The organism is Brevundimonas bullata, assembly GCF_014207965.1.
In the GTDB taxonomy this organism is placed as follows: domain Bacteria; phylum Pseudomonadota; class Alphaproteobacteria; order Caulobacterales; family Caulobacteraceae; genus Brevundimonas; species Brevundimonas bullata_A.
In genome coordinates, this window is sequence record NZ_JACHLM010000003.1 from 389,072 (window position 1) to 501,201 (window position 112,130).

Sequence of the window (112,130 nt, forward strand, 5' to 3'; positions counted from 1 at the left end):
AAACCAGTGCGAAGGAGAACTTGACCGGGGTCGAGGGCTCCATGTTGCGCTTGCCCAGCCAGACCCACAGGGCGGCGATGATCGGGCCGCCGATGACGATGATGCCCGGGTTGAACATCTGGGTCATGGGCGCATTGAACCACGACGGCATGGCCGTCGACTGGTCGGCGAACAGGGTCAGCGACGAACCGGCCTGCTCGAACAGGGCCCAGAACAGGACCGAGAAGAAGATCAGCGCCAGCGCCACCAGCATGCGGCTGCGCTCGGAACCGCGCAGCTTGAACACCACGTAACCCACAACCGAGGCGAAGATCACGCCGGCTAGCCAGGGCAGGGCCGTCTCGATGATGTGGTGACGCTGCATCAGCAGCCAGACCGGGAAGACAGCCACCAGGCCGCCGATCCAGAAGATGGCTTCGAACGGAACGCCCAGCACCTTGCGGCTTTTCAGCGCCACCGGATTCGGCGGACCGCCGCGACCTTCAAGCCAGCTCTGACCCAGGATGAAGGTGATCAGGCCCAGAAGCATGCCGATGCCGGCCAGGCCGAAGCCGTAGGCCCAGCCGTATTTCATGCCGAGGTAGGAACAGGCTGCGGTAGCCAGAACCGAACCCAGGTTGATGCCGACGTAGAAGATGGTGAAGCCGCCGTCGCGACGGGGATCGTTCTCTTCATAAAGGGCGCCGACGACGGTCGAGATATTGGCCTTCAGGAAGCCCACGCCAACGATGATCAGCGACAGTGCGAAGAAGAGGACCGGCTCCCCAAAGCCGAGATCCCGAACCGTTTCCAGCTTGTAGCCGTCCGTGGCGGTGAAGGCCGGGAAGCCCCCGGCCGCAGGCGCTACGGCCGGGGCCGCAACGTCCGCCGCCATCGCCGCCGCCGGCTCTGCGCCGACCCGCGAAACGCCTTCCGGCGAAATCGTGATCTGGGTGCGTTCATCGCCGTTGACGGCGAAGATGGTGCGGTTCTGGTCGCGACCTTCGACCTGAAGCTCGTAGGTGGTGGCGCCGATGGTCAGGTTTTCACGACCGCCCTTGCCCTCGAACGCCATCGTGAAGTGGCCGGCGACTAGCAGGACGGCGCCGATGATGACGGCCTTGCGCGAGCCCAGATACTTGTCGGCGATCATGCCGCCGACGACCGGCATCAGGTAAACCAGCGCCGCATAGGCGGCGTAAATGCCTTGCGCCTCTCTCGGGCCGAACAGGAAGTGCTGGGTCAGATAGAGGACCAGCAGGGCCCGCATGCCGTAGTAGGAAAAGCGTTCCCACATCTCTGTGAGGAACAGGACCACCAGCCCCCGCGGGTGCCCCAGAAACGTCTTGCGAGGCGCCGCCGACAGCGCGCCCCCCCCATCCGTCGTGCTCAACGGCGTTCTCCCAAATGCTACGCCCTGACTGGCGCATTAAGGCCGCAGAAACAGCACGGCGGGGCCACGGGAACAAGCGTTAACGCCACGACCCGTCACCGCAATGACGCATTTGTCAGGGTCCGACACGCAACCCCAGTTTGTTTCGCGCACTTATAACGGGTCCACGCAACTCGAAGTTCGGTCGAATCGTTAAGGCCAAGCCTAGAATGAGATGCGCCGCGCATGACTGTCCGCCGCTTTCACCCCGCCGACGTGCACGGCGTAATCCAGCTGCACGGCAGCGTCTGGTGGCCCGAGCGGTCGCGTGAGGGTTGGCGCTGGCTGGATGACAATCCGGCCCGGCGCGCGCTCGATGCGCCTGCTGGCTGGGTGATCGACAACGCCGACGGCGACCCCGCCGCCTTCCTAGGCAACTTCATCCAGCGCTTCTGGCGCGAGGGACGCCCCCTGTACGGCGCGACGGGTTTTTCCGTCATCGTCCCGCCGGATCAAAAGGGTCGCAGCCGCGATCTGATCACCGCCTTCGTCCGGCAACCCGGCTGCTTCGCGCGCTACACGCTTAACGCCAACGCCCGATCCAGCCCTTTGTATCAGCGCTTCGGCATGGTCGCCTGGCCGGCCGCTACCCACGCGCTGAAGCTGTCGTGGATCATCAACCCCGCCGCCTGTCTCTATAGTCGCGGACTGCGGTCGCTGGTGGCGCGCGAGCCCCGCGCCGCCCGCTGGCTCGGTGAGCAGATGATGCCGGCGCGTGGCGACGAACGGCCCGTCGACACGCGAAAACTTGCTGAAGGGGTTTCAGAGCTGGATGATTTGGCCGACACCTCGCCCTACGCCGCCTTCTGGAGGGCGCTACGCGACCAGGGGCGACTGGTCGCCGACCGCAGCCCGGCCACGCTCCGTTGGCGGCTGTCGGACCCCGACCTGACGGTCCGCCCGCTTCATCTGGTGCGGCGGCTGGGCGACGAGATCACCGGCCACGCCCTGGCTCTGCTGGGCAAGGGCAACTCCATCGAACCGCCGGTGCTGGAAATCATCGACCTTGAGGCGCTGGACCGCGACCCGCAGGCGATCCCGGCCCTGGTCGGGACCCTATTGAAACTGGCGCCCTCGCTGAGCGCCGCCAAGGTCCGGCTGCAGGTGGTGACTGAGACCACGCTTCAACATCTGGGCGACCTGACGCGCAAGGCTCGACGCGAAGGCGGCTGGGGACATTGCCATGTCGCCTTTGCCCCCGAGCTTGAGGAGACAGAGATCGCGGGCGCCGGCGACTGGCGCCCCACGCCGTTTGACGGCGACTACTCCTTCTGCAACCGCCCTTTGCCGGCTCGCCCGCCCCGCGCACAATGGCGATGGTTCTCGAACAAAGAAGCGCCGACAGGCTCGAAGGCCGCAGCCTAGGTGCAGCCTAGGTTTTGGGGAGGGCCTTAAGTTCGTCGCGGATCTCGGCCAGCAGGGCCTCGGTCGGGGTCGGGCCAGCGGCGACGGCCTCAGCCGGCTGTTCGCGACGCATCTTGTTGATGCCCTTTACCAGCAGGAAGACCACAAAGGCCACGATCAGGAACTGGATCAAGGTGTTGATGAAGGCGCCGTACTGGATCGCCACCTTCTCGACGGCCTCGGTGGCCGGATTTTCGGGCACCAGGACCCATTCCAGCTTGGAGAAGTCGACCCTGCCCAGCAGCAGGCCGATGGGCGGCATGATGACCTGATCGACCAGGCTGGTGACGATCTTGCCGAACGATGCCCCGATAATGACGCCGACCGCCAGGTCGACGACATTGCCGCGCGCGGCGAATTCACGAAACTCGGTCAGCAGGCTCATAGCTCAGTCTTTCGTTCAGGCGTCGCCGGAAGCGTTCAGGCGTTCGCGAAGTTCCTTGCCGCTCTTGAAAAACGGCACGGCCTTGGCGGGCACTTCCACTGTCTCGCCGGTGCGGGGATTGCGGCCGACGCGCGCCGGACGGCTGCGCACCGAAAAGGCGCCGAAGCCCCGAAGTTCGACCCTTCCGCCGTCGGACAGGGCCTCGGTCATCTGACCCAGTATGACGTTGACGACCCGCTCCACCTCGGCGTGCGTGAGGTGGATGTTCTCGGCCGCCAGCTTCTCGATCAGTTCAGACTTGATCATTCAGGCCCCCGCCCGTGGCTGTTTCAGATGCAGTCGCTTCCGTTCAGGTCCGCACCCTAACCGTCTGACGCCACAGGAAGAAAGGGGGTCGCGTCGTTTAGGAGCGATTCTTACGGGCTAGCCTCGCCATTGGTGCGGGTTCTTGCCGTTCGCGCAAGAAAAAAGGCGGCTGGATTGCTCCAGCCGCCCCGTTTTCTGGTCGAAGAGGACGTTTAGTCCTTCGAACCGGCCTTCTCGCGAAGCGCGGCGCCCAGGATGTCTCCCAGCGAAGCGCCCGAGTCCGACGAACCGAACTGTTCGATGGCCTCGGCCTCGTCCTTCATTTCCAGCGCCTTGACCGACACCGAGACGCGGCGCGTGGCCTTGTCGATGCCCGTGATCATGGCGTCGATACGATCGCCGACGGCGAAGCGTTCCGGACGTTGCTCGTTGCGGTCGCGCGACAGGTCCGACTTGCGGACGAAGGCCGTGACCGGCGCGTCGTCTTCACCGAACTTGACTTCGATGCCGCCGGTTTCGATCGACGTCACGGTGACGGTGATCTGCTGGCCGCGCTTGTAGACGTCGCCTTCCATCGGGTCGCCGCCGAGCTGCTTGACGCCCAGCGAGACGCGTTCCTTCTCGATGTCGACGTCAAGCACCTTGGCCTTGATCGTTTCACCCTTGCGGTAACGCTGGATGGCTTCTTCGCCCGACACGTTCCAGTCCAGGTCCGACAGGTGGACCATGCCGTCGATGTCGTTGTCCAGGCCGACGAACAGGCCGAACTCGGTGGCGTTCTTGACTTCGCCCTCGACGGTCGAACCGATCGGGTGAGCCTCGACGAAGGCTTCCCACGGGTTGTTCTGGGCTTGCTTCAGGCCCAGCGAGATGCGGCGCTTGGCGCTGTCGACGTCCAGGACGATGACTTCCACTTCCTGCGAGGTGGAGACGATCTTGCCCGGATGGACGTTCTTCTTGGTCCAGGACATTTCCGAGACGTGGACCAGGCCTTCGACGCCGGCTTCCAGCTCAACGAACGCACCGTAGTCGGTGATGTTCGTGATGCGGCCCGTGTACTTGGCGTTGACCGGGTATTTGGCTTCGACGCCGTCCCACGGATCCGACTGCAGCTGCTTCATGCCGAGGCTGATGCGCTGGGTGTCCGGGTTGATCTTGACGATCTGGACCTTGACGGTGTCGCCGACGGCCAGGACTTGGCTCGGGTGCGAGACGCGCTTCCACGACATGTCGGTGACGTGCAGCAGGCCGTCGATGCCGCCCAGGTCGACGAACGCGCCGTAGTCGGTGATGTTCTTGACGACGCCTTCGCGGACTTCACCCTCTTGCAGCTGGCCAACCAGCTCCGTGCGCTGTTCGGCGCGGGCTTCTTCCAGGATGGCGCGACGCGAGACGACGATGTTGCCGCGCGGACGGTCCATTTTCAGGATGGCGAAGGGTTGTTCCTTGCCCATCAGCGGGCCGACGTCGCGCACCGGGCGGATGTCGACTTGGCTGCCGGGCAGGAAGGCCGAGGCGCCGCCCAGGTCGACGGTGAAGCCGCCCTTGACGCGACCGACGATAGCGCCGTTGACCGGCTGACCTTCGGCGAAGACGACTTCCAGACGGGTCCAGGCTTCTTCGCGACGGGCCTTGTCGCGGCTGATGACGGCTTCACCCAGGGCGTTTTCGACGCGTTCCAGGTAGACTTCGACGTTGTCGCCGACCTTCGGGATGACGGCGCCTTCGCCGATGCCGAATTCGCGAGCCGGGATACGGCCTTCGGTCTTCAGACCGACGTCGATGATCAGGATGTCTTTTTCGATGCCGACGACGCGGCCGTGGACGACTTGGCCTTCGCCGAGGTCGCGGCCCTGCAGGGTTTCGTCGAGCAGCGCAGCGAAATCGTCACGCGAGGGATTGTGGGTGTCGGTCATATAGCTCTGGGGTTATGGCGCGCGACCGAATGGCCCCGCACGGGTGGATAAACAGAAAAAGGAAAAATCAGGTCGTCAGGACGCGAGGCCGGCCCAAGGGGGGCATACAAATAAAGCCAGAACGTCCGCGGCAGCCGAGGTCAGGAGCGTTGGATTTGCCCGGAGAGATTTCTTTGCCTTCCCTACCGCATCGCTGCTTAAGGGAATTCTAGATCCCGGCCCGGACTCGCGCCGCCTCGACGATACGGCGGGCCGCATCGAAGGCCGCTTCTATACCCAGATCGGTCGTGTCCAGCAAGACCGCGTCGTCAGCCTGGACCATGGGCGCGGAATCCCTACCGGAATCGCGCTCGTCGCGACGACGGATGTCCTCCAGCATGTCATTGAAGGCGATATCCTGGCCCCGCGCCGTCAACTGCTTCCAGCGCCGCTCGGCGCGGACCTCGGGCGTGGCGGTGACATAGAGCTTGGCTGCGGCGTCCGGAGCGATCACCGTGCCGATGTCGCGCCCGTCCAGAACCGCGCCGCCGGGCTGGCCGGCGAAGTCCTGTTGCAGCTTCAGAAGGGCGGCGCGGACGCCGGGGTGGCTGGCGACCCGGCTGGCCGCCTCGCCAGCGTCGCGCTCGGTCAGGCGCGGATTGTCCGACAGGCCGACGATATCCAGCGACAGGGCCGCCGCCTCGGCCGCCACGGCGTCGTCCAGATCCCGTCCCGCATCCAGCACCGCCAGACCGACGGCGCGATACAGCAGGCCGGTGTCCAGATGCGGCAGGCCGTAATGGGCCGCCAGACGCGCAGCGATGGTGCCCTTGCCCGAGGCGGCCGGGCCGTCGACGGCGATCACCAGAGCGGTCATGAGCGCCCTCCCATCACCATATCCCAGAGGCCGAGCAAGCCGACGGTCAGGGCCGCCAGGGCCAGAAGAGAGAAAAAGATAATCGCGCCCCAGAACTGTTCAGGCTGCGTCGCCAGATCTGCATGGAAGGAGGCCGAGCCTCGGCTGCCGTTGAACCCGATCTCGCCAGATCGTGCAGCGGAGTGAAGCCATAAGGCCAACAGGCCGAACAGCGCGAAGCCGCCGAACAATCGGCCTGGCGGAGACGACATCAGGCGCTCGTCCGTCACGACGCGATCTCCGCGCCCAGGCCGTTCATCAGCTCGACGAAGCCGGGGAAGCTGGTGGCGATCATTTCCGGATCCAGGACCGAGACGGGCGCTTCGGCGGCGAGGCCCAGGATCAGATGGCTCATGGCGATGCGGTGATCATGGGCGGTGGCGACGGTCGCGCCGCCCCCCACAGGACCGCCGGTGACGATGAAACCCTCGGCCTCTTCTTCGACCGCGACGCCGCAGGCGGTCAGACCGGCGACCATCAGGGAGATGCGATCGCTTTCCTTGACCCTCATCTCGCCGATGCCGCGCATGACGGTGCGCCCCTGGGCATAGGCGGCGACCGCCGACAGGATCGGGTATTCGTCAATCATCGAGGCGGCGCGCTCTTGCGGCACCGTCACGCCCTTGAGTTCGGAGTAGCGGGCCGTGATGTCGCCGACGTCCTCGCCCCCGCTGACGCGACGCTTGGAGATGGTCAGGTCTGCGCCCATCTCGATCCAGGTGTCGAACAGGCCGGTGCGCTGCGGGTTCAGCATTACGCCCTCGACCGTGACTTCCGAACCCGGAACAATCAGGGCCGCCGCCAGAGGGAAGGCCGCCGAGGACGGATCGCCCGGCACGGCTACAGCGGTTCCGGTCAGCTTTTGTCCGCCCTTGAGGCGAATGCGCCAGCCCTCGCCTTCTTCGGTCACGTCCACCATCGCGCCAAAGGCGCGCAGCATCCGCTCGGTGTGGTCGCGGCTCTTTTCCGGTTCGACCACGACAGTCTCGCCCGCCGCGTTCAGTCCGGCCAGCAGGATGGCCGACTTGATCTGGGCCGAGGCCACCGTCTGCACATACTCAATGGCCTTCAGACCGCCGCCGTCCAGGGTCAGGGGCACGCGGTCCTCGGCGCCGTTCCAGTCGAAACGCGCTCCCATATCGGCCAAAGGCCCGGTGACGCGCTTCATCGGCCGTTTGCGCAGCGAGGCGTCGCCGTCGAAGGTCGCGCTCAACTCATAGCCGGCGGCGGCGCCCATCAGCAGGCGCACGCCGGTTCCGGCGTTGCCGCAGTCGATCACGACGCCGGGGCTGCGGAACCCGCCCTGCCCCTTCACGCGCCAATGCCCCTCGCCCAGCCGTTCAACCTGAGCGCCGAAAGCTTCGACGGCCCGCGCCGTGGCCAGGATGTCATCGCCTTCCAGCAGGCCCTCGATCTCGGTCACGCCCTTGGCCATGCCGCCGAAGATCAGCGAGCGGTGCGACATGGATTTGTCGCCTGGGGCGCGCACGGCGCCCCTAAGGGACTTGTCGCCCGACGCGCGCACAGCGCCATTCAGCGAGGCGGAAACAGGACGCGCAGTCAGGGTCGAGGGGGCGGTCACCTGGCCAAAAACTCCGATTGTTCAGGAACGGCCGCGCTGGGCGGAGAAGAAGGCTTTTGACAGCGGCCCCCTTGGGTGGCAAGGGAGCCGGCCTAATTCTGAAATTCAACTCCTGCCGAAGGTTATCCCGTGGCCAAACCCGAACTGGGCCAAAAGCAGGTCTGCCCGAACTGCCAGGCCAAATTCTACGACCTGAACCGTCGTCCGGCGCACTGCCCGAAATGCGAGACCGAGTTTGATCCGCTCGAAGAAGCCATGCGCAACCGTCGCGTTCGCGGCCGGACCGGCCCTGGCTTCGCTTCGGACGACGAGGCCGAGGATCAAGTCGTCGACAAGGCCAAGGACGCCGAGGACGAGGACGATGAATCCGAGCCCTCGACCCCAGAGATCGACGAGGAAGGCCATGAGCCGATCCTAACCCCCGACGACGACGACGACGCTGAACCCAGCGCCGACGACGCCGGCATGGGCGCCGCCGACGGCGACGACGAAGACGCCCTGGCCGACGATGATGACGACTCGGTGCCCTTCATCGAAGACGAAGACGACGACGATCTCGAAGACGACATCGTCAAGCCGTCGCGCGACGACGACTGATACCAACGGTCAGAAAAATAAGCGGAAAAAAAGTTGTCAGACCGGCTTGATCTCTCAAAAGCCCTGACATAGTTTCCGCCCCTCGCCGGGGACCACAATCTCCGGCGAGGCCGACCGAAAGGTTCGGGGCTTTAGCTCAGTTGGTAGAGCGCTTGCATGGCATGCAAGAGGTCAGCGGTTCGACTCCGCTAAGCTCCACCATCGAAGGCCTCGCGGAAATCCCGCGGGGCCTTCGTCCTATCGCTCCTGGCTACGGGAGCGGACATGTTTCTTAGCCGCAAGGCTTGGGGGCTTTAGCTCAGTTGGTAGAGCGCTTGCATGGCATGCAAGAGGTCAGCGGTTCGACTCCGCTAAGCTCCACCACTCTCAAAGGGGTTAGCTGCGATGCAGCTAACCCCTTTTGCTTTGGGGTAACGCCGAGGTAACGAACGGCGTTTTTGTTTTCCCTTGTTCCGCCCAGCGTCGTCCGCGCCGTCGGCGCGCCCCGAAAGGCGATCACTGGACCACCTGGACCCGCCTCGCCCGACTTCCGATTACGGATCGCCCGGATCGCCTGTTTGGCTTCGAGCTGCGCCGCCGTCTGGTAGGCGCCGCGCCGCGATCCCCGCCAGGCGGTCCTGACCTGAACCGCCGCGATCGTTGAGGTCTCGGAGGCCGCGTCACGGATCAGCTCGCAGGCCTGCGTCGCCGCATCGTCCGAGCGGGCCTTGGCGGTGGCTTCCTGAAGGTCTACGTCCGCAGCCTCCGATCCGTCGAAGTCCCGGTCGAGCGATCGCATCGCGTACCGGGCCAGGTCGGCGTCCCGTTCAATCCGTCCCGCCGCCGAATGGAAGGCGCCGATCAGGGCCTCCCCCAGGATCGTCGAAAGTCGCCGGAAGACGACCGCTATCTGGGAGGTGGGAGCTGCGCCGGGCCTTTCCTTGCGCGAAGGCAGCCATGTTATGATCTGAGGCGATGATCTCGCCTATGCCCCCCCCTCGGGGAGCGACGATTCGATAGGAAGCATCCTGGGACTTTGATCGGCACGGCGACGCGAACCGACGAGTTTCATCGGCAAGCCTCGTTTCCATCCTCGCTAAAACGGATGCACTGCTCAAAACCCTACATACGCCTATCAATCTGGAAATCTTATTATAGTTTCTTTCACGAACCTTTTGTATGGATAGTGATAACGTCATCCAAATAGAAGCTTATGAAGAGAGCCGATCTTAGCGCAGAGGTTCAAAGGACCCTCGTACGGCTGCCGCCCCCGCACGACAGCCATTACGGGGTCGTGCCTGTCGCACCCCCCGAACGCGACCTAAGCTTCGCCGCGGTCGCAGCCCGCCATCGCGCGGCGGAGGAGGCGCTCGCAAAGGTCGACGCCTACGCCCGCGGTCTCCATGATCCCTTCGTCGTCAGCCGTATCCTCTCCCGCCAGGAAGCTGTCAGCAGTTCGGCCATAGAAGGGACGCACAGCACCCTCGACGAAGTCCTCACCGGAGAGGCGACCCAGGACGAGGAGGCGCGCGCGGAAGTCCTGCAGGTGCGCAAATACGCCACCACTGTCACCCGTTTCATCAAGCAGGCTCATCGGCAGGGAAACGAGGTCTTCAGCGCGAACCTGGTCCGTCGTCTTCATAAGCGCATCATGGAGGACGCCCCGAACTACCGCGACGCGCCCGGCGATCTGCGCGAAGTCTCCGTATGGATCGGCGGGCGGGACATGGCCTATTCGATCTTCAACCCGCCGCCGGCTTCCAAAGTCCCGGCCTGCCTTGAGGACACGGTGCGCTACATGCGCGCAGAGGGCATGCACGAGATCCAGCAGAGCATCATCACGCGCATGGCGCTCGCCCATGCCCATTTCGAAGCCGTGCACCCGTTCCGGGACGGAAACGGCCGGGTCGGCCGGATGCTGCTGCCGATCATGATGGCCGCCGATGGCCGTACGCCGCTGTATCTCGCCCCCTATATCGAGGCGAACAAGCCCGCCTATGTCGAGGCGCTGAAGGCCGCTCAGCAGCGGCTCGACTGGGCGTCGATGGTCGGCTTTGTGTCCGACGCGGTCGTGGGATCGGCGAACGAACTGTTCACGACACGCGAAGCCCTAGAGGTCTTGTCGACCCGTTGGAAGGCGCGACGCGCCTTTCGGCGGGGCTCGTCGTCTCTCAGGGCCCTGGAGATTCTGCCACAGTATCCGGTGATCACCATCTCCCGCCTGGCGACCCTCCTGAAGGTCACCTATCCAGCGGCAGCGACAGCGGTCGCGCAACTGGAGGAGATCAAGGCGCTGGTGGAGCGCACCGGCTACACCCGCAACCGGGTCTTTGCAGCCCCCGAGGCCTTGTCGATTCTCAATCGGCCGTTCGGCGAGGAGCCGATCCTCCCCGAGGCGTAAGCTCCCCCCACACACTGCAAAGCGCGGTCCTCTTCATGGCCGAACGCCGGCCCAGTATCGCGGATCAGAGGATCAGATCGGACAATCCCCGACAGTGCAGCCGACCTACGGCGACGAAACCGACAGACGCTTGAAGAAAGTGCGGCTACGGCGCTTGGCGACGAGCTTGAAGCCGTCGGTGAAATGTTTCCATGTCGTCGAATGGCGACAATTATCATTGTTATCGAACGCTAACAATACTATTTGTCGACGAACGCTGACAGGACTGGTCATGATTATCCGCTCGCCGAGAGACCTAGGATCTGCCGTTCGGGCTCGCCGCAAAGCGCTTGGACTGGATCAGGCCGCCGTCGCCGATCGGGTCGGGGTGAGCCGCCAATGGATCGGTGCTCTTGAGCATGGCAAGGCGGGCGTAGAGCTCGGCCTCGTGCTGCGAACCCTCAAGGCGCTGGATATCCCCCTTAGCCTGGGCGATGATCTCCTCGTATCCAGCCCTCCATTCTCGTCCGTGGACATCGACGCCATTGTCGATGCGGCCAAAGCGCCATGACCGCCCCCCTTACTCTTCTCCTGGACGGCCAAAAGATCGGCTGCATCCATCGAGAAAAGGGTCGACTGTCTCTCGTCTATGAAGACGCTTGGCGAGCAAGGCCCGACGCCTATCCACTATCCCTCTCCATGCCGCTGGCTTCCGCCGAACATCCGCACGGCCCCGTAGAGGCCTTTCTCTGGGGGCTGCTGCCGGACAGCGAGGCCGTAATCGACAGATGGGCGCGTCGTTTCCACGTCTCTCCGCGTAATCCCTTCGCCCTGGTCGGCGCGGTCGGCGAGGATTGCGCCGGCGCCGTGCAGTTCGTCCGGCCCGATCGTCTGGACGCGCTTCAGGCTGGCGCGACGGACGACGTTGCATGGCTCGATGAGGGAGGCGTCGCCGACCGACTACGTGCGCTGCGCGAGGATCATACAGCTTGGCGGCAAGCCCGCGACACGGGGCAGTTCAGCCTTGCCGGCGCCCAACCCAAAACGGCCCTGATTTTCACCGACGGACGTTGGGGCGTGCCCTCGGGGCGTTTGCCGACAACCCACATTCTCAAGCCGCCAACCGGCGAGTTCGACGGCCACGCTGAGAACGAGCATTTCTGCATGATCTTGGCGCGTCGCCTCGGCTTGCCGACGGCGCGATCCGATGTGCGGACCTTCGGCCATGAGATCACTATCGTTATCGAGCGTTACGATCGCGTGCTGATCGGCGAGCGGATTGCCCGCGTTCATCAAGAAGATTTCTGTCAGGCCCTCGCCCAGTTGCCTTGGAAGAAGTACGAGAACGAAGGCGGCCCGAATGTGCGGGCCTGCATCGACCTTCTGGCCGACCAATCGAGCGATCCGTCAACCGATATCGCCACCTTCGTGAACGCCGTTCTGCTCAACTGGATCATCGCTGGCACGGACGCCCACGCGAAGAACTTCTCGATGCTGATCGGCGGCGGAGGCCGGGCCCGTCTGGCCCCTTTATACGATATCGCAAGCGCCCTGCCCTATGACGGTCTGGATTTTCAGAAACTGAAGCTCGCCATGAAGTTCGGAGGCGAATACCGCCTACGCGATATCGGCGCGCGACATGTCGCCCGTCTCGCCAAAGACGCCCGACTGGATCCGGTCAAGCTTGCGATCCACGCCAGAGACTTTGCTATTCAGACTGGGCGCATGACCGCTCTAGTCAGGATCGAACTCCATGAAGCCGGCCTGACCCATCCGATAATTCCCCGCCTGGCCGAAGCCATATCCGCGCGTGCGCAGCGCTTGGCGAAACTTCTGGAAGCTTGATCTCGTGATCAGACGGCTCGCACGGCGAACGTCACCGAGCCGCTCGAGCCTCTGCGGCTCCAACAGTCGATCCTCGAGGTGGGCGATCACGGCCTCGTCTAGCTTGTTCATTGGCGCTGCCATGCCCTTGCAGCCCGCCGCGCCCATGCGCGCCTTGGTCGAGCAGGCATAGTAGCGGCAATGACCGCCCGCCCTGCCTCGACCCGTCCGCAGTGTCATCGCGCCGCCACAGGCGGCGAAGAAGCAGATGCCGGTCAGCAGATTCGGGCAGCTCGATATGCCCGGTGGAGTCCACCTTGGGTTGCGAGCCTTGAGCTTCGCCCTGACCGCTTCGAACTCCTCGCGAGAAATGATGGGCGGAACCGCCATGACGGCGTGTTCGGATTCCGGCTTTAGCTGACGGGTCTTATGATCGCGTGTGTTGAACCGGTGCTCGTCTATGTAGGTCGAGCGAGTCAGGATCTGATGGATCGCTGAGATGCCCCAGCGCCCGCCGTCGCGCGTGCGGATGTTGCCGTTACTGAGCGTCGTTGCGAGGGTCTTGAGCCCCATCGGTCCGCTCCGGCCATCACCCCGTAGCGCCCAGCGATAGGTGGTGCGCACCGTCTCAGCCTGAAGCGGGTCTACCTCCGGCGTCTTCTTGATCTTGGCGCCGCGCTGACCTTCCTCGACAATCCGATAGCCGATGGGAGGTCGGGCGCCGTTCCAGCAGCCTTACCGGGCATTCTCCATCATGGCCCGCAGGGTGGCGAGGTTTGCAGAGTCATGTTTTCATAGTCGTTGACGCCGTAGCGCCCGTTCAGGTCGATCAGGCCGCCCGGGAAGAGCATTGCCGCCACTCTTCTGATCGTTGGAAAAGGCTTCATTGCGCAACAATGCGCCCGCGCCGTCGCGACGCACAACGGGTCCGACACCGTGGGAATCGTTGACGTCAAATCCGTCAGAAAGCGTGAAGCCCCAGGTGCGCCCGCGTGGTCCGCGATGAAGCCGACGTGCGGGCCATTCGCCTGACGCGTCGATAGCGATCAACGGCTTTCCTAGGCCGACGCCCAGAACGAAGCCGATCAGCGGGAGGGTTAGTTTCGGGCCGGATTTCCCTTGGGAAACAGGCCGGAACTAGAGAAAATCGATAATCTTAGGGGCGGGTGGGAGATTCAGGTCCGAACTCTCTTGGGGATGGTGCCTCACTCCGTCCTCATCCATTTCGTCGAGTTCTGCGGCTTCAACGAAAACCACGGCCTCGCCCGGACGCAAATGGCTTTCGACGGCATTTTGTGCGTCATCAGCACTGGGAGCTTTTACGCGGATCAACCGCGAGGAACCATCCTCCTTGCCCAACGTCACTTCATAGACGACAGCCATAATATTCTCCGTTCAAGATATGGTCGGCAACGCTACGGGCCGGGCGATGTTGCAGTAGCGGCAACCGGCGCTCCCGACCTATTCTGGCGGAACATCATCATCGCCCTCGACACGATCTCTATAAACAGCGGCGCGCGCCAGGAGGATCATGGTCACGGGCGTTGTCACGGTCAGGAAGATCCCAATCAGCAGGTCTTGCAGAGCCAGGCGTCCCTCGGTCATCGACCAGAACATCGCCGAGGCCACGACTATCGATGCCATGCCAAGCGTGGCTCCCAGGGTCGGGGCGTGAACGCGCTCATAGAAGCGTTTCAGGACCACAAGGCCCACGGAGCCGGTCAGCGCGAGCAGACTGCCGAACACCACGACGGCGACTATGGTCCAGGCCGCCCAAAGCGGCAGGTCAGAGGGCGTCATTCGATCACCTCGCCACGCATCAAAAACTTGGCCAGGGCGACGGTGGCGGTGAAGCCCAGCATGCCGATGATCAGGGCCGCCTCGAAATAGAGGCCGACCCCGCTGCGCATTCCCTGAACCAGGATCAGTAGCATGGCGTTCAGATACAGGGTATCGAGGCCTAGCACCCGGTCCTGCGCTCGAGGGCCGCGCATCATGCGCCAGGCGGCCAGCAGCATAGCCAGCAACAGTATGGCCTGGGCCGCGCCCAACCCCCAGTAGAGAACGGCGGAGGCGGTCACGGGAAGATCTCCAGCAGCAGGCGTTCGTATCGTCCCTTGATCAGGTCGATCCAGTCCTGTTCCTCGACCAGATCGAGAACATGCAGCAGCAGACGGCCCGACGGCCGGTCATACTGGACCCACAAGGTGCCGGGCGTACTGGTCACGATGATGGCGAGCACGGCCAGGCCGTATCGGTTGCCCAGGTCCAGCGGCACATGGATGAAGCCGGACACGCGTTGACGTTTGCGCCGCCCCAGGATGATCGTGGCCACGGCGTAGTTGGACCGGACTACGTCGACGGCGAAATAGCTGGCTAGCCGCAGAACGGCCCCCGGCGAGCGGACGCCGGATCGGTCGGGCTCCAGCCCTCGCATGACTTGCGGGATCGCCAGGGCCGCGACCAGGGCGAGAAGCACGTCGCCCGCTGAAATCGATCCGCTCAGCAGCAGCCAGGTCGCAAACAGCCCAAGCGCCAGAAGGGGATGGGGCAGGAGGGCGCGGATCATTCGGCGTCTCCCAGTACGGCGCTGATATAGGCCTTGGGCGAGGTCAGCCATTCGCCGGTCTTCTCTGCATAGGTCAGGCCGGCGGCTGCTCCGGCGCTCAGCCACAAACAGCACAAAACCAGGCCGCCGATGGCCAGGAACTCGGGACTGCGGACCTTGGGCGCGACGGCGTCCTCGCGCCAGAACCCCGCCACGCCGAACCGCGTCAGCGCGATCAGGGCGGCAAAACTGGACAGGGTCAGCACCCCGATCAGGGTCCAACTGGCGGGCGACATCGCACCGTCGCCCGACAACAGGGCGACGAAGATGCTCAGCTTGCCGGCGAAGCCCGCCAGCGGCGGCAGGCTAACGGTCACCAGCGCAGCCAGGATGAAGGCGCCTCCGAGGAAGGCGGTCGAGGCCGGCAGGACGCGCCCGACCTCATGCACGTCGTCCGCAGCGAAGGGGTCGTCATACTCGTCGTCGAAGACTGCGTCGTCCGGCGAGGCCGCCGCGTCCTCGCCGCGCGCCAGGATTTCGGCGATCAGGAACAGGGTCCCCGCCGCCAGCGTCGAGGCCGACATGTAGAAGAGGGCGCCGCCGACGGCCTGGGGCACAGTGGTTCCTGCGATGGCCAGAACCGTGCCCGACGAGACCATGACGGCATAGCCGGCGGCCCCTTCCAGGCGTCGCGCCGAAACCATGCCGGCCGCGCCGAAGACAACCGTGGCCACGCCGGCCGCGAGCAGCCAGGTATTGCCGAACCCTTCGGAGACTCCCGCGTCGGCGCTGAACAACAGGGTGGCCAGGCGCAGGATGACATAGACCCCGACCTTGCTGAGGATGGCGAAGACCGCTGCAACGGGCGCGCTGGCGGCGGCGTAGGCGCCGGGCAGCCAGAAGCCGAGCGGCCAGGCCGCCGCCTTGACAAGGAAGGCCACGCCCAGGATGGCGCAACCGATGTGGAACAGGGCGCGATCAGGGTCTGGGATAGAGGCGACCTTGCTGGCGATGTCGGCCATGTTGAGCGCGCCGGTCACGCCGTAGATCAGGCTGACCCCGATCAGGAAGAACAGCGACGCCGTCAGGTTGATGGCGACGTAGCCCAGTCCGGCCCGTACCCGCTTCTCGCCCGACCCATGCAGCAGTAGCCCGTAGGAGGCGGCCAGCATCACCTCGAAGAAGACGAACAGGTTGAACAGGTCGCCGGTCAGAACCGCTCCGTTCACCCCCATGACCAGCAACAGATAAAGGGCGTGGAAGCGCGGCCCGGCCCGGTCCCAGCGCGCGTAGGAGAACATCAGCCCGCCGGCCGCCAGCGTCGCCGTCAGCGCTAGCATCAGGGTCGACAGCCGGTCCGCCACCAAGGTGATGCCGAACGGCGCCGACCAGGCGCCGAGGTTGTAGATGCGCGCGGTGTCGTCGCCCGCCGGTCCGCCGACGGCGGCTTGGTGAAGCAGGGTGTAGGCGACGCCGACCAGGGCGATCAGGCTTAAAAGGCTGATCAGGGCTTTCAGGCCATAGCGCTGCTCCTTGAGCAGAAGCATGGTCGCCGCCGCGATCAACGGTAGTACGACGGGCACGACGATGAGGTGGTCTTGCCAGTCGGTCATTCGCCCGGCTCCCGTCCATCGATGTGGTCGCTACCGGTGATCCCTCGACTGGTCAGCAGAACCACCAGGAACAGCGCCGTCAGGGCGAAGCTTATAACGATGGCGGTCAGGACCAGGGCCTGGGGCACGGGGTCGGCATAGGCCGCCGGATTAACCGGCCCTTCGCCCTTCAGCACAGGCGGAGCGCCCGCCCGCAGCCGCCCCATGGCGAAGATGAACAAGTTGACGGCATAGCCGAGCAGGGACAGGCCGATGATGACCTGGAAGGTGCGGGGGCGCAGCAGCAGCCAGACGCCGGCGGCGGTCAGCACCCCGATTCCGAGAGCGAGAACCAGCTCCATCAGACGGCGTCCTCTTCAGCGACGACAGGGGGGACGGGACGAGACTTTCGCAACGATTGGTGGGCGATGGCGACCAGCATCAGCACCGTGGCGCCGACCACCAGCAAGGCGACCCCCGCGTCAAACACGACTGCAGAGGCCAAGGGCGTCTTGCCGATAAGCGGCAGGTCGACATAGCGGAACCAGGAGGTCAGCAGGGGATAGCCGAACAGCCACGAGGCGACCCCCGACAGCGCCGCGATCAACAGCCCGCCGCCTATCCAGACCAGGGGCCGGATCTCCAGCCGCTCTTCGACCCAGCGGGCGCCCGAGGCCATGTATTGCAGGATGAAAGCGATCGACAGGGTCACGCCTGCCGCGAAACCCCCGCCTGGCAGGTCATGCCCGCGCAGGAAGAGGTGCAGCGCCAACAGCACGATGAAGGGGAAGAGCCAGCGCATGACCACGCGGGGGATCAGCATGGTCTCGGACAGGGTGTCGCCCAGCTTGCGGTCTTCACGGCGGTCGTCACTGTCGTCCTGAATGCGTTTCTGCTCGGTATGGCCGAGACTGTCGGCCGCGGGACGAAAGCGACGCAACAGGGCCCAGATCGTCAGGCCCACAATGCCCAGGACCGTGATCTCGCCCAGGGTGTCAAAAGCGCGGAAATCGACCAGCAGAACGTTCACGACATTGCGCCCGCCCCCCTCGGAATAGGCATGGTCGAGGAAGTATCGGGCCAGCGGCGACGCCGACGGACGCGTCATGACGGCGAAGGCGACCAGGGCGACCCCGGCGCCAGCCAGGATAGCGATGGCTAGGTCGCTGGCGCGCCGCCGCCGGGCCTTGGCTTCCTGTTGGGGCGAGGCCAGACCTGGCAGGCGCTTGGGCAGCCAGCGCAGGCCGATCAGCAGCAGAACCGTAGTGACGACCTCGACCAGCATCTGGGTCGTGGCCAGATCGGGCGCTGAGAACCAGACGAAGGTCAGGCAACTGACCAAGCCGGCGCCGCCGACCAGCACGACCGAGGCCAGGCGGTGATACTTGGCCTGCCAGGCGGCGGCGATGGCGCAGGACCCGCCGATGATCCACAGCAAGGTGAACCCCAGGCCGGGACGCTGAATGGTCAGCCCCGCCTCGTCAAAGCCCAGACCGGCCATGCCGCTGGCCAGCACCGCCGCCAGCAGGCAGGTCAGGATGATGGCCCGCAGGCGCGCCTGCTGCCGTGCCGCTCCGAGACGTTGCACGATCCAGGCGGCGCCGTTGTTGAAGGCCCGCATGGCCCGGTCATAGGCGCGGGCGCCGTTGAAACGGCCGACCACCCAGGGACGCTGGCTGGCGTTGATCCGCGGGCCGAGCAGCTTGTAGGCCGTGACGCCGCCGACCAGGGCGATCATGCTCATCACCAGCGGCAGACTGAAGCCGTGCCACAGGGCCAGACTGTAATAGGGCACGTCCGGACCCAGAACCGAACGAACGGCGACGGCCAGGATCGGGCCGATGGTGATGGCCGGCAGGACCCCGACGATGATGCACAGGCCGACCAGGACCTCGATGGGGAAGCGCATCCAGCGCGCCGGCTCATGCGGTGTCTTGGGCAGATCGACGGGCGGCGGGCCAAAGAAGGTTTGGTGGATGAAGCGCACTGAATAGAGCACGCTCAGCAGGCTGGCGACGGTGGCCAAAACGGGCAGGGCCAGGTTCAGGTGGCGTCCGCCGGTATGGGCGACAGCCTCCGCCAGGAACATCTCCTTGGACAGGAAGCCGTTCAGCAGCGGCACCCCCGCCATGGCGGCGGCGGCGACGATGGCCAGGGCCGCCGTGACCGGCATAGAGCGTCTGAGGCCGCTGAGTTTGCGCATGTCGCGCGTGCCGGTCTCGTGGTCTATGACCCCGGCGGCCATGAATAGCGAGGCCTTGAAGGTGGCGTGGTTCACCGTGTGGAAGATGGCGGCCACCGCCGCCAACGGGCTGCCCAAGCCGAGCAACAGGGTGATCAGACCCAGGTGGCTGATGGTGGAATAGGCCAGCAAGCCCTTGAGGTCATTCTGGAAGACGGCGCTCCAGGCCCCGAACAACAGGGTCGCCATCCCCGCCGTGCTGACAATGACATACCAGGCGTCGGTGCCCGCCAGCACGGGCCAGAGGCGGATCAGCAGGAAGACGCCCGCCTTCACCATGGTCGCCGAATGCAGATAGGCGCTGACCGGGGTCGGTGCCGCCATCGCGCGCGGCAACCAGAAATGGAAGGGGAACTGCGCGCTCTTGGTCAGGGCGCCCGCCAGGATCAGGATCAGGGCGGTCAGGTACCAGGGGCTGTTCTTGATGAGATCGCCCGACGCCAGCACCACGTCCAGATCGAAGCTGCCGACGATGCGGCCCAGCACCACGACCCCGGCCAGCAGGCACAGCCCGCCCGCCGCCGTGACGGTCAGCGCCATTCTTGCGCCGTCGCGCGCGGCTGCATTGTGGTGCCAGTAGCCGATCAGCAGGAAGGAAAAGAGGCTGGTCAGCTCCCAGAAGACAGCCAACTGGATCAGGTCACCGGCCATGACCATGCCGGTCATCGCTCCCATGAAGGCCAGCAGGAAGGCGAAGAAGCGCGGGACCGGATCGTCCGCCGACATATAATAGCGGGCGTAGAGCACCACGAGGGCGCCAATGCCCTGGACCATGACCGCGAACAGCCAGGCCAGTCCGTCCAACCGCAGGGTGAAGTTGACGCCGAGTGTCGGCAGCCAGGCCATCGACCAGCGCACGGGCTCGCCGCTGGCGACCGCTGGGAATAGGGCCACCAGACAGAGGAGCCCCGCCAGAGACGTCAACCAGGCCAAACCTGCTGCAGCATTCCGCGCGCGTGACGGCAAGAATATCGCCATCAGGCTGGCCACGAAGGGCGCGCCGAATGGAACAAGCAGCAAGAAGGTATGCGGCATACGTAGCGGTAGTCCTGTAGCTGGAGGATCGAACAGCTAACCTAGAGCAGTCTCAGAACCATAGGGTGATCTGCGACGATCCGACCCACAACTATCGTCTATCCAACAAGCGATAGCATACCTGATCCCACAGGCTCGCTGCAGTGTCTGAGCCGGCGCGACACGCATCTCCTGACGAAGGTCGTCTTTCAAGCGGCGGTCCAATGTGCGCTCCTGGCGCTTCCCAGACCGCAGCGCGCCTATGCGGCCCAGGCAAACATGGCCGCATAGTTGTCAGGATCATCCACGCCAGCGCCCTAACCAAACCAGTCAGTCTTCGTCCATCGCCTCGAACATCGCCTGAGCTTCATCGAAGGTGTCATAGGCCAACACCTCGGGCGGCCGGGTGATGACGAACCGAACTAACGCCGTCCCTTCGGCGGGGATCAATCTTTGCCAGAAAGAGCGATCATGGCGCGTCTGAAGAAGCGTCCAGTCTCCTTCTCCTTGCGGGTGTGTCAGCTCTTCGCGCATCATAAATTTCCCCCGTTCACATGCCGTCGCTCCACTCGAGCGCAGTCTGCAGGACATGTCAAAATGCACCGGCGAACGACGTCTGCCGGTGAAGGAGGCGATACCTTCCAGAATAGGTAGAGACCGCTTAAGCTCTACGTCGCCCGGGCGGCTCCCGCGCATGTCCAGGCTTCGGCTAAAGGCGGCGGCGCATGGCTCAACCATGTTCTCAACGCCCGGCGCACTCCCTCATTCGCTTTTGGCGGGCGGCCCAGCCGCTTTGAGCACCAAGGCGCCGTCTGGAGCGGTAACGACCACCAGAGACAGAGCTTCAGCTGCAGCGTATGCGAAGGCCTCCTCCTGGCCGGCTTCGAAAGCGCCGCTGATCGGCGATCGGGACAAGGGCCCGGCTTCGACCCGCACCGCCCGGCGCGCGTAGCGGTTCATCTCGGCCGCCGCCTCATCAAGCGGGATCGCGCGAAAAACGAAACGCCCGTCAGCCCAGTCTTCGATGCGTGCTGGATCGACCGGCTCGACAGGTCCGCCCGAGGCCGGAACGCCTTCTCCCGGCCCGAGGATCCAGGATGCGGCCGCGGTTCCTCGCCTCGCCTTGCGGACCTCGAGCCTGCCCTCGATCAAGGCGACGCTGGTGCTGTCCTTGTCGCGGCTGACGACGAACCGGGTGCCCAGCGCCAGAACCTTTGTCCCCCCGGCCTGGACGACGAAGCGACGCGACGGATCCTTGGCGACGTCGAACAGGGCGCGGCCGCGCAGGAGCGACAACCTCCGGGAACGACCGTCGAAGCGCGCGGAGATGCGCGCACCGGCATCGAGTTGCACGACCGATCCATCTTCAAGCTCAATCGTTCTGCGGCTGAACTCAGGTGCTGAATAGGTTTGGGGCGCAAGAAGGATCCAGGCGGCGGCGCTGACGGCGAGCAGGCCGCCGCCCAGGGCCGCAGTCCAAGGAAGAGCGCTCTTCGCCCGCTTTATTTTCCGACGAGGGATAAGCGCGAGGGCGGACTGGATTTCAGGATCGCCGGCCAAGACGCCTGACTGCGCCCAGAGGGTTTCCACCGCCTCAAAGGCTGAGCGGTTCCGAGTATCTTCGCGCCAGGACTGGAAGGCTTCGATATCAGTGAAACTGACGGCGGGGTTGGAAAGGCGCACGAACCATTCAGCCGCTTGCGTCTCTGCGGTTGTCGCCCTGACGGTCTTTTTCATCATCCCTCGTCATCGCGCAAATGAGCCGCGCAGTGGGCCAAGGCTCGCGACATACGCCATTCCACGGTTTTCACCGAGATGCCCAGGGCGCGGGCGATGGCGGCATGCGGCATGCCTTCGAAGCGGCTCATCAGCAAGACCTGACGTTCGGCCTCGGGCAGGGCCAGAATGATTTGCTTGAGCATGACGGCTTCAACCTGTCCTCCAGGCAAGGCCGGGGCCGTGACGCTCAGGACGCTATCCGAGGCGCTGGCCCGCGCTGCGGTGCGTCGGCGCCGGGACAGATCTCGGCCCAGATTGAAGGCGACGGTCAGAAGAAATCCTCTCGGATGATCGAGCGACTTCGCCCTGTCCCCTGTGCGGATATAGGCTTCCTGCACGATGTCTTCGGCGTCGTCGGGGCCGAATTGCCGACTGACGCGTCCCCGGAGCCAGTCGGAATGCTCGCGATAGAGCCGCCCGACATCCTCTTCGTCCGGTCTTTCTTTCAAACCCATGACGCGCGGCGACGCAGACAAGCCGACCTCCCTTTGCATGAGAGGCGCCCGGAAACCGGTCGAGCACAGCGTTCAAGCAGGAGTCATCGCGGCGCAACGGCGCAAAGCCAAGCGAACGGTTCTCCATATTCTCAAACGAGGTTCTCACGCCTCGGCGCCGGTACGGCGCGAACGAAGAGTGAACTGAACGAACGGCGTTTGCAAGTCGTTCGACTTAGGCAAGCTGATGGGCGCGCGTCGAGCAGCCGCAGGAGAGGCTCCTGCGCCGATCATGGAAAAACTTTCCAGGGTTTTCCCCCTCCCCGTTCGTCTCTCCTCCAACCCGCGCTTCGACGGGAAAAAATAGGGGGAAAGACATGCGCTCCGGTCTCATTTCAACGGCTTTGGCTTCGACGGCTCTGGCGTCAACAGCTCTGACGTCAACAACCATGGCCGCCACGGCGATCGCCGCGGTGATCATGGCGTCGTCTACGCCCGCGGCGGCGCAGGCGCCGACCTCGCCGAGGGCATACAGCGTCCCGGCGGGTGAGCTGGCGCAGGCCCTCCAGGACTTCGTCTCCCAGAGCGGACAGCGCGTGCTCTATTCCTCCCAGCTGGTCTCAGGCCTGAGCTCCCCTGGCGTCTCGGGAAACCTGCCGCCTGAAGAGGCCCTGAGGACCTTGCTGTCCGAGGCCGGTCTGGAGTTCCGCCGAACCGAGGCGGACGTTCTGGTGCTTTTCGACCCGCTCGTCAGCAGCGATCTCAGGGGTTCCGCGACGACGGTGGACGACGTGGTGGTGACCGGCAGCCTGATCCGCGGTCTGGAGCAAGGGTCGTCGCCTGTCATCGTTATCGACAGGAACCAGATTGATCGGGACGGTCACGCGACGGTCGCACAGGCTCTGGCCGCCTTGCCGCAAAACTTCGGGGGTTCTGCGAACGAAGCCGCGATAGACGCTGGCGCGGATCGAACAGCGGGCAACAGCACCTACGCCAACGGGGTCAATCTTCGCGGCCTCGGCAGCGACGCCACCCTGGTGCTGATCAATGGTCGACGTCTCGCAGGGACCGGCATCAGCGGAGATTTTACGGACCTTTCGTCCATCCCCGCCAGCGCGGTGAAACGCATCGACGTTCTGCTGGACGGGGCATCTGCGCTTTACAACGCCGGCCCGCAGAGAGTGGCGCGCCTCGGACGGATTCCTGAGATCGCTGAGACGCGCGCCTACGTCTTCGCCGTTACGGAGTGTTTTCTAGCACTCTCCGCCGGCCGCCGTATCCGATCCCGCAACGACTGCTCTTCGCCAGGCTCATCGCCATAAGACAAGTAACTTACGAGGTTGCACGGCGGTCTCGCTGGAAAGCGGCTGGCCCCGAGCCCTTTTTCGCGGCGCCGGTGTCGAGCAAAGTCCCATTCCTAGCTGTGCTATTCCGCCGCGTTTTTGCGCGCGTAGTAGCGGCGCCGCTTCTTTTCTCGGTTCCGGAAATGGCGGCGTTCCATTTCGCGTTCCAGTCGGGGTCGGGCGATCACCAGCGCCAGCAATGCGAAAGCCACAAATAGCGCCAGTCCCAGCAGCATGATCAGCCCGTCCCATTTTATTACAGATTGATAGAACCTCGTTTGCCGCATAGCAAGTTGCGGGCCCAGACAGGCCGTATCCCTCGAAGCATTCGCCATCCGCTGCGAAGGAAGGGCCCTTATTGCAGCGTTTGGACTATCCCTGCGACGCTTGAACTCCGCTAAGATCCCCCACCATGAAGACTGACCTCAGCCATTTGCCGGACCGTCAACAGCAAGAGCTGGCCCATGCCCGCAGCCTGCTGCTGAACGGCTTTGAGGCTGCGCTGAAGAAGGGGGCTGGCGGGACTTCGGACCATCGCCGAAATGGCCAGGTCCTCAAGATCATCCTGTTCGGATCCTACGCCCGCAATGACTGGGTGGACGAGCCGGAGAACGGCTATCTTTCCGACTTTGATCTTCTCATCATCGTCAGCCACGAGAAGCTGACGGACATCGCGGAATATTGGTGGGAGGCCGAAGATCGGATTCTGCACGATCCGTCCGTAGGCCGCACGGTCAATATCATCGTCCACACCATAGCCGAGGTGAATCAGGCGCTCGGACGAGGCGAATACTTCTGGTCGGACATCGCTCGCGACGGCGTTACCCTATACGAACTGCCCGGCCATCCGTTGGCCGCCATCCGCCCAATGACGGCGCAAGACGCCTATGCGCTCGCCTCACGCTATAATTCTACCAAGCGTTCCGATCTCGACAGATGGCTTGCAACGGCTGATTTTCAACTTTCTAAGGCTCAAGCGGACGCGGGTTTCCGTAAGCTTTCAGCCTTCAGCCTGCATCAGGCCATCGAAACCGCTTACGCCTGCTTTCTTCTCGTCCACACCTTCTACTTCCCGCGTTCCCACAACATTAAATTCCTCCGCTCGCTGGCGGAAAGCCATGAGCCAACCCTGATCGAGGCGTGGCCTCGCCTTGACCGAGCCGACCGCCGTGTGTTCGAGGCCCTGAAGCGCGCCTATGTGGAGGCCCGTTATTCTGAGCACTACGACGTCTCGCCCGAAGATCTGGCGCTCATGGCCAAAGGGGCTGAGATGCTGAGAGACAGGGTCCTGTCGGCTTGCGAAAAGCGCCTCGCCCAGTTGAAGGCCGCAGCCGGCTTCAGCTGACCGCCTTTTCATTGCCGCCCTCTTCACACGCCTAGAGTGTCGGCCCTATAGCACCCGTCCCGCAGACGACGCTGTCGCGGCTGCCGACGAGGACCGGGCTATGGGCGAGAGAAGATACTTCGGCACCGACGGCATTCGTGGTCGCGCCAACACCCATCCGATGACGGCCGAGGTGGCGCTGCGCGTGGGTCTGGCGGCGGGCAAGATGTTCCGCACCGACGACGACCGCCGCCATCTGGTGGTGATCGGCAAGGACACCCGCCTGTCCGGCTACATGATCGAGCCGGCCCTGGTGGCGGGGCTGGCCTCGGTCGGCATGGACGTGCGCACCTTCGGGCCCCTGCCGACGCCGGGCGTGGCCATGATGACGCGCTCGATGCGCGCCGATCTGGGCATCATGATCTCGGCCTCGCACAACGACTACGCCGACAACGGCATCAAGCTGTTCGGGCCGGACGGTTACAAGCTGTCGGACGAGATCGAGCTGAAGATCGAGGCCATGATGGACGAGGGCCTGGATCAGGACCTGGCCCCCGCCAACAAGCTGGGCCGGGTAAAGCGCATCGACGACGCCCCGCCGCGCTATATCGAGATCGCCAAGTCGGCCTTCCCCAAGAAGCTCAGCCTCAAGGGCCTGCGCATCGCCATCGACTGCGCCAACGGCGCCGGCTACCGCGTGGCCCCGACCACCCTCTATGAGCTGGGGGCCGAGATTTTCCCCGTCGGCGTCGAGCCGAACGGCCTGAACATCAACGCCGAATGCGGCTCGACCCATCCCGAGGCGGTGTCCGAGGCGGTCAAGCGCTATCGTTGCGACATCGGCATCGCCCTGGACGGCGACGCCGATCGGGTCATCATCTGCGACGAGAAGGGCCATGTGGTCGACGGCGATCAGATCATGGCCCTGATCGGCCTGGCCTGGGCGCGCAAGGGCCGACTGAACGGCGGCGGCGTGGTCGCCACCGTCATGTCCAACCTGGGCCTGGAGCGCAAACTGAAGGCCGAGGGGCTGACGCTGGAGCGCACCAAGGTGGGCGACCGCTACGTCATGGAGCGGATGCGCGCCGGCGGCTTCAACATCGGCGGCGAGCAGTCGGGTCACATCATCCTGAAGGACTACGCCACGACAGGCGACGGCCTGATGGCGGCGTTGCAGGTGCTGGCGGTTCTGGTCGAGACCGGCGTGCCGATGAGCGAGCTGGCGCGGCAGTTCGAGCCGGTGCCGCAACTGCTGCAGAACGTGCGCTACACCGCCGGCAAGCCGCTGGAGGACGCCAAGGTCAAGGCCGCCATCCTGGAGGCGGAAGCCGCCCTGAACGGCTCGGGTCGTTTGCTGGTGCGCCCGTCCGGCACGGAGAAGCTGATCCGCGTCATGGCCGAAGGCGACGACGAGGCCCTGGTCAAGCGCGTGGTTGCTGATGTCGCCGCCGCGGTGCACGAGCTCGCCTAAATACGCCCCAAACGACCGGAATCCTGAACCATTTTGGGATACCGACAGGCTGTCACCTTACATCCACACGCAGGGCCTCTAGAAAAATCAGCGTTCTAAAGCCGCTAAAAAACACCTTCACACGCTCAACGTGTTGTGGTTATAGCACCCCCTTAGCGCTGCGGAGCTCTGCGCGCCCGGGGATTTTTGTCGTATCATGTGTGGGATTATCGCCGCCATCGGTGAGCGGGCGGCATCGTCTGTTTTAATCGACAGCCTGAAGCGGCTGGAATACCGGGGCTATGATTCCGCCGGCATCGCCGCCGTCGTCGACGGCCGCATCGAGCGTCGCCGCGCCAAGGGCAAGATCCGCGAACTGGAGGCCGTGCTGGCCGCCGAGCCGCTGGCCGGGACCCTCGGCATCGGCCACACCCGCTGGGCCACCCACGGCGCTCCGACCACCGCCAACGCCCACCCGCACAAGGCCGGCCGCGTCTGCCTGGTCCACAACGGCATCATCGAGAACTTCGCCGAACTGAAGGCCGAGCTGGAGGCCGAGGGCCGCGTCTTCGAGAGCCAGACCGACACCGAGGTCGTGGCCCACCTGCTGGATCACAAGTTGGCGGCGGGCCTGACCCCGCTGGACGCTTTCAAGGCCACGCTGGACCGGCTGACCGGCGCCTATGCGCTCGCCGTCCTGATCGAGGGCGAGGACGAGCTGATTCTGGGCGCCCGCCGGGGCAGCCCCCTGGTCGTCGGCTGGGGCGAGGGCGAGATGTACCTGGGCTCAGACGCCCTGGCCGTCGGCCCCTTCACCCAGAAGATCTCCTATCTGGAAGAAGGCGATTACGTTGCCATGACCCGTTCGGGCGCGCGCATGTTCGACGCCCAGGGCCGGCCCGCCGACCGCGCCGTGGTGCAGGTGTCGGCCTCCTCGGCCACGGTCGAGAAGGGCGCCTATCGCCACTTCATGGAAAAGGAAGTCCACGAACAGCCCGACAGCGTCCAGCACACCCTGTCGGAATACCTTGATCTGGTGACGGGCGCGGCCAAGCCCCAGAGCGTGAACTTCGCTACGGTCGACCGCCTCCAGATCATCGCCTGCGGCACCGCCTTCTACGCCGGCCAGATCGGCAAATACGCCTTCGAGAAGTATGCAGGCCTGCCCTGCGACGTCGAGATCGCGTCGGAATTCCGCTACCGCTCCCCCGCCCTGACGCCCGGCACAGTGGCCGTGGCCGTCAGCCAGTCAGGCGAGACCGCCGACACCCTGGCCAGCCTGACCTGGTGCAAGGCCCAGGGTCTGAAGACCGCCGCCGTCGTCAACGTCCACACCTCGTCCATGGCGCGCGAGGCCGACGTCCTGTGGCCGACCCACGCCGGGCCGGAAATCGGCGTCGCCTCGACCAAGGCCTTCACCGCCCAGGTCTCGGCCTTGCTGGCCCTGGCCGTCGCCGCGGGCGTGGCGCGCGGCCGCATCGACGCGACGCGCGAGGCCGAACTGGTCAAGGCCCTGTTCGAGGCCCCGCGCCTGATCGCCGAGGCTGTTGAAAGCCACCGGGACATCGAGAAGATCGCCCATGACCTGGCCAAGGCCACGGACGTCCTGTTCCTCGGCCGGGGCGCCATGTTCCCCCTGGCCATGGAAGGCGCGCTGAAGCTGAAGGAGATCAGCTATATCCACGCCGAGGGTTACGCCGCCGGCGAGCTGAAGCACGGCCCCATCGCCCTGGTGGATGAAAAGACCCCCATCATCGCCCTGGCCCCGCTGGACGAGGTGTTCGAGAAGACCGCCTCCAACCTGGCCGAGGTCGCCGCACGCGGCGGTCCCGTCATCATGATCGCCCCGGCGACCGCCCCGGCTCCGCACGGCGACGGCATCCGCCGGGTCGACGCCCCCGACTGTCACCCCCTGATCGCGCCCCTGGTCTATGCCGTGCCGGTGCAGCTTCTGGCCTATTACACAGCGGTCCAGAAAGGCACCGACGTCGATCAGCCGCGCAACCTTGCCAAGTCGGTGACGGTCGAATGAACCCCGTCCTTCTGACCGTCCACATTATCGCCCTGCGTCCGCTGCCCATCGAGCTTGGATAAAACATGCCTTCGCACCTCCGGCCGCCCTCCCGGCTCAGCGCGACCGACGCCGCCAAGTTCGGCCTCCACGTCGCCCTCCTGTTCGTCGCCTTCCTGGCGGCTTATGAAATGCGTCGCGCCCTGCCCATTAGCTGGTGGCTGACCCATTCGGACGCTCTACGCGTCATCGGCTGGGCCGCCCTCTACGCGGCCATCGGCGGCGGCGTAGAACTGGTGCTCAAGACCGAACGCTCGGCCTGGCGTTTCTCGTCACTCGGTGACCTGGTGGTTCTGGCCCGCAGCCTCGTGATCGGCATGGGGCTTTTCCTGCTGAGCGTCTTTGTCCTGGATCGCGGACTTCAGCTGCCCCGTTCGGTCCTCGTCCTGACTCTGGTGTTCAGCTTGGCCGGACTTGGCGGACTGCGCCTGAGCTGGCGGCTGGCCCACGATCCTCGTGTCCTGGGCCGTCTGGGCGGCTCGCTTCACCAAGCTCTGTCCCAGCCCTCGTTGCGGGACCAAAAGCCCATGCTCGTCGTCGGCGAACTCGCCAGCGCGGACGCCCATCTTCGCCACCTGCTTTCCGATGCGACCTCCCCCTACCGCCCCGTGGGCATCATCTCGCCCCACGCCGCCGAAGTAGGTTTGCGCCTGCACGGCGTCCCCGTCCTCGGCGCCATCGGCCATTGGAAACTGCCGCAAGGCTCGGCCGAGACCCCCCGATACGCCATCCTCTTCCTCGACGATCCTGTGCAGGCCTGGGGCGTAAGCCCCTTGCGCATCGGCGAAGTTCGACGAGAAGGTCACACCCTGCTTCGTCCGCGCCGCCTCGTGGATCTCGCGACGCCCGACGCTGACCCGCATGCCCTCAAGGAGATCCCGCTCGAGGAATTCCTGCCGCGAAGCCCGATCCAGCTCAACCCCTCCCAGGTCCAGACCCTGATACGGGGCAAACGCGTTTTAGTGACGGGCGCCGGTGGCAGCATCGGTTCGGAGATCTGCCGCCAGCTACAGGGCCTCGACTGCGCCCACCTCACTCTGGTGGACCATTCAGAATTCCTGCTGTTCGAAATCGACCGCGAATTGGCCAACGCCGACGCGCTCGCCAGCCGTCGCGCCGTCTTGGCCAATGTCCGTAACGAACAGCGCATTCGGGACCTCTTCATGGAGGAGCGGCCGGACATCGTCTTCCACGCCGCTGCCCTAAAACACGTCACGCTGGTCGAGCAGAATCCCTCCGAGGGCGTGCTCACAAACGTGCTGGGCACCTGGAACGTGATCCAGGCCGCCATCGCCGCCGAAGCCGCGCAGTTCGTGCTCGTCTCCACCGACAAGGCCGTGGCCCCCACCAATGTCATGGGCGCCACTAAGAGGATTGCCGAGAGCCTCCTCGAAATAGCCCCGCCTTCCTCCACCCGCCTGTCCGCCGTCCGCTTCGGCAACGTCCTCGGTTCCGCTGGCTCTGTTGTGCCCATTTTCCAGAAACAGATCGCCCAGGGCGGACCGGTCACCGTCACCCACCCTGACGTCGACCGCTATTTCATGACCATCCCCGAGGCCGTGCAGTTGGTGCTCCACAGCACGGCCATCAATGCCGCACGCCCACAATCCACACCCAGCAAGTTCCTGCTGGAAATGGGCAAGCCCGTGAAGATCGTAGATCTGGCACGCCAGATGATCGAATTGACGGGACAGGTTCCGGACGTCGACATCAAGATCGAGTTCACCGGTCTCAAACCCGGCGAGAAACTCTCCGAAGCTCTCTACGACAGCGACGAGATCGTCTCCGACTGCGCCCACGGCATCATGGAAGTGCGCCCGGCCACCGCCCCCATCACGACGCCGACGTCGATCACCGCCTTGATCAAGCTGGCCCGCGAAAGCGACCCGCAGACCGTCGCCGCGTCGGTCAACTGCATGCTGACCGCCAGCCGCCAGCCGCCAGCCGCCTCTTCCCCCAATGCCAAAGCCACTGTAGGGCACACAGCCTGATGATGATGAAAATTGAAGACGCCCGCATCGCGGTGCTCGGCCTGGGCTATGTCGGCTTGCCGCTGGCGGTCGCCTTCGGCGGAAAACACCCCACCGTCGGCTTTGACATCGATCAGTCGCGCATCGACGAGCTTCGTCGCGGCGAGGACCGCACCCTCGAGATCGACGCCGACGAACTAGCCGCGTCCGGCGGCCTCCAACTGTCCAGCGATCCAGCCGATCTCGCGAACTGCAATGTCTATGTCATCACCGTTCCGACGCCGATTGATGAGCACAAGCAGCCCGATCTGACGGCGCTGAAAAAAGCCAGCGCCTCGGTCGGCAAGGCGCTCAAGCGCGGCGACGTGGTCGTATATGAGTCCACCGTCTATCCTGGCGCCACCGAAGAAGACTGCGTGCCCGTGCTGGAGCGGGCATCCGGTCTGACTTTCAATCAGGACTTCTTCGCCGGTTACAGCCCCGAGCGGGCTAACCCCGGCGACCGGGAGCACCGCCTAGCGACCGTCACCAAGGTGACGTCGGGCTCAACCCCCGAAGCCGCCGACTTCGTTGACGCCCTTTATAAGGAAGTCGTCACCGCCGGCACGCACAAGGCCCCTTCGATCAAGGTGGCCGAAGCTGCCAAGGTCATCGAGAACACCCAGAGGGACCTCAATATCGCACTCGTCAACGAGCTGGCAATCATCTTCAACAAGCTTGACATCGACACTCAGGCCGTGCTCGAGGCAGCTGGCACCAAGTGGAATTTCCTTCCCTTCCGTCCCGGCCTGGTCGGCGGTCACTGCATAGGCGTCGATCCCTACTACCTGACGCACAAGGCCCAGTCGGTCGGCTACCACCCCGAAGTTATCCTCGCAGGCCGCCGCATCAATGACGGCATGGGCGCTTATGTCGCTTCCCAACTTGTCAAGGCCATGGTCAAGAAGCGCATCCAGGTTGAGGGTGCCCGCGTCCTGATCCTCGGCCTTGCCTTCAAGGAAAACTGCCCCGACCTGCGCAACACACGGGTGGTGGACATTATTCAAGAGCTGAAGGACTACGATATAGCCGTCGATGTGCACGACCCTTGGGTCGATCCAGCGGAAGCGCAGCAAGAATACGGCTTGACCCTTACCGCGAGACCCGAAACTGATGCGTACGACGCTGTGGTGCTGGCAGTCTGCCACCACCAATTCCAAGCGCTAGGCACCGGTGACCTTAGAGCCTTCGGCCGAGGACCCTGTGTTATCTATGATCTCAAGGCCGCGCTTCCACCCGGAGTAGCAGACGTGCGGCTATGATGCCGACCCGGCGATCCACACTGCTCGGCATGATGTTTCCATATTTATTGAAGAGCTTGCCGCTCGGCCTCGGTTTAGTCACGCTGTTTTCATGCCAGATACTGCTCGGAAGACTGCTGGGCCCGGCACTCTACGGCGAATACGGCTATTTACTGACCTGGGTCACAGCGGCTGCCATTCTGTCGCGGGCGGGACACGAATGGTCACTAATGCGACTTCTGCCGCCACTCATCGATGAGGGTGCGTTAGGCCGGATGCGACATCTTGTTGTGCGCAGCTTCGCTGCAGTATCGGTCCGCGCAGTCGTTGCCATGGCGGTTTTAATGATCGTTTTTACAACAATGGCTTCTTTAAACTGGCCGACGCGATTAATGGCGCTTGCACTTGTTTTTGTCATGGCCCACGCAGGCTTAATGCGATCCTTCGGTTTGACCCATTCTGCAATCTGGACATCGGACGCACCCGAGAACTTTCTGAAGCCCATACTGTTCGTCGCTTTAGTATGGATCGCTACGAATAACGCCAATATAATTATCGTCGACGACATATTGGCGATCAATTTGGGCGTCAGCATCGGAGCCCTCTTACTGACGACAGTCCTGGTAGTTGGCCACAAGGCCAAGTCATTGCTCAGAGCCCGTGCCGAACCGTTTGATTTGAGCGAGGCACGCAGTGTGACCCGAACCTTGTTCCTTTCGAACGCCATGAATATGGTCTTACGAAACGCAGATATGTTGGTAGTGGGGGCCATCTCCCCCCCGCTAGAAACAGGCCTCTATCTCGCGGCCACACGCGTCGCAGCGATTCCAAGCGCTATAGTCACGATCATAGACCCTGTGGCGGGGCCCGGGATCGCTCGCGCGAGTCACGCGGGTGACGCTTCGGCCTTGCGTCGGATCATCAACGCCTACTCCCTGACAACCACTGCGGTGAGCGCGGGAGCCTTGATCTTCTTCCTGATCGTCGGGGACCATCTCGTCAGTCTGCTGTTGGGAGATACCTTCACCAAGGCCGCGAATTTCACGACCATCCTGCTGCTCGGTCACCTAATAGCAAACATAACGGCTCCCGGCGGATCACTACTAAGCCTCACCGGCAATCACAAAATATCGTTACGTATTTCGGTGCTGTCAGCACTAGCTTTTATCCTGTTGTTGACCGTTCTGACATATCTTTTCTCAGCCGAAGGGGCTGCCTGGGCCTTCGTGATCGGTAGCGCCATAAAGGCTACATTGCTGATATTCCATGCAAAAAATGCAACAGGAGTTTCACCATCATTCATACTAAGATAAATAATAGCCTCTAGGACCATGTGGAAAATAAAAGAACAACAAATAGCCGCTTACCGCTTTAGACAAATCCATTAGTTATAAAATTATTATGACCGAGCGCCTCATCCTATCTTGGTTTACTTCAGTCTTGTCAAAGATTGAATACTTTTTGGCCAGATCACTATTTGCTGGTTCACATCAAAACCAAAGGATTTTCATACCATTTTATGAACACGAATGGCTGCGCGTGTGACAAGCTCGACCTTCACATCATCCACTTTCGGAGCGCTGATACGCTCCAGCATGCTGGCCGCAGGTATCGCCTTGTCGGTAGCGGCCTTGCTTTGGGACGGATCATTTAATGTGTTCATGACGCTGACATTTTGGGCAGCGTCAACCCTTCTGCTGTTTGTGCTCTACCTGCCGCGGAGCCAAGGCTCGGGAATCTTGAAATCGTACTTCGCCGCGCTTGTCGTGTTCCATTTCGGCTTGTTGCCTGCCTATTTGTTGAGCGACAAAGGCGTGCCGCTTTCACGCGTGCAAATCTGGATTAGCCAAGACGTTTTTGTACGGCCTGCACTTGAGGCCTGCCTCGTATTTGTGCTGGCCTTCACGCTGGCGATCCTGACAGTGAGAGCAAGCGCACGCGCTGATAGGGTCCCGAGACTTATTGAAACCGTCCAGTCGCCAATGATTTACCGCGTGGCTCTGTTAGGTTTGATCATCTGCACGGCTGCTTGGTTCGTGTTCGTTATGGGCATCCTGAGGCCAAAAAACTATGTTGACTATATTATATTATTCGAAAGGAACGCTGCGCTAGGCAATCTTATTGGAATTTTGCACACAGCTATACCTGCAACATTTTTCTTAGCTACGCAGAACGCACGTAAGCTTTGGGTGCCCCTTTTAATATTTGGTATTTGGGCCATTTTCGCCTTTCCACTAGGCTTGCGAGGCGAGGTCCTATTTCCCATAGCTTTGACTATTCCGCTTCTTATGACACAAGGACGCCTCCGCATTCACTGGTCCTTCCTGACCCTAGCTGTTCTAGGCGTCTTCTTCGCCTCTGCTGTTGTGGCCAGTTCACGCGTCGGTGGTTCAATGTCCGACACGCTCGCTTACGCTTCGCCCCTAACTACTATCTCAGAGCTCGGAGGGTCTCTGAGGCCCAGCTATGAGGTGGAACGGTGGCTTCAGCAAGGAGACACGTTCCGCCTTGGCTCGACCTATTATGCTCCATTCGAGAGGACCTTCCTCGGCCTAATTCCTTTAGTCGAACGCCTGCCGGCCAACGAAGACTATCGGTTGATGAATGTACTCATTATGCAACGCGCGGGCCCCTACGGATTCTCAATAGTAGCTGAATCTGTCATCAATTTCGGATTTCTTGGCGCCCTCGCAATGGGGGCATTGTTTGGAATCGCCATAACGACATCCGCTTCAAGATTGGTCGCGAACCAGCAAACTCTAATACAGGCGTCGATCCTTTTTGGTGCATTTATCCACATACGCCAGAGCTTTGTGAGCGCCTTCGGGGCAACAGTTGTATTTTTTGTTGTCACTGCGGCAGTAATGATGACCGCGTACTTGCTGAAAAGTTTGAGACAATGAAACTTGTATACACCCTAGGTAAGCTCGATGTTGGAGGAGCTGAAGTCCGATCTCTGCGCCTGTTTCGAGGATTGCGGGAGCTCGGCGTAGAATTTGACGCTGTTATATACATTATATCTGGGGAATTAGGAGCACTAGATAAAGATTTCGAAGCTCTTGGACTCAAGATTGTTTACGGAAGACCAGGCTTGAGAGGCCTAATCCATCTATGGAACTTCCTAATGAAATATAGGCCTACAATATTCCATACCAACGTTTCTACCGCTAACGGATATTATGCACTTGCAGCGAAAATGGCTCGGATCCCAGTCGTGATCTCCCATTATCGTAGCCTCAACGATGTTCGGGAGGGTGGTTTTCATGCCGCGAAGGCCGCTCTCGGCCGATTTTTAGCGAATAGAATCAGCCGATCAGTGGTTGGCGTTTGCAACGCAGCGCAAGCATTCGCACACGCGCCTAACGATAAATGGGTGACGCTATACAACGGTATAGACTTGCCTCACTCTAATAACAATGATTGTCGCAGGAACGATCTAGTAATCGGCTATTTGGGACGCATTTCTCCGGAAAAGAATCCGCATCGTTCGCTTGACATACTTGAAGCCATTTTGCGCGACGATCGCGGCCGGAACGCTAAACTGCGCGTGGCCGGCGGGGGGACACCTGATCAACTGCGAGTTTTTGCTGAAGATGTAAAACAACGGAGACTGGAGAATTCTGTTGAGATTTGCGGCGTCACCGATCAGCCAATCGAATTCCTCCGAAAATGTACCGTGCTTTTGCTTCCATCACATCGAGAGGGTCTTCCGGGTGCCGTGCTCGAAGCGCTGTCGGTAGGAACGCCGGTCGTTGCGAATGATCTTCCGGGCGTACAGGAAATCGCTACTGCTGTTGAAGGTGTCCTCACCTGCCCTCTCAGCGCAAATAATATAGAATGGGCGGAGTTGGTATTCGACGCGACCAAAATGGCTCGTCCGAACATCGCCGCTTCCTTTGCCCAAGGCCCGTTCCTGATCCATCGCCATCTACAGAGTGTGCTCGCCCTCTGGGAACATTCAATAGCGAGTGTCGCGCCATGACAGGTCGCCTTGCTTTGATACTTGAAGAGCGTTTCCAGAGATTGCCGGACGGTCGCATTATTAGCCCCTCCGGTTTCGACGACCATATCTTGGGACGCTACCTGGAATCGTTCGATCACCTTCTGGTCATCGCGCGCATCCAGCCCACGAGCCGTCAGTCTGAAACAAGTGGTAGTGTGCCCATTTCGAGCGATCGGATCCAATTCATCCCGATCCCACCCTATATTGGTGTCGGAGCGATGCTTCCTCGTCTGCCCATCATAGCCGCCGCTGTATTTTGCGGCTTAAAACAAGTCGACGGCGCTATCCTCCGAGCCCCAGGCATAATGGCGATGATCGCGGCCCCTCTGCTGCGCTTACTTAAGCGCCCTTATGCCGTCGAGTTGATCGGAGATCCGATGGGCGTCTTCGGCTCGGGCGGCGTCGGCGGCACTGCTGCGCCGCTGTACAAGTTAGTCGCCGTCTCCGCGACAAGACAGCTTTGCGCCAAGGCTAGGGCGGTCAGTTATGTAACCCACCATACCCTTCAGGCAGCCTATCCGCCGGCCGAAAGCGCATTCACTGTTGCCTGTTCCGATGTGGCGCTTGAGGATTCAGACTTCTTCGAGCCAGACGCGCGGAGGCCCGGCCGACCCGGCCGGGCCACGCTCTTTGCGGCAGGAAGCCTTGAACAAATGTACAAGGGGGCGGACACTCTCGTGGCCGCGATCGAATGGCTTACGCGAGAGGAAGGTCTAGATCTCGTGGTGCGCTGGGCGGGCGACGGCCGATGCCGGGCTGAGGTTGCTAACTTGATTGAAAATGCGGGTTTGAGCGCGCGATTCCATCTGCTTGGTGCGCTGAATAGGCCCGCGGTGCTGGAAGAAATGAGGGCTTGCGATATCTATGTTCAGCCCTCACGAACGGAAGGGCTCCCTCGCGCAGTGATAGAGGCCTGCGCGCAAGGCGCGCCAATAATAGCCACTAGGGTGGGCGGCATACCAGAACTGGTACAGGAGGAATGGCTTTCACCTCCTGCAGAACCAAAAGCGTTGGCCTTCAATCTGGCGCGGATGGTTAGAGACCTGGAAGCACGAAAACGATCCTCTGCAGTCAATCGTGCGACTGCTGAGTCATTTCGTGCCAGCGACCTATCCCAGCGCCGCGGAACTTTTTTTTCCACTTTCCGCAGCATCGTTAATAGCGGGCAGCGATGAATAAGAAGTTGAAAATTTTACTAACTGGCGGTGCCGGCTATATTGGATCGCACGTGTTGCTGCGTTGTCTTGAGGCCGGCTATGAGGTCATCGTGCTCGATAACCTTGAAAACAGTTCGCGTGAGTCAGTACGGCGGGTTGAGCATTTAACTGGCCGAGTCGTGCATTTCTGCCTGGGCGACATTCGTGATGCCGAGAATCTTGACCGCATTTTCACCGAACATCAGGTCGACGCGGTGATGCATTTCGCAGGCCTGAAGGCTATAGGTGAAAGCTTAGCCGAGCCGTTGCGCTATTATGACACCAATGTAAATGGCAGCGTCACGCTGTGCGCCGCGATGGCGAGAGCTGGCGTATTCCGACTGGTATTTAGCTCGACTGCCTCAGTTTACGGCAATCAGACTGAAATGCCACTAAACGAAAGCAGCCCGCGTGGGAGCCCCGCTAGCCCCTATGGCTGGTCGAAGCTAATGGTCGAGCAGATTTTGGAAGACCTAGCATCTAGCGACCCACGCTGGTCCATCGGGACCTTGCGCTATTTTAATCCGGTAGGGGCGCATCCTAGCGGGCAAATAGGCGAGGATTCGCAGGGAGAACCCAGCAATCTGGTGCCATATATCGCTCAAGTTGCGTCGGGGCGGCGCAAGCATTTGTCAGTCTATGGCAATGATTATCCGACTACTGACGGAACCGGGGTTCGCGACTATATTCATGTGCTTGATCTGGCTGATGGTCATCTTGCGGCTATGGATCGTCTGACCCAGTCGACTGGCTACAAGTTATGGAATCTCGGAACGGGACAGGGTTTCTCGGTGCAAGAAGTTATCCGGGGATTTGAACAGGCCTGCGGGCAATCGATCCCACATCGCTTTGTCCCGCGCCGGCCGGGAGATGTCGCTCAATCCTGGGCCGATCCGGCCTTGGCCAGAAGTGAACTTGGTTGGCAATCTAAATTGGGGTTGGATGATATGCTGGCCGATCACTGGCGATGGCAGAAGATGAACCCCACGGGGTATACGAAAAAATGAGCTGCGACATGGCTGCGGTTCGAATCCAATCGACCGAACAGAATGAACCTTCAAGTCTCGCCCGCGCGTCTAGATTTTAGTCAAAACAAGCTCCCAGTGCCGGAAAGAATTAATGCGTTCTCTGCAACTTATAAAGACCACGCGGGGCGCTACCTGGGCGCTGCGGCAGGTGAAAATCTTGCGAGAGCTGGGCGTCGATGTTCACGTAGTCCTTCCAGACGATGACGGACTGGCACCCGCATATCGCGCGGCAGGTGCACACGTGCACGTCCTGGAAACCGACATAGCTCGGCTGAAGATGCCCTCCACCTTCCTGCGGGCCCGCAGAGCGTTTCGTGACCTTGTGGCTGCCGTCGAGCCGGACGTCATTCACTCACACTTCGTCGGCACGACGCTGTTCATGCGCGCAGCCATGGGTCGTGACGGACCTGTTCGCATCTTTCAGGTTCCAGGACCGCTGCATTTGGAAAACCCTGTAACGCGTGCTGTCGATATCGTCAGCGCGAACGCGCGGGACCGCTGGATCGCCAGTTGTCGATTTACTAAGGACGTCTACCTGAAGGCAGGCATCGATATACGCCGCGTTGGCCTTTCATATTATGGTCTCGACCTTGACCGGTTCAGGGTATCGCATCCAGTTGATCTGCGGGCGCAACACCAACTGTCTCCTGAGACAAAGATCATCGGGATGGTAGCCTACGTCTACGCCCCTAAACGGATTTTGGGTCAGACAAGAGGGTTAAAGGGGCACGAGGATCTGATCGACGCAGTAGCTCTTCTCATCCAGCAGGGGCGCGACTTGGCGGTCGCGTTTGTCGGCGGCCCCTGGAACGGAGCCGAAACATATGCCGCCAAGCTTAAGGAATACGCGCAGCGGCAGCTGGGGAATCGGGCGATTTTTTTGGGGAATCGATCCGACGTCGCTAATCTGTATGCAGGGTTCAACGTGGCTGTGCATCCCTCGCATTCAGAAAATTTGGGCGGTGCCGTGGAATCGCTCTGTCTCGCTGTGCCGACGGTGGCGACCGATGTTGGCGGCTTTCCCGACATTGTTATCCCGGGACAGACCGGTTGGCTTGCTTCCCCTCGCAGCCCAATCGATCTTGCCCGGGCGATCGCGCACGCACTTGATGACCCCGCCTTCGCAAAAGAACTTGCGATACAGGGCGCTTCACTGGTTCGTCATCTTCTCGACGTGACCCGAAATGCTCAGGAAATCGCCTCCTACTATGAAACGTTCACTCGCAAAGGCACAGCATAACACTGATAAAATGACAGCCCTTTTGATGTCTCGGACGAAATGTTGTTCCAAGGCCTCTATTTTGATAGTTGCATGTGCCCGCCACGCATTTCAGGTCATATAGATGCGCTTTCTCGTCACCGGCACGGCCGGCTTCATCGGTTTCCATCTAGCGCAGCGACTGTTGCGGGAGGGACATCAGGTTGTAGGAATCGACAACTTCTCCACCTATTACGACCCGCAGCTGAAAGAGGACCGGAACACTATTCTGGAAACCTACCCAGCCTTTTCTGTTGAACGTCTGTCGCTTGAGAACGCCCCGGCGCTGAACGCCGCCTGGAAGCGCCACCAACCCGATGTCGTGGTACACTTGGCCGCCCAGGCCGGCGTGCGTTACAGCATCGAGCATCCCCAAGCTTATATTTCCTCCAACATAGTCGGCACCTTCAACGTGCTCGAGGCAGCCCGCCAGCACGGGGTGAAACACTTGCTGGCCGCGTCGACCAGCTCGGCATACGGTGCCAATCTGGAGATGCCGTTCCGCGAGACGGACAAGGCCGTTCACCCGATGACGCTCTATGCGGCCACTAAGAGCGCTACGGAGCTGATGGCGCACTCCTACGCCCACCTGTTCGGCGTGCCGACGACCTTCTTCCGCTTCTTCACAGTCTACGGCCCGTGGGGGCGACCGGACATGGCGCTATTCAAGTTTGCCAACGCCATGCTGAAGGATGACCCTATCGAGGTATATGGAGAGGGTCGCATGTCGCGCGACTTCACCTACGTCGATGATCTAGTCGAAGCGATTACGAGGCTAGTGCTGGTCATTCCAAGTGAGAGGCCGCCGGTGGAAGGCGACACCCTTTCCCCCGTCGCTCCTTTCCGCCTCGTCAATATCGGGGGGGGCAAACCTAGCCCGCTGATGGACTATATAGAGGAACTTGAAAAAGCTCTGGGCAAGCCCGCGATCAAGACCTTCCTTCCTATGCAAGACGGAGACGTTCCAAACACGACGGCGTCACCTGCCCTCCTGCAACGCCTGACCGGCTACAAGCCTGAAACTCCGATCGGCGTCGGCGTCCCTGCCTTCGTGGACTGGTTCCGACAGCGTTACGATCTCTGATGACCAGACCAACCGTGCGGACACCTATAAAGCGCCTCATGGACGTCACCTTATCGAGCGTGGCCCTAACGCTTCTTTCTCCTGTGCTGGCCATCACAGCGCTTGTTGTTCGCCGACATTTGGGCAGTCCCGTCCTGTTTCGTCAAATGCGACCTGGACTGCACGGCAGGCCGTTTGAAATGATCAAATTCCGCACGATGCGAGATGTGATCGGCCCCGACGGACAACCGCTGTCCGACGCCGAACGCCTGACACCCTTAGGCCGGTTCCTTCGCTCCACTAGCCTGGACGAGTTGCCCGGCCTCTGGAATGTGTTCAAGGGCGACATGAGCCTTGTTGGCCCCCGCCCCCTGCTCATGGAGTATTTGCCGCGCTACAGCGCCGAACAGGCCCGTCGACACAACATGCGCCCTGGCATTACCGGCTGGGCTCAAGTCAACGGCCGCAACGCCATCAGCTGGGACGAAAAATTCCAACTGGATGTGTGGTATGTCGACAATCATACACTCCTACTTGACCTGAAGATCCTCTTTCTCACGGTTCTCAAGGTAGTCAAGCGAGACGGCATTTCCGCCGAGGGGTCTGCCACCGCCGAGAAATTTGAAGGATCCCAGCACGTCATCTCGCAGAAGGTCGCCAACTCATGAAACGGCTCGCCATTCTCGGGGCCGGCGGCCATGCGCGCGTCGTCGCCGATGCTGCAGAGGCTTGCGGTTGGCCGGAGATCAGTCTTTTCGATGACGCGTGGCCGGATGTCACCCGAGAGCCCTGGCCGGTCTTAGGCGTCGGTAGTGATCTGGAGACTCGTCTTGCCGATTTTGACGGCGTTGTCGTCGCCATCGGCGCCAATGCCGTAAGACTGCACAAGCAACGACGTCTGGCCAGGCTCGGAGCGCAGATCGCTTCAATTATCCATCCGGCCGCAACGGTCAGCAGACACGCCATTCTAGGGCCGGGCAGCGTCGTGTTCGCTGGCGCCGTGATAAATCCTGGCGCGAAAATCGGGGACGCAGCCGTCATCAATACGGCAGCCACCATCGATCATGATTGCCGAATCGGCCATGGCGTCCATGTCTCACCGGGCGCGAATGTCGCCGGAGGCGTGAACATCGGCAATGAAACTTGGATCGGCATCGGCGCCTCGGTGCGAGAACTGGTGTCGATCGGAGCTCGTGTAAGGATTGGTGCAGGCTGTGCCGTCATAGCGTCCGTACCCGACGACCTAACCGTAATCGGCGTTCCCGCACGCCCTCTTCAAAAGCCAGATAATGCTTAACACCCCCTTCTCTCCCTGGCCGAGCTATAGCGCCCAAGAGACAGACGCCGTCGCAGGAGTGCTGCGTTCCAACCGCGTGAACTACTGGACGGGTGACCTGTGCCGCGAGTTCGAGACCCGTTTCGCCGCCTGGGCCGGCACGGCCCATGCCGTAGCCCTGGCCAACGGCACGGTGGCGCTGGACGTCGCCCTAAAAGCTCTAGGCATTGGCTCGGGCGATGAGGTCATCACGACGTCGCGCACCTTCCTGGCGTCGGCGTCCTGCATCGTGACGGCCGGCGCCATCCCCGTCTTCGCCGACGTGGACGCCGACAGTCAGAACATCACCGCCAAGACCATTGCAGCTGTTATTACGCCCCGCACCCGGGCGATCATCTGCGTACACCTAGCCGGCATGCCCTGCGACATGGATCCCATCGTGGAGCTCGCGCGCGAACATGGTTTGAAGGTGATCGAGGACTGCGCCCAAGCCCACGGCGCTAGGTACAAGGGTCGTAGCGTAGGCTCCATCGGCCACATCGGGGCTTGGTCCTTCTGTCAGGACAAGATCATGACCACCGGCGGCGAGGGCGGCATGGTCACGACCAATGATAAGGCGCTCTGGGCCACGATGTGGTCGTACAAGGATCATGGCAAGAGCTGGGAGGCCGTTTACGAGCGTCCTCACCCACCTGGTCCACGTTTAGTGCACGATACCTTTGGCACCAACTGGCGAATGATTGAGATGCAGGCTGCTATAGGCCTGATCCAACTGGAGCGGATGACGGCTTGGACTAAGCGTCGCACTGAGTTGGCGGAACGGCTCGTCGTCGCCTGTGGCGCCCATGATCTCCTGCGCGTCCCTGCCACCCCTTCCGACGTGACGCACGCCTGGTACCGCTTCTACGCCTTCGTCCGACCAGAACATTTGGCTTTGGGTTGGACGCGTGACCGGATGATCCAGGAGATCAACGCGCGCGGCGTCCCCTGCTTCCATGGCTCGGCGTCGGAGGTCTATCTGGAGGCGGCGTTCGACGACACTGGCTGGCGCCCTGCCGAGCGGCTTCCAGTCGCAAAGGCCCTGGGTGAAACCAGCATAGCCTTCCTGGTTCATCCGACCCTGACGGATGCAGAGATCGAAAAAACCTGCAGTGTGATCAATGAGGTCACGTCGCAGGCTCAGGCCTGACACCATGGGCGGTGGCGCCTGACGAAGTCAGCCCACCGCCTCTCGCAAAGCCCTGACACGCGTCTCGCAGGCGGCTGCGACACTGTTCCGGAGATTTTGCGCTGCGGTCACCATCTCTGCCAAATCGTCTGACGACACGTCATACTGATCGGAATAGCGGGCTTCGACGTAGGCCCGCTTGAGCAGTTCAAACCGCCGGCGATCAACACGGTTCTCGCGGGGCCAGACCTCAGCCAAGGCCTTCTCTCCGTCTTCCGCCAACGATCGGAGGAATTTGATGTTGTGGGATCGCGGAGAATAGAAGCTGCTCACGAGCAAGAAGCAGATGTAGGACGTCTCAACGGCTTGGTGCAGGTTGAACGCTGCGAGTCTGGCCTTCCCATTGGTTAGACAGAAATTGGCTACTTCAATTAGATCGTCCACTTTCGGAAGCCACTGATCAAAGTACCGCTGCGCCATTGATTCAGCATCCTGCGGCGTCATGGGTCTGGGTGCGTTCAAGGGATGGCCCGGGAGGTCGTAGAGCATCACTCCGTCGCGATGGATATCGGACCAAAAGGATTCGCCGCGGCTGAGGGCCTGGTTCACATCGGCCAGGGTGTGCACGATGATGTTGACGGGGCGGCCTATGTAGGGATCGCGCAGCATCTGGTCTTCGGCGACCCACCAGTAGGCGGCGATATCTGTCAGTTTCTCATGATTGACGACAATCAGAAGATCGAAGTCAGACTGATAGCCGTTCTCCGCCTCGTCCACCCAGTCGTTACGAGCGTAGGAACCGAATAGGATGATTTTCAGAACCCTGCCGTTGCGTCGCCAGGGCTGGGTCCCGCCCCCGCCAGCTGTCAGGGCCGTCTCGAACGCATTCAGCAAGGTCGTGCGGATAAGAGCGAGCTCGTCCTGCTGTTTCTGCGGAAGATGATCGATATCGGCTTTCATCCGCCGAGCCTAACCGATTTGAGGCCTTTCCGCACGGCGTAGGTAAAGAGGGCTGTCGAACCTTGCGAACACGACTGGTAGCTCGTCCGTCACGGCAGGTGGGTTGGTCCTGGGGACCCGTCGAATAATAGGTTGCGCCAGAGCGCATGCGATCCCCTCAAGCTTGGGGGGAGAACTTGATCCAAACTTGTCGACGGGCCCGGCCTCGGTCAAGTTTGCCTGGCCCAACATCAAGCCTCCCTATTAAGCAGCTTCGCTCGCCAGCGCCCCCTCACGCCAGTGCCCCAAGGTCATCTCGATCAGGCCAACCAAACCCAGGAGGGCGTCAAAACGATCTTCCTGCTGCGTCTGAAGCCGTAGGCGTCGCCTACGGCTTCAGTCACGCTTGCGGCCGGACGACGCCCCTCCCATCCGCCGATAGCGAATATCTGCTCCGACCGGAGGAGGCGATCCTCCTGCCTTCTCTCGCCGCGCTGGTGACCGAAGGCTAAGCCGACGTGAGCATAGGCTGCGGCCGAGCAGGTCTCGGTCATTACGACGCCGCGCACATACCTCTGCCAAACGGAGCCGCGGCCGACTGCTCGGCGGCTCATGCAGCCGGCGCTGCCCCGTTTCGGCGCGGCGATCCCGGCTATGGACCCATGTGGACCGAGACTCAGACGGCGTGGGCTGCGAACGGTAGCTTAGAAAACCAGACGGCGGTTCTATCCGAGGTCACCGTTCCCAAGATTTAGCCTGTGGTGATAAGCTCGCGCCTATGGACAAAGCCGATATCGCCCCCTCGGATGACCCAATCTATCGCGCTGGAGTCCTCATGGGGCGCAACCAGGCGCTGACCGATGTCATGGAGCGTCTATTCTCGCCTGATGCAGTGTCGGCCGAGAAGACCGTCCGAGCGCTACACGCTTGGACGCAACAGACCATGGAAGAGGTCCGGATCGAGATGCAGCTGGTGTTTGCTGGCCTTAGCGCAGAGGACGGCGACCAGGACGCCTGATCTCAGGTCGCCAGCACCATAGCATCGCGTCATCTTGGCGTGCTGTTGTTTACGACGGCTAAAGCCTTCACGCTCACCGGCTCCGCCGGCGGGCCAGCCCTGCCGACTGATCAAACTGTTAGCTCGCACACGATGCGTTGTACCGGAATCGAAGTGCCGAAGATCGCCGCCAAGCGCCGGCGGGTAACATCATCAACAAGGTTGAGCACGCGACAGCGGCAACCCTGGTGTGCACAAAGTCCGCGTGGACCAGGCAGTCGCGAGGCAGCGTAGCCTCAGCCGAGGTTGGATCCGGCAGGCTACGCTCCTTTCTCCCTGGCGCCCAGCCTCAGCCGACCGTCTTGGGCGGGCGACCCCGACGCGGTTTGGCCGGCTGCTCCTGCGTCCCCAGTGACGGGCCAGGGTTGGCCGCCTTGGCGGTCTGGCGCCCGCCCTGACCGAGCCCTATGGATTTGGCGAGCTCCGAACGCCTGGCCGCATAGGCTGGCGCCACCATCGGGTAGTCTGCCGGGAGGCCCCATTTTTCACGATACTGCTCGGGTGTCAGACCATATTTGATCGAGAGGTGGCGCTTGAGGGATTTAAACGGACGCCCGTCCTCAAGACAGATGATGGCGTCCGGCGTCAGGGACCTGCGGATGGACACCGCCGGAGCCTGGGGCTCTGGCTCAGGCTCGCGGGGCGCCGCTCTGGTCGCCGCAAGCGCGCCGTGGATCTTCGCGACCAGGCCGGGCAATGCGTCAGCGGCGATGAAGTTTCGGCTAACGAAGGCTGAGACGATCTCCGTCGTCATGCCCAGAAGTTCGTCAGGCGCGTTATCTTCGGTCATTGTAGTCTTTCACGTAAGAAGATCGAAATCATAGTCCATGGCGAAACGGACGCCAGCCCTGGATGCCCTGAGTTTTACAAATACTTTGCAGAACAAATCAGGACTGCTCGTTTAATTGCAAAGCAAGGGTCTGACGCTGAACAGGGGGACGTCATGGAGATTTTGGAGCAGCTCAGGATCTGTGGATTCACCGAAGCCGGTCGGATCGCCATGGCGGGCGACTATCCGGCGCCTACAATCGACAAGGCCTGCTGCTGGAGCGGAGGCGTCTACGCATGGGTGGCGCATTGGGAAGGGGCCGCTGAAATCCTCTACGTCGGAAAGGCCGGCAGGACACTGCGTCAGCGCTGCCGTGAGCATCAGGCGGGCTTCAACGGAACGGCCGGAAGCCGGGCTGGTCTTCGCAACGGCGCCTATCTCGCCGAAGCGCTTCGGACCGGCGCCAGGATCAGCATATGGGGACGCGCGTCCGCCCATATCGAACTCTTTGGGCAGTCGGTGTCGCTTTGCAGCACGGAGGAAGAGGCCCTCATCGCGAGGTTCACCCCTGCCCTCAATCGCAGCGCCAAGCCGAAGGTCCGGCTGGAGAGGCCGCCGATGAGGTGTGACTGAACGCCGAACGGGCGCGAGGATGACACAAGGCCGGAACGCAGAGAGCCAGCGAGGCGCCCGACCGATGCTGCGTTTTGTGAAGGCGCGGATATCAAAGGCCGGCTGAAGGCCGGCGTCTTTCGATTCCGCGGTGCGCTGCGATTGGCCACCGGGACCAAAACCAGAGCATGATGGCCGATACGTCCGGTCCGAGCGCAGCCGCAGGGCCGATGCCTGCGGATATGGTTTGCAAGCGACAGACCCGGCGACAAACCGCAAGCGCATATCACGCCCCAACGCCTCGAGGAGAGAAGCGTCCTCGGTCGTATGGCCCGACAGCGTCGGCAAGCGACCCGGCGACAACGCAAAGGGGGGATCGCTCTCAAGCCGGGTCGCCGTCCCCCGGGGGGATGCCCCTCCTTAGGCGGCGCAACCGCCCCGGTCCAGAACATTGGTCTCCTTGCCCGTCGGAGGTCTTCCCGCCCGATCGGGCGCGCCAAGTTTCAATTCCTAGCGCCTGATGTCGCCTAAGGCTGGCGCGTCGGACCTTTAGACAATGACTGCCCCGAGTTGAGAGACTGGGGACTGACCGGACTGGAGCCGCTCGGCCGCCTCCTGAAGGGCTTCGCGATGGCGCAGCAGTTCTTCACGAGGCACTTGACGCAGGACTTCTCCGGTCCGCGGATCATAGATCTTGTAGATATAACGACCATCGCGCTCCTCGATGATCATGCGAGAATGGCCCGGCTCGGCCGCCTGGCCTTGAGCGGCGACGGGGGGCGGCGGCGCCGGAACAGGGCTGGCGGCGATATCCAGGGAGAGATCGGTCCTGGCCAGATCGGCCCCAGGGGAAAGCAACACATCCATCGTTATGGCTCCTTGAAGCCCCAGCACGACTGGGTGTCATTAAAGAAGAACGGGGGCGGCCGGAGCCGCCCCCGCAACGACCTGATCCTTAACGGAACAGGCTAAGCACGATGCTCGAGGACTGGTTGGCGATCGACAGGGCCTGCACGCCAAGCTGTTGCTTGGTTTGCAGGGCGGTCAGCCGAGCGCTTTCCTTGGCCAGATCAGCATCCACCAGGTTGCCGACGCCTGTTTCCAGGGCGTCCTGCATCTTGGCGGTGAAGGTCAACTGCCGGTCCAGAGACTTCGACTTGGTGCCCAGATCCGCCAGCACGCCGGTAAAGGCGGTGATGGCCGATTCGACATCGGTGACGCTGTAGTCTTGGTCATCCACGGCGGCGGCCTTGGTCCAGACCCCTGCCGCCGCCGTGCCCCCGAACATAAAGTCGGCGTCCGCGGCGGGATTGGTGGCGGGCGCACCGGCGGCGAAAGCGCCTTTCAGCACCATGCTGGACGACGTGCCCGTCATCACCTTCAGGTCAGAGGTTTGCTCTTTGAAGATATTGACGCCGTCGAAGGTAGCGCCGCCAAGGGCGGAGTGGATCTCCTGGACGATGGCTTCAAAGTCCGCGACCAGCTTCTTGCCGCTGTCAGTGTAGCCCGTCTTGGTCGTGCCTGCGGCGTCGTAGGTGGTGTTGTCCTTGATCGCCACCGCCAGACTTTTCAGCTCGGTCAGGGCGCTCATCACCGTATCGCCGGCCGCCATGGCGACGTCGACGATCGATTGACCGCGTTGCATGGACTGCTTGACCGAGTCCAAGGCCGCCATTTCCGACCGCTGCCCGGCGGCGATGGCGAAGATGGCGCCATTGTCCTTGGCCGAAGACACCTTCAGGCCCGTATTGATCCGGCTCTGGGCGACGCCGAGGTCACGATTGGTCTGGTTAAGGTTCTGCAGCGCCACGAGTGCGCCGGTATTGGTGTTGATGCTGTTCAACGCCATGGTTCATGTTCCTTCTGGATATGCGACGCCGTTCTGACGCCTGTTTCCCCCCGCCCCGGCCCGGAAGCCGTTGCGGGGAGGAAGAGCCGGACCGGACGAAACCGGGCCGCGCCTGAACCTTAACGGAACAGGCTGAGCACGATGCTCGAGGACTGGTTGGCGATCGACAGAGCCTGCACGCCAAGCTGCTGCTTGGTTTGCAGGGCGGTCAGCCGAGCGCTTTCCTTGGCCAGATCCGCATCCACCAGGTTGCCGACGCCTGTTTCAAGGGCGTCCTGCATCTTGGCGGTGAAGGTCAGCTGCCGGTCCAGAGACTTCGACTTGGTGCCAAGATCCGCCAGCACGCCGGTAAAGGCGGTGATGGCCGATTCGACATCGGTGACGCTGTAGTCTTGGTCATCTACGGCGGCGGCCTTGGTCCAGACCCCTGCCGCCGCCGTGCCCCCGAACATAAAGTCGGCGTCCGCGGCGGGATTGGTGGCGGGCGTACCGGCGGCGAAAGCGCCTTTCAGCACCATGCTGGACGACGTGCCCGTCATCACCTTCAGATCAGAGGTTTGCTCTTTGAAGATATTGACGCCGTCGAAGGTGGCGCCGCCAAGGGCGGAGTGGATCTCCTGGACGATGGCTTCAAAGTCCGCGACCAGCTTCTTGCCGCTGTCAGTGTAGCCCGTCTTGGTCGTGCCTGCGGCGTCGTAGGTGGTGTTGTCCTTGATCGCCACCGCCAGGCTTTTCAGCTCGGTCAGGGCGCTCATCACCGTATCGCCGGCCGCCATGGCGACGTCGACGATCGATTGACCGCGTTGCATGGACTGCTTGACCGAGTCCAAGGCCGCCATTTCCGACCGCTGCCCGGCGGCGATGGCGAAGATGGCGCCATTGTCCTTGGCCGAAGACACCTTCAAACCAGTGTTGATGCGGCTCTGGGCGACGCCCAGGTCGCGGTTGGTCTGGTTGAGGTTCTGCAACGCCACAAGTGCGCCGGTATTGGTGTTGATGCTGTTCAACGCCATGGTTCAGTTTCCTTCTGGATATGCGACGCCATTCTGACGCCTGTTTCCCCCCGCCCCGGCCTGAAAACCGTTGCGGGGAAAAGAGCCGGACCGGCCGTAGCCGGGCCGCGCCTGATCCTTAACGGAACAGGCTGAGCACGATGCTCGAGGACTGGTTGGCGATCGACAGGGCCTGCACGCCAAGCTGTTGCTTGGTCTGCAGGGCGGTCAGTCGGGCGCTTTCCTTGGCCAGATCCGCGTCCACCAGGTTGCCGACGCCTGTCTCCAGGGCGTCCTGCATCTTGGCGGTGAAGGTCAGCTGGCGATCCAGTGACTTGGACTTGGTGCCGAGGTCCGCCAGGGTGCCGGTGAAGGCGGTGATGGCCTTCTCGACTTCAGCGACCGAATAATCCGTATAGGCCGTAGGAGCCGCTGTGCTCGTAGAGGTCGTCTTGGCGGCCCAGACGCCCGTGGCCTGGTCGAAGGTTGCGTCTCCGGCCGTGGTGTTCTGGGTGCTGCCAAAAGCGAAGCTGGCGGCGGCGGCCGTGGCTGCGGCTCCGCTAGCCTTAAGGGTGAAGGTCGAGCCCGTGCCTGTGCCGGTGGCTACCTTGAGGTCGGCGGCCTGGGCCTTGAACAGGTTGACGCCGTCGAAGGTCGCGCCGGCCAGCGAGGTATGGATTTCCTTCACGATAGCTTCGAAATCGGCGACCAGCTTCTTGCCGCTTTCGCCCATGCCCGTGACGGTCGTGCCGTCAGCGGCGTAAGCCTTGGGCGCGTCCTGAATGGCGACCGCCAGGCTTTTCAGCTCGTTCAAGGCGGTCATCACCGTATCGCCGGCCGCCATGGCGACGTCGACGATCGATTGACCGCGTTGCATGGACTGTTTGACGGAGTCGAGAGCGGCCATTTCGGCGCGTTGGCCGGAGGCGATGGCGAAGATGGCGCCATTGTCCTTGGCCGAAGAGACCTTAAGACCAGTGTTGACGCGGCTCTGGGCGACGCCCAGGTCACGGTTGGTCTGGTTAAGGTTCTGCAGCGCCACGAGTGCGCCGGTATTGGTGTTGATGCTGTTGAGCGCCATGCGCCTGTTTCCTTCGGAAGAGTGCAGCGTCGTTCTGACGCCTGAGCCTTGTGCTCACCCCTCTCCCATCAATATTTAGGCCGAAAATTTCGCCGATTTTTTCCCTTTGGATTCAATCATCAGAGGCTCGATACGCTAGGCAGAATCCGCAGGCCAGGCACATTCTGCCGGGCGCCCGGCAATTCTTGCCGCCCATGGCGGGCCGCCAATGGACGCTTCAGGATTCGGATTGACGCGGCAGCAGCGGGTGGTCAGGGCGCTCCAGGGCGATCAGCCCCCTCGCCTCAACCATGGCCTCGTAAAAACGTCCCCCCGCCGCATGCTCGCAAATGCGCTCAAGCCGGCGCTCAACCTCTTCAGCTGACGCCGCAGCGATCGGCGCAGCCTGCAAGGCTTCTACGGCGTCGCGAAGCCGTCCCAGACTACCGGCCGGATCGCCGCCGCTGAGCAGCATGGCTTCATGGTAGACCCTTTCGCAGCAAGACGGGCTCGACGGCAGCTCAAATCGATCGCGTTCACGCAGGACACGGACATGGTTGTTCAGTTGCAGGCGGATCTTGTGGGGATGCGGATTTTCGACACGCGCGCCGTTGAGCATGATTTCCTCGCCCGGCTTGAGCCAGATCAACAACCCCAATGTCGCTCTCCTGAGTTTCGGAAGCCTCCAGCACGGAACTTCAATCGAAAGGCTTCAAACGGTCAGACGCCCCGGCGCAAGATGGCGGCTGCCTTCGGACGCGGGCGCGCAAACCTGCCTTAGAACATTCCATGCCGGACCAGAACGGCCGTGCGCATAGAGCCCCCGCCGACCGCCATCCCGCTCCCCCTAAGGAGAAGGACGAGCGCGTCGCGGAGCGGCGGGGATTAGCTGGCGCGAACCTACTGGAACAGCTTCAGGATGATGCTCGGTCCCTGGTTGGCGATCGAAAGCGCCTGGACCCCTAGCTGCTGCTTGGTCTGCAGGGCGGTCAGCTTGGCGCTTTCCTTAGCGAGGTCCGCATCGATAAGATTGCCGACGCCGGTCTCCAGAGAATCCTGAAGCTTGCCCAGATAGGTGATTTGACGGTCGATCGACTTGGACTTGGTGCCGATCTGGGCCAGCGTGTCAGTGAAGCCAGCCAGGGCTTTCTCGACATTGGCCACGGAATAGAAGCCCAGCTTGGCGTCGACCTCTGCCTTGGTTCCTTGAGCCAGGGGCGACCAGGCGCCCGTCGCCTGGTCATATTCGCCGACCACGCGGGGAGCGGGCGGGGTGGTGGCCGTCGACCCAAACTTGAAAATGTCGGCGGTGGCGTCCTCAGCTAACGCCTTCAGCTGGAACGTCTCGCCCGGCTTGGTGCCGTAGATGACCTTGAGGTCGGCCGTCTGCTTCTTGAACAGGTTGACGCCGTCGAAGGTGGCGCCGGCCAAGGCCATGTGGATCTCCTTGGTCAGGGCCTCGAAATCCGCGACCAGCTTCTTGCCGCTTTCACCAAGCACCATTTCAGAGGCCGGATCCGCGGGGTCCGCCAAGGCCCGGGGCGCGTCGGCGATGGCCACGGCCAGGCTCTTGAGTTCGCTCAGGGCGCTCATGACGGTGTCGCCTGCGGCCAGGGCCACATCAACGATCGACTGCCCCCGCTGCATCGACTGCTTCACCGCATCGAGCGCGCTCATTTCGGCTTTCTGCGTCGCGGCGATGCCGAACACAGCCCCGTTGTCCTTGGCCGTCGCCACCTTGAGCCCGGTATTGACCCGGTTCTGGGCCACGTTCAGGTCGCGGTTGGTCTGGTTGAGGTTCTGCAGGGCTATCAGCGCGCCGACATTGGTGTTGATGCTGTTCTGCGCCATGGGTGCGTCCTGTTGATGTGCGTCGCGCGACGCGTGAGCAAGGTTCAGCAACACTCCATCAAGTTCCGAGCCATATGTTTATTCTTTTAAATCAACATCTTAAAATATATATCAAGGCTCGTTAAGGATGTTTCTGCCGGGTGATCGGTAAAAGATGCCGCCCTGAAAGCCTTTGAGAGGCCAAGACCGGCGTCGCCTCATGCCTTGCTCGCCCCCTGCCGGCAGACCTGAAGGCGGCCTCTGCAGGGTTCTTCCGGCTTCATGAAAGCAGGCTCGAGCCCAGCGCCCGGATTATAAGGCGCGTCCGGCGTTTCTGCTGGCCAGTTTGCCTATCCCGAGACTTGCGGCGATTTTGCAGCCCCCGATTTACAGGGACAGGCTTGGTCAAACCGGCTTTCCGCCCAAGGCGGACGCGTCTTAGCCTCGCAACGCGTGGCGCCGGCCTTTTACGTCTCGAGGACGTTCATGGTGGCTCCGATCCGCGTCATGGCGCCGCTTGAGGACCCGCGCCCGGCGAACCTATCCCGGCGCCCTTTGGCGCCTGCTCTCTAGAGGCAGGCTAGAGGCTGGTCCGCTGTCGGCGCAGCGGGCGTCGGGGCGCAGGCTCGAAACCGCCCCCCTGTTTGTAAGCGCTCAGCGCTTCCTCGGCCGCCCGCCAGGCCGCGGCCCGTTCCGGCCGCGTCGGATCGGCCCAGTCCTCGGGCCGGAAGGTGAGAAGGCGGCGAAGCGCTTCAATGGCGTCTGGCGCCCGTCGCGCCTCAGGCGAATCCACCGGCGGCTCGCATCCCATGGCGGTGCGCCAGAGCTCGGCCTTGTCAGGAAAATGCTTGAACAGGGACGCAGGAGAAATCTCGGCCACACCGGCGATGAGACGGGTTGTAGCCGTCTCATAGGGAGAGGTCTCAAAGACCCGACGCGCCGCCCGCAGAATGCGCTCGCGAGTCTGACGCTTGCTTACCTGGCGTCCGCTGTCGGGCCCATGGCGACGACCGCCGCCAGACTGCGCAGCCGGGACGACGTCGGCGAGGGCCGCTTCGCTATCCTGCCCCCGCATTCGCGCATCATCCCCCGCAGCCTCACCTTCCAGCAGGCGACCGTTCATCTCTTCTATCGTCAGCGGATCGCCGGCTGCGCCGGCCTGTCCCTTTTCACCTTTCATGAGGGATGACGACCGCCGGATGATCCCTCCGGGGTTTCGTGACCCTCCCCCGGCGCCGGGGACCTGACCGCCATTCCACCTTCCGCCTGGGCGATAGCCTTTTCCGCGGCTGCCCAGGCCAGGTCGACGCGCTCGTTCGGGGCGGCCAGAGCCGCCGGGTCGTTCTTCAGGGCCACCAGGCTCTTGAGCGCCGCCAGCATGGAGCCCGCCGCGCGCGTCAGGGCGCTGTCGACGGGCGGCTCACACTGCATGGCGGCGCGCCAGATTTCAGCCTTGTCGACGAAGTGGTTGGTGACCGCCCCCATGGTCACGCCCGCCTCCTGACAGATATGGCGAAGGGTCGCCTGTTCATAGGGAATGAGGGTGAAGAGCGAGCGCGCCGCGGCAACGATCCGGGCCCGGGTCGCCGCCTTGGCCTGGGCGCGCCCGCCCCTTGGCGTGAGGTCATTCATGGGCCAGGCCTGCGGTTGCTGCGCTGCGTCTGGAGGGGCGCGCTCGCGCGCCGCCCGCTGCGTGGATCTCTCGAATGGCGGCAGGCTGCAGAACCCTGACGAGGGCTTCGGCCTCCTCCCACAGGAGATCCTCATCCTCCGGCGTCCGCGTGGCGACGAGCGCCTCCAGCGCTTCGAAGAGGCTTAGCGCTGATCGGGATAGGCGGCTGTCGACTGGCGGCTCGCAGCCCATAGCGGCCCGCCAGAGGCCCGCCTTATCGGGGAAATGCGCAAACATCGTCCCCACCGACACCCGCGCCTGGGCCGCGATCCTTCGCATGGTCGCGGCTTCATAGGGGTAGAGGTCGAAAACGGCGCCTGCGACCGCGACGAGATAGGCTCGCGTGATCGCCTTGTTGCGGAAACGACGCGTCGACAAGCGCTTTCCCGGCAGACAGCTGTCGTCCCCGCCGGCTTTCGTGTCAGCGCTGATGGCGTCACGGCCGGCGGTCAAATGCCCTGCTCCCGCTCATCATCCCCCTCGAACTGGGCCAGCACCGCCTCAGCCCGGCGCCACGCCGATCGACGATCCGCCGCTTCGGTCGAATCCGCCAGCCTGGCGGCGTGCAAACCGCGAAGCATGTCGAGAAGACGGCCCGACGCGCGCACGAGATCGCTGTCGAGGGGCGGTTCGCATTCCATGGCCGCCCGCCAGAGATCGGCCTTGTCGGAAAAATGCCCATGAAGACCGCCGATGCTCACGCCCGACATGCGGCTGACGTCGCGAAGCCTGGCCTGAGCATAGGGTCTGTCCGCGAAAAGCGCTCTCGCCGCCATGAGAATCCGGTCGCGCGTCATAGCCTTTTGCACGGCGCGCGCCCTCGGAAGGCTTGTCGGGATCAGGTCAGCGGCGCCCTCCCCCGCCGGTCCGGGCTGCCCTACGTGTGACCGTTCGGATCGCACCTTGCTGTCGGGGGCAGGGTCGGCCCCGTCACGCCCGCTGGAAACCTTCGTCATGCGGGGAAGCTGACGGGGGAGCATCGGCGGGTCAACACCCCGGATGAGAGTTTCGGGGTTGCGTGCGTCTAGGGCGGGAAACCGCTCTTCACTCTGCCAACAGCCTAGATCTCGCGTCTACGAGGGCGCGCCGGACCACACGGATCGGCCGCCGCGCGAGCGACCTCCCCTTCCCAAATCCTATCCGACCTCCCGTGCGCTCGACCTAAGGGTCCGCATCCGGTTTCCGGCCGCCTGGCATGCGAGCTCTCGCAGCAGAGCCGCTTTGCGCGCGTGTCCCTGCTGGGGCCAAACACTCACCAGCCGCTGAGGCCCAAGGCCGGTTTAGGCGCTCCAGATCACGACGATGGCGCGCAGCACAGGATCATCGATCGGGCCGAGTTCAACTTCTGGCCAGCCGGAGCTGTTTACATGCCTGCTCCATATTTCACAAAGTCAAACAGCGCACCCCGGCGCGACACGGACCGCAAATACCATCTAATCGTCTATTAAAGCTAAGCTTGAAAAGACATCGGATAGATTCGTAGCTCGAAAGGTGAAAGCTTCACCGTTAAACTCATTCAAGCCAGGCGCCCAGCCGTGTTTACGGGCGCATATACAAACTCGCCGCCAAGGCGAATAAAGCAGCATACCCTAAATTGGGGTCGCTAGACCTCTCTGCGCCTGCCAGTAATGAAATCATTAAGGCTTCATTAAGGCGTGGAGGGAGTGCTACGGATACGGCTTCAACGACCGTTTTGCGGCCCACGGTGAACCCTGCCAAGCCGGTCGACAGTCTCCTTCACAACAAACGTTTTTGAGCGCGTCTCGGCTCCAGCGAGTTCCGGGCGCGCCTGGAATGGCGATGGCTGACGCCGTCGACATGGGGACCTTTCGTCCCTCAAACCGAGGCTTGGCCTCAAAACTTGGAGAGAAGAAAATGAAACTGATGATGGTGGGCGTCGCCGCCCTTATGCTTCTTCCGGCCACCGCCATGGCGCAGGTCGCCACCAGCGACAGCGAGGCAGCCACCTTGACGCTGACAGGCGCCATTCCGGTGGAATGCTCGCTGGGCCTGGGCGACACCTCGACGAGCAGCGCAAGCCGCACCGTCAATCTGAACCAGGGACGCCTGACCAACCAGGCCATGCCGTCCCTGTATTACGGCTGCAACGCGCCCTACACCCTGACGGTGTCGTCCGCCAACGGCGGCATGCGCAATCAGGACGCACCTGACGGCAGCTATCAGTACACCGCCCGCTACGGCCTGAACTTCAACGGCATTCCCACCGGCGCCGCCGGCGGCGCCGCGGGTCTCGACCAGTACGAACTCGGACAGACCCGGACGACGCCCTTCGCTATCGTCACCCAGGGCTGGAGCAACATCGCAAGCCTCGTCAACCAGATCTCAGTTCTCAACGTCGAGGTTGATCTGGGCGCTGGCGGCGCGACTGACGGCACCAACTATCTGGCCGGCTCCTACGAGGACGTCCTGACGTTCGAGATCTCGGCGTCGCTCTAAGACGATTGTTCAAAACTGCTGCGCCGGACCTGAACAGGATTTCAGGCCCGGCGCTCGGCAGTTTGGGGGGAGTTCATGTTTCATCACCATCGTCTCGCGCAGGCTGCGGCGGCTCTCGGCCTGGCCCTCACGAGCCTGACAAGCGGCCCGGCGGCAGCCCAATCCTACGAAATCTCGCCGCTACTCGCCGAACTCCAACCGACGGCGTCGCGGTCGGAGCAGACCTTCAGAGTGCTCAACAAGTCGGATACGCCGATTGCGGTAGAGGCCATCATTCGCCAACGCCTGGTCAGCGACAGCGGCCAGAACCTTGACGGCGAAATCTCCGAGGATTTCATACTCGTTCCGCCTCAGATGGTGGTGCCGGCTCAGGGATCTCAGACCCTGCGTCTTCGATGGATCGGCGAGCCGCAGCTTGAGAGGGAACTGCCCTTCCGCATGCGGGTCCGGCAAATTCCGGTGACGTTCGACGCGCCCGGCGAAGGCGGGCGCGTCACCGTGGCCTTCTCCTACGTGGCGAACATCTACGTGGCCCCGCCCGGGGCGGCGTCGGACATCGCGCTGACAAAGGCGGAGCCCCTGGAGAGCGAAGGCAAGCGACACCTCGCCATCACCCTGGAAAACCGCGGCACGAAGCGGGCGGTGATCGACAAAGCGGAACTGCAGGTCACCGGGGCCGACGGCGCGACCAGCCTTGCGGCGGGATCGCCGGCCACGGAAGCCTTGACCACGCAGACCATCCTGGCGGGCGCCTCGCGTGTCTTCCTGCTCCCCTGGCCTGACGCCCTGACGTTCGGACCGATCACGGCGAGCCTCAACGCCCAGTATCTGATCCGCTAGGACAAGAACCGGGGTGCTGGAACTTCTCACAATCCTTGCGACACAGGAGCCAACGGGGCTCTCCGTCGCGCAAGCCACGCCCGCCGCGCCCACGACCCCATCTGCGGACGATGTGTTCGAACGGGCTTTCGGCCGGCGCCAGTCGCGGCCGGCGCGTTTTGACTATCCGGTCTTCGTCGACGACGAGCGCATCGGCGCTGTCGATATCGTGGTTGGAGCCAGTCCGGCCGAGACCACCGTGGACGCGGCTGCGCTCCTGGCCGCCCTCGAGCCCCTCCTGGACACCGAGGTCATCAAGGGGCTTCAAGCGAGCGCTGCAGCCGCGCCGGACGGGCGCCTCAGCCTCGCCGGCTTGCAGGCGGAAGGTCTTGACGCCGCCTTTGACAATCAGCTGCTGGCCTTAAGGCTGGAGCTGCCTCTGGCGATGCGCCAGCGGCGCCTGCTCTCGCGACAGGACCGCTACCTGCGTGAAGTCGCCAACGCCCTGAAGCCTGAGCCCTTCTCGGTCATCCTGAACACCCGGCTCGATATCCTCTACGGAGAAGCGGAGGGTCGCCGCTATGGGCGCCTGCCAGCCGCAGGATCGCTTGACCTTGCCGTCAACCTGCACGGCTGGGTGCTGGAAACCGGGGTCGACCTTCAGGAGAGGCTAGAGGCGGAACCGACTGAAGCCCGCATGGATGAAGTCCGCCGCAAGGTCACGACCCTGACGTGGGACGATCCCGCCCGTGCTCGGCGATTTCGTCTGGGCGACATCCAGGCGGAAGGATCGGGTTTCATCGCCCTGTCCCCGCTTCTAGGAGCCTCGTGGGGACGCGATTACACCCTCCAGCCCTTCCGCGAGAGGCGGCCGAGAAACCTCCAGGACTTCGAGATCGCAGACGACGCTCTGGTCGACATCTATGTGAACGGCGTCCTGGCGCGCTCGCTCAGACTAACGCCCGGACGCTACAGTCTGGCCGATCTTCCGATCATACAGACCGCTTCCAATGTCATCGACATCGTCGCCCGGGACAATCTGGGCGGGGAGACGCGCTTCAGTTTCGACGCCTTTTCCTCCACGTCCCTGCTGGCCGTGGGGGAAGCGGACTGGGGCGTGTCGGCTGGCTTGGAACGATACTTTGATCGCGGACGTCTCCGGTACGAGACGGACCGGTTCGTGGCGTCGGGCTTTTACGAACGCGGCCTGACCAACACCTTCACGGGCGGCGGCGCCTTGCGGCTGACCCAGGACGGCGGGGTCCTGTCAGGCCTGGCCGTCAAGGCGACGGCCGTCGGCAGCTTCAGCCTGCGGGCGGCCGCCTCGCAGTACGATCGATCAGGCTCAGGCGGCGCCGTCGACCTGACCTATAACTATCAGCAGGCGACCGAGGGGCTTCGAGCAGGATTGAAGCTTAACGCCAACCTTGGCTGGCGCAGCCCGCGCTTCACGCCCGTGGAGACCAGCACAACCGGCGCCGCCGGTTTCATTGCGCCGGAATGGACAGTCGCCGCCACGGTCTCGGCGCCGCTCACACCCAATATCGGCTGGTTCATCAGCGGATCCTATGCGCTACTGCGCGATCAGGCGGACAGCCACACTCTGACCGCCGGCGGATCCTGGGCTTCTGAGCGAGCTAGCCTCACAGCCTCGGTGGGGCATAGCTCCGGCGCCGGCTTCGGTCGTTTCCAGCGCGACGAGACCATCGTGCGCCTGCAATTTAACTGGCGTTTCGGACTGGGGTCCGGAGCCAGCGCCTCCTATGATTCCCGTACAGATCTTCGTCGGCTGGAGTATCTTCACACGGGCGTTCCCGGCGTGGGGGCCGTGGATTACCGCATCGGCTATCAGGGCGTAACGGGGTCTGATGGGCTCACGGGCGAGTTGGGCTACACGGCCAACCGGTTCGAGCTCAGGCTGTCTCAGGACTACGAGACCTTCCTCACCACTGAAGGGCCCGACGATGTCGTGGTCGGCGATAAGGATCGCCTCAGGACCCGCGCCACCTTGGGGACCGCCGTGGTCTACGCGGGCGGCCAGCTCGCCCTGAGCGCGCCCGTCGCGGACAGCTTCGCCCTGATTCGGGGGCATGAGGATCTTGAAGGCGCCGACCTGGCCGTCAACCCCGACCTGGCGCGACTGGAACAGGGCCTGGTCTATCAGGCCCGCTCGGACCGTATGGGGCCTGCCGTGCTGAACAATCTCTTCTCTTACCGGCCCCAGCTCGTGACGGTGCAGCCTCTGGACGCGGAACGCTCCGTCGCCTCGCCGAAGGATACAGCGGTCTTTGCGACTTACCGCTCCGGCGTGATCGTCGACTATGGGGAAGGCGGAAGCGCAGCGGCCATCGGCATTTTGCGCGATGCGCTGGGCGAACACCTCGGGTTGCGCAGCGGGGTGGCCCGGCCGGTTGACGACCCGACGGCGACCGGCACTCTGATATTCTCCAATGAAGCCGGGCGCTATTACGGCGACGGGCTTCGCGCCGGCCGTACTTACTCCATAGAGATCCGGGGAGAAGAAGGCTTTACCGGCGTCCTGGTCATGCCGGAGGACGCCAAAGGCGTTGTCCGCGGCCTGGACATCGTTCTCACGCCGAAAGGAACCATCGCCCCATGACGCGGATCATGCTCCTGCTGGCCATCGTAACAGGCGCGCTCGTCGCCACGCCGGCCTCGGCCTGCGTGTCCGGTTTCTCCCAGCGCGCACTACATATACACCTCGCCCATGTAAGGGTGGATCCCTTCGGGCTGGTGACGCGCGGCGATCGCGGATCGTCCTTTCTGCGCCTTTCTTCTGAGACCACGGACGAAGAGGACAACGGGCGCTGCGGCGCTTTGCTGAGGGTCACGCCGATAGGAAGCCCCCACTTCGGCATCACGAACGGTCGCGGCGCCAACCTGGATCTGGAGCTCACTGCCGACGCTCAGGCGGGAACGCCGTCTATTCGCCAGCCCGGCGCCCTCGTGTTCATGCTGCCCCGTCAGGACACCACCCTCGACGCCGCCATTCTGGAGGGACTGGCGACAGGCTCCGGCCCCTTCGAGGGCGCCTTCCGCATCGAGCTGACCACCGCTGACGAGTCCGACGTCGTCGACATCGCCGAGCTGACAGTCACGACCGTCATCCCCCCTGCGGTGTCCATCCGCTTCGACGACGCCATGGGCGCTTCTCGCAAGATGCTCGATTTCGGTCACATGACGTCCGGCGACATGCGTCATCTGACACTGCATATCGCGTCGACGACCGCCTATACCGTCGCTGTGTCGAGTGAGAACGGGGGGACGATGGTTAACCGCGAAGCCGGCGTCAGGGCCGACGTCGCCTATGATCTCCTCCTCGGAGGCCGAGCGGTCGCCCTTGGCCAGACCCCGACGGAGCTGGCGAGAGGAGCCCCGCCCCCCGGCAGGCCGACACGGCAGTCGCTTGACCTGGCTGTCGTGCTGCGAGAGATCGCCGGATACGCAGGTCGATATCAGGATACGGTTACTTTTACGGTCTCTTCTATTTACTAAGACCATCCACCAGACTTTAAAAATACAGCGTCTAGTTTCCACCACGGAGACTAGATGTGATGATCATAAAAAACACAGTCGCAATCGCGCTTGCGGCCGGACTTTCGATGATGTCGGTCTGCGAGGCGAAAGCCCACACAGATCCTGAACGTTACGTGGCGGCCGCTCCCCAGCTCATGATGCAGGTTTGCAGCGCTTTTTTCTCAGGGGCGCCTATGGCGCCGGTCCTGAGGGATCTGGAAGCCTGGCCTGCTCATGAACCCCTGCGCAGTCGTCTGCTCGGCGATCGCGAAGGGAAGGTCTTTCTGACACGCCAGTTCGGCTACGGCCTGTATGCCCTGACATTCGAGGCCAGCGGTCAATGCGGCGTGGAGGTCTTCGCCGTGCCGACCGGACTCGCCCGGTCACGTTTTGCCGGGATAGGCCAGACAGCCTCCGCGAGCTTCATAAGCGCGCCTCTAATGCACCGCGACGAGACGGCGCCGCAGTCCATCCCCCTGGTGCGTAACCCCAACGGGGCTGGCTTGGACCTGCACTTGCGCATCACTGAAGACACATCCGGCCGAGGCTCTGCCGCCTTCATCCTTACTCGCAAACGCGCGACGACGTATTCCCTCTAGGCATTGGGCGATCGCCCCAGCAGAGCCTTCGCCCTAGCCGAGCCGGAAGGGCAGGAGTTCGGCGAACATCTCCTCGCGACTGCTAACGCCAAGCTTGCCGTAGGCTCGCTTTATGTGCGTCCGGGCGGTGGCTACCGACACGCCCAACGCCAGCGCTGCGGCCTCGACATTAGCCCCGTCCACTAGGCGCTTCAAAATGCTCTCCTCCGCCGCGGTCAGGCCCAGAGCAGGTCCGAACTTCGCCCAGATCCGCTCGACGTCTCTTGTATCGCTGAACGCGATTACAAAGGCTTCGTTAGAGTCCAGAAGCACCTTGGTCACGCGCATGACAATGCAGCCTCGCTCTTCGCCTCGGGGCAAGACCCAGGCGCAGGGCTGATCATCGACATCGTTTAAGAAAGACCGAAACTCTTGCGTCGTCCCGGCCTTGAGTTGAAGCCGCCCGCCGATTTCGCGGAGATCGGGATCCGTGGACAGCAGGAGCCCGCCGGACGGGTTGCTCCATATAAGTCTGAGATCGGCATCAATGATAACCGCGGGCCGACTGCAATGGCGGCCCCATAATTCTATAGCGGCGGCCTGCTCGCCCGCAGACCACCTGTCATCGCGAAGCTTAGAACCGCTGAGCTGCATGCCCACCCCCCACGAACAATGTTATAATGTGTACCAAAACGGTTCAACATCAAGACCTGATCGAGAATTTTCAGCGCTGACCCTCGGTTCGGAAAGGCAAAGGTCTTCAGCGTCCGGCCCCGCGCCGTCCAAGCCGTCTGCCGACTTCGCCCGCGCGCAGGCATCCCGGGAGGCATACTGGCGACATTGAGACCCATTTGACGAGGCGTCTTTAGATAAAGATCTTTCTGATTGCGGTGGCTTCGCTTGCGACGGCCGGTACAGCGCCGCTTTGAGATATAACCGGCCTATCGAGATAAAAGGCTGTCGCGCCTTGCTGAACACCTACGCCCAGACAACCGAGCAGGACACTCGGGTCGGTTTCACCCTGACATTCGGCTTCGGCGTCGGCGCCCGCGCCAATGCAACGGCGAGCGTGGGCCTGGAACAGATCTACCGATAGAGAAAGCCTTCGCGGGGGACTATCGCCGGTCGCCAACCTAAGTGTTTCGCGTCGGGACGAATAGCGGGACTACAACCTCACAAGTCAGGCTGGGCTGTCGCCCAACGCCGACAATGATCGAGTTTACGCCTCCACGGTCGTCGCTTCCCGTCTTGCGACAGCCGAAATCACCGCCCAGCACATCATCACCCGGAGCGGCGATTTCTCGACAATCTACGGCAACGTCCAGTCTGGCTTCGCCATTGGCGGCGGCGCGGCCCAGTTCGGGATGGCCCGTCCTGGTGAATCCGTGATCATTGCCGAAATCCAGGCTGACCGATCCGATAAGCTCGTTGACCCCGCTTCCGGTTACCGTGTCCGGGTTGATTCTCAACCTGCTGACCTGTTGCGGCCAGGCGCTAGAGCGGCTGTGGGCCTGCCCGCCTACGCCAACTATGAACTCACGCTCACGCCGGAGAACGCCCCGCCCTTTGATGCTGATCTCTCGATCCGCCGGGTCACGCTTTATCCCGGGAACGTCGTGCGACTGCAGTTCGACGCCAAGCGAGAGTACACCCTCTTCGGTCGCCTGGTCGGGCCGCAGGGCGCGCCGTTGGAAGGTGTGATGATGCGATCGGGAGGAGACCTGACGGTTACAGACCAGTTCGGCTATTTCACCATTACAGCCCTGGGAAACGGTAAGATCGAGTTCAGGCCTATTGAAGGAGTCACCACCTGTGAGCCTCTGGACGTCTCGAGCTTGATCGACGCGCAAACTGAAACCCTTGCCTTCCACCGCCTTGGCAACGTGGAGTGTCGGACAGCAGATCCCGCCGGGCTTTGAGGCTGAACTAGCTGTGCCTGCAGCGAGGGGCTTCGAACCCCAAGGCCCCATAACCACCGAACGTCCAGACTGGCTTTGAGCGGGCTCGGCGCCTACGATGTTCTTCGCGCGTCGCTTGGCGAGGCGGGATGTCAAATGGGCTGGAGGCAGCGATGACGACTCGCCCACACGGCGACCAGGCCCGCCGGACCCAAATCAGGCGCCTGCCCGCGCTGCTTCCTGTCAGGCGCGGCGCCGCCGATGCGCTTGGCCTGTAGAGGCCAGCCCCGCAAGCAGCAGCCCCGTCAGGGCCTGGAGCGCCGGCGTGCGCAGCGGATAGTCGACAATGGACGCTGCAAGAAGCAAGGCCAGAGCCAGGATGATGAAGGGAGCGTTGCTGTCTCTACGCGCCCCTCTCACCACGACGATCGCCGCGAGAACCATTGGCAGTATCGCTGCAACCCCATATTCGACGAAGATCTCCACCCAGTCATTGTGCGCCTGGTTGACGAACCCGGCTGTGAGGACGTCAGCGGTTTCCTGGCCCATGTAGACTGCACTGAAGCTCCCGCCCCCGGCGCCGAACGGAAGATGGGCCAACGCCAGACTGAAGGCGTTCGCCCATAGATCGAAGCGTAGGTCCTCACCTGCGCCAGCGAACCGAGATGCTGCAACCCAGGTCCCGAGGATGGCGAAGATCAGTCCAGCGGCTGCAGCCGCCGCCGGGAGAAGAAACCGACGCGCCCCTGCGCCCCGGCCGCCCTGCCGCCACAAGAGAAATACGGATCCCATGACCGCTGGAGCCAGAAGCACCGCGCCCGCGCGTGATCCGGAAATCGCTACGCCCGCCAGAAGCGCCACAAAGGTCGCAAGAAGAATGGCGACCGCCAGCGGCGCCATGCGCCCGTCCCGGCTGCTGCTGCGGCTCATGACAAAGGCGAGGATCGGCAGGGAGGCCGCCAGCCAGACGGCCCAATGGTTGCGATTGGCGAAGAAACCGACCGCCGCTCCGCCACGGTCGCCGTAAAGCCTAAGCCCCCCGCTCGCCAGCTGCAGGGCTCCGAGGGCGACGGACGCAAAGGCGAGGATCGCTGTGCCGACCCAGAGCCGCTGGCGCTGGTGCGGGCTCAGGCAGGCCGCCGCCATCAGAACGGCCGCAAAGGGAACCACGCCGAAGAGGGCGTCAAGCGTCTCCTCGGGCGTAAGGGAAAGAGGGCGCCAGACCGGGGCGACCCCGGCCATGCTCAGATCCGCCGCCAACTCGGCTCGGCCAGGCAGCGCCGCCCAAAGTCCGGGCGGCAAGGGAATGAGTTGCAGAGCCGGCAGCAAGATCAGCGCGCCAAGAAGCGCGAATGCCGGCCAGGATGTTCCCGGGGCTCTTCCCGCCAAGAGCCGATAACAGGCTGCGGAAAGGAGGGGGACGCCCGCCAACCGCAAGATCAGGTCGAACCCGTCGTTAGCCTGCGAGGCGCCGCCAAGAACCAGGCACAGCGTCAGATAGGCGCCCGTAGCGAGGAACAGGCCTGGCGACGACCGGGTCCCGTCGTCCTGGAGACTTGCCTGATAGATCATCGCATCGTCCCCCCGCCGCGCCTTGCGGCATCGCCCTCTTCCAACGGCGCGCCGGCCGACCGGCCGCCAACCTCTGCACGGGTGATGTCGATATCGTCAAAGACGACGAAGACCGGCGCCAGGCTCGACCCCGGCCGCGCCTCGAGACGCAGGCGCTGCGCGGGGCAGTCTTGCGGCACGACGACCGCAGCCTCAAAGGGCGTCCATCGGCCGACAGGGCCGTTTGGCGCCTCGACTGACGCCAGCAGGCGGCCGGCCCCGCCTTCGCATTGCACCGTCCAGACCAAACGGCCGTCCGGGTCGCCGCTTTCGTTCCAGGCCCGACCGCTCAGCCGGTATCCGCCACGAGGGAGGATCATCATCTGTTCGGCGATCCTGCGTCGCGCCAGACCGCCAGAGACCGCCGCCTGCAGGCCGAAGCCCTCGCTATCCGGCGATGGGACGCGCTGCGCCGAGGCGCCATCGCCTATCCCCAGGGTCCAGCCGAATGGAGCGAGGCGCGGACCGTCGATCTCGAAGCCCCCGTCCGACACGCCGCCTCCCGCCCCCGACGCCGCGTCGGGTTGATGCTCGGCCCAGGCGACATAGGCCGGCACATAGGCCCGGTCACGCAACAGTCGGTCGAGATAGGCTCGCATCTCGGCATCGGTCGGCGGCGCGTCGGTCGCGCGCAGCAAGGACAGGAGGGCGTGAACCGCAGCCGGTCGGGCGCTCGCTCGACCATAGGCCGCCATGAAGGACGATCGCCAGCCCGGCGCCAGGGCCAAACGCGCCGCCAAGGCCGCGCGGGCTTCGTCCAGCCCATCAGCCGCCGCGAAGACCGGCGGGGAAAGGGGCTCCGCCAGATCGGGTCGCCGGCGCATCAGGACGTCATAGGCTGACAGGGCGGCGGGAAAATCACCGCGTTCAAGGGCTCGTGCGAAGATCCAGGTTTGGCTGGGCGCATCGCGCAGAGACCGACGCGACGCCGCCGCCATCAGGCCGTCGGCTCGCGCCGTGTCGCCCTGGACGATCGCCGTCCGACCGAGAAGCGAAAAGGCTTTGGCGGACAGAGGCGCATATTCGAGCGCCTGCCGGGCGTGGGCGGCGGCGGCGGCCTCATTTTCAGCCTCGAGGGCCGCCTCGCCCCGGTCCAGATGAGGCGCCGCCCGCCAGGGCCAACCCGCCAGGCTCGCCGCCGGCGCAGTCTGGAGGCGGGACACGCCGAAAGCAGCGACGGCCCCGCTCAGGGCCAGGCCTGCGCCTACGACGGCCGAAAGGAGTAGGGCGGACTGACGCCCTCCGCGTCGCGTGGAAGTCTTGGGTCCCATCTCCGCCCCCTTCTATCGATCAGGCGCGCCGGCCGCGCTTGCGTCCCGACGCTGGGCGGTCCTCGGCCGCGCCGTAATCATAGGAATAGGCGTATTCGTAGCCATAGCCCCCGAGGTTCGCCTTGCGGGAATCGAACCGCGCCAGAACGCCGCCGACGACGTCAGCTCCGGCCGCGCGCAGGCGGTCCAGCGCAGTCAGCGCTGCGCCACGACGCACAACGCCGGCGCCGCTGATGAAGATCACGCCTTCCACGGCGTTGCCGAGGACGGTGGCGTCCGCCAGGCCCATGACCGGCGGGCCGTCGATCACCACGAGGTCGACGCTCTTGCTCATTTGATCGAGGAAGACGCCAAGCGCAGGGCTGCTGAGGAGGTCCGCCGGGCTGGGCGGGCGCGGACCGCTGGCCAGAAGCGTCATATGCTCCTGGTCTGTGCGCTGGACGGCGCTGGCGACATCCGCCCCGGCGAGGACCGAAGAGAAGCCGACGCGGTTCGCGGCGCCCAGCATCTTGTGCAAGGACGGATTGCGCAGGTCGCCATCGACCAGAAGGACCGACTTGCCCATGCGGGCGAAGGCCCGAGCGATGGCCACCGAAGACGTGCTCTTGCCTTCGCCGGGCTGCGAACTCGTGACGAGGAGAGTCTTCGGCGTACCGCCGACACGGGCGAACTGCAGGGCGGAACGAACCGAGTGATAAGCTTCCGTGAAGCCCGAGCGCGGGTCGCGCTCGGCCTCGGCCAGCGCCGCCGCCGACGGCAGGAGGGGGATGCTGCCGAGCAAGGGCAGGCCCAGTTTCGTCTCGATGTCCGAAGGGACCTTCAGGGACTCGTCCAGGAACTCCAGGACAAAGACCACCGCGGCGCCCAGCAGCAGGCCGAGGAGACCGGCCAGGGCCAGGTTGATCAGGGGTTTGGGAGCGACCGGATTGACCGGGGTTTCGGCGCGATCGACCACGGAGACGTTGTTGGTGCCGACGCCCCCGGCGATGCCGATCTCGCGATAACGCTGCAGCAGGCCGTCATAGAGGACACGGTTGGTGTCCAGCTCGCGCTGAAGGATGTTGTAGCGGATGCTGCGCTGATCGAGGTCGATCGCCTGTGTCTTGAGCTGAGCGATTTCAGCCTCGATCGAACGTTCCGCCGCGGCTGCAGATGAATACTGGCCCTGCAGGGACTGGCGAACGTCGCCGGCCTCGGCGGCCAGCTGACGGTCAAGTTCGGCGATCTGGGCCGCCAGCTGAAGAACCGCGGGATATTCGGGCTGGAAACGCTCGAGCAGGTCCTGCCGCTTGGAGACCAGCTCGGCGCGCTGCTGACGCAGTTTCTGGATGGTCGGGCTGGCGAGGACTTCGCTGAGCGCCAGGCCGGTGGACGCCTGGGCCGCTCGCCAGCGCTGCTCGGCCTCGATCCGGTCGGTACGGGCCTTGGAGAGAGAGCCGTTGAGGGCTTCCAGCGACGAACTGATCAGCGAGCGGCCGCGATTGCCGCCTTGTTCGGCGTTTCCGCTCACGCTCGGGATGTTGATGATCTGCTCGTTGGATGCGTAGGCGACCAGTTCGCGTTCCGACTGTTCGAGCTTGGCGCGCAATTGTTCGATACGCTCTTCGAGGAACTTCCGCGCATAGGAGGAGGCTTCGAAACGACGCTCCAGATTGCTGGCGATAAACGTCTCGGTGATGGAGTTGACCACGGCCTGGGCCAAAGCCGGATCCGGGCTGTCGTAGCTGATCGTGACAAGGCGCGAGTTCAGCGAGGGGGTGACCCGCAGGTTCTGGCTGAACTGGTCGATCGCCTTGCGCTTGAGCTCCGCGGCTTCCGCCGCACGGGCGACCGGACGCGCCTGCCCGGCAGGCGTGCGGCGGTTTTCCTCAGCGTAAAGAGGGTCGGTTGCAAGGCCGAGGCCCGTCACCACCCTTTCCGCGAGCGAGCGGCTCTTCAGCAAGCCGTATTGCGTCTGATAGAATTCCTGCGCGCTGTAGAGATTTTCGGCAGGCAGAACACCTTCGACGTCGATGACCTGCGCCGCTTCACGGTCGATCTGAATGGTCGCGCTGGCGCGATAGACCGGCGTCGACAACAGCGTGACGATGACGCCGAGAATGAGGAGCAGGGCGACTGAGCCGGCCAGGACCCACCAGCGTTTGAGGACCACATGCCAGAGGCGGCGCAGGTCGATCATGCCTTCGCCGGAGGCGCCGAAGAGAGCGCCGCCGTTACGGGCAGGCGGAAGGGCCTGGACGGCCTTGGGATCGTTGAAGGTCATCGGAGAACCGGTTAGTCGAAGGCGCGGAAGACGGCGAACAGTGAGCCGAGCGGAGCAAGGTCGCGGATAAGGCGGCGAGCGCGGGCCGTGTCGACGATCACTGTATCGCCCGGCGCCAGTTCAGGATCAGCCATGTGACCCGCCTGGATGGCGCGGAGGTCGAAACGCGCCGCAGCCTGCACACCATCGACCTCGCGCAATATGATCACATTGGAAGCGTTGGCGTAGTCGTCGAGACCCTTGGCCTGAGCGATGGCCTGATTGAGCGTTAGACGCCCCAGCACCGGGAAGACGCCCGGTTCGCCGACAGCCCCGCCAACCACGACCCGTTGGCTCTGCGGCGTGGTCACCTGCACGGTGATGCTCGGGTCACGCACGAAGCGTGCTCCGTAGGCGCGCTCAAGTTCAGCCGCCAGCTGAGGCGGCGTCAGCCCCATGGCCGCCACGCCTCCGACCAGAGGAAGAGTGAGCATTCCTTCGCCGTCGACCTGGGCCGGTCCCGACAATTCCGGCACGCCGAAGACGCTGATCTGCAACAGATCGAATGGCCCGACCCTGTAGGAGGGCTGCGCCGCCTGTTGCACGCTCGGCGCTGGCAGTCCATCGCCCGCGTCCGCGCCGAGGCCCCGGCCTTCGCCAATGCCCATGCCGGCCGAACAGGCTGAAAGAAGGGCGGCCATGCCGGCGCCCGCGACTGGCCTAAGGGATCGTATCAAAGTCATTGTCATCTCCCGAACCAGCGACGCCAACCTGACGCTCGTTCGGCCCGTTGTTGAACCCCCGCGAGGGCGGGCATGTCTTCAGGCGAGCGGTCGAGAAGTATCCCCTCCGGTCGACCGCGCACCATGTCCAGAGCCGCCGCCTCGCCGAGCCGCATGGCGACCGCGTCCCGCGCGGCCGATAGCACGGGCCTGCGTCGGCGCATATTATGACCGTCGCTGGCGATGAGATGCACGCGACCTTCGTCGAGCATGCGCTCGGACCAGTATTGCGCGCGCCGGCCGAAGTAGCCCGTCACCGACCCCGCGGTCAGTTGAATCCACGCCCCCCCGTCGAAGGCGTCGCAGACCGTGTCGTAGTGGTCCTCAATCCAGGTCAGTCGTTCTGGATGGGTGATCACAGGGACATACCCTTCCGCCACCAGGCGAAAGATCATGTCCGGCATCCGCGGCGGCGCCACATGGTGCGGAGGCTCAAACAGGAAGTATCGCGTCCCCGCCAACGTGGGGATGCGTCCGGTCTTAAGGCCTTCCACCATATCCGGAGCAAGCTGGACATCTGCGCCGGTCAGGAGTCGAAGATTGATATCGGCCTCGTCGAGCGCCTTTTGGAGGCGATCAACGGCCGCCATGATAGACGGTCCGTCGTTCTCATAGAGACCAGGGTAGATGTGGGGGGTGCAGGCAAGCTGGACCGTTCCATCCGCCACAGCCGTCCTCGCCATCTCGAGCGATTCCGCGAGGGTCTCGGCGCCGTCGTCGACGCCTGGCAGAAGATGGCAGTGGAGATCGATCATATAGCCTTAACGCCAGTCTCAGTGGGCCCGCTCGCACGCGCCCGACAAAAAAAGAGCGGCCGAAGCCGCTCCAAGTTCGCCTTTTACCTTACGCTTAATCAGGCGCTGACGGGCTCGTCGTCGTCAGAAGCCGCCACTGCAACCCCGGCAACCACAGCCGCCAAGCCGGCTCCGATGCCGACCATGGCGGTCGTGCTAAGGCCTGCAACTGTACCGATGCCTGCGCCTGCCGTTGCACCTGCACCTGCACCTGCCGCGCTAGAACCCGTCGCCGCACCTGCTCCGGCCTGAGCCTGGACGAAGGCGGCCTTGGTCAAGACGGGCGACTGGGCGCAGGGGGAGGCTGCTGCAACCGTGAAAGCGTCCAGAGCAGCCACCTGCACCGAGCAGCCGTCGCCGTAAACGAGGTCGCCCGACGAGGCCAGACGCACCTGGTCGCCGGCCGCGACCATGGCGGTCGAGCCAACCGCGGTGAAGCCTTCGCCGCGGTTCACCTGGACGACGCCTTCCGACGCCACGCGGGCGACAGGAGCGGCGGCAGGCTTGAGCGACGGAGCAGCCGCAATGGCGACGCCGCTAACGGCCAGAGCGCTGGCGACGATGACGCCAAAGGCTTTCTTCATGGGGCTACCCCTCCAGATAATATCGGTTTCTGCAATCCGACTACACGCTAGAAGCGCGAGAGACAACCCTTTCCGCCCCGCTTGAGCGTGACGTTTAAGCGACCACTCTCACCCTATTCTTTTCACCGCCTATCGCTGTTGAGCCCGCAGGTCGCCAAGCCCCATGAGCAAAAGCACCGCGCCCGCCACCAGTGCGTCCCAGACGCCTTCGGCCACACTAGGCCCTCGCCCAACTGCCGGCGCGGCCTGAAGAATTTCGATTCCTCCACCGAGAACAGCCAGGCCCAGCCAAAGGACGACAAGAGATCGTCCCGGGAGGGCCAGGGCTGCCAGGACGGCGAGCACGGCGAAGGCCACGCCATGGCTTATCCAGTCGGAACCGCCGATCGAGGGGGCCATCTCAAGCGGCGCCACGGCAGCCGCCAGGACCCCGACTAGCGCAATCAAAAGCGCCGCCCGGGCCGCGACGACCACGGGCTTTGTGCGTCGACGATTCGTCGCAGAATTCAGCGACGGCCCTGACAAAGGCGGTCTGATCAAAGGAGGTGACAAGTCAAGGCGCCTAGATTGGAAGAAGACTGCTCTTAACCTCCGACCTGCGTCGGGGGCAATCGAAGCCGCAGTGCGCAGCAGCAGGCGCCCATCACACCTCAGACGTGCAATTCGCCTTGCCAGCCCTTGCAGCGCGCGGCACTAACCGAGGCATGACATTGGTCACTCTTCGATTTTCGCGCTTCGACGATCTGTTCGACTGCCGCCTGCGGCCGCAGATAGAATCTCGCGCGTTCATGTCTTCGGAAAAGACAGTCGTGACGCTGGCGCACAAGACAGGGAGCGCTCACGACGATAGGGCCCCGATAGATGGACACGCACCGCCGACCTCAAGCGCCCTCTAAGAGCACCTCGCTCTCCTTAGAGCCGGCGCTAACTTGCCCCCTTCTCATAGCCAAAGCCCTGGTCACAAGGCGAGGTAGGCGCGAACGGCGAATAGAAGCTGCAGTCTGACCGATCAGACATTGGCGTGAGCCCGCTCATGCCGACCTGTGTCAAACCGCTCCCTTCAATAACGTGAGCAGCCTCGACGGCGTCCGAAACCCGCGCCTCATCCTGGACCACGAAAAGTCCCCCCCGGAGCGAAACCATGCCGGGAGCCAGAAGCGAACAGCCACAAGCAAGCTTCACTAATCGTTTACCTCCACCTAGGCATAGCGGAAGACGCTGCCGTGAGTAGCAGGCGGTCTGATCCGAACCTTCTTGGCTTAGGGCTGGGCCGCCACCTTTGATACGCTCATCCGAGGAATTGCTCATTCCCGGATGACGATCTCAACCCCCCGGTTTTCAGGTTACGATGAACCCTATGCGCCGCTGGACGATCCTATGATCGCGGCGCAGCTGACAGGATAAAATGACGGTCGTCGATCAAAAGGGGTCACCTCCCGCTCGACGTGTCCGATGCAGTCCGCCTGCCAGCGTCAGAGATGGCGTGTCGCCGGACACTCCAAGCCTGCTTTTATGTCGGCGTCTGACCGGGCTGGCCTGGCTGGCCTGGCTGGCCGTAACTCGACCGCTCCAGAAGATCTTTCGCCAACTTGATCAGCAAGCGGCGCGCCGCCGCGTCAAGCCTATCGTAAAGACGAACAAGCTCATCAGAGCCGGGCGTCTTCATCAAGCTTTGCGTGGCCGGGATATTCGGTCTGTCCTCGAGGCCTAGAACGTCCTCGGCCGCAAGGCCAAGGCGCGCGTGAAGAATGGCGGAGGCGCTGCCTGGAAGACGATTGACGCCGCGTTCATAGCGCTGGACTTGTTGAAAGGAGACGCCGATAAACCGGCCGACCTCGCTCTGGCTCAAGCCCGCAGCGATACGCGCCTCTCGCAGTCGCTGCCCCAGACGCACGTCAAAATCAGATGCGCTCTTGCCAGCCATGCAACTCACTACCTCAAGTGTGCTCTGACGATAACGCAAATGTCAGCAAGTGTCATCCAGGTTCTTCCTGGTGATCCAGCGTGACAAGGTAGTCGGCTACGCGTTGGACCGCACCGAGATCACGCCCGTCTCTGCGACCGCCGACCTCGAGGTCGGCCAGAGCCAGACGGAGAAGCGCCGACGCTTCTGAAGGGCTGGAGGGAAGCCTATCCAGGGTGCGCTGCTCGGCTTCGATCACCCGCTCAAATGACGCGTCCGTACCCGCCGTTCCTTTTCGAACCGCCTCAAGGGCTTCTACAGAATGTTCAAGCGTCCAATCGTTCATCAGTCACCTTGTATGTCTAACCGGGGCCCTCCCACGTCCGAAACACCCCATCCCGCCACCGGCGGCAAGTTCGCCCGATCCCCCTGAGTAGCTCTTACTCACCGTGCGAGCGAAATCTTATGAGAATGCATGTGACCGCTTGCGGCCTGCACTCACGCTCGCGATGCATTGACGCCGATCAAACACGTCAGCGCCAAGGGCAAGATTGTCGCCATGGACATCCAAAACCGCGTCCCCACGCCGGGTTTTACATAGGGGCGGAATCTGTGTTGGCAGTTGGGGAGGCGGCCGCCTAATGCGGTGGACGTCGGCTCCTGTTCTGCGCCTGTCGCACGCTCCTATAGCGAGAGCTGTTTGATCATCGCGTCCCGCTCTTTCCAGAGTTCAATATAGTGGAGCGCCGTCTGTGCGTGCGTCCGCCTTTCTTGGGGATTGCAAGAGGCCTGCGCGCGTTTAAGCGCCTCAAGCGCCGCGCGCTTCATGGTCTCTCTATCCATGTCCTCTCCATCACAAAGGCGTCCGCAAACGATATCGTTGATATATTAGAAATTTGTTAGCCCGGATAGCGAAATCGCGTCCCGACGCGCCAGACGAGAGGCCAAGGGATCTCCAAGCCTAGGGAGGAACAAAGCCATTGCCACAGAGGCCCTTCAACACAGACGGCGCCGGACTGCCAATTTGTTCCGGCTAGGCGTATGGAACCCTCCATATCCCCATTCAGAGGCCCTATCCGCCCGTGAGCTCTCCGCTGACCGCATCCTCCGCCGAGGACCAGACCAAGACCCGCGCCATCGTCCCCGTGTCGATGCAGGGCTATGACGCCGACTTCCAGGCCTTCGCCGACGCCCTGGGCGCCTCGTTTGCGCGCTACGGCTTCGCCGTGATCTCCGACCACGGCCTGGACCAGCCGACCATCGACGCCGCCCTCGCCGACGCCAAGGCCTTCTTCGCACTGCCGGAAGACGTAAAGCGTCAGTACCACCAGCCCGGCACGGGCGGCGCGCGCGGCCTGACCCCGTTCGGCGTCGAAGCCGCCAAGGGCGCCGCCGCCGTGGACCTGAAGGAGTTCTGGCACGTCGGCCGTGAACTGCCGGAAGGTCATCCTTATCGCCAATACATGCGCGACAACGTCTGGCCGACCGAGATCGAGGGCTTCCAGAGCCACCTCTACGGCATGTTCGACGCCCTGGACCAACTGGGCCGCAAGATCCTCAAGGCCATCGCCCGCTACATGAAGCTGGGCGACGACTATTTCGAGGACAAGGTCGAGTTGGGCAACAGCGTCCTGCGCATGTTGCACTATCCCCCGGTCCCCGCCGACGCGCCGGGCGTGCGCGCCGGGGCCCATGAAGACATCAACGTCATCACCCTGCTGCTGGGCGCCGAAGAGGCCGGCCTGCAGCTCAAGGACGCCGACGGCGAGTGGCTGGACATCGCCCCGCCGCCGGGCGCCCTGGTGGTCAATATCGGCGACATGCTGCAGCGCCTGACCAACCACGTCCTGCCGTCGACGACGCACCGCGTGGTCAACCCGGCCCCCGAGCGTCGCGGTTTCGCCCGCTATTCGACGCCCTTCTTCCTGCACTTCAATCCTGACTTCCCGATCGAGACCCTGCCCTCGACCATCACCCCGGAAAACCCGGACCGGTACGCGGGCAAGACCATCCTGGCCGAAGACTTCCTGATGGAACGCCTTAAGGAGATCCGCCTGATCTAGGCGGATCAGCACGGCCGAAGAACGAAGAAAGGGCCGGCGGAACGATCCGCCGGCCCTTTTGTCTGTCCGCTCGCCCGTATCAGCGCGCGATGCGCAAGCGGGTGATGTCACGACCGATAGCCTTGAAAGCGTCTTTCAGGTCGGTGCCGCTGTTGGCCTTGAAGAAGTGCTTGTCCTTGGAGGTAGCGCATTCCTCCATCACCTCAATGGCCGTATCGATCCCGGCCTTCCCGCGGTCCGTGCCGAGATTAAACCCGACCGTGTAGACCATGACGCTTTCGCTCTTCATCGCATCGCACATGTTGACCGACTGAGCGAAGGGGGTGCCGTTCGCTCCGCAGTTAATCTGCAGGCTGGCCGTACCGGCCGAGCCGTCATCAGGCGCGTCTTGGGAAATCACGCCCGCGCAATAGGGGGTGTTGAAATTGCCGTCCGTCATCAGGATGACCACCTTCAACGTCTTTTGCGGTTCATAGGGCCCGGGCGCGCTGGCGCTCGGCCACAGATAGGCGAACCGGGGGGAGACCATATACCAGGCCCAGCCTATGCCGATCTGACCGGCGGTCGAGCCGCCTTCGCTGTAGCTGGCAATCTTGCTCTTGAGGTCTGCGATAGTGCTGGACAAGGGGGTGATCTGAGCAGTCAGGCAAGGGTTTCCGCTGGTCGCCGGATAGTTGCGCCCCACTCTACGATCCGAAGACGACGGCGCCTCATCGGTGAAGGCGGCCACGCCAGGGCGCTCGCTTACGCAGGTGCTGATATTCAGTTTTTGGACCTGATTGTTCGGGTTCAGATAGATGCGCCTGGCGCAGCCATCCCGGCCGCACTGAACCTTGCCGGCGCCAGTATACTCGCCGTAGCTCGTGTTCCGCACGCCGGTGGAGAAGGTGTCCGCAGTGAGAACACGGATCTGATAGGTCTTGTCGTTCAACTGGGTCATGCCGCGTACACCCGTGATTTCGACCAGTTCTTCGTCGGACAAGCCGTGGTTCGGCGAGGTGACCATGATCGTGCAATCGGACAGGATGCATTTGCGCACCGATCCGCCCGTGGCGTTGCTCTTGGTGTTCGATCGCCCGATCAGTTCAAAACTATTTGTGTTCAGGACCTTAACAGTCAGGACGCGGTCATTCACGTCGCCGCCGTTACTGACCCCGCTGATCCACACCGTGTCCCCCGTCGTCAGCCCATGCCTGTTGGAGGTAACAACGGGGGTGTTGGCTTTCGTCACCGTCGAGATGGGGGTGGGGTCCTGCGGGGCCCAGGCGGCGTCGGTGATATCCGTCGCCGCTATCGGGACGCCGCGCACCGCATTGGCGTAACTCCCGACATTTACCCCCATGGAATAGGGCACCAGAGCGACCTTGGAATAGAAGGGGGTCTGCTCAGCCTGCACCACGATGTCGATCAGGTCGCTGGCCGCCGCCTTCAGGTCCTTCAACGGCTGCCCCTTCATCGAGCCGGTGATATCCAGCGCCATGGCCACCTCGACGTTGCGCGAGGCGCGCAGCACTTCGGAGGAACTGCCCACCGGCAGGTAGTCGTCCATCAGCTTGCCGTAGGGCGGCAGGACGATGTTGGCGACCAAGACCTTCACATTCACGCGGGCGTTGGCGGTGATCCTGTTGTCGTTCAGGGTGAAGCTGGCGGTGTCCTGGCTCCCGTCCTTGAAATAACTGGGCATATTGGCCTTCAGCGCCGCCAGCCCCACGCGGTTCAGGTTGACGTCGTCGGTGTATTTCGAGCGGGCGGCGGCCAGGGCGGCGGCGTCCAGCGCGTCCTGCAGGTTGGCTTTCACCTTGGACGCCTGATGGATATCGACAGCGCCGAAACTGATCATGATCAGCACCGGCAGGGCCATGCCGAACATCATGGCCACATTGCCGCGCGTGCCCTTGGCGAAGCGCACGGCGAAGGTCCGCGCCGCCCGCGCCAGCCGATTTAATCCGTTCTTCGCGCCGTATTTCACCGTCTCGGCCCCTGAATTCCGCAGCGGACGCAGGTCCGCATTCCCGCGGACGGTGCCGGACTTCCGTTAAGGCTTGGCCCTATGGCGACGGTTAACGCCAGGTTTCAGCGGTCGACGCAGGCGTCCAGGCCCTGTTCGCGCACCGTGCCCATGGCGGTCTGGATGCGGCTGGCGCGGCGGCGGACATAGGGGCCAGGATCGGCGGCCCGATAGCGACGCGGGCTGGGCAGGATGGCGGCCAGGCGCGCGGCCTCGCGCGCGGTCAGCTTGTCGGCGCTCTTGTTGAACCAGTGGCGCGAGGCGGCCTCGGCGCCATAGACCCCGGGCGCCCACTCGGCGACGTTCAGATACATCTCCATGATCCGCCGCTTGCCCCAGACGACCTCGATCAGGCCCGTGTAGCCGACCTCCAGACCCTTCCTCACCCAGTCGCGGCTTGGCCAGAGGAAGACGTTCTTGGCGGTCTGCTGGCTGATGGTCGAGGCGCCGCGCCGCTTGTCCGAGCCGCGTTGCTCGGCCCGCTCATTGGCCTCCATCGCCTTCTGGATGGCCTCGACGTCAAAGCCGTGGTGCTGACAGAAGCGGGCGTCCTCGGCGGCGATCACCGCCTCGACCAGACGCGGCGAGATATGGTCCAGCGAGCGCCAGCGATAGTCCATGCCCTGCCCCGCGACGGCCTGCTGGACCATCAGTATGGTGAACAGGGGCGGCACAAAGCGGTGCAGCGCCACCCCGCCTATCGGGATCAGGGCCAGGATCAGCAGCAGGGTCAGCAGCGGGCGCCGCTTGCGGGTCTTCGTACGGGTCATGCCGTCATCCTGCCGGGCTCAAGCGTCAGCGCAAGCGGGTTTACAGCGAGACCACGCCGGCCTGACCGTCCTCGTCCGCCCAGGCCACGCGGGCCGCGCCGGAGCTCATGGCCAGGGCTACGATGGGCGCGCCCTTATCCTTCTTGATGAAGTCCAGCCCCTGCCCTGCCGGATCGGCCCACCAGACGCGGCCGTCTTCCAGACCCGCGGCCAGCCGACCATGCTGTTCAGCGGCGGCGACGTGGGCGATCAAGGTCGTCTCGTCAAAGCCGATCTCGGTCGCCTCGCGCCCCATCGGGCCGTTTGCGCCGATGAAGGGCCAGAGCACCACGCCCTGCGCGCCCGAGGTCGCCAGCAGTTGCCCCTTGGCCATGAAGGCGAAGCTCTTCACCTTGGTCGGATAGCCGCCCATCCGCATGTTCTTCTGATCCTTCAACCGCCAGCCGTGCAGTTGCGCGTCCTGCATCGAGGTGACCACGAAGGCGCCGTCAGGCGAGAAGGCCACCGCCAGGTGCGACCCGGCCCAGGCCAGCTTGACCGGCTGCTGCTGCTCGATGCGCGCGTACCAAAGGGCCGCCCCGCCATAGGTGGCGGTGGCGATGCGCCGTCCCTTGGGATCAAAGGCCACGCCCGAGACGGTGCGTTCGTGCTGGAAGTCGCGGCGGAAGGCGACATCCTTCACGTCGATCACCGACAGGGTGCGCCCCGCCGAAAAGGCGATCAGGCCGGAAGCCGGCGAGGCGGCGATGGAGTCGATCCACTGACCCTTGGCCGTGGCCAGCAGCACGGCCTCCTCCTCGCGGCTCCACACCACCTTGCCGTCGTCGCCGCCGGTGACGACGCCCTCGCCCGAGGGGTGGACGCAGGCGCACAGGATGGCGCCGTCATGGACCTCGCTGCGGGCGCCGTTCTCGAACCGCACCGAGCCGTCGCCCAGGGCGAAGATCGCGCCCGTCTTGTCGAACAGGGTGGCGGTGACCTGGGCGTCGAAGGAGAAGGCAGTCATGTCGGCTCACGCAAGCAGAGAAGTCAGACGCGCCTCATAGCGCCCCGCGTCGCGTCTGTCGCGCATCGGGCCTATAGAGCGGCCCATGACCCTGCTGCTCATTCCCGGCTTCATGGCCGACGCTGCCCTGTGGGACGCTATGACCGACGATCTGGCCCCGTTCGGGCCTCTGGTGGCGACCGACCTGAGCCAGGGCGAGGATATCGAGGCCATGGCCGCCGCCCTCCTCAGCGACGCGCCCGACCGCTTCGTCGCCGTCGGCTTTTCCATGGGCGGCTATGTGGCGCGCGAACTGGCGCGGATCGCGCCGGAACGGGTCTGCGCCCTCATCCTGGTCGCCACCTCGGCCCGCGGCGACACCGAAGAGCTGATCCGCCAGCGCCGCTCGGCCCTGAGGGCCGCACCGAAGGCCTTCAAGGGCCTGAGCCGCCCGGCCATCGTCTCGTCGCTTCATCCCAATCTGGCGACCGACGAGGCCATGATCACGCGCGTCCGCGACATGGGCCTGAGGCTGGGCGGCGAGATCTTCCATCGGCAGTCAGCCATGGCCCGCGCCGGCGACCTCGACCGACTGAACGAGATCGCCCAGCCGACCCTGATCATCGCCGCCGACGCCGACCGCCTGCGCGGGCCGGATGAGGCCGAGGAACTGCATCGGAGGATTGCGGGCTCGACCCTGGTTCACATCCCCCACAGCGGCCACATGATCCCGCTGGAACAGCCGCAGGCGTTGGCGCGCGTGATGACGGAGTGGCTATCCCGACTCCCGAGGTCCTAGGCGACGGTCATAGGACCTCGGGCCCCACCCACCTTTCCGGGATCATTCCCGCATCCAGACCGGCAGATCGCGCTCGCCATGCAGAACCCGCCACAGGTCGATCCGGTCTTCACGTTCCACATAGAAGAGCAGGTAGGGATAGCCGCGAACGCGCCAGAACCGCAGCTCCGGCAGATCAAGCTCATGGGCATAGCGGGCCGAACCGGAGGCCGGATGCCGGGACACATGACCCAGTAGAGGAAGCGGAAAACTCTAGCCTAGGGTGCTCCAGAAAACGGGGGCGGATCACTAACCCAAGGAATCTGGTCGCCGCTGGATGAAAACTCAGGGGCACGTCAAGTCTTGTTGTCATGATCGTGCGAACTCGATCAGGGACTCATAGTCGTGATTGTCTGCAGCCTGTAGCGCCCTGACATAGGCGGTCCGGGTTGCGCCCGGATCGACCAGACTATTGCGCCCCCAGGTAAAAGCCCTTTGGCCAAGCTGCATCGCGAGCCTGTCGCCAGCCATTCGAGAGTGCCGTCCATTCCCGTTCGGAAACGGATGGATCGCAACAAGTCTGTGGCTAAACCGCACGGCGAGTTCGTCGGGCGGAAAGCTGTTGTGGTCGATCTGGAACCGTACATCTCCTAGGAGCTGGCGCATTTCCATCGGGATAAGATGGGCCGCTACGCCGATATTGCGTTCGGTGGTGCGGTAATCACCGGCCCATCGCCAGACTTCGCTGAACATGCGGCGATGCAGCTCACAGTGAAAATCTTCGTCGACGACCTCTCGTTTGATCCCTCGAAGCCACCGCATCGCCTGGGCGATATTGGCTTGTTCAGCTTCGTTCAGCTCTCCGCGTGTCGTGATGTAGGACAGGCGGAGCTGCTGCCGCTCCTCGTGGGCGAGGGGCGTGTTGGCGTCGTCATCGCCATCGAGAAGCGCGTCGGTCATTGCGCCTCCCACAGCCGCCTTGGCGAACCAGTGAGGAGATCATCGATAAGGCGCTGTCGTTCTTCTTCCAGTTCTTCGCGGCCTACGGCCTGGTTCTCCAGCCTCATCGTATGGTGAAGGCTGGAGAGCTCACGCTCGGCGATGATGGCGGCGCGTTCGCGCCGGATCGCTTCTAGCGTCGTCTTGGGCACGATGGCGTAGACAAGGGTACAGTCCATCGCCTCCGCCGCTTCACGCAGTGAGCGCAGCGTAGTTCCCCCTGTCACCTCGGCTTTTTCCAACGTCGTGACGCGAGACGGCGCGGCGCCCATGCGCTCTGCGAGCTGGCGCGTTGACAGCCCCAGCGCTTCGCGAATAGCGCGCAGCCATCCACGCGGCGGTGTGGCGATACGCGCATCGCGGATGGCCGCAAAGCGTTTGTCGAGACTCTTGATAGCCAGTGCGGCGTGGGTGGCGACCATGTTTATGTGTCCAATCTTGCACTAAGATAACACATAATTATGAGCAAAACAATCTCTTTCGCTCATTCCAATATGAGCAGTCGATCACCATTCGATCATGTATATAGGAGCGAAACTCCAGCTCAGAACAAACTGAGCTGGCGCGCCGCGGCGACATGGACCTTCGCCTCCCGCTGCGACTCCGCCAGAACCGCCGCCGCCCTCTCGCGGGCTTCTTCTGCCGTCACGACGCCGTGCCCCGCGATCTGAATGAGGCGGTCCGCGCCTCCGGTCGTCCGATAGCGGACGACGTAGGTCTTGATGTCGCTGGTCGCGACCCGGATGCCGAAGCCTTTCAGCTGCGTGTCCCAAAGGATGTAACGGGCGTCTTCGGGCACCAGGGAATGGACTACCCTCTTCGTGATTTTGGCGGAACGGGCGTTCTGGACCACTAGATTTCCCTCGGGCCCAGTCAGGGCCGCGTTTCTGGCCCCGTTTTTGGTCACCACATGGTCACCAGACTGGGGGGATTTCGGAGGATAATCGAGAAATCGGCGGCAAAAGAACGAACCCTGAACCTGCCCACCACAAGGGCGTTTGAGCACCCTCGGGCCACCAGAAAGAACCCTTGGGTTCGAGCTCGATGTCCCAGGGCGTCTTCAAGCGCGTCGACGAAAGCGCTGGCGACAACCTCGCCCGCCGTCGCAAGATAGGGGTCCAAGGCCTGGTTGATGTCGCGCGCGGCCTGTTCGCGCGGAATGACGACCTAGATCTTCACGACGGGCGACGGCCCTTTATGCGCGCCCGCAGGGTGTCGAAGTAGGCCGCGTCGGCGGGCTCGGCCGGGCTGGATTCCGCCCCGCCCAACAGCAGGCCCCGCAGCCTCTGCCGATCGCCGTCCTTGCGGATCAGATCGCGGGCATACTCGCTGGAAGAGCCATGGCCCCGCGCCTCGACCCGTTCGTCCACGAAGGTCTCCATCGGATCGGGCAGCGAGATGTTCGTCCTGCTCATGGGCAACGCCTACGCCGATGGCAAAAAATGGCAATCTCGCTCAGCCCTTGTGCGTCTCGACCCAGCGCTGGGTCATCAGCGCGCCCGAGGCGTAGGCCTCCTGCAGTTCGACGCTCCAGTAGTTGAGCATGTCCAGCGGGATGACCGCGCCCGAGACGGCGCAGACGACGTGGTCGCCGCCCTTGACGATCTCGAACTCGGGCGTGCCGTAGATCACCTGGGCCTCGACCCGCGCGCGAGGGGGCGGGTTCATGCCGCGCAGGCCTCGAAGCCGGCTTTCAGCGCGGCCTCGTCCAGATCGCGGCCGATGAAGACGGCGCGGCTCCAGCGGCGCTCCTTCTCGCCCCAAGGCTTCTGCAGGTCGCCTTCCAGGATCATGTGCACGGCCTGGAAGACCAGACGGCGGTCCTCGCCGTCCACGTCGATGATGCCCTTGGCGCGCAGGATGTTCTGGCCCTGCTCGCCCAGCAGCCTGTCGAGCCAGGCGGTGAACTTGGCGCCGTTCAGCGGACGGTCCAGCGTCAGCGAGATGCCCTTGATGTCGTCGTTGTGAGCGTGGCCGCGCGGGCCGTGATCGTGATGATCGTGTCCATGATGGTGGCCATGGCCGCAGTGCTCGTCATGGACATGGTCGTGACCGTGGTCATGCCCGTGGCCGCAGTCGGCGTCATGGACATGGCCCTCGGCGCCGTGGGGCGGGTTCACGAAGTCGGGGCGCACCTCGACGATGCGCTCCAGATCAAAGCCGTGCAGGCCCAGGATCTGATCCAGCGGCACATTGGCGCGCTCGGCGCGGATGATGGGCGCCAGCGGGTTCAGGGCGCGCAGACGGCGCTCGACCGCAGCCAGTTCCTCGTCCGTCGCCAGATCGACCTTGTTCAGGATGATGCGGTCGGCGAAGGCGACCTGCTCGCGCGCTTCCTTGGAGTCGTCCAGACGCGCCATGACGTGCTTGGCGTCGACCAGGGCGGTGACGCTGTCCAGCTGGGTCTTGGCCTTGACCTCCTCGTCGACGAAGAAGGTCTGGGCCACCGGGCCGGGGTCGGCCAGGCCGGTCGTCTCGACGATGATGGCGTCAAAGGCCGGCTTGCCGGGGCGCTGGCGCTTCATCAGGCCCGAAACGACGCGGATCAGGTCGCCGCGCACCGTGCAGCAGACGCAGCCGTTGTTCATCTCGAACACGTCCTCGTCGGCGCCGACCACCAGGTCGTTGTCGATGCCGATCTCGCCGAACTCATTGACGATGACGGCGTAACGCTTGCCGTGGTCCTCGGTGAGGATGCGGTTCAACAGGGTGGTCTTGCCGGCGCCGAGGTAGCCGGTGAGGACGGTGACGGGAGTCTTCTGGGTCATGGGCGGCTAGATGGAGGGTCTGGGGCGGAAAGGGAAGGCCCTGCTCAGCAGGTCGGGCAGTCCGGCAAGGCGCCGCTTTCCAGCTGGAAGGTCGTGTGGCTGATATTGAAGCGGCTGCGGGCCACGGCCTGTGCTTCGATCAGAAGCGCGTCGGCGTCGGGCCGGTCGTGGACCAGGTGCGCCGTCAGGGCCGTGTCCGAGGTCGACAGACCCCAGACGTGCAGGTCGTGCACCGCACTGACGCCCGGCAGGGCCACGAAGGCCTCGCGGACCTGATCGACCTCGACCCCGTTCGGGACCGAGTCCAGCGCCAGATTGACCGAGTCCTTCAACAGGCCCCAGGTGCTGATCAGGACGACCGCGACGATGGCCAGGCTGACCAGGGCGTCGATCACGGCCCAGCCGGTCAGCAGGATCACCGCCCCGGCGACCACCACGCCCAGAGACACGGCGGCGTCAGACATCATATGCAGATAGGCCCCGCGGACGTTCAGGTCCTTGTGCTGGTCCTTCATGAACATCAGGGCCGTGCCCAGATTGATGACGAAGCCGATGCCGGCCACGATCATGATGACGCCCGACGCCACCGGCGCAGGCTCGGCCAGACGGCGGATGGCCTCAAAGGCGATGGCGCCACAGGCGAAGATCAGCAGCAGGGCGTTGCCCAAGGCGGCCAGCACCGTCGCCTTGCCATAACCATAGGTGCGCTTGGACCCCGCCGCGCGCCGCGCCAGCCAGGCCGCCCCGCCGGCCATGGCCAGCCCCAGAACATCGGACAGGTTATGACCCGCATCGGCCATCAGCGCCGACGAATCGGCCCAGAGACCGGCCCCGAACTCGCAGACCACAAAAACCAGATTGACGATCAGGCCGACGGCGTAGCGCCAGTCGCCGGTGTCCACCGGGCCATGATGGTGGCCGCCGATGCCGTGGGAATGGCCATTATCATGCAAATGATCATGGCCTGCATGGTCGTGGCCCGCGTGCGAGCGCCCCGCCTGGGAATGGTTGTCATGGTCGTGTGCGTGATCGTGATCGTGCGCCATGGGATTTCTCTAGGCCCGCTTCCCGCGCCGCGTCAACGACGACGAACATAAGTCATTGAATGTAAATATATAACCTATCAGCAGCCTATCACTCCGACCTAGTGCTGATGGGTCATCACCAGCAGGCCGATCAGGATCAGGGCCACGCCCAGAATGGCGCCTTCATAGCGGGCCCAGCGCTCCAGCCGCAGGATGGAGTATCCGGCGCTGGCCAGGGCGGCGAGCAAGGTCATGCCCAGCACCGTCCCCGCCGCAAAGCTGAGGGTCAGCAGGGCCAGGGCCATGACGCCCTCGGTCGCTGACGACAGATAGATGGGCAGCAGCACCTCGCCCGGCGTCACCGCCATCATCAGCACCAGACCCCAGAAGGCGCCGCGGTCCGAGACAGCGGGCTCCGGAACATCAGCCTCAGGCCCCGTCGCCGTGATGGGCTTCTGCAGCGAGGCACGCGCCAGATAGAAGGCGCCGAAGACGAACAGCAGAGCGGCCGAAAGGTGCGGCAGCAGCCCGCCGATCCAGGCGTTCAGCGCCAGTCCCGCCGCCACGATCAGCGATCCGACCAAGGCGGTCGAGGCGATGTGGGCCAGCCCTGCCGTCACGGCAACAGCCATGACCCGCCCCAGACTCCACCGCTGCGCCCGTCCTACCAGAACAAAGGGCAGCCAGTGAGTCGGCAGGGCGGCGTGCAGGAAGGCCGCGACGAATCCCCCGCCCAAAAGCGAAATCAAAACGGGCTGCTGAAGGTCGTGCGGCGACATTCCGTGACCTCTATACTGTTACTTTGTAACGGTCGAGAGGCCTTGCGAACGAATCTTCCGCAAGACCGCCCTCTTACGCGGGCGTTCCTTACTATTGCGAAAGCGCGACAAATCAGGCCAGATCGCCGCCACAACGCCGCCTGCGCACGGGTTTTAGGCCCAGAGGCCGCCCTTTCGCGTTGACTCTGGCTCGCCCTTCCGTATATGTCGCCGCTCTTCGCCCGCAGGGTTTCCTGGCGGGCGCATTCTTTTTTGCGTTCACGCTGAGGCTTCCAAATGTACGCGGTGATCAAGACCGGCGGAAAGCAGTACCGGGTCCAACCGGGCGATGTGATTGTTGTCGAGAAACTCGACGGCGACGCTGGCGCTGCCGTCAATTTCGGTGAAGTCCTTATGCTGGGCGGCGACAAGGGTGTGACGGTCGGCGCTCCGCTGATCGACGGTGCGGCGGTTGCTGCAACCCTGGTCGAAACTCGCAAGGGCGAGAAGATCAAGATCTTCAAGAAGACCCGTCGTCAGGGCTATCGCCGCACGAACGGCCATCGTCAGATGGAAACCGTCCTGCGCATCACCGGCATCGAAGGCGCCGGCGAGAAAGCCAAATGGGACGGCACGGTCGACCTGATGACCAAGCTGGAAATCAACGCTCGCGCCCGTGGCCTCGCCCCGCGCGTTGAAGCTGTTGAAGCGGCTCCGGCCAAGAAGGCTCCCGCCAAGAAAGCCGCCAAGGCTGAAGGCGCCGAAGCCTAAGACATTCACCGGCGCCCCGTTCGGCGCCTGCCAAGACGTTAAGGTCGCGCTCAAGTAGCCCCCAGGGGCGATAGCGCACCCAAGGAAGAGGAGCAGCAAGATGGCTCACAAGAAATCCGGTGGTTCGTCGCGTAACGGTCGCGACTCCCATTCCAAGCGCCTTGGCGTGAAGAAGTACGGCGGCGAGAACGTTCTGGCCGGCAACATCCTCGTGCGTCAGCGCGGCACCACCTTCCACCCCGGTGAGAACGTCGGCCTCGGCCGCGATCACACGCTCTTCGCCACGGCGACGGGCGCGGTGAAATTCACCACCAAACGTGGCGGCCGTTGTTACGTGTCGATTCTCGCTGCGGCCAACGACGACGCTCAGGCTATGGCCGCCGAGTAACGCGAACTGGACCAAAATCCGGGATCGCGTTGCTCTTAGAAGCCGCGATCCGGACCAGGGAAATATTCCGCGGGGAGTCTGGATCACCAGGCTCCCCGTTTGCGTTTCCCCGCCTCGCTGACCGCCCGAGCCCTGATGAACAAGGACGGCGGTCGCACCAAAGGGGCGTGACCCATGTGCGTGATTGAAACTTCTCCCGTCGTCGAAACCCGGCGCCTCATCCTGCGTGCGCCCGGCGCCCAGGACGTCAGCCGCATCGCGGCCATGGCCAACGACCGCGACATCGCGCGCATGACCCAGCGCATGCCCCACCCCTTCCAGGTGGAAGACGCCGAGGACTTCGTCCTGCACGTCGCCGCCCAGGACCCGAAACGCGCCAACACCTTCGTCATCGAGCACGAGGACCTTGGCCCCGTCGGCGTCATCGGCCTGTTCGAGAACCAGGATAAGGTGCCCGAGACCGGTTACTGGATCGGCCGCGACTTCTGGGGCCGGGGGTTCGCCACCGAAGCCCTGGAAGGCGCCCTGGTCTGGGCCTCCAGGCGCTGGAAACGTCGCGCCCTGATCGCCGGCCACTTCGCCGACAACCCGGCCTCGGGCCGCGTGCTGGAGAAGGCTGGCTTCCTCTATACGGGCGAGACCCGCCGCGCCTTCAGCCAGGCGCGCGGCGAGATCACCGATACCCGGATGATGGTCTGGCTGGCCTGATCAGCGCCGCTCCCTATGCGGGGGCGGCGACCGTCGCTCAGCGCGGAACCACGACGGTGTAGAGCAGAGCCGCACCCGACAAAGCCATGACGCCGAAGGTCAGCCAGACGAAGGTTCGCGACCAGGGACCGCCGCGCGAATCACCCATGATCGCCCGGTCCCCGTTGATTCGCGCTACCACATACAGCAGGGGCACGGCGGCGATCCCATTGAACACCGCCGTATAGACCAGGGCCTTGATCGGGTTGACGCCGATGAAGTTGAGCAGAAGGCCGATCAGGGTCGCCACGGCGATGACGCCGTAGAATCCGCGCGCGTCGCCCAACTTGTTCGACAGCCCCTCCTTCCAGCCCAACGCCTCGGACAAGGCGTAGGCCGCCGAGCCCGCCAGCACCGGAATGGCCAGCAGGCCAAGACCGATCACCCCTGCAGCGAACAGAACCTTGGCCGCCTGGCCAGCGTCAGGGAAGGACTTCACCAAGGGCTCCAGCGCCTGGGCCGCATCCGCCGCGGTCTGGATGTCCGTCACTCCGTTGCGGAACAGGACCGAGGCCGTGGTCATGATGATGAACCACTGCACCAATTCAGCCGTCACCATGCCTACACTGACGTCCAGCCTCATGTCAGAAAGATAATAGCGGGGCAGGCGCGGCCGTCCCTCCTCATCCATCGACACCTTCCGGTCCAGCAGTTCCTCCACTTCCTGCGAGGCCTGCCAGAAGAACATGTAGGGCGAGATCGAAGTGCCGAAGACCCCGGTGATGATGAACAGGAAGGAAGCCGTGAACTCGATATGCGGCACGAAGGTCGCATAGAGGATCTCGCGCCATGGCTGCTCGATGATCAGGGCCGTGGCTGGATAGGCCAGCAAGGCGAGGGCCAGCCACTTCAGGAACCTAGCGTAAACCCGGTAGCTGACGAACACCTCCAGCAAAAGGACCGTCGCCGCCGTCAGCAGCGCCAGGGCCCAGACCGGCGCGTCGACCACCAGGGCTGCCGCATCGGCCACGGCGCCGATGTCCGCACCGATGTTTATGGTGTTGGCCGCCACGACCAGCAGGACCATGGCGATCAGGACGTGTCGAGAATAGTGCTGCTTGATGACCCCGGCCAAGCCCTGCCCTGTCACCGCGCCTATTCGGGCGCAGGCCTCCTGCACCGCAAGCAGCAGGGGGATTTGATAGAGGGCGGTCCACAGCATCCCGTAGCCGAACTGGGCTCCGGTCTGGGAATAGGTGGCGATGCCCGACGGATCGTCGTCGGCGGCGCCGGTAATCAGGCCCGGCCCCAGAACCTTGAAGACTCGCAGCAGATCGCGTTGGCGCGGCCCTGCGTCGTCCCCGGGGCCGACGGGGTTCGATGCAGGCTCTGACGACGGAGGCGGCTGCGGCTCGGACAATCATCACCTGCGGAACCTGACGTCTGCCCCGCCAGCCTACGCCTCCTCTTGCCGATGAAAAGACAGCCCCCGCCGATCCCCTGCCGCGGCAAGATCGCCGGCTAGCGGACAAGGGCCAAGTCAGACTGATAGAACGCGGATTTCAAATAGCTTTTAGTCAACAGTGCAGTTTTTTCAGAGATCAGAAAAAAGGCTGTTGACCGCTCAGGAGGTCCCCCCTATTAGATCGCTCCTCGGCGGGGCGACCCACCGGGCCCAGATGGCGGAATTGGTAGACGCGCTGGCTTCAGGTGCCAGTGACTTAACGGTCGTGGAGGTTCGAGTCCTCTTCTGGGCACCATATTCTCAAGCGGCGTCGTATCCCACGGATACGGCGCCGTTTGTCATTTCAGCCCTCCTCTTTTCTCGTACGGCGGCAAAGGTTGGCGCTGCGTCCTAGCGATAGCGCGCGGTTCGTCTATGTTGTCGCCCTGATCGACCACCCGAGTTTCTGCCCATGACCGTTTACCTGCACGAAGGCGACCTGCCCGACGGCCTCGACCTCGGCCCGGAGGTCGCGATCGATTCCGAGACCATGGGTCTGCGCTTCCGTCGCGACCCGCTGTGCGTGGTGCAACTGTCATCGGGCAATGGCGACGCCCATGTCGTGCGCATGAGCCGCCCCGACTATGACTGCCCCAACCTGAAGCGGCTGCTGGCCGACCCCAAGGTGTTGAAGCTGTTCCACTTCGGCCGCTTCGACATCGGCATGTTCGACCTGCACCTCGGCGTCGAGACGCGTCCGGTCTATTGCACCAAGATCGCCTCCAAGCTGGCCCGCACCTATACCGACCGTCACGGTCTGAAGGACGTGGCGCGCGAACTGGCCGGGGTGGACATGTCCAAGGCCCAGCAGAGCTCGGACTGGGGTTCGCCGGTCCTGTCGCAGGCCCAGCTGGACTACGCCGCCTCGGACGTTCTCTATCTGCACGCCATCAAGGCAAAGCTGGACCTCATGCTGGAGCGCGAAGGCCGCGCCGAGCTGGCCCGCGCCTGCTTCGACTTCCTGCCTACCCGTTCGCGTCTCGACCTGGCCGGTTGGGACGAGATCGACATCTTCGCGCACGCCTAAGGACGAGCATGAGCGACCGCGACGCCCAGGAAGCGCGCAAGCGCGCCGACGAGGCCCGGGTCGCCCAGGCCGGCGAGCGCTGGCGCGCGCGCTCGCGCCGGGTCAAGCTGTACCGCCGCGTCCTCCCCATCGTCATCCTGATGCTGGCGGGCGGAGCCCTGACCTGGACCGTGTTCCGCACCGTCATGTCGGGGGTCGAGCGCAAGGCCAGCGAGACGCGTGAGATCCGCCTCGACAATCCCATGTTCCACGGCCAGGACGCGCAAGGGCGCTCCTTCGTCATCGGCGCCCAGGGCGCGATCCGCGATCCGGCCACCGGCTATTTCCGCCTGGTCGGCCCCCTGCTCCGTCTAAACCTGGGCGGGCGCAAGGTGACGGAACTGACGGCGGACGGCGGCACCTATATCGAGCCCAGCCGCAAGGTGGTGATCGGGCCGAACGTCAAGATTTCGGACGGCGGCTCCGGCTTCGTCCTGACCACGCCTGAAGCCGTGGTCGACACCAACACCGGCGTCGTGACGGGCGACAAGGGCGTCCAGGGGCAAGGGCCTCTTGGAACCATCAATGCTTCGTCCTATGCCATCTATGATCAGGGCCAACGGGTCGTCTTCAGCGGCCAGGGCGACAACAAGATAAGCGGGACCATCAACCCCGCGGGATCCGGCAAATGACCATGTCCAAGTCGAACACCATGATCGCAGGCGCCGCCCTGCTGCTGGCCCTGACGGTCCCCGCGGCCTCGGGCGCTCAAAGCCGCGCCGACGCCTCAAAGGAGCCGGTCCAGTACGGCGCCGACGGCGGCGAATACACGCCCAACGGCTTCGCCCTGCGCGGCCGGGCCGAACTGACCCAGGGCGGCAATCGCCTGCGCGCCGACGCCATCACCGGCGTTACGGCCAATGGCGATCTCAGCCGGGTCGAGGCGACGGGCAATGTCTATTTCGTCACCCCGGACCAGAGCATGCGCGGCGACCGCGCCGTCTATACCCTGGGCAACGCCGAGGTGGTGGTGACGGGCGACGTCATCCTGACCCAGGGCAAGAACGTCCTGACCGGCAGCCGCCTCGTTTATAACGTCCGCACCGAGACGGCGCGCATGGAAGGCGGAAACGGCCGCGTCCAGGGCGTCTTCTATCCGCAAGGGAACTGACCCCGTTTGGCGCGCAAGGAACTTTCAGCCCTCAACCTCGATCAGGCGGACGCTGACGACGCGCCCGCCCCTGAAGAGGCGCGCCATACCGGCCTGCGCGTCGAGCACATCGCCCGCAGCTTCGGCCAGCGTCAGGTGGTCAAGGACGTCTCCCTGACTGTCCAGCGCGGCGAGGTCTGCGGCCTGCTGGGCCCCAACGGCGCCGGCAAGACCACCTGCTTCTACATGATCACCGGCCTGATCCCGGCCGACAGCGGCTCGATCTGGCTGGACGGCGAAGAGATCACCCAGCAGCCCATGTATCAGCGCGCCCGCATGGGCCTGGGCTATCTGGCCCAGGAAGCCTCCATCTTCCGCGGCATGACGGTCGAACAGAACATTAAGGCCGTGGTCGAACTGCACGAGAAGACCGCCGCCGGCGTGCAGCAGGAAACCAGCCGACTGCTGGAAGAGCTGCGCATCGACCACCTGCGTCACGCCCCGGCCACCGGCCTGTCGGGCGGCGAGCGCCGCCGCGTCGAGATCGCCCGGGCTTTGGCCGCGCGGCCCAGCTTCATGCTGCTGGACGAACCCTTCGCCGGCATCGACCCCCTGGCCATCGCCGACATCCGTCACGTGATCCGCTATCTGTCCAGCCAGGGCATCGGCGTGCTGATCACCGACCACAACGTCCGCGAGACCCTGGACATCATCGACCGCGTCTCGATCATCTCGGCCGGTTCGGTCCTGTTCGAAGGCACGGCGAACGAGGCTGTTCGCGACCCCGAGGTCCGCCGCGTCTATCTGGGCGAAATGTTCGGCTGACACACCGCGGCGTTCTGTCGAACGCGCCGTTCGCCAGACGTTAAACTCTCTGCCCCACGATCCCAGCAAGAACCGGGCCAACAGGCCATCGGAGGGATTGAAACGACGTGATCGGTCAGAGGCTTGAGGTCAGGCAGGGTCAGGGGCTGGTCATCACGCCCCAGCTGCAGCAGGCGATCAAGCTGCTGCAACTGTCGAATCTCGAGCTGGAAGCCTTTGTCGAGGGCGAGCTGGAACGCAATCCCCTGCTGCAACGTGACGAGGGCGACGCAGGCGGCGAGCCCACGAACGAGCCCGCCGAGGCCGCCGCCTTGGGCGAGGCGGGCGAGCTGCAATTCACCGAACCGTCCGGCGACGCCGAGCGCGCCATGGATGCGCGCGCCGAGGACATGCACGACGACGCCCCGCCAGGCGAACGCGACGCCGACCGCAAGCGTGATGCGGGTGAGATCGGCGAACAACCCGGTCTGTCCGACTGGTCCCGCGCTGGCGGCGGCGGCATGGACGGCGAGGACATGGAGCGGCCGGACACGCGCGAGATCACTTTGTGGGAGCACCTGCAGGCCCAGGCTTCATCCGCAGGGTTCAGCGCCGCCGACCACGCCATAGCCCTGACTCTGATCGACGCCACCGACGAGGGCGGCTATCTACGCGGCGATCTACAAGAATTCGCCGACCGGCTGGGCGTGGACCTGGCGCGGGTCGAGGCGGTCCTCACCGTCTGCCACGGCTTTGAGCCGACCGGCGTCATGGCGCGTTCAGCGCCGGAGTGCCTGAGGCTTCAATTGGTAGAGCGTAATCGCTTCGACCCGGCCATGGCCGCCCTTCTGGACAACCTGGAACTGCTGGCGCGGCGCGACCTGTCGGCCTTGCGCAAGGTGTGCGGGGTCGACGCCGAAGACCTGAACGACATGATCGCCGAGCTGAAGGGCCTGACGCCGCGCCCCGGAGCCGGCTTTGGCGGCGAGCCCGCCCAGATGGTCGTGCCCGACGTCCATGTACGACCCGACCCCGCCGGCGGGTGGCGGGTCGAGTTGAACAGCGACACCCTGCCCCGCCTCCTGATGGACAAGCGCTATCACGGCGTGGTCGCCGCCGGGGCTCGTTCGAACACAGAAAAGGCCTTCGTGGCCGACTGCGCCGCCCAGGCCAGCTGGCTGGTCAAGTCACTGGATCAGCGGGCCAAGACCATCCTCAAGGTCGGCTCCGAGATCGTACGCCAGCAGGACGCCTTCCTGGCCTTCGGCGTCGAGTTCCTGCGCCCGCTCAACCTGAAGACCGTAGCCGACGCCATCGGCATGCACGAATCGACGGTCAGTCGCGTCACCTCGAATAAATACGTCTCCACCCCGCGCGGGGTTTTCGAGCTGAAATTCTTCTTCACCGCCGCCATTCAGTCGTCGGACGGCGGCGCCCTGCACTCGGCCGAGGCCGTCCGTCACCGGATCAAGTCCATGATCGACAACGAGGCCGCCGACGGCGACGTGCTGAGCGACGACAGGATCGTCGAGATCCTCAACGAGACCGGGATCGACATCGCCCGCCGCACCGTGGCCAAATATCGGGAAGCCCTTAGAATTCCGTCTTCTGTCCAGCGTCGGCGGATGATGAAGGCCGGCTGATCACGCTGCGGCCAAGCGTCACCACAAATCGGTGATCGGCGTTGACACCAAACGCAACCCGTCGCGTTCTATGCCTATGCAGATCCAAGTCAGCGGCAAGCAAGTGGATGTCGGCGAAGCGCTAAGCTCGCGCATCTCCCAGGAACTCGAAGAGGGAATCGGCAAGTATTTCGCCCGAGGGGGCGATGACGCCGAGGTCGTGGTGTCCAAGGACCGCCATGGCTTCCGCGTCGATTGCTGGGTCCGCCTGGCCTCGGGGCAAAGTCTTGTGACCACAGGCTTTGGCGGCGACGCCCACGCCGCCTTCTCGGACAGTCTGGACAAGCTTGAGAAGCGGGTCCGCCGCTACAAGCGTCGCCTGAAAGACCATCACATTGGTCCCAAGGGCCTGTCGCCCGAGAAGACTGAGGATGCGGCGCGTGAAGTCGCCGCCATGACCGTCTTCCGTAATCCCGACACGGTCGAGGACGACGCCTTCGGCGAGGCTGGAACGCCCGACGAGCCCCCGCCCGTCGGCATGGTCATCGCCGAAACCGAATCGGAAATCCGCACCATCACGGTGGGCCGCGCGGTGCTGGAACTGGACATGACCGGCTATCCGATCGTCATGTTCCGCAACGCCGCTCACGGCGGCCTGGCGGTCGTCTATCGTCGTCCGGACGGCAATGTCGGCTGGATCGATCCAGAGCGCACGCTCAAACAGAAAAACGGCACGGGGTCGTAAGGCTTCCCCGCGGGGCGCGAAGGCGCTAAAGACGCCTCGCCCTTCCGCAATGTCGGGTTCGAGCTTTCGGGGTCATCATGGACATCGCTGATTTGTTGTCGTCGGGCGGGATCGTCCTGCGGGGCGGCGTGTCATCCAAACGCCAGGCGCTGCACACCGTGGCCGAGGCCGCGTCCATTGCTCTAGGCATCGACGAGGGTCGGGCGCTGGACGCCCTTCTGGAACGCGAAGCCTTGGGCTCGACGGGACTGGGATCCGGCGTCGCCGTGCCCCACGCTCGGGTTCCCGGCCTGGACCGCGTCTGCGCCGTCTTCGTGCGGCTGGACACGCCGGTGGCCTATGAGTCGGTCGACGATCGGCCCGTGGACCTGCTGTTCGCCCTGTTCGCGCCGGTGAACGCGGGCGCCGAGCATCTGCGGGCGCTGGCGGCGGTGTCGCGCGCCATGCGATCGCCGCAACTGCGCGAACACCTGCGTCAGGCCCGCACAGTCGACGCGGTCCGCGCTCTGTTCGTCAAGGACGCCCCTGTCGCCGCCGCCTGACCAAGCGGCCGCCGCCGACTGGCCGATAGCGCACTAAAATCAATGCACTGAGACGGGTTCCAGCTCGTGCGCCGCCGCAGCCGCAAAGGCGGTCTCGCGGTCCAGCATGACGGCCAGACGCTCGCCGTCGGCGCCGTGGACGGCGTAGAGGATCTGGTCGGGGTCGATGCTCAGATCCGGGGCGACCTCAACGTGGGCGTCTTCCATCACGTCAGACGCGCGGATCGCGCGCACATAGACGAGGTCAGGCGCCCCAAGGCCGGCGAAGTCTTTGTTATTCATAACAGGCGTCATAGGACCGCCTCCTTACGCTTCACTAAATGCCCGACAAACCGGGCGGTTCGACGGTGAAATCAGCCCGTCGTGATGGGGATGCGGCGGACCTGCCGCTCCTGTTCAGGACGAACCATGTCGACGTGCAGCAGGCCGTGTTCCAGCCTCGCCTCGGCGACCTCCAGGCCGTCGGCCAACACGAAGCTGCGGACGAAGCCGCGCGCCGCTATGCCGCGATGCAGAAAAGCCTGCTCGCCCTTACCGGCTTCATCGCGCTTGCCCGCAATGGTCAGCTGACGACCTTCCAGAGTGATGGCCAGTTCGTCGGGTGCAAATCCGGCCACGGCCAGACTGATGCGGACAGCCGCATCGCCGAGCTGCTCCACATTATATGGGGGATAGCTCTCGGCAGCAGCCTTGGCGGCGCGGTCGATCAGAGCGCGGGTATGGTCAAACCCCAGCAGAAAGGGGCTGTCGAACAGTATGGTGCGCGTCGTCATGGGGCCCTCGCAAACAAGCGACCGCAGCCGTCTGCGTCCTCCCTGATGCGGCAAGGACGCCCAACTGTCGGCGACAAATGGCTATGCGCGGCGGCCCGGTCAACCAGCACATGGATCTGAAAGCTGTTCACGTCAGGTACAGATCGGAACCTTCACTTTAGCGGCGCGTTAGGCCCCTGTTACAAATATCGAAAGAATTTTCATGCGCGCCCAATTCGTCGCCGCCATCAGTCTCGCCGCCCTGCTGGGCGCCACCGCCTGCACCACGACCGATCCTTACAGCTCGGCCCCGAACCGCAACAACACCGGCACTGGCGCCATCGCAGGCGCGCTGGGCGGCGCGGTTCTGGGCTACCTGACCAACACATCCAACGGCGAGCAAGGCCGTAAGAACGCCCTGATCGGCGCCGGCGTCGGCGCCCTGGCCGGAGCCGGCGTGGGCCAGTACATGGACCGTCAGCAACGCGCCCTGGAAGCCGAGCTGTCCGGCACCGGCGTCGGCGTGGCCCGTCAGGGCGACACCCTGGTGCTGCGCATGCCCTCCGACGTGACCTTCGCCACCAGCCAGTCCTCGATCGACAGCCGTTTCCTGCCCGTGCTGGCCGACGTGGCTCGGGTTCTCAACGAATATGATCGCTCGATGGTGGATGTTATCGGCCACACCGATTCCTCGGGCGGCGACGCGATCAACCAACCCCTGTCGGAGCGCCGCGCCTCTTCGGTCGCCGCCTATCTGATGGAAAATGGCGTGATCCGCGAACGCCTCTATGTCGCGGGCAACAGCGCGCGCAACCCGATCGGCGACAACAACACGGTCGAAGGCAAGGCCAAGAACCGTCGCGTCGAGATCCTGATCCGTCCGTTCACGGGCTGATTTTCGGCTTCGGCTGGAACGACGAAGGGCGGCGCTCACGCGCCGCCCTTTTTTTGTGTCCGAGGCTTAGCGGGCGCTCTCAGGTCGCCCGATGGAGCTGTAGTGGAAGCCGCGCGCCTTCATATCCTCGGGTCGATAGACGTTGCGCAGATCGACCATGACCGGTTGCTTCAGCAGCAGCTTGATCCGATCCAGATCCAGTGCGCGGAACTGATCCCACTCGGTCATGATGACCACGACATCGGCGCCCTCGACGGCATCATAGGGGCCGTCGCGGAAGACCACGCCGTCCATCAGCTTGGCCGCCTCATGCATGCCCTCGGGATCGAAGGCCTGGACTGTCGCACCCATGGCCATCAGGGCCGGGGCCACATCCAGCGACGGCGCGTCGCGCATGTCGTCCGTGTTCGGCTTGAAGGTCAGACCCAGCAGGGCGACCGTCTTGCCCTTGAGATCCGTCCCGCCGAGGGCGGCGGCGACGCGATCCGCCATGGCCTTCTTGCGCGCGTCGTTGATCTCGACCGTCGTTTCGATCAGACGCAGCGGCGAACCGGCGTCGGTCGCCGTTCGCACCAGGGCCAGGGTGTCCTTGGGGAAGCAGGAGCCGCCGTAACCCGGCCCGGCGTGCAGGAATTTCGAGCCGATGCGGTTGTCCAGGCCAATGCCGCGCGCCACCTGCTGCACATCGGCGCCCAGGCTCTCGCACAGGTCGGCCATCTCGTTGATGAAGGTGATCTTCAGCGCCAGGAAGGCGTTGGCGGCGTACTTGGTCAGCTCCGAAGTCCGACGGCCGGTAAACAGGATGGGCGTCTCGTTGAGGTTCAGCGGACGGTAGAGCTCGGTCATCAGGGGGCGGGCGCGCTCGTCCTCGATGCCGACTACGACCCGGTCGGGGCGCTTGAAGTCGCCGATGGCGGCGCCTTCGCGCAGGAACTCGGGGTTGGAGACCACGGCGAAATCGGCGTCCGGGCGACGGGCGCGGATGATACGCTCGATCTCGTCGCCGGTGCCGACCGGGACCGTCGACTTGGTGACGATGACGGTGAAACCGTTGATCAGGTCGGCGATCTCCTCGGCGGCGGCGTAGACGTAGGACAGGTCGGCATGGCCGTCGCCACGGCGGGAGGGCGTGCCCACGGCGATGAAGACCGCATCCGCCGTCCGAATGGCGTCAGCGCCGTCCAGAGCAAAGGACAGCCGACCGTCACGGACGTTGGCGGCGACCAGATCCTCAAGCCCCGGCTCATAGATGGGCATCCGTCCGGCGTTCAACCGGTCGATCTTGGCCGCGTCCTTGTCGACGCAGGTCACGACGTGGCCGAAGTCGGCGAAACAGGCTCCAGAGACAAGGCCGACGTAGCCAGTGCCGATCATTGCGACGCGCATGCGCTCATCCTCTCGATGCAGTCAGGCCGAAATAGCGGTCCAGCATGGCCTTTGCGAGTCGCCCGGCCAAGCCGCAAGCAAAGAAAAAGGGCGGCCGACCCGAATGGATCGACCGCCCTCAATCTTATCGACCTTCGCGGTCATCGGGACCGGCGTGAACCGGTCCCTCTGAGCCTTAGAAGTTGATGTCGACGGTGGCGCGACGGTTCAGCGGCTCACGCACGCCGTCAGCCGTCGGCTTGGCCAGGTTGGCTTCACCCTTGCCGTCGAGGGCGATCACGCCGCCGTTGACGCCTTGGGCGACCAGGGCGTCCGCGACGGTGCGCGCACGACGGTTGGACAGACCCAGGTTGTAGGCGGGCGAACCCGAGGTGTCGGTGTAGCCGACGACCAGCACGCGGGTCGGAGCGCCCGACTTGGCGTAGTTGGCGGCTTGCGTCACCACCGAACGAGCTTCCGTCGTCAGGTCCGAGCGATCCCAGTCGAAGTAGACCACGAACTGACGCGCGGCCGGCTTAGCCGGAGGCGGCGGAGGCGGCGGGGGCGGCGGAGGCGGCGGGGGCGGCGGGGGCGGAGGCGGCGGGGGCGGCGGCGGGGGTGCAGCCGGCTCGGCGCCGAAGGCGTAACGCAGACCCAGGGTCACGGTGTGCGACTGATCGTAATCGCCAGCCATTTCGCCGAACTTGTTGGTCGCCGAGTTCGTGAAGGTCTCGAACTCAGCATCGCCCGTCAGGTAGCGGTAGGTCAGGTCGATGTTGGCGCGGTCCGAAACGGCCCAGGCCAGACCCGCGATCGCCTGAGCGGCGAACTTGGTCGAGCTGTCGTCAGCGGCGAAGGCCACGCCCGGGGTCTGACGCAGACGGCCGACGGTGTCGGTGTTGACGCGGTTGGCGCCGACGCCGAGACCGACGAAGGGACGGATGCCCCAGGCCGAGTAGCCGAAGTCATAGATGACGTTGCCCATCAGGGTGGTCGACGTCATGTCGCCTTCCGGCGAGTAGCACGGACCGGTCGCGGGCGTGATGTTGCACAGGCCTTGCGGACCCGAGACAGCGCGCACAGTGCCGATGTCGCCCGAGCGGTAGCCGCCCTCGAGTTCAACGCGCCAGTTGGGGTTGAAGCGGTAGCCGAGGCGGGCGAAAGCGGCCCAGCCGTCGTTGACTTCCCAGTTCCAGTTGGAACCGTTGAGCGACGACTCGGTGTTGATGTCGTCGATGATGTGATAGCCGGCGTCGACAGCGCCGTACCAGCCGTCCGGCTCAGCCGAAGCGGCGCCAGCCGACAGGGCCAGAGCCGCCGCCGCGCTAGATGCCAGGATCAAACTCTTGACGCGCATATTTGCGGCCCTCCGAGATCTATTGTTCGTGGACGACGGACACGTCGCCTGCTGAACCATCTATCAGCGTTGCCGTGTACGGTCGACTCGCAAACGCCGCCATTATCAAAGGTGGCGAGCCTACCGTGGCCGAGGCGCTACAAAATCTTAACTGCGGGGCCCATTTTCGTTAACTTAAGGCGACGGCGAGGTCCCAGCCATCGCCATAGAGATGTGAGTACTGCGCCAGCTGAGTGAAGCTGGATATAATGTGATACAAAGAACTAGCTGGCACAGCCTCCTCTACGAAGCTGCCGCTCTGGAGTTTCTTGTCGCGCCAAAGGCCGTCAGGGGTCAGATATAGCCAAAGCGTCCTCAAGGCGACGGATGCGTCGTTCAGATAGATGGCGCGATCAGCCCTCTCACTCCCTTCCGCCAAAATCAGAGCCGCCTTCAACCATTCAGACTGAGGCCAGAGCCGCGCCTGATGCGTGCGGAGCGACCCGTCACTATTCGAGACGCCCACAGCCGCATCGTGCCGCATGCTGACACCTTGGCATCCGGAAGCGTAGAGACGCCGCGCCACCTCCATACCCTCTTTATCACCGCGGAGACGGGCATGGCGCGCCAGCAGCCAGGCCCACTCGAACTGGTGACCGGCCTCCACTCGCCCACCGCTTTCGCCGCGCTCCGTGTTCAAAGTCGTTTTCTGAGATTTTCCCAGACGTCCCGTTATCGGGTTAATGAACACCGTACGCGCGAGGGTGGACAGGCTATCCGCCAAGGCCCCCCACGCGACATCATTGCTGACTTCTTCCCAAGCCAGCGCCGCCTCGAGAAGACGCATGGAGGCGTTGGACTGGTAGGCAAACTCGCCAGATTCTCTGAACGCGCCGTCTTGCGAAGCTATCGCTTCCAGGGCTTGGCGAACGAGTGCGCCGCGTTCAGCCGCCGCTGCTCTATCGATAGCGCCAGTCTTGACCGCAGTGGCCAGAGCCAAAAGATAAAATGCCTGATCGTAAACCAACGCCGCTTCATCCAGCGGTTGATTATTCTCATCAAGCAACGTCCGCACCAGGCCATCATCTCGAAGGAAATCCGCATCCAGATTGGCCAAGCCAGAGCGAACACCGCTCAGCCACCGTCCCTGCCATCCCATCAGGCCGGCTTGCGCATACACATAGATTTGCCGCGCCTGCACCCCCGCGCGCCGAGGCGCGGGCAAGCATCGTCCGTCCATCGCCAGCAGCTCAACGAAGGCTCCGTTCTCGCGCTGCCCCATAGATGCCCAGATCGGCAGGGCTCTACGTCGCAACCAGTCCTGAAGACGCCGAGCACCGATATTCAGGGGCTCGTCCGTGCGACGTGCGAAATCCGCATGCTGCGGTGATGACACCCGGATACGCTCAACGACCTTTTTCACGTCCTGCGAGCGACTTAGGTCGCAAACCAACACCGCGTCGGGCTCGGCGATGATCGCCAGATTGCTCACCCCGACCGCGGCGATCAGCATGCCGTCCGCAGCCCGCGTCAAACAGCCGTCAACGTCTTCCAGTATGAGTTCACCCGCCCCGCCCTGTCCGCTCGCCGCTATAGCGTCCCAAGCGCCAAGGTCTGACCAGTTGAAGTCAACCTCAAGAACCGACGCCAGCGACGTTTTTTCCATCAGAGCATAGTCGATCGACACCTTTGGCGCTTGACGGAAAGCCTCGCCCAGCACGCCTACGGCCCCACGCCCCAAGTCGGAGAACGAACGCCTGACTGCATCCTCGATTTGCGGCGCGTAGATTTTTAGCTCGGAAAGGAACACCTCAGAGGAGACGATGAAGTTGCCGCTGTTCCAGAGGTAGCCGTCACGGACGTATTGTAGCGCCCGCTGCTGATCCGGCTTCTCCACGAAGGCCCTGATCGGAGACAATCCTTGCCCGGTCGGCGCAATGTAGCCGTAGGCCGACGACGGGTCGTTTGGCTTCACCCCCAAGGCGACGATGCGCGCCAGACCCGCGCCTTCGACCGCCTTGAGGACAGCTGCTCGAAAGCCCTCATGGTCAGGAATGTGGTGGTCCGAAGCGATGAAGGCGTTGATCCCGTTTGGGTCGGAGCTGTGGGTCCAGATGGCCGCAGCGGCCATCGCCGCCGCAGAATCGCGCGCTTCGGGTTCGAGCAGCACCTGCGCCGGAACCTCGATCTGTTCGAGTTGATCGAGGATCCACGCCTTGTGGTCGACGCCGCCAACGACGATCAGGCGACCACCGTCACTCGCTAGAGGTGCGGCTCGTAAGACCGCTTGCTGGAACAGGGAATGGTTGCCGCCGAGCGACATGAACTGCTTGGGACGGGATGGACGGGAAACCGGCCAAAGGCGCGTTCCAGCACCACCACACATGATTACCGGGTAGAGAGCCATGGCGCTTCGATAGCCCAGTTCTCAACGATTGAAAGGGTTGTTTCGGCTGCAATCGTGACGCGACTGACAGCCGCGCCAACAGGTACGTCGTGACAGGCGCGCCCTTGGCCGCTATCGAGCGGCCATCATGCAAGAGACTGAACGGCAATCCGAGGAACGCAGCTGGGAGACGGCGAAGACGCTCGCCGAGGCCCTGCCCTATATCCAAGTTTATGACCGCGAGACCGTGGTCATTAAATACGGCGGTCACGCCATGGGCGAGAGCGCCGTGGCCAAGCAGTTCGCCGCCGACGTGGTGCTGCTGAAACTGATGGGCGTGAACCCCGTGGTGGTCCACGGCGGCGGGCCGCAGATCAGCGCCATGCTCGACAAGGCCGGAGTCAAATCCGCCTTCGTCGACGGCCTGCGCGTGACGGACAAGGACACCATGCAGGTGGCCGAGATGGTTCTGTCGGGCGCCGTCAATAAAGAGATCGCCCACTGGATCACCGTCGCCGGCAAGGAAGCCGACGTGCGCGGCGTCGGCCTGTCGGGCAAGGACGCCGGCCTGCTGACCGTCGAGCGTACTCGCCGCACCAAGCGTGACCCCGACAGCATGATCGAGCACGAGGTCGATCTGGGCTTCGTCGGCGAACCGACCAAGGTCGATCCCAAGCTGATCAAGGGCCTGATCGCCTCCGAGACCGAGGACTGGGTTCCGGTCATCGCCCCCATCGGCGTGGCCGAGGACGGCATGACCTATAACGTCAACGCCGACACCGTGGCGGGCGCCATCGCCGGGTCGCTGGGCGCCAAGCGCATGCTGCTGCTGACCGACGTGGCCGGCGTGAGGGGCGCGGACGGCGAGATCATCCGCCAAATGAACCTGGATGAGGCGCAAAACCTGATCGACACCGGCGTCGCCAACGGCGGCATGATCCCCAAGCTGGAGACGGCCATGGCCGCCGTCCGCGCGGGCGTCGAGGCCGTGGTCATCCTGGACGGGCGCCGCCCCCACGCCATGCTGGTCGAGCTGTTCACCGAGTTCGGGGCGGGCACCCTGGTGAAGGCCCAGTGACGGCGGAAGCGACCACTCAGCCTCTGACGGCGAGCACCGAGATCGGCGCTGATCTGCGCCACGTCCGGTCCTGGGTGTTCGACCTCGACAACACCCTCTACCCGCCGGAAAGCCTGTTCCTGAAGCAGGTCGAGCAGCGCATCAACGCCTATGTGGTGCGCACCTCCGGCCTGCCATCAGCGGAAGCCTTGAGCGTGCAGAAGGGGTATCTGCACGACTATGGCACCTCGCTGGCCGGCCTGATGATGCATTATCAGATCGACCCGCACGACTTCCTGGCCGAGGTCCACGACGTGCCGCTGGACGTATTGACGCCCGATCCCGGCCTGCACGCCGCGCTGGAGCGCCTGAGCGGCCCGCGCCTGATCTTCACCAACGGGTCCATCGGCCACGCCCGTCGGGTGATGGAGCGGCTGGAGCTGACGCGCTTCTTCGACGGGGTCTTCGCCCTGGAAGACGCCGACCTGGTCCCCAAGCCCGACTCGCGCACCTTCGACAAGATGCTGGCCCGGTTCGGCGTCGATCCGACCACCGCCTGCTTCTTTGAAGACACGCCCAAGAACCTGGAGCCGGCGCACGTCCTGGGCATGACCACCGTTCTGGTCGGACCCAAGGCCTTCACGGCCGAAGGCGAGCACATCCACCATCGGGCCGCGACCGTCGGTCCCTTCCTGACCACCGCCATGCTGGACGGAGATCCGCAATGACCGACCTGACCCATCTGGAATCCGTGATCGAAGCCGCCTGGGAAGCCCGCGCCGAGGTCTCCGCCGCCACCCGCGGCGAGGTCCGCGACGCCGTCGACACCGCCCTGGCCCTGCTGGACGCAGGGCAAGCCCGCGTGGCCACGCGCGGCGAAGACGGCGTCTGGACCACGCACCAGTGGCTGAAAAAGGCCGTGCTGCTGTCCTTCCGCCTGAACGACAACGTCATCATGCGCGCCGGCCACGCCCCGACCCTGCCGCTGTCGGCCGACCATCCGGTCGCCGTCGGCCCCTTCTGGGACAAGGTGCCGAACAAGTTCGGCGACTGGAGCGCCGCCGACTATCAGGCCGCCGGCTTCCGCGCGGTGCCGGGCGCCATCGTCCGTCGCGGCGCGCACGTGGCCAAGAACGTGGTGCTGATGCCGTCGTTCGTGAACATCGGCGCCTTCGTCGATGAAGGCTCGATGGTTGACGCCTGGGCCACGGTCGGCTCCTGCGCCCAGATCGGCAAGAACGTCCACCTGTCGGGCGGCGCCGGCATCGGCGGCGTGCTGGAGCCTCTGCAGGCCAACCCGACCATCATCGAGGACGGCTGCTTCATCGGCGCCCGCGCCGAGGTGGCCGAGGGCGTCATCGTCCGCGAAGGCGCGGTTCTGGCCATGGGCGTCTATCTGTCCGGCTCGACCAAAATCGTCGATCGCGCCACCGGCGAGATCTTCCGCGGCGAGGTTCCGGCCTATTCGGTCGTGGTCCCCGGCGCCCTGCCCGACCCGAACGGCGGCCCGTCGCTGTATTGCGCCGTCATCGTCAAGCGCGTCGACGCCCAGACCCGCGCCAAGACCGGCGTGAATGAACTGCTGCGCGACTGAGGCCAACGACGCTAATTGCTCCGCCCAGGCTCGGAATCAGGCTCGCAAAGACGGAAAAATATGGCCTAATGGCGCCCTTGGTTTGGGGGAAAGAGCAGTGGTCTATCAGCGTCTGCGTGGCATAGCAGTTTCAATCGGCGTCATCGGCCTTTTGGCCCTTCCCCTGGCCGCATGCGGCGGGGGAGGCGGGGGAGGAGGCGGAGGTGGGGGAACCGGAGGCGGAATCGTAACGCCTCCACCTCCACCTCCGCCTCCCCCACCTCCGCCTCCCCCACCGCCGCCACCTCCGCCGCCGCCGCCGCCGCCGCCGGCCATTCCGTCCGCGAGCTCGTCCGAGTATCTGCGCAACTACGGCGTGGCCAATACGGGCGCGATCACGGCCTGGCAGACCGGCGCCACGGGGCGCGGGATCACGGTCGGCGTGGTGGACAGCGGCATCAAGCTGAACCATCAGGACCTGGCGGCGAACATCTCGCCGAATTCCATCGACATCGTCGCCGGACGCGGCCAGCCTCAGGGAGCCGACAGCCACGGGACGCGCGTCTCCAGCGTGATCGCCGCGCCCTTCAACGGCTTTGGCACCGTCGGCGTCGCCTTCAACGCCACCATCCTGTCGATCCGGGCCGACATCAGCGAATGCAACGATCCCGATAACGCCGTCTGTTTCCGCGGCTCTGACCTGGCCAATGCGCTGGACTACGCCGTCGCCAACGGGGCCAAGGTCATCAACCTGTCGCTGGGTGGCGAAGGCCCGCTGGGGTTCGCGTTCGAGGCCGCGCTGCAACGCGCGATCAACGCCGGCGTGGTCTTCGCCATCGCTTCGGGCAACGAGGCCGGGGCCAACCCCGAATGGCCGGGCCGTTACGCCAGCGACGCGCGTTTTGCGGGCGGCATCATCGTCACCGGCGCCCACGATTCCGCCAACCAGATCGCCGACTTTTCCAACCGCGCGGGTATTTCGCAGTCCTGGTTCCTGTCCGCGCCCGGCGTCAGCGTTGTGGTCGATTGCGAGGACACCAGCTGCTGGCGCGTCAACGGCACCTCCTTCGCCTCCCCCGCCGTGGCCGGCGCCCTGGCCCTTTTGCTTGAAGCCTTCCCCAATCTGACGGGCAGGCAGGCTGTCGAAATCCTGCTCCGCACCGGACGTGAAGCGGGCGACCTGGGCGCCGACGTCGTCTATGGCCGCGGCCTGCTGGACATCGCCAAGGCCTTCCAGCCGGTCGGCGCCACCTCATCGCCGCAAGCCAAGGGCGCCGCGGTGAATATCGCCATCGAACCAGGCGCCTATGTCGGCGGGCCGTTTGGCGACGCCCTGGGCCGCACTGGAGCGATGAGCACCATCGCCTATGACGAGTATCAGCGGCTGTTCCGCATCAACATGGGCGCCGCCTATCGCATGGCGCCGCGCCGCAGCTATCAGCCCGAGAACCCCACGCCGATGCGCCAGTCGCAGGTGACGATGGACGGTCCCGCCGGGGCCAGGTTGTCGCTGGTCGCCGCCGTGCCGGTCGAGACGCCAGAACCGATCCTGAACCGCTACACCCCCTTCGACGCGCCGTGGTTGGGCGACGAGGTCAAGCAAGAGGCCCTGTTCGACGTCACGGCAGGACGCATGTCCTTCGCGGCCTGGCAAGGCAAGGGCGGGGCGCGCTCGCCCTTCCGCACCGGCTCGGGCGACGGATTCGCCGCCCTGGCCCAGGCCGACCACGCGGTGCGCGGGGCCATGGTCTTCGACGGCCTGGGCTTCGGCCCTCTGACCCTCAGCGCCGAGACCGGCGCCGGCGACCGCCGCGCCCCGCTCCGTTCGGTCGAGCAGGACGTCTCCTCCTACGCGCGCGCCGCGCTGGACTGGCGCAGCGCGCGCGGCGGGCTGTCGTTCAGCATGGGAGCCCTGGACGAGAAGATGGGGCCGCTGGGCGCCTATATGCCGACACGTTCGGACTTCGCCATGCCGTCGCGCACGCGTTTTGCGGCCTTCGGCGGCGATCTGTCGCTGGGTCACGGCCTGGTGCTGAGCGGCGAGGCCGGCTTCGGCCGCACCGAGATCGAGGGCCGGTTCCTGAACCTGTCCAGCGCCGCCGTCAGCTCGACCTGGCGCATGGCGTTGCAGTCGGACTGCCCGTCGTGGGCGCTCGGCTGCAGCCGTCTGACCTGGGAGATCTCCCAGCCGCTGCGGATCGAAAGCGGGACCTTCAGCGCCTTCCTGGCCGACGTGCCGCTGGAATATTTCGACCCCGTCACCTTCTCGGAGCGCCGCTTCTCGGCCAGCCCCTCAGGCCGTCAGATCGACGTCTCCGTTCGCAGCCTGCACCCCCTGCCCGGCGGGTCCATGCTGCAGTTGGAGGCCGTGGCCAGCCGCGACGAACAGCACCGCGCGGGCGCCCCCACCGGCTACGCCCTGCTAGGCAGCTGGCGACGCGGCTTCTGATCCGTCGTTCCAGACATGAGAAAGGCCGGCGGAGCAATCCGCCGGCCTTTTACTTTTCAGCCTGTCGGGTGCGCGCTTAGCGCTCGACGCACAGGGCCACGCCCATGCCGCCGCCGATGCACAGGGTGGCCAGGCCCTTCTTCGCGCCCGAGCGCTTCATCTCGTGCAGCAGGGTGGTCAGGACGCGGGCGCCCGAGGCCCCGACCGGGTGGCCGATGGCGATAGCGCCGCCGTTGACGTTCACCTTGGCCGGATCCAGGCCCAGTTCCTTGACCACGCACAGCGACTGGGCGGCGAAGGCTTCGTTGGACTCGATCAGGTCCAGGTCGGCGACGGTCCAGCCGGCCTTTTCCAGCGCCTTCTTCGAGGCCGGGATCGGACCAGTGCCCATGATCGACGGATCGACGCCCGCCGTTGCCCAGGACGCGATGCGGGCCAGCGGCTCCAGACCACGCGCCTTGGCTTCATCGGCCGACATCAGCACCAGGGCGGCGGCGCCGTCATTGATGCCCGAGGCGTTGGCGGCGGTCACCGAGCCGTCCTTGACGAAAGCGGGCTTCAGCTTCTCCATCGCCTCGATGGTGGCGCCGTGGCGGATGTATTCGTCCTGATCCACGACCACGTCGCCCTTGCGGGTCGAGATCGTCACCGGGGCGATTTCGTCGACGAACTTACCAGCCTTCTGGGCGGCCTCGGCCTTGTTCTGCGAGGCGACGGCGAAGGCGTCCTGGGCGGCGCGGTCGATCGACCACTTGTTCGCGATGTTCTCGGCCGTCTGGCCCATGTGGTAGCCGTGGAAGGCGTCGATCAGGCCGTCCTGCAGCATGCTGTCCTTGAAGCCCAGTTCGCCCATCTTCTGCCCGTTGCGCAGCTGGGCGGTGTGGGGCGACTGGCTCATGCTTTCCTGACCGCCGGCGACGACGATCTTCGCATCGCCTTGAACGATCTGCTGATAGGCCAGGGCCACCGCGCGGAGCCCTGAGCCGCACAGCTGGTTCAGGCTCCAGGCCGGGGTCTCATTAGGCAGGCCGGCGCCGATCGAGGCCTGACGCGCCGGGCCCTGACCCGCACCCGCCTGCAGCACCTGCCCCAGGATGACCTCGTCCACGTCAGCGGCGGCCACGCCGGCGCGTTCCAGCGCCGCCTTGATGGCGACTTCCCCCAGCTTGGAGGCGGGCAGGCTGGACAGGGTGCCGAGGAAGGAGCCGACCGGGGTCCGGGCGGCGGAAACGATCACTACGTCAGTCATGATATTCACTCCGGGGAGAAATTCTGCAGGAGGTTGTGCCGCATTGCACACTCCGCGTCACGTCTCGCAAGTGCGAAGTTCAGCACTTCGTCATCATCCGGGCGCAATCTGTCGGGAACGATAGCCTCGACTGATGCTTTTCAGGAGTGATGCTGGTGCGGCTGAAATCCTTGGCAGGCCGGGTTTGTACGCCCGACGAGCTCGACATGATCGAGCATTATCAGACGCGCGCCGAACGTTTGGCGGACCTGTGGGTGCACGCCGTTGGCCTGGGTCTGGCGGCGGTGGGCGGGATCGTGCTGGCGGTGCTCGCCGGCCTCTACAGCGGTGTCGGGGCCGTGGTGGCCACCGCCATCTACGCTCTGTGCCTGGTGGCCATGCTGACGGCGTCAACGGTTTACAACCTGACACACCCCTGCGCCGCACGTCCGATTGAGACGGCTCGACGAAGCGGCCATCTTTTTGATGATCGCGGGCAGCTACACCCCCTTCACCACCCAGAGGTTCGAGGGCGCCTGGTCCATCGGCTTCACCTTGGCCGTCTGGCTGATGGCGCTGACGGGCGTAGGGGTGAAGATGTTCGCGCCGCGCATCTCCGACGCCTTCTGGAGCGGGGTCTATGTCCTGTTCGGCTGGGTGGCCATCTTCGCGCTGAAGCCGATGATCGAGACGGTGCATCCGCTTGCCCTGGGCCTGCTGGTCGCGGGCGGCCTGATCTACACCTCGGGCGTCTTCGTCTTCATCAGCCAGAAGGTGAAATTCCGTCGCGCGATCTGGCACGGCTTCGTCGTCGCCGGGGCCGGGGTTCACTGGGCCGCCATCTTGGTCGGCGTGGTTCTGGCCCCCGGCGCAGCCTGACCTTGCGGCGCCCTCTGGCGTTCGCGCTCGCAACGCGTGATAGTGCGGCGTTGCAACAACGCGAGAACAAGCGTGGCCGACAAGAAATCCGAGGGCGGAAAAACCCGTGACGGCGTCGTCGTCATCAAGAAGTATGCGAACCGGCGGCTCTATAATACCGCCACCAGCGCCTATGTGACGCTGGAAGACCTGGCGCAGATGGTGCGCGAGGGGGTCGAATTCGTCGTGTTCGACGCCAAGACTAATGACGAGCTGACGCGTCAGATCCTGACACAGATCATCTTCGAAGAAGAAAGCCGGGGCGAGGCCCTGCTGCCCGTCCAATTCCTGCGCCAGCTTATCGGCTTCTACGGCAACTCGATGCAGGCGGTCCTGCCGTCCTATCTGGAGATGTCGCTCGATAGCTTCAGCCGTCAGCAGGAACAGTTGCGCACTCAGTTCACCCGCACCTTCGCCGGCACGCCCGGCGGCGGGCTGATGGAGGAGGCCGTGCGTCAAAACATGGCCATGTTCGAGCGCGCCATGAAGATCTTTCCCGGTATGGCCGGCTATGTTCGCCCCGAAACCGATGCGGCGCCAGAGCCGACGCCCAAGGCGACGCCGGCAGATCCTGCCCTCGACGAGATGCGTCGTCAGATGGACGAGATGCGCGCCCAGATCGACCGCCTGGCCGGCGCCGACAAGTGACTGACGGCATCCGCCCGATCAGCCCGATCGAGGGCCATGCGGTGCACGAGCGCCGCGAAGGCGATCGGCGCGAACGCGACCGCCGGAACGCCGCGGAAGCCAAGGCGGCCGAGGCGTCGCGCGCCGTGCTTCCGGCCGGGGAGCGGGTCGATCATGCCGCCTCCCCGGCAAAGCCTGCCGTGTCGCCGCTCGCCCCCCCGGCGCTCTTCGCCGCCCAGGTGCTGGGCCAGAAGGGCCAGAAGCGCGGCCTGAAGGGCGGTCCGCCGGTGCTGGACGCCGCCCGCTCGACCTATCTGGGCGCGGAATACTCTGGCAAGCGCGACCGGCGCCCCCGCGTGGGCAGGGCGAGACAGACCGAGGTTTAGCCGCCTTACGCCTGATGGCATGGCGTTTGCGACTGCTCCGGCGTCTTAGACCGGAGTTTCGCCCATGGCCGTCCTCAACCTCGCCGCCCGACTGTTTGACGTGACCGTGGTCGCCCTGGTCTTCGTCGCCTTCAGCTAAATCCCCGCCAATCAGCGCGGGTTCATGTCGAAGTCGCGCCGCGAGGCGATGATGGTGACGATGAAGCCCGCCAGCACGTCCAGCAGCACCATGGTCAGGATCAGGAGGAAGACCGATCCCGCAAACCCCGGCAGCAGCAGGAACTCGACCAGGCAGACCACGAACAGCGCCATCGACAGGGCGTGATTGACGATGGCGACCCGCTGGCTGGAGGTCGACTTCAGCAGTTCGACAAACAGCAGGATCAGCGACAGGAAGAGGATCAGGTCGCCGACGCTGATGCTCCAGACCGCGCCCGAGGTCATCGGCACGCGAAACAGGACTTCGCTCAGCACTGAGGCCTGACCCAGCACCGCGTCCGGCGCGCTTCCGCCCAGCAGGATCACCAGATTGTAGATCACCACCGGCACGACCAGCAGGGGTATGGCGATCAGCATGGGCGGTCCCTCCAGATCGCCCTGCTTAACCCGGTTTCCGACGCGCGGCCATATGGCCCCCAAGACCAGAATGGTCGGGTCAGAACTCGCTGATCGCGCCGGGACGCCGCGAGCGCGACTTCAGCCACATCACGCCCAGCAGGTCCGAGAAGGAGGCCCGCAGCCGCCCCCAGTTGGTGTATTTCGACCGACCGACCTCACGGTGGCGGTGATCGACCTCGAGATAGCGATTCTCGTACCCCTCGCGGATCGTCAGCGCCGGCAGGTAGCGGTGGATATGATCGAAGTAGGGCAGACGCAGGAAGACGTCGCGACGGAAGGCCTTGAGCCCGCAGCCGGTGTCGTCGGCGTCGTCGGCCAGCAGCTTCCTGCGGATGCGGTTGGCCCAGATCGAGGCCTGACGCTTGGCGTTCGAGTCCTGACGCTTGGCGCGGACGCCGCCGACCAGGGCGACATTGGGGGGCGCCGCGATCAGGGCGTCGGCAAGACGCGGCGCGTCGGCGGGCGGGTTCTGGCCGTCGCCGTCCAGGGTGACAATGATGTCGCCGCGCGCCGCCAGGACGCCGGTGCGCACGGCCCGGCTCTGACCCGCATTGGTCGCGTGCGACAGCACCCGCAGGGTCGGCAGTTCCGCCATCGCCGCCTGCAACTCAGCCAGGGTCGAATCCCGGCTGGCGTCATTGACGAAGATCATTTCATAGGACCGACCGGCGAAGGCCTCGGCGATCTCGCGCGCCAGAGGCACGGCGGCGCCGGATTCGTCATGCACAGGCACAACGACGGAGATGTCAGGATTAGAAGCAGGGCTGTCGGTCATTTGTCGCTCTGTAGCGCATCGCCGGGCCTTAGGAAAACCGGGCCGCGCGAAGAGGTTACAAGCTGAAGCTTCCGGGGGGCGGCGTCGGCGTGATACGACAGCGCCATGAACCGCCCGAACCTGGATCACCTCATCGCCGGCTGGCGCGGCCCCGTTCTGGCGGCCCTGCTGACCCTGCTCGCCGGCCTGCCCAGCCTGCTGCTGCTGCCGCCGCTGGACCGCGACGAAAGCCGCTTCGCCCAGGCGACCGCGCAGATGCTGGAAAGCGGCGACTATGTCGACATCCGCTTCCAGGACGAACCCCGCTGGAAGAAGCCCGTCGGCATCTACTGGATGCAGGCCGTCGCCGTCAGCCTGACTTCGGACGTCGAGGACCGCAACATCCAGCCCTATCGCCTGCCGTCGCTGTTCGGGGCCATGCTGGCCGCCTGGGCCGTGGCCTGGGCCGGGGCGGCGCTGTTCGGCAACCGCGCAGGCTTTTTGGCGGGCACCATGCTGGGCGCGACCTTCCTTTTGTCGTCCGAGGCGGGCATCGCCAAGACCGACGCCATGCTGTGCGGCCTGACCACCCTGTCGATGGCGGCGCTGGCGCGGATCTATATGGCGACGCGGGCGGGCGAGAAGCCGGTGCGCTGGCACAAGCTGCTGTTCTGGCTGGGCATCGGCCTGTCGATCCTGATCAAGGGGCCGATCGGGCTTCTGGTCGTGGCCCTGTCGATCATCGCCCTGTCGGTCTGGGACCGGAACATCAAGTGGCTGGGGAAGCTGGGGTGGGGCTGGGGTCTGCCTCTGGTCGCTCTGGTGGTCGGACCCTGGGCCATCGCCATCACCATCGCCACCGATGGCGGCTTCTGGCGTGAAGCCATCGGCGGGGACCTAGCGCCCAAGCTGGCGGGCGCCCACGAAAGCCATGGCGGCTTCTTCGGCATGTACGTCCTGCTGTCGCCCCTGCTGTTGTTCCCCGTCACCCTGATGCTGCCCGCCGCCCTGTCGACGGGTTGGCATCGCCGCGCCGAGCCGGCCATCCGCTTCGCCGTCTGCTGGCTGGTGCCGGCCTGGCTGATGTTCGAGATCGCCCCGACCAAGCTGTGGCACTACACCCTGCCCACCTTCGGCGCGATCGCCCTGCTGGCGGCCGCCGCCCTGACCCAGCCGATCGGCAAGGTCTCGCGCATTTCCGGCGCTCTGCTGGGCCTGTTCGCCGCCGTCATCATCTGCGCCATCACCGTCTATGGCCTGACCGAGTTCGGGCGTTCGACGGCCCAGACCTGGGCCACCGTGACCATCGTCTTCGCCGTCATGGCGGCGGCGGTCGGCGGCTTCCTGCTGGTCAACCGGGCGGCGATCACCGGGGTGCTGGCCGCCATCGCGTGCGGCGTCATCGCCCACGCCGGTCTGGCCGGGACCATCCGCCAGTTGCGCCCCCTGTCCATCGCCCCGCGTCTGGTGAAGACCCTGGAATCGGCCGAGCTGAGCCCCGCCCAGGGCCGCTATCCTGGACCGGTGGCCATCACCAGCTTCCACGAACCCAGCTTCGTCTTCCTGACCGGACGCGACACCCAGCTGACCGACGGCCCCGGCGCCGCCCGCGCCCTGGCCGAGGGCCGCCCCGCCATCGTCGAGGCCCATGACGACGAAGAGTTCCGCCGCGCCCTGGCTGATCTCGGCGCCGCCGGGCGCGCCGTGGGCGTGGTTAGCGGCCACAACTACTCCTCGGGCGACGACGTACGCCTGACCGTCTATGCGCCAGCGGGCGCCGGCGAACGGAGCGCACGCTGATGGGTCGCTTTATCCAGATCGTCGAGGTCGGCCCGCGCGACGGCCTGCAGAACGAAAAGGCCGTGCTGACGCCCGCCGTCCGCGCCGACTTCGTGCGCCGCCTGGAAGCCGCGGGCGCCAAGCGCATCGAGGCCGTCAGCTTCGTCCATCCCAAATACGTGCCGCAGATGGCCGGGGCCGAAGAGGTCATGGCCGCCCTGCCTCCGGCCAAGGGGCACAGCCGCATCGGCCTCGTTTTGAACGGCAAGGGCTATGACCGCGCGCTGGGCACGGCGGTGGACGAGGTCAATGTCGCCATGTCCGCCACCGACGGCTTCGGCCTGAAGAACCAGGGCCTGAACGTCGATCAGCAGGTGCAGATGCTGGCCGACATCATGGCTGGCCGCCGCAACGCTGAAGGCGCGCCCGGCGCGGCGCCCAAGCTGACCGCCACCTTGTCCTGCGTCTGGGGCTGCCCCTTCGACGGCGAGGTCTCGGTCGAGCAGGTCAGCGGACTGGTGGCCCGCATCGCGGCCCTGGGCGTCGAGGAGATCGCCCTGGCCGACACCATCGGCGTGGGCGATCCGTGGAGCGTCACGAAAAAGGTCGAGGCCGCCCGCAAGGCCGCGCCCGACGCGACCCTGCGCCTGCATTTCCACG

General features: G+C 64.1%; 115 protein-coding genes and 3 tRNA genes (2 of these 118 running past the window's edge). 58 read left to right on the forward strand and 60 right to left on the reverse strand.

Annotated elements, in window-relative coordinates:
- A protein-coding gene (locus tag HNP51_RS10620) for a peptide MFS transporter (RefSeq protein WP_184269670.1) crosses the window boundary here: on the reverse strand, positions 1-1,372 show its 5' portion. The gene continues 410 nt to the left of window position 1, outside the view; only the first 1,372 of its 1,782 coding nucleotides appear in the window; the start codon lies at positions 1,370-1,372; the stop codon falls past the left edge of the window.
- A gap of 225 nt (positions 1,373-1,597) precedes the next feature.
- On the opposite strand from HNP51_RS10620, the gene HNP51_RS10625 reads away from it, so the two are divergent.
- Positions 1,598-2,776, forward strand: coding sequence for an N-acetyltransferase (locus HNP51_RS10625; protein ID WP_184269668.1), 1,179 nt, complete (start codon positions 1,598-1,600; stop codon positions 2,774-2,776).
- A gap of 7 nt (positions 2,777-2,783) precedes the next feature.
- Here the strand turns inward: HNP51_RS10625 and mscL are convergent, their stop codons facing one another.
- The 6 genes from mscL to aroA form a co-directional block, all read right to left on the reverse strand.
- A complete protein-coding gene (gene mscL / locus HNP51_RS10630) occupies positions 2,784-3,200 on the reverse strand; it encodes a large-conductance mechanosensitive channel protein MscL (RefSeq protein WP_184269666.1) in 417 nt (138 codons plus the stop codon).
- 15 nt (positions 3,201-3,215) lie between these two features.
- On the reverse strand, positions 3,216-3,506 hold the full coding sequence (locus HNP51_RS10635) for an integration host factor subunit beta (RefSeq protein WP_105562595.1): 291 nt from the start codon (positions 3,504-3,506) through the stop codon (positions 3,216-3,218).
- A gap of 212 nt (positions 3,507-3,718) precedes the next feature.
- Positions 3,719-5,422: a 30S ribosomal protein S1 gene (gene rpsA, locus HNP51_RS10640; protein WP_114815898.1), complete on the reverse strand. Its 1,704-nt coding sequence runs from the start codon at positions 5,420-5,422 to the stop codon at positions 3,719-3,721.
- 208 nt (positions 5,423-5,630) lie between these two features.
- Positions 5,631-6,278: a (d)CMP kinase gene (gene cmk / locus HNP51_RS10645; protein WP_184269664.1), complete on the reverse strand. Its 648-nt coding sequence runs from the start codon at positions 6,276-6,278 to the stop codon at positions 5,631-5,633.
- The gene (locus tag HNP51_RS10650; protein ID WP_184269662.1) at positions 6,275-6,547 is read right to left on the reverse strand and encodes a hypothetical protein; all 273 of its coding nucleotides are present in this window, start codon (positions 6,545-6,547) and stop codon (positions 6,275-6,277) included. Before HNP51_RS10650 ends, cmk begins: the two co-directional genes overlap by 4 nt.
- A complete protein-coding gene (gene aroA, locus HNP51_RS10655) occupies positions 6,544-7,881 on the reverse strand; it encodes a 3-phosphoshikimate 1-carboxyvinyltransferase (RefSeq protein WP_409360119.1) in 1,338 nt (445 codons plus the stop codon). The genes HNP51_RS10650 and aroA overlap by 4 nt, the downstream gene beginning before the upstream one ends.
- A gap of 147 nt (positions 7,882-8,028) precedes the next feature.
- Between aroA and HNP51_RS10660 the strand changes: the two genes are divergently transcribed.
- The 6 genes from HNP51_RS10660 (at position 8,029) to HNP51_RS10685 (ending at position 12,700) form a co-directional block, all read left to right on the forward strand.
- Positions 8,029-8,496, forward strand: a complete 468-nt coding sequence (locus tag HNP51_RS10660) for a TIGR02300 family protein (RefSeq protein WP_184269658.1) — start codon at positions 8,029-8,031, stop codon at positions 8,494-8,496.
- A gap of 125 nt (positions 8,497-8,621) precedes the next feature.
- A tRNA-Ala gene (locus tag HNP51_RS10665) sits at positions 8,622-8,697 on the forward strand.
- An 86-nt stretch (positions 8,698-8,783) separates the two neighbouring features.
- A tRNA-Ala gene (locus HNP51_RS10670) sits at positions 8,784-8,859 on the forward strand.
- Between the two features lie 910 nt (positions 8,860-9,769).
- Complete coding sequence (locus tag HNP51_RS10675; RefSeq protein ID WP_221415845.1) at positions 9,770-10,876, forward strand: Fic family protein; 1,107 nt, start codon at positions 9,770-9,772, stop codon at positions 10,874-10,876.
- A gap of 94 nt (positions 10,877-10,970) precedes the next feature.
- On the forward strand, positions 10,971-11,426 hold the full coding sequence (locus HNP51_RS18850; protein WP_221415844.1) for a helix-turn-helix transcriptional regulator: 456 nt from the start codon (positions 10,971-10,973) through the stop codon (positions 11,424-11,426).
- Positions 11,423-12,700: a type II toxin-antitoxin system HipA family toxin gene (locus tag HNP51_RS10685; protein ID WP_184269654.1), complete on the forward strand. Its 1,278-nt coding sequence runs from the start codon at positions 11,423-11,425 to the stop codon at positions 12,698-12,700. The genes HNP51_RS18850 and HNP51_RS10685 overlap by 4 nt, the downstream gene beginning before the upstream one ends.
- Here the strand turns inward: HNP51_RS10685 and HNP51_RS18855 are convergent.
- The 11 genes from HNP51_RS18855 to HNP51_RS10740 all read right to left on the reverse strand — a co-directional run bounded on the left by HNP51_RS18855 (position 12,590) and on the right by HNP51_RS10740 (position 22,330).
- Positions 12,590-13,303 (reverse strand): recombinase family protein, encoded by a 714-nt coding sequence (locus tag HNP51_RS18855; protein ID WP_311769933.1) that lies wholly within the window; start codon positions 13,301-13,303, stop codon positions 12,590-12,592. The two genes, HNP51_RS10685 and HNP51_RS18855, sit on opposite strands and share 111 nt — an antisense overlap.
- A gap of 513 nt (positions 13,304-13,816) precedes the next feature.
- Positions 13,817-14,062 carry a hypothetical protein gene (locus HNP51_RS10695; RefSeq protein WP_184269652.1) on the reverse strand — a complete coding sequence of 82 codons (246 nt, stop codon included), beginning with the start codon at positions 14,060-14,062 and terminating at the stop codon, positions 13,817-13,819.
- A gap of 78 nt (positions 14,063-14,140) precedes the next feature.
- Positions 14,141-14,479, reverse strand: coding sequence for a monovalent cation/H(+) antiporter subunit G (gene mnhG / locus HNP51_RS10700; RefSeq protein ID WP_184269649.1), 339 nt, complete (start codon positions 14,477-14,479; stop codon positions 14,141-14,143).
- Positions 14,476-14,760 carry a K+/H+ antiporter subunit F gene (locus HNP51_RS10705; protein ID WP_184269647.1) on the reverse strand — a complete coding sequence of 95 codons (285 nt, stop codon included), beginning with the start codon at positions 14,758-14,760 and terminating at the stop codon, positions 14,476-14,478. Before HNP51_RS10705 ends, mnhG begins: the two co-directional genes overlap by 4 nt.
- Positions 14,757-15,248, reverse strand: a complete 492-nt coding sequence (locus tag HNP51_RS10710) for a Na+/H+ antiporter subunit E (protein ID WP_221415842.1) — start codon at positions 15,246-15,248, stop codon at positions 14,757-14,759. The genes HNP51_RS10705 and HNP51_RS10710 overlap by 4 nt, the downstream gene beginning before the upstream one ends.
- Positions 15,245-16,840, reverse strand: a complete 1,596-nt coding sequence (locus HNP51_RS10715) for a monovalent cation/H+ antiporter subunit D (RefSeq protein WP_184269646.1) — start codon at positions 16,838-16,840, stop codon at positions 15,245-15,247. Before HNP51_RS10715 ends, HNP51_RS10710 begins: the two co-directional genes overlap by 4 nt.
- Positions 16,837-17,181, reverse strand: a complete 345-nt coding sequence (locus HNP51_RS10720; RefSeq protein WP_184269644.1) for a Na+/H+ antiporter subunit C — start codon at positions 17,179-17,181, stop codon at positions 16,837-16,839. The genes HNP51_RS10715 and HNP51_RS10720 overlap by 4 nt, the downstream gene beginning before the upstream one ends.
- Positions 17,181-20,096, reverse strand: coding sequence for a monovalent cation/H+ antiporter subunit A (locus tag HNP51_RS10725; RefSeq protein WP_184269642.1), 2,916 nt, complete (start codon positions 20,094-20,096; stop codon positions 17,181-17,183). Before HNP51_RS10725 ends, HNP51_RS10720 begins: the two co-directional genes overlap by 1 nt.
- A 309-nt stretch (positions 20,097-20,405) precedes the next feature.
- Positions 20,406-20,609, reverse strand: coding sequence for a hypothetical protein (locus HNP51_RS10730; protein WP_184269640.1), 204 nt, complete (start codon positions 20,607-20,609; stop codon positions 20,406-20,408).
- A 228-nt stretch (positions 20,610-20,837) separates the two neighbouring features.
- Positions 20,838-21,812 (reverse strand): FecR domain-containing protein, encoded by a 975-nt coding sequence (locus HNP51_RS10735; RefSeq protein WP_184269638.1) that lies wholly within the window; start codon positions 21,810-21,812, stop codon positions 20,838-20,840.
- A complete protein-coding gene (locus HNP51_RS10740) occupies positions 21,812-22,330 on the reverse strand; it encodes an RNA polymerase sigma factor (RefSeq protein WP_184269636.1) in 519 nt (172 codons plus the stop codon). The genes HNP51_RS10735 and HNP51_RS10740 overlap by 1 nt, the downstream gene beginning before the upstream one ends.
- 437 nt (positions 22,331-22,767) lie before the next feature.
- On the opposite strand from HNP51_RS10740, the gene HNP51_RS10745 reads away from it, so the two are divergent.
- Positions 22,768-23,610, forward strand: a complete 843-nt coding sequence (locus HNP51_RS10745) for a TonB-dependent receptor plug domain-containing protein (RefSeq protein WP_260398457.1) — start codon at positions 22,768-22,770, stop codon at positions 23,608-23,610.
- Between the two features lie 104 nt (positions 23,611-23,714).
- On the opposite strand, the gene HNP51_RS10750 is transcribed toward HNP51_RS10745, so the two are convergent.
- Entirely contained in the window at positions 23,715-23,867 is a 153-nt protein-coding gene (locus HNP51_RS10750; protein ID WP_184269633.1) for a hypothetical protein, read from the reverse strand.
- A gap of 176 nt (positions 23,868-24,043) precedes the next feature.
- Here HNP51_RS10750 and HNP51_RS10755 point away from each other — a divergent pair, with 176 nt between their 5' ends.
- From HNP51_RS10755 to HNP51_RS10825, 15 genes are all read left to right on the forward strand, one after another.
- Positions 24,044-24,976, forward strand: a complete 933-nt coding sequence (locus HNP51_RS10755; protein ID WP_184269631.1) for a HEPN domain-containing protein — start codon at positions 24,044-24,046, stop codon at positions 24,974-24,976.
- A 100-nt stretch (positions 24,977-25,076) separates the two neighbouring features.
- Complete coding sequence (gene glmM, locus HNP51_RS10760) at positions 25,077-26,426, forward strand: phosphoglucosamine mutase (RefSeq protein ID WP_184269629.1); 1,350 nt, start codon at positions 25,077-25,079, stop codon at positions 26,424-26,426.
- 196 nt (positions 26,427-26,622) lie between these two features.
- Positions 26,623-28,437, forward strand: a complete 1,815-nt coding sequence (gene glmS, locus HNP51_RS10765; protein ID WP_184269627.1) for a glutamine--fructose-6-phosphate transaminase (isomerizing) — start codon at positions 26,623-26,625, stop codon at positions 28,435-28,437.
- Positions 28,438-28,502: 65 nt separating this feature from the next.
- The gene (locus HNP51_RS10770; RefSeq protein ID WP_184269625.1) at positions 28,503-30,467 is read left to right on the forward strand and encodes a nucleoside-diphosphate sugar epimerase/dehydratase; all 1,965 of its coding nucleotides are present in this window, start codon (positions 28,503-28,505) and stop codon (positions 30,465-30,467) included.
- A complete protein-coding gene (gene tviB, locus HNP51_RS10775; RefSeq protein WP_311769931.1) occupies positions 30,467-31,747 on the forward strand; it encodes a Vi polysaccharide biosynthesis UDP-N-acetylglucosamine C-6 dehydrogenase TviB in 1,281 nt (426 codons plus the stop codon). Before HNP51_RS10770 ends, tviB begins: the two co-directional genes overlap by 1 nt.
- Positions 31,744-33,039 (forward strand): lipopolysaccharide biosynthesis protein, encoded by a 1,296-nt coding sequence (locus HNP51_RS10780; RefSeq protein WP_184269623.1) that lies wholly within the window; start codon positions 31,744-31,746, stop codon positions 33,037-33,039. Before tviB ends, HNP51_RS10780 begins: the two co-directional genes overlap by 4 nt.
- A 282-nt stretch (positions 33,040-33,321) precedes the next feature.
- Positions 33,322-34,629, forward strand: a complete 1,308-nt coding sequence (wzy, locus tag HNP51_RS10785; RefSeq protein ID WP_221415841.1) for an O-antigen polysaccharide polymerase Wzy — start codon at positions 33,322-33,324, stop codon at positions 34,627-34,629.
- Positions 34,626-35,708, forward strand: a complete 1,083-nt coding sequence (locus HNP51_RS10790) for a glycosyltransferase (protein WP_184269619.1) — start codon at positions 34,626-34,628, stop codon at positions 35,706-35,708. Before wzy ends, HNP51_RS10790 begins: the two co-directional genes overlap by 4 nt.
- Entirely contained in the window at positions 35,705-36,904 is a 1,200-nt protein-coding gene (locus HNP51_RS10795) for a glycosyltransferase family 4 protein (protein ID WP_184269617.1), read from the forward strand. Before HNP51_RS10790 ends, HNP51_RS10795 begins: the two co-directional genes overlap by 4 nt.
- The gene (gene galE / locus HNP51_RS10800; RefSeq protein ID WP_184269615.1) at positions 36,901-37,932 is read left to right on the forward strand and encodes a UDP-glucose 4-epimerase GalE; all 1,032 of its coding nucleotides are present in this window, start codon (positions 36,901-36,903) and stop codon (positions 37,930-37,932) included. Before HNP51_RS10795 ends, galE begins: the two co-directional genes overlap by 4 nt.
- A gap of 112 nt (positions 37,933-38,044) precedes the next feature.
- A complete protein-coding gene (locus HNP51_RS10805; RefSeq protein ID WP_184269613.1) occupies positions 38,045-39,193 on the forward strand; it encodes a glycosyltransferase family 4 protein in 1,149 nt (382 codons plus the stop codon).
- 103 nt (positions 39,194-39,296) lie between these two features.
- Entirely contained in the window at positions 39,297-40,295 is a 999-nt protein-coding gene (locus HNP51_RS10810) for an NAD-dependent epimerase/dehydratase family protein (RefSeq protein WP_184269611.1), read from the forward strand.
- A gap of 38 nt (positions 40,296-40,333) precedes the next feature.
- Positions 40,334-40,942: a sugar transferase gene (locus tag HNP51_RS10815; protein ID WP_260398421.1), complete on the forward strand. Its 609-nt coding sequence runs from the start codon at positions 40,334-40,336 to the stop codon at positions 40,940-40,942.
- Positions 40,939-41,571: an acetyltransferase gene (locus tag HNP51_RS10820; protein ID WP_184269607.1), complete on the forward strand. Its 633-nt coding sequence runs from the start codon at positions 40,939-40,941 to the stop codon at positions 41,569-41,571. The genes HNP51_RS10815 and HNP51_RS10820 overlap by 4 nt, the downstream gene beginning before the upstream one ends.
- Entirely contained in the window at positions 41,564-42,739 is a 1,176-nt protein-coding gene (locus tag HNP51_RS10825) for a DegT/DnrJ/EryC1/StrS aminotransferase family protein (protein WP_184269605.1), read from the forward strand. Before HNP51_RS10820 ends, HNP51_RS10825 begins: the two co-directional genes overlap by 8 nt.
- A 27-nt stretch (positions 42,740-42,766) precedes the next feature.
- Here the strand turns inward: HNP51_RS10825 and HNP51_RS10830 are convergent, their stop codons facing one another.
- Positions 42,767-43,678: a HEPN domain-containing protein gene (locus tag HNP51_RS10830; RefSeq protein ID WP_184269603.1), complete on the reverse strand. Its 912-nt coding sequence runs from the start codon at positions 43,676-43,678 to the stop codon at positions 42,767-42,769.
- A 497-nt stretch (positions 43,679-44,175) separates the two neighbouring features.
- On the opposite strand from HNP51_RS10830, the gene HNP51_RS18995 reads away from it, so the two are divergent.
- Positions 44,176-44,412 (forward strand): excalibur calcium-binding domain-containing protein, encoded by a 237-nt coding sequence (locus HNP51_RS18995; RefSeq protein ID WP_409360115.1) that lies wholly within the window; start codon positions 44,176-44,178, stop codon positions 44,410-44,412.
- A gap of 23 nt (positions 44,413-44,435) precedes the next feature.
- Complete coding sequence (locus tag HNP51_RS10835; protein ID WP_184269601.1) at positions 44,436-44,675, forward strand: hypothetical protein; 240 nt, start codon at positions 44,436-44,438, stop codon at positions 44,673-44,675.
- Positions 44,676-45,003: 328 nt separating this feature from the next.
- Here the strand turns inward: HNP51_RS10835 and HNP51_RS10840 are convergent, their stop codons facing one another.
- A complete protein-coding gene (locus tag HNP51_RS10840; protein ID WP_184269599.1) occupies positions 45,004-45,504 on the reverse strand; it encodes a MucR family transcriptional regulator in 501 nt (166 codons plus the stop codon).
- Between the two features lie 153 nt (positions 45,505-45,657).
- Between HNP51_RS10840 and HNP51_RS10845 the strand changes: the two genes are divergently transcribed.
- Positions 45,658-46,116 carry a hypothetical protein gene (locus HNP51_RS10845; protein ID WP_184269597.1) on the forward strand — a complete coding sequence of 153 codons (459 nt, stop codon included), beginning with the start codon at positions 45,658-45,660 and terminating at the stop codon, positions 46,114-46,116.
- Between the two features lie 528 nt (positions 46,117-46,644).
- On the opposite strand, the gene HNP51_RS10850 is transcribed toward HNP51_RS10845, so the two are convergent.
- The 7 genes from HNP51_RS10850 to HNP51_RS19000 all read right to left on the reverse strand — a co-directional run bounded on the left by HNP51_RS10850 (position 46,645) and on the right by HNP51_RS19000 (position 52,901).
- Positions 46,645-46,962, reverse strand: coding sequence for a flagellar protein FlaG (locus HNP51_RS10850; RefSeq protein WP_184269595.1), 318 nt, complete (start codon positions 46,960-46,962; stop codon positions 46,645-46,647).
- An 88-nt stretch (positions 46,963-47,050) separates the two neighbouring features.
- Complete coding sequence (locus HNP51_RS10855) at positions 47,051-47,944, reverse strand: flagellin (RefSeq protein WP_184269593.1); 894 nt, start codon at positions 47,942-47,944, stop codon at positions 47,051-47,053.
- Positions 47,945-48,063: 119 nt separating this feature from the next.
- On the reverse strand, positions 48,064-48,957 hold the full coding sequence (locus tag HNP51_RS10860; protein WP_184269591.1) for a flagellin: 894 nt from the start codon (positions 48,955-48,957) through the stop codon (positions 48,064-48,066).
- A gap of 118 nt (positions 48,958-49,075) precedes the next feature.
- Positions 49,076-50,017 (reverse strand): flagellin, encoded by a 942-nt coding sequence (locus tag HNP51_RS10865; protein WP_184269589.1) that lies wholly within the window; start codon positions 50,015-50,017, stop codon positions 49,076-49,078.
- Between the two features lie 217 nt (positions 50,018-50,234).
- The gene (locus HNP51_RS10870; protein ID WP_184269587.1) at positions 50,235-50,654 is read right to left on the reverse strand and encodes a flagellar biosynthesis repressor FlbT; all 420 of its coding nucleotides are present in this window, start codon (positions 50,652-50,654) and stop codon (positions 50,235-50,237) included.
- 242 nt (positions 50,655-50,896) lie between these two features.
- Positions 50,897-51,847, reverse strand: a complete 951-nt coding sequence (locus HNP51_RS10875) for a flagellin (RefSeq protein WP_184269585.1) — start codon at positions 51,845-51,847, stop codon at positions 50,897-50,899.
- A 559-nt stretch (positions 51,848-52,406) separates the two neighbouring features.
- Positions 52,407-52,901 (reverse strand): TetR/AcrR family transcriptional regulator, encoded by a 495-nt coding sequence (locus tag HNP51_RS19000; protein ID WP_409360118.1) that lies wholly within the window; start codon positions 52,899-52,901, stop codon positions 52,407-52,409.
- On the opposite strand from HNP51_RS19000, the gene HNP51_RS18590 reads away from it, so the two are divergent.
- A complete protein-coding gene (locus tag HNP51_RS18590; RefSeq protein WP_260398420.1) occupies positions 52,827-53,015 on the forward strand; it encodes a hypothetical protein in 189 nt (62 codons plus the stop codon). The two genes, HNP51_RS19000 and HNP51_RS18590, sit on opposite strands and share 75 nt — an antisense overlap.
- On the opposite strand, the gene HNP51_RS10885 is transcribed toward HNP51_RS18590, so the two are convergent.
- The 3 genes from HNP51_RS10885 to HNP51_RS10895 form a co-directional block, all read right to left on the reverse strand.
- A complete protein-coding gene (locus HNP51_RS10885) occupies positions 53,003-53,458 on the reverse strand; it encodes a TetR/AcrR family transcriptional regulator (RefSeq protein WP_184269581.1) in 456 nt (151 codons plus the stop codon). The two genes, HNP51_RS18590 and HNP51_RS10885, sit on opposite strands and share 13 nt — an antisense overlap.
- Positions 53,451-53,876, reverse strand: coding sequence for a helix-turn-helix domain-containing protein (locus HNP51_RS10890; protein WP_184751194.1), 426 nt, complete (start codon positions 53,874-53,876; stop codon positions 53,451-53,453). Before HNP51_RS10890 ends, HNP51_RS10885 begins: the two co-directional genes overlap by 8 nt.
- A gap of 71 nt (positions 53,877-53,947) precedes the next feature.
- Positions 53,948-54,295: a helix-turn-helix domain-containing protein gene (locus HNP51_RS10895; RefSeq protein ID WP_184269577.1), complete on the reverse strand. Its 348-nt coding sequence runs from the start codon at positions 54,293-54,295 to the stop codon at positions 53,948-53,950.
- 1,078 nt (positions 54,296-55,373) lie between these two features.
- Between HNP51_RS10895 and HNP51_RS10900 the strand changes: the two genes are divergently transcribed.
- The 5 genes from HNP51_RS10900 (at position 55,374) to HNP51_RS10920 (ending at position 60,910) form a co-directional block, all read left to right on the forward strand.
- A complete protein-coding gene (locus HNP51_RS10900) occupies positions 55,374-55,955 on the forward strand; it encodes a hypothetical protein (RefSeq protein WP_184269575.1) in 582 nt (193 codons plus the stop codon).
- Positions 55,956-56,030: 75 nt separating this feature from the next.
- A complete protein-coding gene (locus tag HNP51_RS10905) occupies positions 56,031-56,795 on the forward strand; it encodes a molecular chaperone (RefSeq protein WP_184269574.1) in 765 nt (254 codons plus the stop codon).
- A gap of 112 nt (positions 56,796-56,907) precedes the next feature.
- The gene (locus HNP51_RS10910) at positions 56,908-59,394 is read left to right on the forward strand and encodes a hypothetical protein (protein WP_184269572.1); all 2,487 of its coding nucleotides are present in this window, start codon (positions 56,908-56,910) and stop codon (positions 59,392-59,394) included.
- Positions 59,391-60,290 carry a hypothetical protein gene (locus tag HNP51_RS10915; protein ID WP_184269570.1) on the forward strand — a complete coding sequence of 300 codons (900 nt, stop codon included), beginning with the start codon at positions 59,391-59,393 and terminating at the stop codon, positions 60,288-60,290. The genes HNP51_RS10910 and HNP51_RS10915 overlap by 4 nt, the downstream gene beginning before the upstream one ends.
- Before the next feature lie 59 nt (positions 60,291-60,349).
- Positions 60,350-60,910 carry a hypothetical protein gene (locus tag HNP51_RS10920; RefSeq protein WP_184269568.1) on the forward strand — a complete coding sequence of 187 codons (561 nt, stop codon included), beginning with the start codon at positions 60,350-60,352 and terminating at the stop codon, positions 60,908-60,910.
- A 33-nt stretch (positions 60,911-60,943) separates the two neighbouring features.
- On the opposite strand, the gene HNP51_RS10925 is transcribed toward HNP51_RS10920, so the two are convergent.
- The gene (locus HNP51_RS10925; RefSeq protein WP_184269566.1) at positions 60,944-61,543 is read right to left on the reverse strand and encodes a helix-turn-helix transcriptional regulator; all 600 of its coding nucleotides are present in this window, start codon (positions 61,541-61,543) and stop codon (positions 60,944-60,946) included.
- 313 nt (positions 61,544-61,856) lie between these two features.
- Between HNP51_RS10925 and HNP51_RS18595 the strand changes: the two genes are divergently transcribed.
- The gene (locus HNP51_RS18595; RefSeq protein ID WP_260398419.1) at positions 61,857-61,985 is read left to right on the forward strand and encodes a hypothetical protein; all 129 of its coding nucleotides are present in this window, start codon (positions 61,857-61,859) and stop codon (positions 61,983-61,985) included.
- 409 nt (positions 61,986-62,394) lie between these two features.
- Positions 62,395-62,808 carry a CS1-pili formation C-terminal domain-containing protein gene (locus tag HNP51_RS10930; RefSeq protein WP_184269564.1) on the forward strand — a complete coding sequence of 138 codons (414 nt, stop codon included), beginning with the start codon at positions 62,395-62,397 and terminating at the stop codon, positions 62,806-62,808.
- Positions 62,809-63,030: 222 nt separating this feature from the next.
- Here HNP51_RS10930 and HNP51_RS10935 read toward each other — a convergent pair whose 3' ends face one another.
- The 7 genes from HNP51_RS10935 to HNP51_RS10965 all read right to left on the reverse strand — a co-directional run bounded on the left by HNP51_RS10935 (position 63,031) and on the right by HNP51_RS10965 (position 71,995).
- Complete coding sequence (locus tag HNP51_RS10935) at positions 63,031-64,029, reverse strand: O-antigen ligase (RefSeq protein WP_184269562.1); 999 nt, start codon at positions 64,027-64,029, stop codon at positions 63,031-63,033.
- Between the two features lie 326 nt (positions 64,030-64,355).
- Positions 64,356-65,669, reverse strand: a complete 1,314-nt coding sequence (locus HNP51_RS10940) for a hypothetical protein (RefSeq protein ID WP_184269560.1) — start codon at positions 65,667-65,669, stop codon at positions 64,356-64,358.
- Positions 65,670-65,688: 19 nt separating this feature from the next.
- Positions 65,689-67,932: a polysaccharide biosynthesis tyrosine autokinase gene (locus HNP51_RS10945; RefSeq protein WP_184269558.1), complete on the reverse strand. Its 2,244-nt coding sequence runs from the start codon at positions 67,930-67,932 to the stop codon at positions 65,689-65,691.
- A gap of 11 nt (positions 67,933-67,943) precedes the next feature.
- The gene (locus HNP51_RS10950) at positions 67,944-68,612 is read right to left on the reverse strand and encodes a polysaccharide biosynthesis/export family protein (RefSeq protein ID WP_184269555.1); all 669 of its coding nucleotides are present in this window, start codon (positions 68,610-68,612) and stop codon (positions 67,944-67,946) included.
- Between the two features lie 44 nt (positions 68,613-68,656).
- The gene (locus HNP51_RS10955) at positions 68,657-69,448 is read right to left on the reverse strand and encodes a tyrosine-protein phosphatase (protein WP_184269553.1); all 792 of its coding nucleotides are present in this window, start codon (positions 69,446-69,448) and stop codon (positions 68,657-68,659) included.
- A 98-nt stretch (positions 69,449-69,546) separates the two neighbouring features.
- On the reverse strand, positions 69,547-70,071 hold the full coding sequence (locus HNP51_RS10960) for a hypothetical protein (protein WP_184269551.1): 525 nt from the start codon (positions 70,069-70,071) through the stop codon (positions 69,547-69,549).
- A 1,510-nt stretch (positions 70,072-71,581) separates the two neighbouring features.
- Positions 71,582-71,995: a helix-turn-helix domain-containing protein gene (locus tag HNP51_RS10965; protein ID WP_184269549.1), complete on the reverse strand. Its 414-nt coding sequence runs from the start codon at positions 71,993-71,995 to the stop codon at positions 71,582-71,584.
- A gap of 49 nt (positions 71,996-72,044) precedes the next feature.
- On the opposite strand from HNP51_RS10965, the gene HNP51_RS10970 reads away from it, so the two are divergent.
- Complete coding sequence (locus HNP51_RS10970) at positions 72,045-72,185, forward strand: hypothetical protein (RefSeq protein WP_184269547.1); 141 nt, start codon at positions 72,045-72,047, stop codon at positions 72,183-72,185.
- 940 nt (positions 72,186-73,125) lie between these two features.
- A complete protein-coding gene (locus HNP51_RS10975; protein ID WP_184270534.1) occupies positions 73,126-74,037 on the forward strand; it encodes an isopenicillin N synthase family oxygenase in 912 nt (303 codons plus the stop codon).
- Between the two features lie 79 nt (positions 74,038-74,116).
- Here HNP51_RS10975 and HNP51_RS10980 read toward each other — a convergent pair whose 3' ends face one another.
- From HNP51_RS10980 to HNP51_RS10990, 3 genes are all read right to left on the reverse strand, one after another.
- Positions 74,117-76,006, reverse strand: a complete 1,890-nt coding sequence (locus tag HNP51_RS10980) for a ubiquitin-activating E1 FCCH domain-containing protein (RefSeq protein ID WP_311769930.1) — start codon at positions 76,004-76,006, stop codon at positions 74,117-74,119.
- Between the two features lie 104 nt (positions 76,007-76,110).
- Complete coding sequence (gene mtgA / locus HNP51_RS10985; RefSeq protein WP_184269545.1) at positions 76,111-76,815, reverse strand: monofunctional biosynthetic peptidoglycan transglycosylase; 705 nt, start codon at positions 76,813-76,815, stop codon at positions 76,111-76,113.
- A gap of 40 nt (positions 76,816-76,855) precedes the next feature.
- On the reverse strand, positions 76,856-77,821 hold the full coding sequence (locus tag HNP51_RS10990) for a WD40 repeat domain-containing protein (protein ID WP_184269543.1): 966 nt from the start codon (positions 77,819-77,821) through the stop codon (positions 76,856-76,858).
- A gap of 85 nt (positions 77,822-77,906) precedes the next feature.
- Here HNP51_RS10990 and HNP51_RS10995 point away from each other — a divergent pair, with 85 nt between their 5' ends.
- Positions 77,907-78,599, forward strand: a complete 693-nt coding sequence (locus HNP51_RS10995; protein WP_184269541.1) for an alpha/beta fold hydrolase — start codon at positions 77,907-77,909, stop codon at positions 78,597-78,599.
- Between the two features lie 42 nt (positions 78,600-78,641).
- Here HNP51_RS10995 and HNP51_RS11000 read toward each other — a convergent pair whose 3' ends face one another.
- From HNP51_RS11000 to HNP51_RS11040, 9 genes are all read right to left on the reverse strand, one after another.
- Entirely contained in the window at positions 78,642-78,824 is a 183-nt protein-coding gene (locus HNP51_RS11000; protein ID WP_311769929.1) for a type II toxin-antitoxin system RelE/ParE family toxin, read from the reverse strand.
- A gap of 123 nt (positions 78,825-78,947) precedes the next feature.
- Positions 78,948-79,538 (reverse strand): mobile mystery protein B, encoded by a 591-nt coding sequence (locus HNP51_RS11005; RefSeq protein WP_184269539.1) that lies wholly within the window; start codon positions 79,536-79,538, stop codon positions 78,948-78,950.
- Positions 79,535-79,999: a mobile mystery protein A gene (locus tag HNP51_RS11010; RefSeq protein ID WP_184269537.1), complete on the reverse strand. Its 465-nt coding sequence runs from the start codon at positions 79,997-79,999 to the stop codon at positions 79,535-79,537. The genes HNP51_RS11005 and HNP51_RS11010 overlap by 4 nt, the downstream gene beginning before the upstream one ends.
- A 122-nt stretch (positions 80,000-80,121) precedes the next feature.
- The gene (locus tag HNP51_RS11015) at positions 80,122-80,430 is read right to left on the reverse strand and encodes an integrase arm-type DNA-binding domain-containing protein (protein ID WP_184269535.1); all 309 of its coding nucleotides are present in this window, start codon (positions 80,428-80,430) and stop codon (positions 80,122-80,124) included.
- 322 nt (positions 80,431-80,752) lie between these two features.
- Positions 80,753-80,992 carry a type II toxin-antitoxin system ParD family antitoxin gene (locus HNP51_RS11020; protein WP_184269533.1) on the reverse strand — a complete coding sequence of 80 codons (240 nt, stop codon included), beginning with the start codon at positions 80,990-80,992 and terminating at the stop codon, positions 80,753-80,755.
- Positions 80,993-81,032: 40 nt separating this feature from the next.
- The gene (locus HNP51_RS11025; protein ID WP_184269531.1) at positions 81,033-81,245 is read right to left on the reverse strand and encodes a DUF2093 domain-containing protein; all 213 of its coding nucleotides are present in this window, start codon (positions 81,243-81,245) and stop codon (positions 81,033-81,035) included.
- Positions 81,242-82,345, reverse strand: coding sequence for a GTP-binding protein (locus tag HNP51_RS11030; protein WP_184269529.1), 1,104 nt, complete (start codon positions 82,343-82,345; stop codon positions 81,242-81,244). Before HNP51_RS11030 ends, HNP51_RS11025 begins: the two co-directional genes overlap by 4 nt.
- 44 nt (positions 82,346-82,389) lie before the next feature.
- A complete protein-coding gene (locus HNP51_RS11035) occupies positions 82,390-83,391 on the reverse strand; it encodes a cation diffusion facilitator family transporter (protein WP_184269527.1) in 1,002 nt (333 codons plus the stop codon).
- Positions 83,392-83,489: 98 nt separating this feature from the next.
- Positions 83,490-84,149, reverse strand: coding sequence for a hypothetical protein (locus HNP51_RS11040; protein ID WP_184269525.1), 660 nt, complete (start codon positions 84,147-84,149; stop codon positions 83,490-83,492).
- A 276-nt stretch (positions 84,150-84,425) separates the two neighbouring features.
- Between HNP51_RS11040 and rplU the strand changes: the two genes are divergently transcribed.
- The 3 genes from rplU (at position 84,426) to HNP51_RS11055 (ending at position 85,995) form a co-directional block, all read left to right on the forward strand.
- The gene (rplU, locus tag HNP51_RS11045) at positions 84,426-84,899 is read left to right on the forward strand and encodes a 50S ribosomal protein L21 (RefSeq protein ID WP_184269524.1); all 474 of its coding nucleotides are present in this window, start codon (positions 84,426-84,428) and stop codon (positions 84,897-84,899) included.
- A 100-nt stretch (positions 84,900-84,999) separates the two neighbouring features.
- On the forward strand, positions 85,000-85,287 hold the full coding sequence (gene rpmA, locus HNP51_RS11050) for a 50S ribosomal protein L27 (protein ID WP_184269522.1): 288 nt from the start codon (positions 85,000-85,002) through the stop codon (positions 85,285-85,287).
- Positions 85,288-85,461: 174 nt separating this feature from the next.
- Positions 85,462-85,995: a GNAT family N-acetyltransferase gene (locus HNP51_RS11055; RefSeq protein WP_184269520.1), complete on the forward strand. Its 534-nt coding sequence runs from the start codon at positions 85,462-85,464 to the stop codon at positions 85,993-85,995.
- A 37-nt stretch (positions 85,996-86,032) separates the two neighbouring features.
- On the opposite strand, the gene HNP51_RS11060 is transcribed toward HNP51_RS11055, so the two are convergent.
- Positions 86,033-87,394: an NRAMP family divalent metal transporter gene (locus HNP51_RS11060; protein ID WP_221415839.1), complete on the reverse strand. Its 1,362-nt coding sequence runs from the start codon at positions 87,392-87,394 to the stop codon at positions 86,033-86,035.
- A 253-nt stretch (positions 87,395-87,647) separates the two neighbouring features.
- Here HNP51_RS11060 and HNP51_RS11065 point away from each other — a divergent pair.
- The 8 genes from HNP51_RS11065 to HNP51_RS11100 all read left to right on the forward strand — a co-directional run bounded on the left by HNP51_RS11065 (position 87,648) and on the right by HNP51_RS11100 (position 93,347).
- Positions 87,648-87,734: transfer RNA gene (locus HNP51_RS11065), tRNA-Leu, on the forward strand.
- Positions 87,735-87,890: 156 nt separating this feature from the next.
- Positions 87,891-88,505, forward strand: a complete 615-nt coding sequence (locus HNP51_RS11070; protein WP_184269518.1) for a ribonuclease D — start codon at positions 87,891-87,893, stop codon at positions 88,503-88,505.
- A gap of 8 nt (positions 88,506-88,513) precedes the next feature.
- Positions 88,514-89,176 carry an LPS export ABC transporter periplasmic protein LptC gene (gene lptC / locus HNP51_RS11075; RefSeq protein WP_184269516.1) on the forward strand — a complete coding sequence of 221 codons (663 nt, stop codon included), beginning with the start codon at positions 88,514-88,516 and terminating at the stop codon, positions 89,174-89,176.
- Positions 89,173-89,655, forward strand: a complete 483-nt coding sequence (locus tag HNP51_RS11080; protein ID WP_184269504.1) for an LptA/OstA family protein — start codon at positions 89,173-89,175, stop codon at positions 89,653-89,655. The genes lptC and HNP51_RS11080 overlap by 4 nt, the downstream gene beginning before the upstream one ends.
- A gap of 6 nt (positions 89,656-89,661) precedes the next feature.
- Positions 89,662-90,459, forward strand: coding sequence for an LPS export ABC transporter ATP-binding protein (gene lptB / locus HNP51_RS11085; protein ID WP_184269502.1), 798 nt, complete (start codon positions 89,662-89,664; stop codon positions 90,457-90,459).
- Between the two features lie 107 nt (positions 90,460-90,566).
- Positions 90,567-92,081, forward strand: a complete 1,515-nt coding sequence (gene rpoN / locus HNP51_RS11090; RefSeq protein ID WP_184269500.1) for an RNA polymerase factor sigma-54 — start codon at positions 90,567-90,569, stop codon at positions 92,079-92,081.
- A 76-nt stretch (positions 92,082-92,157) separates the two neighbouring features.
- A complete protein-coding gene (gene hpf, locus HNP51_RS11095) occupies positions 92,158-92,805 on the forward strand; it encodes a ribosome hibernation-promoting factor, HPF/YfiA family (protein ID WP_184269498.1) in 648 nt (215 codons plus the stop codon).
- Positions 92,806-92,882: 77 nt separating this feature from the next.
- Entirely contained in the window at positions 92,883-93,347 is a 465-nt protein-coding gene (locus tag HNP51_RS11100) for a PTS sugar transporter subunit IIA (protein WP_184269496.1), read from the forward strand.
- Positions 93,348-93,386: 39 nt separating this feature from the next.
- Here the strand turns inward: HNP51_RS11100 and HNP51_RS11105 are convergent, their stop codons facing one another.
- Together HNP51_RS11105 and HNP51_RS11110 are read right to left on the reverse strand one after the other, a co-directional pair.
- The gene (locus HNP51_RS11105; RefSeq protein ID WP_184269494.1) at positions 93,387-93,641 is read right to left on the reverse strand and encodes a DUF1150 family protein; all 255 of its coding nucleotides are present in this window, start codon (positions 93,639-93,641) and stop codon (positions 93,387-93,389) included.
- Between the two features lie 59 nt (positions 93,642-93,700).
- On the reverse strand, positions 93,701-94,120 hold the full coding sequence (locus tag HNP51_RS11110; RefSeq protein ID WP_184269492.1) for an Hsp20 family protein: 420 nt from the start codon (positions 94,118-94,120) through the stop codon (positions 93,701-93,703).
- A gap of 202 nt (positions 94,121-94,322) precedes the next feature.
- Here HNP51_RS11110 and HNP51_RS11115 point away from each other — a divergent pair, with 202 nt between their 5' ends.
- On the forward strand, positions 94,323-94,994 hold the full coding sequence (locus HNP51_RS11115) for an OmpA family protein (protein WP_184269490.1): 672 nt from the start codon (positions 94,323-94,325) through the stop codon (positions 94,992-94,994).
- 66 nt (positions 94,995-95,060) lie between these two features.
- Here HNP51_RS11115 and HNP51_RS11120 read toward each other — a convergent pair whose 3' ends face one another.
- The 3 genes from HNP51_RS11120 to HNP51_RS11130 form a co-directional block, all read right to left on the reverse strand.
- Positions 95,061-96,380 carry a UDP-glucose/GDP-mannose dehydrogenase family protein gene (locus HNP51_RS11120; protein WP_184269488.1) on the reverse strand — a complete coding sequence of 440 codons (1,320 nt, stop codon included), beginning with the start codon at positions 96,378-96,380 and terminating at the stop codon, positions 95,061-95,063.
- Positions 96,381-96,555: 175 nt separating this feature from the next.
- On the reverse strand, positions 96,556-97,716 hold the full coding sequence (locus tag HNP51_RS11125; protein WP_184269486.1) for an outer membrane beta-barrel protein: 1,161 nt from the start codon (positions 97,714-97,716) through the stop codon (positions 96,556-96,558).
- 169 nt (positions 97,717-97,885) lie between these two features.
- Entirely contained in the window at positions 97,886-100,102 is a 2,217-nt protein-coding gene (locus HNP51_RS11130; protein WP_184269484.1) for an AGE family epimerase/isomerase, read from the reverse strand.
- Positions 100,103-100,229: 127 nt separating this feature from the next.
- Here HNP51_RS11130 and argB point away from each other — a divergent pair, with 127 nt between their 5' ends.
- From argB to HNP51_RS11150, 4 genes are all read left to right on the forward strand, one after another.
- On the forward strand, positions 100,230-101,159 hold the full coding sequence (gene argB / locus HNP51_RS11135) for an acetylglutamate kinase (RefSeq protein ID WP_184269482.1): 930 nt from the start codon (positions 100,230-100,232) through the stop codon (positions 101,157-101,159).
- Entirely contained in the window at positions 101,156-101,866 is a 711-nt protein-coding gene (locus tag HNP51_RS11140; protein ID WP_311769928.1) for a pyrimidine 5'-nucleotidase, read from the forward strand. Before argB ends, HNP51_RS11140 begins: the two co-directional genes overlap by 4 nt.
- Positions 101,863-102,732 (forward strand): 2,3,4,5-tetrahydropyridine-2,6-dicarboxylate N-succinyltransferase, encoded by an 870-nt coding sequence (gene dapD, locus HNP51_RS11145; RefSeq protein ID WP_184269480.1) that lies wholly within the window; start codon positions 101,863-101,865, stop codon positions 102,730-102,732. The genes HNP51_RS11140 and dapD overlap by 4 nt, the downstream gene beginning before the upstream one ends.
- A 355-nt stretch (positions 102,733-103,087) precedes the next feature.
- On the forward strand, positions 103,088-105,160 hold the full coding sequence (locus HNP51_RS11150; RefSeq protein WP_184269478.1) for a S8 family peptidase: 2,073 nt from the start codon (positions 103,088-103,090) through the stop codon (positions 105,158-105,160).
- A 76-nt stretch (positions 105,161-105,236) separates the two neighbouring features.
- Here the strand turns inward: HNP51_RS11150 and HNP51_RS11155 are convergent, their stop codons facing one another.
- Positions 105,237-106,409: an acetyl-CoA C-acetyltransferase gene (locus HNP51_RS11155; RefSeq protein WP_184269476.1), complete on the reverse strand. Its 1,173-nt coding sequence runs from the start codon at positions 106,407-106,409 to the stop codon at positions 105,237-105,239.
- A gap of 465 nt (positions 106,410-106,874) precedes the next feature.
- On the opposite strand from HNP51_RS11155, the gene trhA reads away from it, so the two are divergent.
- From trhA to HNP51_RS18860, 3 genes are all read left to right on the forward strand, one after another.
- Positions 106,875-107,267 (forward strand): PAQR family membrane homeostasis protein TrhA, encoded by a 393-nt coding sequence (gene trhA / locus HNP51_RS19005; RefSeq protein ID WP_409360114.1) that lies wholly within the window; start codon positions 106,875-106,877, stop codon positions 107,265-107,267.
- 72 nt (positions 107,268-107,339) lie between these two features.
- Positions 107,340-107,954, forward strand: a complete 615-nt coding sequence (gene phaR / locus HNP51_RS11165; RefSeq protein ID WP_184269474.1) for a polyhydroxyalkanoate synthesis repressor PhaR — start codon at positions 107,340-107,342, stop codon at positions 107,952-107,954.
- Positions 107,951-108,319: a hypothetical protein gene (locus HNP51_RS18860; protein ID WP_184269472.1), complete on the forward strand. Its 369-nt coding sequence runs from the start codon at positions 107,951-107,953 to the stop codon at positions 108,317-108,319. The genes phaR and HNP51_RS18860 overlap by 4 nt, the downstream gene beginning before the upstream one ends.
- A gap of 150 nt (positions 108,320-108,469) precedes the next feature.
- On the opposite strand, the gene HNP51_RS11175 is transcribed toward HNP51_RS18860, so the two are convergent.
- Both HNP51_RS11175 and HNP51_RS11180 read right to left on the reverse strand, forming a co-directional pair.
- A complete protein-coding gene (locus HNP51_RS11175) occupies positions 108,470-108,895 on the reverse strand; it encodes a hypothetical protein (protein WP_184269470.1) in 426 nt (141 codons plus the stop codon).
- A 79-nt stretch (positions 108,896-108,974) separates the two neighbouring features.
- Positions 108,975-109,712 (reverse strand): glycosyltransferase family 2 protein, encoded by a 738-nt coding sequence (locus HNP51_RS11180; RefSeq protein ID WP_184269468.1) that lies wholly within the window; start codon positions 109,710-109,712, stop codon positions 108,975-108,977.
- A gap of 105 nt (positions 109,713-109,817) precedes the next feature.
- Between HNP51_RS11180 and HNP51_RS11185 the strand changes: the two genes are divergently transcribed.
- Complete coding sequence (locus HNP51_RS11185) at positions 109,818-111,491, forward strand: glycosyltransferase family 39 protein (RefSeq protein ID WP_184269466.1); 1,674 nt, start codon at positions 109,818-109,820, stop codon at positions 111,489-111,491.
- Positions 111,491-112,130 carry the 5' portion of a hydroxymethylglutaryl-CoA lyase gene (locus HNP51_RS11190; RefSeq protein ID WP_184269464.1) on the forward strand. The gene runs 275 nt beyond the window's last position, so 640 of the gene's 915 nt are visible here — the first part of the coding sequence; its start codon is at positions 111,491-111,493; the stop codon falls past the right edge of the window. Before HNP51_RS11185 ends, HNP51_RS11190 begins: the two co-directional genes overlap by 1 nt.

Coding starts and splice junctions, on each gene's coding strand:
- HNP51_RS11025 (WP_184269531.1), bottom strand. CDS start 81,245: ATGAACCCGCCCCCTCGCGCGCGGGTCGAGGCCCAGGTGATCTACGGC.
- HNP51_RS11010 (WP_184269537.1), bottom strand. CDS start 79,999: ATGGTCGCCACCCACGCCGCACTGGCTATCAAGAGTCTCGACAAACGC.
- galE (WP_184269615.1), top strand. CDS start 36,901: ATGAATAAGAAGTTGAAAATTTTACTAACTGGCGGTGCCGGCTATATT.
- tviB (WP_311769931.1), top strand. CDS start 30,467: ATGATGATGAAAATTGAAGACGCCCGCATCGCGGTGCTCGGCCTGGGC.
- trhA (WP_409360114.1), top strand. CDS start 106,875: ATGATCGCGGGCAGCTACACCCCCTTCACCACCCAGAGGTTCGAGGGC.
- argB (WP_184269482.1), top strand. CDS start 100,230: ATGCAAGAGACTGAACGGCAATCCGAGGAACGCAGCTGGGAGACGGCG.
- wzy (WP_221415841.1), top strand. CDS start 33,322: ATGCTGGCCGCAGGTATCGCCTTGTCGGTAGCGGCCTTGCTTTGGGAC.
- HNP51_RS10925 (WP_184269566.1), bottom strand. CDS start 61,543: ATGCAGCTCAGCGGTTCTAAGCTTCGCGATGACAGGTGGTCTGCGGGC.
- HNP51_RS10745 (WP_260398457.1), top strand. CDS start 22,768: ATGGCGTCGTCTACGCCCGCGGCGGCGCAGGCGCCGACCTCGCCGAGG.
- HNP51_RS10940 (WP_184269560.1), bottom strand. CDS start 65,669: ATGGGACCCAAGACTTCCACGCGACGCGGAGGGCGTCAGTCCGCCCTA.
- HNP51_RS10950 (WP_184269555.1), bottom strand. CDS start 68,612: ATGGCCGCCCTTCTTTCAGCCTGTTCGGCCGGCATGGGCATTGGCGAA.
- HNP51_RS10855 (WP_184269593.1), bottom strand. CDS start 47,944: ATGGCGTTGAACAGCATCAACACCAATACCGGCGCACTCGTGGCGCTG.
- HNP51_RS11030 (WP_184269529.1), bottom strand. CDS start 82,345: ATGACCCAGAAGACTCCCGTCACCGTCCTCACCGGCTACCTCGGCGCC.
- HNP51_RS10895 (WP_184269577.1), bottom strand. CDS start 54,295: ATGACGCGCGACCGGATTCTCATGGCGGCGAGAGCGCTTTTCGCGGAC.
- HNP51_RS10735 (WP_184269638.1), bottom strand. CDS start 21,812: ATGAAAAAGACCGTCAGGGCGACAACCGCAGAGACGCAAGCGGCTGAA.
- HNP51_RS10725 (WP_184269642.1), bottom strand. CDS start 20,096: ATGCCGCATACCTTCTTGCTGCTTGTTCCATTCGGCGCGCCCTTCGTG.
- hpf (WP_184269498.1), top strand. CDS start 92,158: ATGCAGATCCAAGTCAGCGGCAAGCAAGTGGATGTCGGCGAAGCGCTA.
- HNP51_RS11035 (WP_184269527.1), bottom strand. CDS start 83,391: ATGGCGCACGATCACGATCACGCACACGACCATGACAACCATTCCCAG.
- HNP51_RS10750 (WP_184269633.1), bottom strand. CDS start 23,867: ATGCTGCTGGGACTGGCGCTATTTGTGGCTTTCGCATTGCTGGCGCTG.
- HNP51_RS10695 (WP_184269652.1), bottom strand. CDS start 14,062: ATGGCTGTCGTCTATGAAGTGACGTTGGGCAAGGAGGATGGTTCCTCG.
- HNP51_RS10885 (WP_184269581.1), bottom strand. CDS start 53,458: ATGAATGACCTCACGCCAAGGGGCGGGCGCGCCCAGGCCAAGGCGGCG.
- HNP51_RS11130 (WP_184269484.1), bottom strand. CDS start 100,102: ATGGCTCTCTACCCGGTAATCATGTGTGGTGGTGCTGGAACGCGCCTT.
- HNP51_RS10780 (WP_184269623.1), top strand. CDS start 31,744: ATGATGCCGACCCGGCGATCCACACTGCTCGGCATGATGTTTCCATAT.
- HNP51_RS10850 (WP_184269595.1), bottom strand. CDS start 46,962: ATGGATGTGTTGCTTTCCCCTGGGGCCGATCTGGCCAGGACCGATCTC.
- glmS (WP_184269627.1), top strand. CDS start 26,623: ATGTGTGGGATTATCGCCGCCATCGGTGAGCGGGCGGCATCGTCTGTT.
- HNP51_RS10710 (WP_221415842.1), bottom strand. CDS start 15,248: ATGATCCGCGCCCTCCTGCCCCATCCCCTTCTGGCGCTTGGGCTGTTT.
- HNP51_RS10790 (WP_184269619.1), top strand. CDS start 34,626: ATGAAACTTGTATACACCCTAGGTAAGCTCGATGTTGGAGGAGCTGAA.
- HNP51_RS10965 (WP_184269549.1), bottom strand. CDS start 71,995: ATGGCTGGCAAGAGCGCATCTGATTTTGACGTGCGTCTGGGGCAGCGA.
- HNP51_RS10685 (WP_184269654.1), top strand. CDS start 11,423: ATGACCGCCCCCCTTACTCTTCTCCTGGACGGCCAAAAGATCGGCTGC.
- cmk (WP_184269664.1), bottom strand. CDS start 6,278: ATGACCGCTCTGGTGATCGCCGTCGACGGCCCGGCCGCCTCGGGCAAG.
- HNP51_RS10860 (WP_184269591.1), bottom strand. CDS start 48,957: ATGGCGTTGAACAGCATCAACACCAATACCGGCGCACTTGTGGCGTTG.
- HNP51_RS11055 (WP_184269520.1), top strand. CDS start 85,462: ATGTGCGTGATTGAAACTTCTCCCGTCGTCGAAACCCGGCGCCTCATC.
- HNP51_RS10720 (WP_184269644.1), bottom strand. CDS start 17,181: ATGGAGCTGGTTCTCGCTCTCGGAATCGGGGTGCTGACCGCCGCCGGC.
- mnhG (WP_184269649.1), bottom strand. CDS start 14,479: ATGACGCCCTCTGACCTGCCGCTTTGGGCGGCCTGGACCATAGTCGCC.
- HNP51_RS18590 (WP_260398420.1), top strand. CDS start 52,827: ATGGCGACGACCGCCGCCAGACTGCGCAGCCGGGACGACGTCGGCGAG.
- HNP51_RS10900 (WP_184269575.1), top strand. CDS start 55,374: ATGAAACTGATGATGGTGGGCGTCGCCGCCCTTATGCTTCTTCCGGCC.
- HNP51_RS10820 (WP_184269607.1), top strand. CDS start 40,939: ATGAAACGGCTCGCCATTCTCGGGGCCGGCGGCCATGCGCGCGTCGTC.
- HNP51_RS10835 (WP_184269601.1), top strand. CDS start 44,436: ATGGACAAAGCCGATATCGCCCCCTCGGATGACCCAATCTATCGCGCT.
- HNP51_RS11080 (WP_184269504.1), top strand. CDS start 89,173: ATGACCATGTCCAAGTCGAACACCATGATCGCAGGCGCCGCCCTGCTG.
- HNP51_RS10825 (WP_184269605.1), top strand. CDS start 41,564: ATGCTTAACACCCCCTTCTCTCCCTGGCCGAGCTATAGCGCCCAAGAG.
- glmM (WP_184269629.1), top strand. CDS start 25,077: ATGGGCGAGAGAAGATACTTCGGCACCGACGGCATTCGTGGTCGCGCC.
- HNP51_RS10840 (WP_184269599.1), bottom strand. CDS start 45,504: ATGACCGAAGATAACGCGCCTGACGAACTTCTGGGCATGACGACGGAG.
- HNP51_RS10845 (WP_184269597.1), top strand. CDS start 45,658: ATGGAGATTTTGGAGCAGCTCAGGATCTGTGGATTCACCGAAGCCGGT.
- HNP51_RS10715 (WP_184269646.1), bottom strand. CDS start 16,840: ATGACCGACTGGCAAGACCACCTCATCGTCGTGCCCGTCGTACTACCG.
- HNP51_RS11105 (WP_184269494.1), bottom strand. CDS start 93,641: ATGACGCCTGTTATGAATAACAAAGACTTCGCCGGCCTTGGGGCGCCT.
- HNP51_RS11070 (WP_184269518.1), top strand. CDS start 87,891: ATGACCGTTTACCTGCACGAAGGCGACCTGCCCGACGGCCTCGACCTC.
- HNP51_RS10865 (WP_184269589.1), bottom strand. CDS start 50,017: ATGGCGCTCAACAGCATCAACACCAATACCGGCGCACTCGTGGCGCTG.
- HNP51_RS10975 (WP_184270534.1), top strand. CDS start 73,126: ATGCAGGGCTATGACGCCGACTTCCAGGCCTTCGCCGACGCCCTGGGC.
- HNP51_RS10960 (WP_184269551.1), bottom strand. CDS start 70,071: ATGAAGAAAGCCTTTGGCGTCATCGTCGCCAGCGCTCTGGCCGTTAGC.
- dapD (WP_184269480.1), top strand. CDS start 101,863: ATGACCGACCTGACCCATCTGGAATCCGTGATCGAAGCCGCCTGGGAA.
- rplU (WP_184269524.1), top strand. CDS start 84,426: ATGTACGCGGTGATCAAGACCGGCGGAAAGCAGTACCGGGTCCAACCG.
- HNP51_RS11115 (WP_184269490.1), top strand. CDS start 94,323: ATGCGCGCCCAATTCGTCGCCGCCATCAGTCTCGCCGCCCTGCTGGGC.
- HNP51_RS11155 (WP_184269476.1), bottom strand. CDS start 106,409: ATGACTGACGTAGTGATCGTTTCCGCCGCCCGGACCCCGGTCGGCTCC.
- mtgA (WP_184269545.1), bottom strand. CDS start 76,815: ATGACCCGTACGAAGACCCGCAAGCGGCGCCCGCTGCTGACCCTGCTG.
- HNP51_RS11040 (WP_184269525.1), bottom strand. CDS start 84,149: ATGTCGCCGCACGACCTTCAGCAGCCCGTTTTGATTTCGCTTTTGGGC.
- HNP51_RS10945 (WP_184269558.1), bottom strand. CDS start 67,932: ATGACCTTCAACGATCCCAAGGCCGTCCAGGCCCTTCCGCCTGCCCGT.
- HNP51_RS10815 (WP_260398421.1), top strand. CDS start 40,334: ATGGACGTCACCTTATCGAGCGTGGCCCTAACGCTTCTTTCTCCTGTG.
- HNP51_RS11175 (WP_184269470.1), bottom strand. CDS start 108,895: ATGCTGATCGCCATACCCCTGCTGGTCGTGCCGGTGGTGATCTACAAT.
- HNP51_RS19000 (WP_409360118.1), bottom strand. CDS start 52,901: ATGCGGGGGCAGGATAGCGAAGCGGCCCTCGCCGACGTCGTCCCGGCT.
- HNP51_RS10915 (WP_184269570.1), top strand. CDS start 59,391: ATGACGCGGATCATGCTCCTGCTGGCCATCGTAACAGGCGCGCTCGTC.
- HNP51_RS10730 (WP_184269640.1), bottom strand. CDS start 20,609: ATGCGCGAAGAGCTGACACACCCGCAAGGAGAAGGAGACTGGACGCTT.
- HNP51_RS10795 (WP_184269617.1), top strand. CDS start 35,705: ATGACAGGTCGCCTTGCTTTGATACTTGAAGAGCGTTTCCAGAGATTG.
- HNP51_RS11100 (WP_184269496.1), top strand. CDS start 92,883: ATGGACATCGCTGATTTGTTGTCGTCGGGCGGGATCGTCCTGCGGGGC.
- lptC (WP_184269516.1), top strand. CDS start 88,514: ATGAGCGACCGCGACGCCCAGGAAGCGCGCAAGCGCGCCGACGAGGCC.
- HNP51_RS10625 (WP_184269668.1), top strand. CDS start 1,598: ATGACTGTCCGCCGCTTTCACCCCGCCGACGTGCACGGCGTAATCCAG.
- HNP51_RS11125 (WP_184269486.1), bottom strand. CDS start 97,716: ATGCGCGTCAAGAGTTTGATCCTGGCATCTAGCGCGGCGGCGGCTCTG.
- HNP51_RS11180 (WP_184269468.1), bottom strand. CDS start 109,712: ATGACCGACAGCCCTGCTTCTAATCCTGACATCTCCGTCGTTGTGCCT.
- mscL (WP_184269666.1), bottom strand. CDS start 3,200: ATGAGCCTGCTGACCGAGTTTCGTGAATTCGCCGCGCGCGGCAATGTC.
- rpsA (WP_114815898.1), bottom strand. CDS start 5,422: ATGACCGACACCCACAATCCCTCGCGTGACGATTTCGCTGCGCTGCTC.
- HNP51_RS10635 (WP_105562595.1), bottom strand. CDS start 3,506: ATGATCAAGTCTGAACTGATCGAGAAGCTGGCGGCCGAGAACATCCAC.
- HNP51_RS10955 (WP_184269553.1), bottom strand. CDS start 69,448: ATGATCGATCTCCACTGCCATCTTCTGCCAGGCGTCGACGACGGCGCC.
- HNP51_RS11185 (WP_184269466.1), top strand. CDS start 109,818: ATGAACCGCCCGAACCTGGATCACCTCATCGCCGGCTGGCGCGGCCCC.
- HNP51_RS11120 (WP_184269488.1), bottom strand. CDS start 96,380: ATGCGCGTCGCAATGATCGGCACTGGCTACGTCGGCCTTGTCTCTGGA.
- HNP51_RS10770 (WP_184269625.1), top strand. CDS start 28,503: ATGCCTTCGCACCTCCGGCCGCCCTCCCGGCTCAGCGCGACCGACGCC.
- HNP51_RS11110 (WP_184269492.1), bottom strand. CDS start 94,120: ATGACGACGCGCACCATACTGTTCGACAGCCCCTTTCTGCTGGGGTTT.
- HNP51_RS11005 (WP_184269539.1), bottom strand. CDS start 79,538: ATGACCGACGCGCTTCTCGATGGCGATGACGACGCCAACACGCCCCTC.
- HNP51_RS10905 (WP_184269574.1), top strand. CDS start 56,031: ATGTTTCATCACCATCGTCTCGCGCAGGCTGCGGCGGCTCTCGGCCTG.
- HNP51_RS10755 (WP_184269631.1), top strand. CDS start 24,044: ATGAAGACTGACCTCAGCCATTTGCCGGACCGTCAACAGCAAGAGCTG.
- HNP51_RS10875 (WP_184269585.1), bottom strand. CDS start 51,847: ATGGCGCAGAACAGCATCAACACCAATGTCGGCGCGCTGATAGCCCTG.
- HNP51_RS10990 (WP_184269543.1), bottom strand. CDS start 77,821: ATGACTGCCTTCTCCTTCGACGCCCAGGTCACCGCCACCCTGTTCGAC.
- HNP51_RS10810 (WP_184269611.1), top strand. CDS start 39,297: ATGCGCTTTCTCGTCACCGGCACGGCCGGCTTCATCGGTTTCCATCTA.
- HNP51_RS11020 (WP_184269533.1), bottom strand. CDS start 80,992: ATGAGCAGGACGAACATCTCGCTGCCCGATCCGATGGAGACCTTCGTG.
- HNP51_RS10935 (WP_184269562.1), bottom strand. CDS start 64,029: ATGGCCGGGGTCGCCCCGGTCTGGCGCCCTCTTTCCCTTACGCCCGAG.
- rpmA (WP_184269522.1), top strand. CDS start 85,000: ATGGCTCACAAGAAATCCGGTGGTTCGTCGCGTAACGGTCGCGACTCC.
- HNP51_RS10830 (WP_184269603.1), bottom strand. CDS start 43,678: ATGAAAGCCGATATCGATCATCTTCCGCAGAAACAGCAGGACGAGCTC.
- HNP51_RS10805 (WP_184269613.1), top strand. CDS start 38,045: ATGCGTTCTCTGCAACTTATAAAGACCACGCGGGGCGCTACCTGGGCG.
- HNP51_RS10920 (WP_184269568.1), top strand. CDS start 60,350: ATGATCATAAAAAACACAGTCGCAATCGCGCTTGCGGCCGGACTTTCG.
- HNP51_RS10995 (WP_184269541.1), top strand. CDS start 77,907: ATGACCCTGCTGCTCATTCCCGGCTTCATGGCCGACGCTGCCCTGTGG.